The sequence below is a fragment of the Nocardia pneumoniae NBRC 100136 genome (genome assembly GCF_000308755.1).
Taxonomy (GTDB): domain Bacteria; phylum Actinomycetota; class Actinomycetes; order Mycobacteriales; family Mycobacteriaceae; genus Nocardia; species Nocardia pneumoniae.
In genome coordinates, this window is record NZ_BAGF01000059.1 from 1 (window position 1) to 113,625 (window position 113,625).

The following is a 113,625-nucleotide window of genomic DNA, read 5'->3' on the forward strand; positions in this document are numbered from 1 at the left end:
TGGGGGTTGCACCCCCACAAAACACACAGCTCCACCAAAAAGGCGAGCGCTCTCCGCGAGCACTCGCCTCCCTTGGTGGAGCTGCCGGGAATCGAACCCGGGTCCTCCGCCGCGTCTTCAGGGCTTCTCCGTGTGCAGTCCGCTGTGCCTCTACTCGGATCTCCGGGTCCCGCGAACAAGCCCGGATGACGATCCCAGTCGCTGTTGGATGTCCCGTCCTACTCCGCGACCGAGCCGGACGGTGAGCCCTCTAGCTGATGCCGGCACCGGAGCCGAGGGCATGCCCCGGGCCGACAGAGACGCTCTGCTGATCAGGCAGCGAGAGCGTACTCGCGCTGATGAGAATCGGCGCTTAATTGGTTGCAACGACGCTTACGGTGGTCTCTTGCCTGCACCGACACGCTTCCCCTGAATCTACGTACGCAGTCGAAACCGTTCAGCCCCGTACGCCCCGGCGCCTTGCCGGGCTGTTCATATTAACACCGCCGCAGCGCGGGATCATCCCGATAATCGGCGGTGGCCGAGGGGCGCGCTCGAGCCAGGTCAGCGGGGCGGATCGGCAGGCCGACGACGCAAGTCCGAGGGGGCCGATCCGGCAGCGCCCGCCCGGCCCCGGCGGCGGGCGGCGCTGTCTCTGGGCCCGCGCACACCCGACGCCTCGACGACTTACGGCGCGCAGCAGTGCAGCGCCAGCGGGCCGCGTTCCATGTTCCACACCCAGGTCGCCGCCCTGCGACGGCGGCGGGCCGCCCAGCTGAGCACCGCTGGGCCGCGCACACCCGGGGCTTCCCGGATGCTGGTAGCCAATTCCGGTGGGCTGAAGCCGAACCCGACTTACACTGCACGAGCCGTACGATCGGCTCTGAGCAGCGGATCTCGATTTCAGACTAAGGAAACACTTTGGCAGTTCGCACCATTCGGGACAGGTTGCTGCGCCTGTCCGCCCTCGCCGTCATAGCCGGGCTCCTTCTGTCCGGCTGTTCGGCCATGCGAGACAGATCGACCCGGGCCGTCGAGCCCGGTGTCACCTCGGACCCGTGCCCGAACGCGGTCGACTCCCGCAAGGGATGTATCTATCTCGGCGTGCTGTCCGACCTGACGAGTGGGCCGTTCGCCGCGCTGGGCAAGGACATCCACAACGGTCAGCTGGCGTTCTGGAAGGCGGTGAACGAAGCGGGCGGGATCGCGGGCAAATACGAGGTGGATATCACCACCTACACCGAGGACACCGCCTACGACCTGCAGAAGCATGCCGAGGCGTATGAGCGAATCGAACCGCATGTGCTGGCCCTGTCGATGAGTCTGGGCACCGTGCAGACGCAAAGGGTGCTGTCAAAGATGGACGCGGCGAACATGGTCGCCATCGCAGGAACGCTCTGGTCGGGCTGGCAATTCGAGAACAGCGACAAGGGTCTGCTCCTGGAATCCGGCTACTCGTACTGCTCCGAGGCGATCATCGCCTTGGACTGGATCGCGGAGCACCTGGCGAAGCCCGGCTCCCTCGCGACGGTCAGCTACCAGGGGGACTACGGCGGCGACTACTCCACCGGGGCGAAGAAGTGGGCCTCCGCCAACCGCGTCGACGTGGTGGCGCAGATCGAAACCGAGCCGAACACGCGGATCGGCAACCAGGACGCCGCGGTCGCCAAGATCCTGGCCGCCAAAGCCGATCTCGTGCTGCTGGCCACGGGTCCGGCGGAAGCGGGCGAGATCATGGGCAAGGCGGCGTTGGCCGGTTACCAGGGCCGGTTCCTCGGCTCGGGTCCGACCTGGAACGGGGGCCTGCTGAAAAGTCCTGCGGCGACGGCGATCACGGCGCGATACAACATGACCTCGCCGCTCGACGGCTGGGACGGCACCAGCGCGGGCGCCAAGAAAGCGCGGGCCTCGGCCACCCGGGAGCCGTCCACCTGGGGTTACAGCGCGGGCTGGATGTTCTCCTACCCGATGAAGGCGCTGCTGACCCGGGCGGTGGTCGAAGGCAAGCTGACCAGGAAGGGCGTCCGCCAATCGGTGCAGGGTCTGCGCGTCGACTATGAGGGCGCGATCCCCGAATACACTTACGGTGCACCCAAACCCGACCTTTCCCGGCAGCGGGCGGTCATCGAGGCGCCCGACCAGACAGCGCCGCTGGGCGCGAAGACTCTGGCGTCCGGATACCACGGCCCGACCCAGGACCGCATCACCCTGACCGAGCCCTGCGTCCAGCCGTAAGCGAGCAAGACATGCGTTTCCACAGCACTTTCCGTCGCCTTTTTCGCCTGGTGGCCGCGCCGCTCACGATCGCACTCGTGCTGACCGGCGCCTGCTCCACCTCCTCGCCCGCGGCGACGCCCGGAGTCACCCGTGAGCCCTGTCCGCGCGCGCTGGACCGCGCCAAGGGCTGCATCTACCTCGGCGTCCTGTCGGACCTGAACAACGGCCCCTTCGCCCCGCTCGGCAAGTCCCTGCAGGATGGGCAACTGGCCTTCTGGAACGAGGTGAACAAGCAGGGCGGGATCGGCGGCTACGAGATCGACATCGCGACCTACACCCGCGACACCGCCTACGACCCGCGCAGACACGTCACCGAGTTCGAGAACGTGGCGCCGCACGTCCTGGCGCTGGCGATGAGCTTCGGTACCGCGCAGACGCTCGCGGTCCTACACGAGATGGACGAGGCGGACCTGGTGACCGGCGCGGGCACCCTCTGGTCGGGCTGGCAGTATCGCTCCACCGACCGGGATCTGGTGCTGGACGACGGCTATTCCTACTGCACCGAAGCCGTGCTGGGCCTGGACTGGTTCGCGGAGAATCACTATCAGCCGCGCACGCTCGGCGTCGTCGCCTATCGCGGCAACTACGGCGGTGATTACGCCAGCGGCGCGCTCAAATGGGCCCTGGACAACGGGGCGAGGATCAGCTCGCGCATCGACACCGGACCCAATGCCGAAGTCGGCAACCAGGATTACCCGGTCGCCGAGATCATGGCGAACCCGCCCGATCTGGTTCTCTTGGCCACCGGCCCGGCCGAAAGCGCCGAAATCATCGGCAAACTCGCGAGGTCGGGCTACACCGGCCGGTTCCTCGGGTCCACCCCGACCTGGAACAGCGCGCTGCTCAAGACACCGGCCGCCCCCGCGCTCATGTCGCTGTACAACTACACCTCGCCGTTCGACGGCTGGGACGGCGTCAGCGCCGGAGCCCAGCGCGCCAGGAACGCCGCGACGAGCGAACCGACCAATTTCGGCTACAACTTGGGCTTCGCCATCTCGTATCCGATGAAGGCGGTGCTGACCAAGGCCGCGGAGACCGGCCGCCTGGACCGCGCGACCGTCCGCAAGGCCGTCGCCGGGCTGACCGTGGATTCCGAGGGGATGGCGGCGCCGCAGGTCTACGGGCGTGAGGAGCCCGACGTGGCGGCACAGCGGGCGGTGATCAATGTGCCCGATCCGACCACGTCGCTGGGTTCACGGACCGTGGTCGCCGATTACCGCAGTCCCACCCTCGAGCGGATCTCGATGCACGAACCCTGCACGAGGTGATCCGCCGAACGGCCGGGTGACAGCGGGTGGCGGGCAGTCCAGTGCCCGCCGCGCCGCCCTGCTCACCCGGCTGACCGCGCTTTCAGGAGGCGGTCAGCGCATGCCTTTCACCCGGCGTCCCAGTTCACGGGTGACCTCTCGCTCCGCGGTCCGCCTGGCCAGGTCCTGGCGCTTGTCGTAGTCCTGCTTGCCCTTGGCGAGGGCCAGCTCGACCTTGACCTTGCCGTCGGAGAAGTACATCGACAGCGGAACCAGCGTCTGGTTGCCCTCGCGCGACTTGCCGACCAACCGCTCGATCTCACGCTTGTGCAGCAGCAGCTTGCGCACCCGCCGCGGCGAGTGGTTGGTCCAGGTACCGTGGCTGAACTCGGGGATGTGCAGCCCACGCAGCCACACCTCGCCGTTGTCCACCGTCGCGAAGGCGTCCACGAGGGATGCCTTGCCCTCGCGCAGGCTCTTCACCTCGGTGCCGACCAGCGCGATCCCGGCCTCGTAGGTGTCCAGGATCGTGTAGTTGTGCCGCGCCCGGCGGTTGGTCGCGATGACCTTGCGCCCCTTCTCCTTCATAACGGTCAACTCTAAGTGACCCGGCAACCGGTTTATTCCCGCAGGTCGCGGACGCGCTAGTGGCCGTGGCCCAGCACGATGTAGAGCGCGAGGACAGCGACGAACGCGACGAGCAGCACCACCGTCGACATCCGCGGGATGCCGGGCCGGTCCGGCGGCGGGCGATGCCGCAGCCACACGCCGTCCACCGCCGGGTCGATCCTGTTGCGGACGTTCGGCGGCGCGTCCGGGGAATCGCCACCCGACGACCCAGAGGAAAGGTCGCCGACCTCATCGCTGGAACCCTCATCCGGTGCCATAGGCAGCACGGTAGCCGCCGCGACGGTGGCACGCCGCAATTCCCGCGCCGCGCAACACACTTGGAACTCAGGCCAGGCGGCGCCGGAAGGCCTCGGAGGAAGCGCCCGATGCCGGGTCCACGGTATGGACGCGCAGATCGACGGCGTCCGGGGCCAGCTCGAGGACCATGAAACCCAGCTCGTGGAAGTTCTCGTACAGTGCGCTGTGGCCCGCGTTCGGGGCGATGCGCGGCTCGGCGCCGACCGTCTTGGCGGCGGCGCCGGACACGATCTGCCGGGTGCCCTTCGATGCCACGGTCGGTTCCAGCACCTGCAGGGAATGGTCGTGCCCGGAGAGAATGAACTGACACCTGCCGGTCACGTGGTCCTCGATGAAGCGCTTCACGTGCACGCCGTTGATCGGCTCGATGGGCAGGCCCTCGTAGCAGCCCGCGCTGCCATGCGGCCCGTTGTTCAGGTACGGGTGGTGGGTGCAGACGATCTTCCAGGTCGCGGGCGAGTCGGTGAGGGCGCGGTCGAGCCAGTCGCGCTGCTCGTTCATGAACTGGCCGTCGACCGCCCAATAGGGTGAGAAGACCGGCGGCACGTAGGCGGCCAGCGGATTGAGGTCGAGCACGAAGAACTCGACCACGGGATCGCGCTCGGGAATCCGCACCGAGTAGTAGCGGCTCGGCATCCACCAGCGCCGTGAGGTGGCGTGGTACTCCACCTCGAGGTTGCCGCGCAGCAGCCACCCGCCGTCACCACCGAGGACGGAACTGTTGTCGTGGTTGCCGAGCACCATCAGCCAGGGGAAATCCAGTCCAGCATTAGGGTTTTCGAACTTGTCGGCGAACTGCGCATCGGCCGCGCCGCCAGGGCCGTGCTCATAGATGTTGTCGCCGAGCCCCAGTGCCAGCGAAAACGGTTCGTGGCTGTGGAAGGCGCGCATCGCGTCGGCGACCGCCCACTGAGTCCGGGTTCCCGTACCGGCATCGCCGGTGACCAGCACTCGCACCCGGCGGTCGGCCGGGAAGGGGAACTTGATGACGCCGTCGGCGACCGGTACGGCTCGCGCGGGTGTGCGGCCGACGAGCGTCGCGCCCGCCGCGAGACTCGCCGCACCGACGAGGAACCCGCGCCGCCCGATCGTGTCACTGTTGCTCACGCTGTCCTCCACAGTGTTTCGCGCCCCCGTCGGGCGACCATCCTCGCCTATTCGTCAACTGTGCGCCGGACGCGGCTCACGCCTCGGCGAGTACTTCGAGCACCTGCTCGCCATACTTCGCGAGTTTGTTCTCGCCGACACCGCTGACCTTGCCGAGTTCGGCCAAGTTCGCGGGCTTGCGTGCCGCGATCTCACGCAGGGTGGCGTCATGGAAGACGACGTAGGCGGGGAACCCCTGTTCCTTGGCGGTGGCCGCGCGCCATTCGCGCAGCTTCTCGAACAGCGGCAGGTCGGCGGGAGCCATTTCGGCGGCGACCGGCTTCGCGGTCTTCGCTGCGCGGGCGGGCTTGGCCACCCGCTCGGGTTCCCTGCGCAGCAGGACCTGGCGTCCGTCGAACAGCACCTCGCTGCTGGCCTCGGTGAGCGTCAGCACTCCGTAGTCGCCGTGCACGGCCAGCAGGCCGCGGGCGAGCAATTGCCGGACCACGCCGCGCCATTCGGTGTCGCGCAGGTCGGTGCCGACACCGAAAACCTTCAGCTCGTGATGGTCGTACTGGAGCACCTTTGGGTTCTTCTTGCCGAGCAGGATGTCCACGATGTGGCCGGCACCGAAGCTCTGGCCGCGTTCACGCTCGAGCCGCAGCACCGCCGACAGCAGTTTTTGCGCGGCCACCGTGCCGTCCCAGGATTGCGGCGGAGACAGGCAGGTATCGCAGTTTCCGCAGGGCAGGCCGGGTTCACCGAAGTAGGCCAGCAGCTGGGTGCGGCGGCAGCTCACCGTCTCGCACAAGGCCAGCATCGCGTCCAGGTGCAGTTGGAGCTGGCGGCGGTGTGCGGCGTCGCCCTCGGAGGCGTCGATCAGTTTGCGCTGCTGCACGACGTCGCTGAGTCCGTACACCATCCACGCGGTCGACGGCAGCCCGTCCCGGCCCGCGCGACCGGTCTCCTGGTAGTAGCCCTCGACCGACTTGGGCAGGTCGAGGTGAGCCACGAACCGTACGTCGGGCTTGTCGATGCCCATGCCGAAAGCGATGGTCGCCACGACGACCAAGCCGTCTTCGCGCAGGAACCGCGACTGGTTCGTCGCGCGGGTGCGATGGTCCAGGCCCGCGTGGTACGGCACCGCGGTGATGCCGTTCTCGGTGAGGAAGGCAGCGGTCTTCTCCACCGAGTTGCGCGAGAGGCAGTAGACGATGCCCGCGTCGCCCTGATGCTCGGTGCGGATGAATTCCAGCAGCTGGCGCTCGGGGCGGTTCTTCGGCTCGATCCGGTACTGGATGTTGGGCCGGTCGAAGCTGGACACGAAGCGGCGGGCCGCGCCGAGGTCGAGGCGCTGGATGATCTCGTCCCGCGTCTTCTCGGTGGCGGTCGCGGTGAGCGCGATCCGGGGCACGTCCGGCCACCGCTCGTGCAGCATGGACAGGCCGAGGTAATCGGGGCGGAAGTCGTGGCCCCACTGGGAGACGCAGTGCGCCTCGTCGATGGCGAACAGCGCGACCTTGCCCCGATCCAGCAGTTGTGCGGTGGATTCCAGGCGCAATCGCTCCGGCGCCAGATACAGCAGGTCGAGTTCGCCCGCGACGAATTGCGCCTCCACCATGCGACGCTCGTCGGGGTACTGAGTGGAGTTGAGGAAGCCCGCACGCACGCCCAGAGCGCTGAGCGCGTCCACCTGGTCCTGCATGAGCGCGATCAACGGCGAGATCACCACGCCGACGCCGGGGCGTACCAGGGCGGGCACCTGATAGCACAGTGACTTGCCGCCGCCGGTCGGCATGAGCACCAGCGCGTCACCGCCTGCGATCACGTGCTCCACGATCGAGCGCTGGTCGCCGCGGAAGCTCTCGTAACCGAAGACCCGGCGTAGAACCTGATGCGCCGCAACGGATCCCGCGTCCGCAACGGACGCGTCGTCGATCGCTACAGCCGCGAAATCATCGGGGGAAGTCACCCGGCCCATCCTACGAGCGCTCGGCCCCGGCGGTATCGGCACGGTTCGGCGTTCACCCTGGTCGACCGCCGAGTTCCACACATGGGGACAACTGAATTCGGCTTACCCCGACGCGACCCGCTGACGTGCGCATTTCCCGCACCGGCGGGAAATCGCCGACCCTCCCCGGCCCCTCCGGCGCTGTTATGTTGTCGCTCATGGCAACAGGGATTGGAAACCGGGCGCGAGCGGCACTGCTCACCGCCGCCGTCGTCGCCGGAGTCGCCGCCGCGATGCCGACAGCGCAGGCGGAGACGTTTCCCGCGATGTGTTCCGACGGGTGGGAAGCCACCACTGTGGTCGAGGGTGTCGGCAATCTGGAGAACCTCGATGCCGACGGGCACGGCGGCTTCTACGTCACCGGGCTCATGGACGGGTACCTTGCGCACGTCGACCGCACCGGGCGCATGGAGAAGCTGGTCACCGATCTGCACCGGCCCGCGGGCGTGCGCGTAGCGGGGCGGTACGTCTACTTCCTCACCGGTGACGGACTCAGCGAGCCGCCGGGCACACTGCAGCGGTACGACATCGAATCCGGCACGGTGAGCGTCCTGCTGACCGGGCTGAACGGCCCGAACGGTCTGCTGTTGCTGCCCGACGGCAGCCTGCTGTTCACCACCATCGGGCTTGCCGGTTCCAATGGAATCTCGCGCTACTGGCCCGAGACGAACGAGTACGAGCGGGACTGGTCCAGCCTGCCCCCGTCCAACGGCATCGCGCTGGCCGCCGATGGCAAGTCGGTCTACGTCGACACCATGACGCTGCAGATCCTCCGCGTTCCGCTGGACGATCCCGCCCACCCCGGTCCCGTCTCGGGCATTCCGGAACTGGTCGCACTGCCCGACGATATGGAGGCCACCCGCGCGGGCGCGCTCTTCGTCGCCGATCACATTCTCGGCGCCGTCTACCGAGTGGACACCGCCACCGGCGCCACCTGCGCGATCATCACCGGTCTGATCAAACCCGGCCCGTTCCGCAATCCGCCCGACGGCGCCACATCGGTGCGCATCGACCAGGACGGGGACTCCTGGGCGTTGTTCGTCACCAGCATGGACGGCACCCTGCGTCGCCTGCGGCCACCAACCGGTGTCGATCTCACCCCGGCGACACAACGCCGGGCTGAATAGGCGTACCTCCGCGCCTTCGCTCGGGCCATGTGCTCTTTGCGTACCTCCGGGCCTTCGCTCCGGCCATGCGCATCTGCGCACCTCCGCACCTCCGCTCCGGCCATGGCTCTTTGCGTACCTCCGGGCCTCCGCTCCGGCCATGCGCTTTCTGCGTACCTCCACGCCTTCGCTCCGGCCATACGCGTTCTGTGTACCTCCGCGCCTTCGCGACCCTCGTACCCGTCGTACGACCCGGACTGCCGCCAAGGACAGCTGTTTTGGGCGCAGCCGTTGCGCGGACCGCGGGAGCGGGCCGAAGCCGAACAGCGGGAAGCGGCGCTGTTCGGGCACGACGGTCAGCCCCGAAGCCGGTGCAACACCTGGTCGTGGAGCAAGCCGTTGGTGGCGATGGCATCGCCACCGTGCGGCCCCGGTGTGCCGTCCAGAGCGGAGAAGCGACCGCCTGCTTCGCGGACGAGGATGTCCAGGGCGGCCAGGTCCCACAGGGATACTTCCGGTTCGGTGGCGATGTCGACGGCGCCCTCGGCGAGCAGGCAATAGCTGAGGAAATCGCCGTAACCGCGCACGCGCCACACCTCGTCGGTCAGGGCGAGGAACGCATCGCGCAGGCCGCGCTCGCGCCACCCGGACAAGCTGGAGAACGCCAGGCTGGCCGAGCCGAGCTCGCCGACGGCGGACACCGAGATCTCCTTGGCCGGCTGCGCTTCGAAGCTGGCCCACGCCCCCGAGCCCGCGGCGGCCCACCAGCGCCGGACCAGCGCGGGCGCGCTCACCACGCCGACGACCGGCTCCCCGTCGGCCAGCAGCGCGATCAGAGTCGCCCAGATCGGCACCCCGCGCACGAAGTTCTTGGTGCCGTCGATCGGGTCGACCACCCACTGCCGTCCGCTGAATGCGGCGGCACCGCCGAATTCCTCGCCGAGCACCGAGTCCTCCGGCCTGGTCTCGGACAGCACCTGCCGAATCGCCTTCTCCACGGCCAGATCGGCGTCCGACACCGGTGTCAGGTCCGGCTTCGCGTCGACCTTCAGGTCCAGCGCACCGAAGCGAGCCCGGGTGATGGCGTCGGCCGCGTCGGCCAGCCGCAGGGCGAGTTCGAGATCGGAGGAGTACACAGCCACGCCCCGCACCCTATCGGCTGGGCATCCCGTGATCCCGGTGCGGTGACCGACGCCAGCCGAAGGTCGAGTGCACCGAGATCTCGGCGCGCCCGGCTGATCCGCGCCGGACCCTACTGACAGGAAGCGCACCGCCGCGCGGACCGGCCACGGCTTCACGAAATCGTCGCGTGTAGCTGTGCGTACCAGCGGTAGTTGGCCCGGTAGTGCGCCGACCGAGCATCCCGTGCGTATCGCGGGCGCCCCCTGCGCCGCACGGGCGAACCGCACTGCTGGCAGCCCGCTTGCCACCTGTGCGGTTCCTCCCGCTTCGGGCCCGCGCATCCGCTGACGTGGTATCTGCTGTCCGCCGCCGCAGTGCTGTTCGCGATCGGCACCAAACTGCGGGGCGTCTCCGGGCACTCGCTCCATCCGCTCGATGACGCGTTCCCCGCTCGGCTACCTCCGTGTCGGTCTCGCCGCGCTGAACTGGCTGTGGCCGCCGCCAGGTAGCGGGCTGGAGACCACAGCGGTCTCGGTTCCGCGCTCACGCCACCGGTTGCAGCGACCTTGCGGCGGTCAACGCGCTTGCCCACCAGTGCAACTGGTCGAGCATCGCCGTCGCGGCGGCCGCGGGCTCGTCGGGTTCCAGCAACCGGCCTTCGCTGTCGAAGAGCAGGTAGTAGCGCGGGAACGAGACGTAATTGCGCACCGTGTGCGCGTTGAGTTCGTTGAAGATCTGGCGCAGATGCTCGATGGCGAGCAGGCCCCCGCTGCCTCCGCTGTAGCCGACGAATCCGATCGCTTTGGCGTCCCACTGCGTGAAGTGCCAGTCGATGGCGGCCTTCAGCGAGGCGGGGACGCTGCGGTTGTAGTCCGGTGTGACGATGACGAAAGCGTCGGCCTCCCCGAGCCGACGGGTGAGGTCGGTCATACCCTCAGGGCGCCGCGGGTCCGGATTCAGCGCCGGCGGTTCCGCGGGCAGTTCCAGGGGGATCTGCGCATCGGCCAGATCGATGACGTCCACCTCGAACAATCCGTGCCGCCGCGCCTGTTCGGTGAACCACGCGGCCACGACGGGTCCGAAGCGTCCCTCCCGGACGCTGCCGATGATCACCGCGAGCTTCAGTGGTGCGTTGGACATGCTGTTTCTCCTCGGATCACTTCCAGCGACCCGGATCGGCCGCCGGTCCCCAATCTCCGGCTCATCGCCCGCCCCAGGGAGACCGCCGTAAGAGTGGTAGTGGCAGGGACACCCTCCGGCCGTTTCGTCTTGTTAGGTTCGTCGATGTGAACGAGCGTCAGCGAGTGAACCGCAAGCACAGCGCGCCATCGCGCACGACGGAGCCGAGCGCCAGCGAGGCGCAGTCGTGAACGAGCGTCAGCGAGCGAACCGGAAACACAGCGCGCCATCGCGCACGACGGAGCCGAGCGCCAGCGAGGTGGAGTCGTGAACGATAACGAGCTCGGACTCTTTCTGCGCACCCGCCGCGAAGCCGTGACACCCGCGCAGGTCGGCTTGCCTTCCGGACCGCGGCGGCGCACCCCCGGATTGCGCCGCGCCGAACTGGCCACCCTGGCCGGTGTGAGCGTCGAGTACGTGACCCGTCTCGAGCAGGGCCGCGACCGTCATCCCTCGCCGCCGGTGCTGTCCGCGCTGGCCGACGCGTTGCGGCTGAGCCCAGCCGAGCGCGTCCACCTGCACCGGTTGAGCAAGTCGGTCGACAGCGGGTTCAGCTGCATGGGTGACGCGCAGCCGCCGCGTGACGTGCGGCCAACGGTGCGCGCGATCCTGGACCGCTTGGAGCCCGCGCCCGCCGTGGTGGTCAACCGCCTCACCGAAGTGCTCGCCTACACCGACGGCTACCACCGGCTGATGGCGCCGACCGGCCTCTTCGCCGGACCCGCTACCCCGCCCAACCTGGCGCGTTTCGTGTTCTGCGTGCCGGAGGCCCGTACTTTCTTCGCGGACTGGGAGCACGTCGCGAACGAGACGATCGCCACGTTGAAACAAGGCCCGTTCCGCGCTGACGCGCACATCGCCGCCCTCGCCGACGAACTCACCGTCACCGTCGGTCCCGCCTTCGCCGACCGCGTGGACAAGGTGCCCAGCTTGGCCGCCGCCACCGGTGTCACCCGGCTGGCCCACCCCGATGCCGGTCCGCTCCGCTTGGCCTACGAGGTTCTCGATCTTTCCGCCGACGACGACCAGCGGGTGATCGTCTATCTCCCGGCGGACGACGCCACCGCCGCCGCCCTCGACACGCTCACCGGCCGCCGCCCCGGCGCACTGCGCGCCGTCTCCGGCTGACGGCACGGCTGCCCGACTCGGCCGAACCGGTAGGTGGCTCACATCACGCCGAGATCAGCGGCGACCGAGCGCCGCGGCCAGCACGCCGAATTCCAAACACCAACTGCGCCAAGTGCGGTCGGCGTTTAGGGTAGGAACCCATGAGGCGTCCATCACACCGCACCCGGACGGTGCCGGGTGAGGGGCGAGCGCAGCACCTCCCGGAGATCGGCCCCGTCCGACCGCAATCGAGGCAGCTCAGCCGCGCCGGTGCCCCACCGCGTCATCCCGCGCGCACTCGTGTGCTGCGCCCATCGAGGGGCAGCTAGGCTTGACGATCGTGCATCCTGACGTTTCCGCTGATCTCGCCGAACTCGACGCCACACTCAAGACGGTCGAGTCGGTCCTCGACATCGACGAGCTGCGCCGTCGTATCGACGAGCTCGAGCACCAGGCCGCCGACCCCGACCTGTGGAACGACCAGGACCACGCGCAGCGGGTCACCAGCGAACTGTCGCACGCCCAGGGCGAGCTGCGCCGGGTCGAGGAGCTGCGTCAGCGCTTGGACGACCTGCCGGTGCTCTACGAGCTGGCCGAGGAGGAAGAGGGCGAGGCAAGGGCCGCCGCGATCGCCGAGGCCGACGCCGAGCGCGCCGCGCTGCACGGTGACGTGGAGGCGATGGAGGTCCGCACGCTGCTGTCGGGTGAATACGACAAGCGCGACGCGCTGGTGAACATCCGTTCCGGCGCGGGTGGCGTGGACGCCGCCGACTGGGCCGAGATGCTGATGCGCATGTACATCCGCTGGGCCGACCGGCACAAGTACCCGGTCGAGGTCTACGAGACCTCGTACGCCGAAGAGGCGGGCATCAAGAGCGCCACCTTCGCGGTGAAGACGCCGTACGCCTACGGCACCCTGTCGGTGGAGATGGGCACGCACCGCCTGGTGCGGATCAGCCCGTTCGACAACCAGGGCCGTCGCCAGACCTCCTTCGCCGAGGTCGAGGTGCTACCCGTGGTGGAGACCACCGACCACATCGAGGTGCCCGAGACGGAGATCCGCGTCGACGTGTACCGCTCGTCGGGTCCGGGCGGCCAGAGTGTCAACACCACCGACTCCGCGGTCCGCATCACCCACATTCCCACCGGCATCGTGGTCACCTGCCAGAACGAGAAATCCCAGCTGCAGAACAAGATCTCGGCCATGCGCGTGCTGCAGGCCAAGCTCTTGGAGCGCAAGCGGCAGGAGGAGCGCGCCGAGATGGACGCGTTGAAGACCAACGAGGGCGCGTCCTGGGGTAATCAGATGCGCTCCTACGTGCTGCACCCGTACCAGATGGTCAAGGATCTGCGGACCAACCACGAGGTCAACAATCCGTCGGCGGTGCTCGACGGCGACATCGATGGGTTCATCGAGTCCGGTATCCGCTGGCGAATGCGAGAGCAGGCGAGCTAGATGAATGTCGCGGGAATCCAGGCGATCGCCTCCACCGGTTTCACCACGTGGCTACGCGGTTCGGGCCTGGAGATCGTGCTGCTCATTCTCGGGGCCGTGCTGTTCAGCCGGTTCGCCACGTTCGTCAGGGACCGGGTCACCCGCAAGATCGACGCCGGATTCCACAGCAGCGACGCGCTGGTGCGCACCGAGGCGGCAAAGCACCGGCACGCGCTGGCCCAGGTGATCACGTGGGTGGTGCTGACCATCGTCTACGTGCTGATCACCATGGAGGTGCTGCGGCGACTCGGTTTCGCCGTCACCGGCTTGGTGGCGCCCGCCGCGGTGCTCGGCGCCGCGCTCGGCTTCGGCGCACAGCGCATCGTGCAGGACATCCTCGCGGGATTCTTCCTGATCACCGAGCGGCAGTACGGATTCGGCGATGTGGTCCGCATCGCGGTGACTGGAGCCGCGGAGCAGGCCGAGGGTACGGTCGAGGACGTCACGCTGCGGATCACCACGCTGCGCAACGCGGACGGTGAGGTGATCACCGTGCCCAACGGCCAGATCGTGAAAGTCACGAATCTGTCGAAGGATTGGGCGCGCGCCGCGATCGACGTGCCGGTGGCCGCGAGCGCTGACATCACCAGGGTCAACGAGATCCTGCACGAGGTCGGTACAAAGGCGTACGAAGACGCTCGTCTGAAGCCGCTGCTGCTGGACGAGCCCACCGTCATGGGTGTCGAAGACCTCACCGTAGACCAGATGAACATCCGAATGGTTGCCCGCACGTTGCCGGGCAAGCAGTTCGAAGTCGGACGCGAACTGCGAGTGCGTGTCGCCGCAGCCTTGCGCCGGGAGGGAATCAGTGAGACCACGTAGATCCACGGCGATCCTGATGGCCACCTGGGTCGCCACCTTCGTGCTGTATGTATTCGTCAAACCCGAGGAAACGACCACCGTGCCGACCACGCTGGTCAACGCCATTCCCGCGGCGGTGCTCTCCGATCAGCCGAGCCCATGATCCGGGCCGACCGAGCCGCCGCCACGCTGTCTCCCACGGTTGACGACGCAGGCCGCTCGCGGTTGCTGGTTACACTGGCTCCCCGTGATCACCATGCGGAACGTGACCAAGTCGTACCCGACCTCGACGCGGCCCGCGCTGGACAACATCACCGTCGATGTGGGCAAGGGCGAGTTCGTCTTCATCATCGGACCGTCCGGCTCGGGTAAGTCGACCTTCATGCGGTTGCTGCTCAAAGAGGAGTCGCCCACGTCCGGCGAGATCCGGGTCGCCGATTTCCGGGTGGACCGGTTGCCGGGCCGCAAAGTGCCCAAGCTGCGGCAACGCATGGGATGCGTGTTCCAGGACTTCCGGCTGCTGCAGCAGAAGACGGTCTACGAGAACGTGGCGTTCGCGCTGGAGGTGATCGGCAAGCGACGCCAGGTCATCCAGCGCACCGTCCCCGAGGTGCTCGACATGGTCGGCCTCGGCGGTAAGGCCGATCGGCTGCCGAGCGAGCTGTCCGGCGGCGAACAGCAGCGTGTGGCGATCGCGCGCGCGTTCGTGAACCGGCCGCTGGTGCTGCTGGCCGACGAACCGACCGGCAACCTCGATCCCGACACCAGCGCCGACATCATGATGTTGCTGGAGCGGATCAACCGGATCGGCACCACGGTGGTGATGGCCACCCACGACAACCACATCGTCGACGCGATGCGCAGGCGGGTGGTGGAGCTCGATCGCGGCCGCCTGGTGCGCGACGAGGCGACCGGCGTCTACGGGGTGGGCCGATAATGCGCGCGAGTTTCCTCTTCGGCGAGGTCGCGGCGGGCCTGCGCCGCAATGTCACGATGACCATCGCGATGATCCTGACCACCGCGGTCTCCCTGACCATGCTCGGTGGCGGTCTGCTCGCGGTGCGCATCGCGGACAAGACCGAGCAGTACTTCCTCGACCGCCTCGAGGTGCGGCTGTACCTCACCGAGGAGGTCTCGGCCACCGACCCGGACTGTTCGCAGGACCCGTGCCGGTCGCTGATGGCCGATCTGAAGGCGACCGGCGGCGTGGAGTCGGTGCAGTTCCTCAACCGGGACGAGGCGATCCGCGAAGCCAAGGAGAAGACCTTCAAAGACCAGCCCGAGCTGGCCAAGTACGTCAGCGAGACGCCGCTGCCCGCCTCGCTGCGGGTGAAGATGGAAGACGCGCAGCTGTATCCGACGATCTACGAGAAGTTCTACGATCGGCCCGGCGTCGGCATGGTCCGCAACGACAAGGACATCGTGGACCGGCTGGTCAGCCTGTTCGACGGGTTGCGCAACGCGGCATTCGGCTTGGCCGTGCTGCAAGCGCTGGCCGCGTTGCTGCTGATCGCGAACATGGTGCAGATCGCCGCGTTCACCCGCCGCACCGAGGTCGGCATCATGCGGTTGGTCGGCGCGACGCGGTGGTACACCCAGTTGCCGTTCCTGCTCGAGGCGGTAGCCGCGGCACTGGCCGGTTCGGTGCTGGCGATGCTCGGCCTGCTGGCCGCCCGCCCCCTGGTGATCGACCGCGCTCTCGGCGACCTGTTCGCCAGCAAGGTCTTCCCCCGCATCACCGGTGACGACATCGCGATGACCGCGCTGGTCATCGCCCCGGTCGGCATAGTGTTCGCCGCACTGACGGCGTACGGGACGTTGCGGTACTACGTGCGCGAGTGATCGTCCGAGCCGGAGACCGCCTTCACTGAGCGACCGGCTCGACCCCGCTTGCCATTGGGTAGCGGCTGTTCGGCGTCACAGCACCAGGTCGGTCAGCTGGTCCCAGTCGAGTTGGATCCGAATCGGGAGATCGACAGCGAACGCCGTGCCGGGCTTCAGCACCCGGGCCAGTCGATAGTGGCCGACGCTGTGGTCGAGACCATAGGTCTCGATCGAGAGCACGTCGCTGTCCGACACGCTGACCAGCCAATACCAGGGGATACCAGCAGCGGCGTACTCGCCCATTTTCTCGAGCCGGTCAGTTTTGACATGGCTGGGCGAGATGACCTCGACGGCGATCTTCAGATGGCGGGCGGGCACTGGGCTGACATCCGCCGGGACACATTCGAACAGCGCGACGTCCGGGCGTCGAATGGTCGCTCTGGGCACCTCCCAGAGCACCACATCGAAATCGTGGTTGGCGTCCAGGCAGGCTGAAGGATCTTCGCCCATATGATCGCGGGCCGCCGTCTCGAGCATCGCGAGCAGCCGGTGGACCGCTTTCTGGTGCGCCCGGGTCGGTGATTCGCAGCGAACCGCATCTCCGTTCACCACCTCTACCAGGCGGCAGAACTCCTCGGGAAGCTCCCGCCAGATGTCGACCGTAATCGGCTCGGGCTGGACATTGTCCGGTCGGGCCCAGTCGAAGATCGCTGACATGAGGCGGATTCTAGTCGTGGGCCACGGTCGAGCCGCGTGAACGAGCAGCGGCCGCGCCGCGGAGAAAGAAAGTGCAGCTCATCGTGGTGACCGCCATAGCGCGAGCAGGACGGCGAGCACCACCGCAGCGATTATGGGCACTTGTCCAGCCTGACTCGGATTCCCCGCGTAAGCTGCGCCTCGACGCATTTCTTACTCTGAAGTAAGATAGCCTTACTCAAGAGTAAGATTGCTGGGGACAGACCGCACCACCCCTCCGAGAATCCGAGAAACAGCAGGTAGATGATGAGCACTCGAGACAGCGCAACGAAGCGACGTCCAGACACGTCCGCGGTCGGCCTGAACCAACCCAAGCGGGATTGGATGGGCGCGGCGATGCGAGTCATGACGACCATCACCGGGTCGGAACTGGCCGAGAAATACAACCTGCGCAAGCCGATCGAGCGCGTCACCTACGAGGGCACCAAGACCGGCTTCCGCACGCTGGGCGCGGCGACCCGCGCGTTCGCCAAGGTCGCTGGCACCGGCGCGCCCAAGCGCCTGGCGGCGAACGAGGCGAAGAACAAGGACTATTTCGACCTCACCCCCACCGACGAGCAGCAGATGATCGTCGAGACGGTGAAGGAATTCGCCGCCGAGATCCTGCGCCCGGCCGCCTACGAGGCCGACAACGCCGCCAAGGCGCCGCGCGACCTGCTGGAGCGGGCCGCTGAGCTCGGCATCACCCTGATCAACGTGCCGGAGGAGCTGGAGGGCGCGGCCGCCGAGCGCGGCGCGGTCACCAACTCGATGGTCGCCGAGGCGCTGGCCCACGGCGACATGGGTCTGGCGCTGCCCATCCTGGCGCCGAGCGGCGTCGCGGTCGCGCTCGCGCAGTGGGGCAGCGACGCCCAGCAGAAGACCTACCTGCCGTCGTTCACCGGGGAGAATGTGCCGCAGGCGTCGGTCGTGATCAGCGAGCCGCGCGCGCTGTTCGACCCGTTCGCGCTGCAGACGAAGGCGGTGCGCTCGCCGAGCGGCTACCGGATCTCGGGCGTGAAGTCCCTGGTTCCTGCCGCTGCCGACGCCGAACTGTTCCTGATCGCCGCCGAGCTGGATGGCCGTCCGGCACTGTTCATCGTCGAGTCGGACGCGCCCGGGCTGGTCGTCGAGGCCGACCCGAGCATGGGTCTGCGGGCGGCCGGACTGGGCCGGTTGATCCTGGACAACGTCGCGGTCGGCGCCGATGCCATCCTGGGCGATGGTGACGCCAAGTCCCGCGCCGAGGACTACGCCGACGCCGTGCGCCTGGCTCGTCTCGGGTGGGCCTCGCTCGCCGCGGGCACCGGGCAGGCCGTGCTGGACTACGTGATCCCGTACGTGAACGAGCGGGAAGCGTTCGGCGAGCCGATCTCGCACCGCCAGGCGGTGGCGTTCATGGTCGCCAACATCGCGATCGAACTCGACGGCCTGCGGCTGGTGACCCTGCGCGGCGCCTCCCGGGCGGAGCAGGGCCTGTCCTTCGGGCGCGAGGCGGCGCTGGCCCGCAAGCTCGCCGCCGACAAGGGCATGCAGATCGGCCTCGACGGCGTGCAGTTGCTCGGCGGCCACGGCTACACCAAGGAACACCCGGTCGAGCGCTGGTACCGCGACCTGCGGGCCATCGGCGTCGCCGAAGGCGTCGTGCTCGTCTGACCAGGCCCGTTCCGTTTTCCAGGAGACCTCATCATGATCAACCTCGAACTCCCCAAGAAGCTGCGGGCCAGCGCGAACCAGGCCCACCAGGTCGCCCAGGAGATCTTCCGCCCGATCTCGCGCAAGTACGACCTCGCCGAGCACGACTACCCCGTCGAGCTGGACACCATGGCCGCCATGGTCGAAGGTCTGGCCGACTCCGGCACCCAGAAGATCGGCGGCGCGGCCGGTGGCCGTGCGGAGGACAGCGAGAGCGACCGCCACGCCACCGAACTGCTCGGCAACACCAACGGCGGCAATATGTCCGCGCTGCTCAACGCGCTGGAGACCTCGTGGGGAGACGTCGGCCTGATGCTGTCGATCCCCTACCAGGGGCTGGGCAACGCGGCGATCGCCGCCGTCGCCACCGACGAGCAGCTCAAGCGCTTCGGCAAGGTGTGGGCCTCGATGGCGATCACCGAGCCGTCCTTCGGCTCCGACTCCGCCGCCGTGTCCACCACCGCCGTGCTCGACGGCGACGAGTGGGTGCTCAACGGCGAGAAGATCTTCGTCACCGCGGGTCAGCGCTCCACCCACATCGTGGTGTGGGCCACGGTCGACAAGAGCCTCGGCCGCGCGGCGATCAAGTCGTTCGTCGTGCCGCGCGACGCACCGGGTCTGTCGGTGGCGCGGCTCGAGCACAAGCTCGGCATCAAGGCTTCCGACACCGCCGTGCTGCTGCTGCAGGACTGCCGGATTCCGAAGGACAACATCCTCGGCAGCCCGGAAGTCAACGTGGAGAAGGGTTTCGCCGGGGTCATGCAGACCTTCGACAACACCCGTCCCCTCGTCGCCGCGATGGCGGTCGGCGTCGCCCGGGCCGCGCTCGAGGAGCTGCGCTCCATCCTGACCGCGGCGGGCGTGGAGATCTCCTACGACACCCCGGCCAACAACCAGCACGCCGCCGCCGCCGAATTCCTGCGGATGGAAGCCGATTACGAGGCCGCCTACCTGCTCGCCCTGCGCGCGGCGTGGATGGCCGACAACAAGAAGCCCAACTCGCTCGAGGCGTCCATGTCCAAGGCGAAGGCGGGCCGCACCGGCACCGACGTCACCCTCAAGGCCGTCGAACTGGCCGGCGCGATCGGTTACTCGCAGCGCACGCTGCTGGAGAAGTGGGGCCGCGACTCGAAGATTCTGGACATCTTCGAAGGCACCCAGCAGATCCAGCAGCTCATCGTGGCGCGGCGCATTCTGGGCAAGACCAGCGCCGAGCTGAAGTGATGTCGAATCAGACAGTGTGACAAGGCAATCCGGTGCGGGTTTCGACTCGCACCGGATTGCTGTCACTGGCTACGAAGTGTCGTCTCGGCTATGGACCTGGAGCCGTAGGCTCCGTAGCCTTCGCACCCATGTGGAGCATCGTCGTCATCGCCATTGTCAGCTGCGTTGTGATCGCAGTGGGATTCGCCAAGGGGCTGCCCTGAGGTCGTCTTCACAGCGCGCGGCGGCGATTCGCCGAACCGGCCGCCCGCGTGATGCTTACTGGTTGCCCTCAGCAGCGCCCTGCGCTTGGGCCGCTCCCGCGGCGACGTACCCGGCGGTGGCGAGTAGCTGGCCGATCTGCTCGTAGGTAGCGCGCTCTCGTGGCGCGATCGTCGCGAGACCGTCCACGTAACGGTTGAACATGCAGAACGCCGAGGCGACCAGGACCGCGTCGTGGATGTCCTCGTCTTTGGCGCCCGCCGCGCGGGCGTTCTCGACATCCTCCCGGGTAACGTCGAGGCCCGACTGGCGCACCTTGTCCGCGATCCGGAGCAGCGCGCGCAGTTTCGGGTCGATGGCCGCGGACTCCACGTCGTCGATGACGGCGTCGATCACGTCGCGACCGCCCTCCACCAGTGCCGCGGCGGTGGCCGAATGCGACTGCGTGCAGAAGTAGGTCTTGTTGCGCGACGACACGAACGCGGCGATGGTTTCGCGCTCCCCGGGGGTGAGCGGCGATGACCCGCGCAGCAAGGTCTGCGCGAATTCGCTCAGCGCAGCGCCGGTTTCGGGTTTGAAGGCGAACAGACCCCGGATACCGGGCAGGTCGCCGGGGACAGCGATGAACGGTTCACGGTCCTTCGGATCGGACATTTTGGCCGCGTCTCCCTTCGAGCGGTCTCGAGTCGTGGTGAGGGTAGCGCGCCCGACCGGCGAGACAGGATGAAAAAGACAAAATCGAGTCCGTGACCCATCTGAGACTGATTTGTCTGATTTCGTTGTGATCTGTCACACTCCGCACTGCTACGGTGGCGGACAACACGCCGTACTGGTTCGCTAGGTCGAGTACCGACGCGAGGGTTTTGTGGAGGTTTTTTCGACATGAAGGTGGCCCACACTCTGGAGGTTGTGAAGGCTCTAGGGGTGCTCCGGAAGGCGGGTGTCAGCGACCCCCGCAAGCCGGTGGAGACGCTGCGGACGATGAAGGAGTCGAAGATCCTCGGCCCTCAGGCCACGCTGATCCGGCACTCCGCGCGAGTAGCGCCGGACGCCCCGGCCATCGCCGACGAGGCGGGCGTACTGACCTACCGCGAGTTGGATGAGCAGTCGACCGCGATCGCACGCGGGTTGCAGGCGGCGGGTATCACCGAAGGCACGGTGATCGGCGTCCTGGCCCGCGACCATCGCGGCCTGATCCTGTCCATGGCCGCCGCGGGCAAACTCGGCGTCCGGGTGGCGCTGATGAACACCGGGTTCGCCAAACCGCAGTTCGCCGAGGTGTGCGCACGCGAGAAGGTCAAGGCTGTGCTGCACGACAGCGAATTCCTCGGCCTGCTCGACGCCCTGCCGGCCGATCTGCCGCGCTACCTCACCTGGGTCGACGAGGGCACCCCGCTGCCCGCGGACGCCCAGACGCTCGACGACCTGATCGCGGCGAACTCGACCGAGCCGCTGCCCGCGCCGAGCAAGCCGGGCGGCTTCATCATCCTGACCAGCGGCACCACCGGCCTGCCGAAGGGCGCGCCGCGCACCAAGGTCACCCCGCTGTCCACGGCGCAGTTCGTGGACCGCATTCCGTTCCCGCAGCGCGGCACCATGATGATCGTGTCGCCGATCTTCCACAGCACCGGTCTGGCCACCTGGCTGGTGGGCACCGCCTTGGCGAACAAGGTGGTGATGCGGCGCCGCTTCGACGCCGAGGCGACGCTGAAAGCGATCGCCGACGAGAAGGTCGACATGCTGGTGGCGGTACCGACCATGCTGCACCGGATGGTCGAACTCGATCCGGCGATCCGGGCGAAGTACGACACCTCCTCCCTGAAGGTGATCATGCTGGCCGGTTCGGCGCTGCCCCCCGAGCTCTCGATCAAGGCCACCGAGGTGTTCGGCCCGGTGCTCTACAACCTCTACGGCTCGACCGAATGCGCGGTCGCGACCGTGGCCAACCCGGAGGACCTCGCCCTGGCACCCGGCACCGTCGGACGCCCGCCGATCACCTGCGAGGTGCGACTCTTCGATGACAACGACCAGCCGGTCACCGCGATCAACACCACCGGGCGCATCTTCATCCGCAGCGGCGCGCCCTTCGAGGGCTACACCGACGGCCGCACCAAGCAGGTCATCGACGGCTTCATGTCCAGCGGCGACGTCGGCCACTTCGATGAGAACGGCCTGCTCATGGTGGACGGCCGCGACGACGACATGATCGTCTCCGGCGGGGAGAACGTCTTCCCGCAGGAGGTGGAGAACCTGCTGCTGGAGCGGCCCGACATCTTCGACGTGGCCGTGGTCGGCGTGGACGACGTGGAGTTCGGAAAGCGGCTGCGCGCCTTCATCGTTCCGGAGCCGGGCCACACGCCGGACCCCGAGGAGATCAAGGCGTACGTCAAGAACAACCTGGCGCGCTACAAGGTGCCGCGTGAGGTGGTCTTCCTCGACGACCTGCCGCGCAACGCGACCGGCAAGCTGCTGCGCCGCGTGCTGGTGGACTACGAGGTCAAGGCCTGATCGACGGATGGGCGCGGTGGGATTGCGCCAGCCTTTCCACCGCGCCGCTTCCGGCAGATGCGATCGCCCCGCGCCGTTGCCACCCAGCGCGACCGCATCAGCCGAATCCGGCTCCCGAGCGAAGGGAGACCGGGCATTTGCCAGCTCGCGTCCGACCGATCGCCGAGCCCGCGATGACGTCGGCAGCAGTGGTCGCCGCGACGTGAGCCACGAGGATGCCGCTGAGTGCCACCGGTGCCGCGGATAGAACATCCCATTACCCGCGGGTAGGTTTCCGCGAGATACGTGACACATCCGGTCACAGATGCTTGCTACTGTTAGCGGCAGCACTGGCCCTCGATATTGCGGCCTGCACCACTCGGAGGACCGCCGGGTGGCGCCGCCGGAAGGTTGTCGTCGATGTCTCTTTCCCTCCCCCCGCTGGCCGACACCGCCCGTAAGGCGGGCGATCTAGCCCTTGGCGTGAACGTGATGGTGAAGCGGCGGTTGTTCAATCCGCTGCGCCCGGACCACGCGGCGCGCTCGGCACGCAACGTGCTGAAATTCGGGCCGTTCGCCGGGGTCGTCATGCACGCCGCGCAGACCAGGCCGCACGCCGGGGCCATCGTCGACGAGCGCGGCGAGCTGACCTTCGGCCAGCTCAACGACCAGTCCAACGCCTTGGCCCGAGGATTGCAGGCCCAAGGCATCAATCCGGGTGACGTGGTGGCGATCCTCGCCCGCGACCACCGCGGCATGGTGCTGAGCCTGCTGGCCACCGGCAAACTCGGCGTGCGCGCGGTGTTGATGAACACCGGTTTCGCCAAACCGCAGTTCGCCGACGTGGCCGAGCGCGAGCACGTGAAAGCGGTGCTGCACGACAGCGAGTTCTTCGACCTGATGAGCGCCATCCCCGCCGCGATCCCGCGCATCCTCACCTGGGTCGACGAGACCGACGACGTCGACCCGTCGATTCCGACCATCGAGACGCTGAGCACGAGCCGTTCCACCGCGCCGCTGCCCGCGCCCGTCAAGCCCGGCGGCATGGTGATCCTGACCAGCGGCACCACCGGAACTCCGAAGGGCGCGCCCCGCGACCGGGTGAGCCCGTTCGCCTCCGCCCAGTTCGTCGACCGGGTGCCGCTGCCCAACAACGGCACCATGATCATGGCGGCGCCGATCTTCCACGGCACCGGACTGTCCCAGTTCACCCTGGGTCTGGCCCTCGGCAACCGGGTGATCTTCCAGCAGCGCCGGTTCAATCCCGAGCAGACCCTGGCCAATATCGCCCGGTACAAGGCGGATTCGCTGGTGGTGGTGCCCACCATGCTGCAGCGCATCCTGGACCTGGGCGAGGACGTGCTGGCCAAGTACGACGTGAGCAGCATCAAGGTGATCTTCGCGGCGGGCTCGGCCATCGCGCCGGACGTGGTGACCCGCACGCTGGACTACTTCAAAGACAGCCTCTACAACCTCTACGGCTCCACCGAATGCGCCGTCATGACCGTCGCGACCCCCGAGGACCTGCGCAAGGCGCCGACCACCGCGGGCAAGCCGCCGGTCGGCATCCGCATCGTGCTGCTGGACGAGAACCGCAAGCCGATCACCGAGCCGAACGTCACCGGAACCATCTTCGTCGACAACGGCTTCGCCTTCACCGGCTACACCGACGGCCGCACCAAGGAGATCGTCGACGGCATGATGTCCAGCGGTGACGTCGGGCATTTCGACGCCGACGGCCTGCTCTACATCGACGGACGCGACGACGACATGATCGTCTCCGGCGGCGAGAACGTCTTCCCGCTCGAAGTGGAGAATCTCATCGCGGGCCGCGACGACATCTTCGAGGCCGCGGTGGTCGGCGTGGACGACCGCGAGTTCGGCAAACGGCTGCGCGCTTTCGTGGTGCCCGGGCCCGATTCCAAGCGGGACCCGCAGGAGATCAAGGACTACGTCAAGGCGAACCTGGCCCGCTACAAAGTCCCGCGTGAGGTGATCTTCCTCGACGAGCTGCCCCGCAACGCGACCGGCAAGCTGCTGCGCAAGCCGCTGATCGAGATGGAGGTCGACGCGGGCTGATCGGCTCGCGTCCAGGACCGGCGGCGCGGCGTCCTCGTCGCCGCGCCTGCCGATAGTTTCCTCACGATCTGTAACCCTGAGCCTTGCTCAGAGCCACAGCTCTTTCCGGCGGGACAGCCGATCAACGAGGCACAGCGAGCTGGTCGAGTAGCGCCAAGCCGCTCAGCGCATTGCTGTTGGCGACCAGACAACCCTTCAGCGGGACCGCATCCGCGCCCAAGCCGTCTGGCACATCGGTGTCCGTGACGGGACGGCCCTTTGTCGAGGAATCGGGTGCAATTCGTCGGCTATCATCGGCGGGTGAGTATCGACCGGTCTGCCGCGGGACGACGCGGCGCCGTCGCGCGGCTGCGCGGTGGTTCGGCCGGTGCGGTCTCGGCAGCGGTTTCCGTTGCGGCACACGGCTGGGCGTCCGGCGGAATGCCGCCGGAGACCTCCACGCTGGCGCTGCTCGCCGCCGCGTCCGCCGTGGTCGGCGCGTTGGTGGCCGGTCTTGCGCCGCTGCGCGAGTCCTCGGCCGGGTTGATCGCGGCTCTCGTGGCCGGACAATTACTCGGTCACTTCACCATGGGCATCAGCTCAGGGCACGTGCATCACGGTGACGCCCAGCTGACCCCCACCATGCTCACCGCGCACCTGGTCGCGGCGCTCGCGGCTTCCGTCGTGATCCGTGGCGCGGAGGTCGCGTACCGGATCGGGACCGCGGTGGTTTCCCGCGTGCTGCCGGTGCGCCACATTCCGCCCGTGGTCGCGGATCGTGCACCGCTGCGTACGGACCATCGCGATCGCGTCATCCTGCGCGTGTTCGCCGCTGAATCGCTGCGCACGCGCGGTCCGCCTCTTCCGGTCGCTGTCTGATCTTTTCCCACACCCGGTGCAGGGAGCGCCGTGGCGTGAGTTCTGCTCATGCCATGGTCTTTCCCGTGTAGCACAGCGTCGTCCGCACTCTCGTGCCCACGCCTGAGCGTGCGACAGGACGCCATTGCGCGGGTTTGCACGGCACCTTCCGCGTACCGCGGCGATCGCGCCTCCTGAGGTGAGCGCGCCCGTCGTCGTTCGCCTCGGCCGATACGTCTGTCTCCGAACCTGGTTCCGCGACGTCCACACCGGCCTTCCGCGAAGTACGCGCTGTCGACGTCGGCAGGAGCGCCTCGTGCGTAAGGCCGCGCCGGACACAGCCAGCTCCCGCACGGGTTTCCGACGTCAGAAACGAAACGACCGTGAGTACAACAGAAGAAATAGCCACTTCCGACGCCGACTTACCGGAGCCGTCGGACGCTCCATCCGCCAACCGCCGGTCCACTCGGCGCAACACCCTGCACGCGCTTATGCGGCTGCATTTCTACGCAGGCGTGTTCGTCGGACCGTTCATCCTGATCGCGGCGGTGACCGGCGCGCTCTACGCGATCTCGCCGACGCTCGAGTCGATCACGTCGCGCGACCTGCTGACGGTCACCCGGACCGGGACACCGAAGCCGCTCTCGGAGCAGGTCGGCGCCGCCGTCGCCACCCAGCCGGACCTGCACCTGGTCGCGGTCGCCCCGGCGGCGGGCACAGAGGACACCACCCGCGTGCTGTTCAGCGATCCTTCGCTGGGTGAGTCCGAGCGGCGCGCGGTATTCGTCGACCCGTACACCGCACTGCCGGTCGGCGATTCCGTCGTCTACGGCAGCTCGGGCGCATTGCCGATGCGCACCTGGATCGACAAACTGCACCGGGACATGCACTTGGGCGAGCCCGGCCGGATCTACAGTGAGCTCGCCGCGTCGTGGCTGTGGATCGTGGGGCTGGCCGGTCTGGTCATCTGGGTGCGCCGGGTACGCAGCCGACGCGCCCGCAACGGCTGGGGTTGGCTGTTCGCGGCCGACCGTTCGCAACGCGGGCGCGGGCGTACGCTGAATTGGCATGGAGCGGTGGGCATGTGGGTGCTCCCCTTGGCGCTGTTGCTGTCGGTGACCGGCATGACCTGGTCGACGTACGCGGGTGAGAACATCACCGAGCTGCGTCAGCAATTGAGTTGGACCACACCGGCGGTCAGTACCGTGCTGCCCGGAAGCGCCGCGCCCGAGCATGATTCGAGTTCCGATCATCACAGCGGCGGCCATGCCGAGCACACGTCCACCGACGCCGACCTGATCGGCCAGCTGGATCGGGTGTATGCGACCGCACGCGCCGAGGGCATCACCCAAGCTGCCGAGATCGCCGTTCCGGCCGCGCCGGGGAAGGCGTTCGCGGTGAAGGAACGCCGGATGTCCGGCATCTACACCGTCGACTCGGTCGCGGTCGACGGCGCTACCGGCGCGGTCACCGATCGGCTGGCCTACGCGAACTGGCCGCTGATGGCCAAGCTCACCAACTGGGGCATCCAGTTCCATATGGGTCTGATGTTCGGGCTGCTCAACCAGCTGTTGCTGCTCGCGGCGATGATCGGCCTGATCACCGTGATCGTGCGCGGTTACCTCCTGTGGTGGCGCAGGCGACCGACTCGCGACGCGGGACGGTTCACCATGGGCCGGGCTCCGCGGCGCGGCGCGTTGCGCCAGGGCTCGCCGTGGCTGGTCGTGCCCTTGCTGGCCGCCGCGCTGGTGGTTGGGTGGTTCGTGCCGCTGGTCGGGTTGAGCCTGCTCGCCTTCCTCGCCGTCGACATCCTGCTCGGCCTCGTCGGACGGGTCCGCGCCACCTCCTAGTTCACACATCCACCGGGCTGAGGCCCGTTACTCCCACGACCTATCGAACGTCATAGGTATGGCCGTCGTACCGCCATGCCTCGAAAACCAAGGAATTCCCATGCAGATCACGAAACTAGCTCTGGCCGCCGCGTTCACCACCGCCGCGGTGAGCATCGCCGCGGGCACCAGCTCCGCCGCTCCCGCTCCCGTCGACGCAACGTCCGTCGAGTCCACATCCGGCGAAGGCGCTCCCGCCGACACCACGTCCGCCGAGTCCACGCCTGGCGAAGGCGCTTCCGCCGAGGCTGATTCCAGCGAGGCCGCTGCCCCCAAGGCCGAAGCCGTCGGCTTCACCGCCTACGCCACCGAGTCATCCAGCATCATCACCACCGACACCGGTTCGCTGGTGATCGAGGACCAGATGCTGAAGATCAAAGCCGTCGACGGCACCATCGTCGCGGGCGCGCCCCTCACCTTCCGCCTCGACGACTTCGAATTCCCCATCGCCGCAGAGATCTCCGACCGCACGGCGACGCTGACCCCGCAGTTCGATATCGCGCACGCCACCTACAAGCCGGTCGCCTTGCCCTTCGAGGACAAGGCCCCCTGGAAAACCGAATACGACCGCGAGCAGGCCGCCTGGTCCCGCATGACCAGCACCATCTCGATGGGCGCCTCCGTCGGCACCCTGGTCGGCGGCATCGGCGGCGCGTCGGTCGGCTGCATCCTCGGCGGCATCGCCGGTGCCACCGTCGCCGCCGCCACCATCGTCGGCATGTTCGGCCCCTTCATCCCCGCCGCCGCCGTCGGCTGCCTCGGCGGCATAGTCGCGGTCGGCGCACTGGGCACGGTCGCGGGCCAGATCCTGGTCACCGCCCCGGTCGCCATCGGCGCGGCGATCCAGTACTTCAGCACGGTCAACTCGCCCATGCCGAGCAGGCCAGCCGAACCGCAGAAGTAGTGAAGTGCCCTGGTGCGCGGCCAGGGCACCAAATCGGCCTCGGTACCTGGACAACACTGTCTCGGTACCGAGGCCGTTGCCAACCCGACCCGGCCGTCTGACGGTGAGACGTTGTGCCCCAGGTTCCTGCGCCTAGAAGCCGCCGGAAACCCGCGTAGTCAGCTCAGAACCGTAGTTCGCGGATGGTGTTGAGGTCGATCCCGTGCCGAGCGTAGATCTTGATGGTGTTCTCGCCGGTGAGGTCGGCCTCGGTGAAGCCGAGCAGTTCGGCGATCCGGACGACCTCATCCTTCGTCGCGGCTTCGATCTCCAGGTATGGCGGGATTTGTGGCCAGGTGTCGATCTCGAGCTGTGCCCCGTCGAGAACGAAGCTGATCCGCCGGGTTTCCTGGTAGGACTTTGCGGTGAAGCCCATCATCTCGAGCATGGCATTGGTGGCGGTGAAGTCGTCGACGCTTATCTCGACTTCGTGGGTTCCGTCGATGGCGTCGCTGGTGATCTGCTTGACGGCCAGGGTGGTTCCGTTGCCGTTGTCACGCAACCTGATCCACTTCGACTCATCGCCGGGCGTGATGTCGTAGACGTAGCGGCGCATGAACCGTTCGCCCACCTTGCGGCCGCCCTTGTCCAGGATGTGCTGCTCGATGGTGTCGGGGTCGATGCCGAGGATCTTGGCTTCGTGCTCGATAGGCACTCTTGGCTCCTAGTCGGATTGGTCGGTGGGCTGAATCTATCCGAAGCGCCGGGCGGCGAGCCGCTACTACTCGCGCGGGCGTCGTCAGCGGTCGCGGCCGATTCCACGGTTTCGTTCGGGTCCGTAGCAGTGTTTCTGCAATCGCTCTGGCACCACAACAGTCGGAAACCGGGTGACCAACGCGTGATCAGCGGCCGGGCTGGATATCGAGGTCGGCGAGCAACGTGCGGATGCGTTGTTCGATCTCGGTGCGGATGGTGCGGACGGTTTCGATTCCTTGGCCAGCGGGGTCGGCGAGTTTCCAGTCGAGGTAACGCTTTCCGGGGTAGTAGGGGCAGGCGTCGCCGCAGCCCATGGTGATCACTACGTCGGAGGCTTCCACGGCTTCGGGGGTGAGGATCTTCGGTTTCTGGTCGGTGATGTCGATGCCGAGCTCTCGCATCGCTTCCGCCACTACGGGGTTGATCTGGTCGGCGGGGGCGGAACCTGCGGAGCGGACCTCGACCTGGTCGTCGGCAAGGTGGGTCAGCAGCGCGGCGGCCATTTGGGAGCGTCCGGCGTTGTGGACGCAGACGAACAGCACGCTGGGCTTGGATGGCATTGCGGGGCAAGCCTTTCAGTCGTTGATCGTAGTGGTGTCGTGCGGGACGACGACGTTGTCGGCGGCTGCCGCTGTAGTTGCTGGATAGAGGACGCCGATGATCGCGAGCCCGATGAGTGCGCCCGCGATCTGAGCGGCGACGAATCCGGGAACCGAGGAGGGGGCGATTCCGGCGAAGGTGTCGGAGAACACGCGGCCGATGGTGACGGCAGGGTTGGCGAAAGACGTGGAACTGGTGAACCAGTAAGCCGACCCGATGTAGACGCCGACCGCGCCTGCCGATAGCGCGGCGCGGCCGCTGCGGGCCAGGGCGAAGACGACCGCGATCAGTCCGGCGGTGGCGACGATCTCGCCGACCAGATGACCGCTGGTGATGCGGTGATGGGTGGATATCTGGAGTGCGGCCTGGTCGAACATCACGTTGGCCAGCACCGCTCCCATCACTCCCCCGCCTACCTGGGCAATGAGGTAGCCGACCAGATCGCGGCCGGTGAGACCGGTGCCGCGGCGGCGGCCGAGCAGCCAGTCGGTTGCGGAGACGGCCGGGTTGAAGTGCGCACCCGAGACCGGCCCACAGACGAGGATCAACACGGCCAACCCGAACACGGTCGCGGTCGAGTTCTCCAGCAACTGGAGGCCGACATCGTGCGGGGAGAGCCGCTGGGCGGCGATGCCGGAGCCGACCACGACGGTGACCAGTGACGCGGTACCGATGAACTCGGCGATCAGCCGCCGCGCGAGAGAGTTCATCGGGCGACCGCGATGTCGAGCAGTTGCGACAGCTGCCGCAGAACGGTGGGTTCGACGCGATAGTAGACCCACGATCCGCGCCGCTCGCTGCTGAGCAATCCAGCTTCGCGCAGGACCTTCAGATGGTGGGAGATGGTCGGCTGGCTGACATCGAACCCTTCCGACAGGTCGCAGACGCAGGCTTCCTGCCCGGCGTGGCTCGCGACGACAGACAGCAGCCGCAACCGGACCGGGTCCGCCAACGCCTTGAACACCGAGGCCAGGTCCGCGGCGGCCACGGCGGTCAACGGTTGGCGGATGAGGGGCGTGACCTCGCACGACAGCGAGGTCACGTCCGTCAGCGGCAGCTCCGACATAGACATGCATCGATATTGATGCCTGTCGAATCAGCAGACAAGCGAACACCTGGTGAACAACCTGTCCGCGAACCGGCGTCGGGGACCGCTGCCACCGAACTGGCGCCCGAATCCCAGAACAGCGGATGACCCCCGCGCACCACCCGAGTCTTGCTGCGCGAATGGTCGAAGAACGCGGTTCAGCCGCAGCAGCCTGCGCCGGAGGCGATGGCTTCCTTCTTCGCGGTGGCGCTGCAGCACGATCCCTCGGCTGCGGCGTCCTCGGTGGTGCCGCAGCACGCTTGAACCGCTTCCGATTCGCTGAGTTCCGGTGCGGTGCCGAAGTTTTCGCTGTCCGCGAGGACGGTGTAGACCTCCCAGCGCTCTTTGTCCGGCGCGGTGACCCAGACCTTGTCCTGGGTGGCGAAGCAACAGGTGGTGGCGATCTGTTCCTCGGTGAACAGACCGGCTTGGGAGAGGCGGGAGATCTCGGCGTGGACCTGGGCCGAGGTTTCGACCTCGACGCCCAGGTGGTTGACGCTGCCGCCGTGGCCGGGGTTCTCGATCAGCACCAGTTTCAGGGGTGGCTCGGCGATGGCGAAGTTCGCGTAGCCGGGCTTGCGCTTGGCGGGTTCGACATGGAACAGGGTCGAGTAGAACTGAACAGCCTGGTCGATGTCGTCGACGTTGAGGGCGAGCTGGATGCGGGACATGATGAACAACCTCCACTTGTGAGACATATGTCGAAGAACTGAGGTCGAGTCTGGTCACCTTTTCGACATATGTCAATGCCGTGGGTAGAGTTGATCCCATGCCCAAGACGTTGCCCGTGATCGATATGTCCGCTCCGGTCTGCTGCCCGCCGGTCGCGGCCGGGCCGGTGGACGAGAACGCCGCGCTGGAGGTGGCGCTGCGGTTGAAGGCGATCGCCGATCCGGTGCGCGTCCGGCTGCTGTCGCTACTGCTGACCAGCTCGGATGGGCAGGAGAACGGCGGCGATCTGGCGGCGGCGGTCGGGTTGGCGGAATCGACGGTCAGCCATCACCTCGGCCAGCTGCGCAAGGCGGGTCTGGTCGAGTCCCAACGCCGCGGCATGAACACCTTCCATCGCGCCCGCCGCGACGCACTCGCCGCGCTGTGCGTGGTGCTGGATCCCAACTGCTGCCGCTGAACTACCCTGCCCCAGGGATACTGCGCCGCAATGGAATCCGACCGCGACGGTCCGGCATGCGAACACCGCGCGGACGCCCGCCTGCAACATGTGGCTCCGGATCTGTTGGCGCTCTGGAGGCGTGGTGACCCCCAGAGCACCTATGGATGACGGCGCGATCGAACAGCGGGCCGGACAGTGCTCATCGTGGCAATACGGTGATGCACTGGTACCGATGGTTTTCCCACGAACCGAATGGCGCGACGTTCCAGAGCATTCCGGAATCTTGCAGGGCCGGGCTGTAGATTTCAGTTCCCCCACTGTTGAAGTAACCATATGAGGTGCCAGCCGACGAATGACCGGATGCGCTCAAAGACTGCGACATCGCGTCCACGAACGCGGAGAAACGCGCCGAGTCGTTGGTTTCCTCGTCCGCCGCCGCGGCGGCATTCTGCGACCAATCACTGTATTGATCGATAAGCGAATCGGTGGGCGTCGGCGCATCGGGCGGTAGCGCGATGGCCTCGTAGGCGCGGGCCCGGTCGCTGAACCCAGTCGTCGCCCAATAGATCGACGACACGTCGCCGCGATCGGCACCGTAGGGACCGTAGGTCGGATAGAAGATGCCGTGGCCGCGTATTTTCACGTTCAAGCCGAAACGACTGGTCCAGCTCGGCAGCGCGTTCTGGAAGATGTTCAGGCACTGTTCGTCGTCGTTCGCGCCCTCTTCGGCCTCGGTGGCCGCCAGCATGCACGCGAATTGGAAGACGTCGGACGCGTCGGCCCGGCCTCCGCCCGCGGACGACAAGTACGTGTTCAGTGCCTCGGCCGGGTCGTGCAGGTCATCGCGAGCGGGCATCTCGAATATCTCGATGGTCTTCATTCCGTAGCCCTCCTTGCCTCGATAGCCTCGTGCGCTCGTCACTCGCTGCGCTTCGTCGTGCGGCGGCCCTCGAAGACAGAGCGAATCACATCGCCGGGCGAATGGTCTTCGCACATCGCGGATGAGCCCTGCGCGCACGCGAGGGATGGGAGGACGGTCAGGATTCGTTCGCGATGTGACAGGCGACGAGTACCGGCACCAAGAGGTCCAGGACGGAGAGTTCGTCGGCGGCGGGTGCGTCGTCGATGACCGAGTCCAGGATCGGCGCCGCGTACAGGCGTCCGGCGTCGGGGCCGTCCACCGTGCGTGCGCTGGCGATCAGCTCGTACAGCACGACGGCGAAGACATGGGCGCGCCGAGTGCCGGGATGTCTGTCGCGGCAAGCGGCGTCGGCCAAGGCGGTGTCGATCGCCGCGATGAGGTCGGCGAGAACAGCGATCTCGGCCATGGCTCGATGGTCGTAGTTCATGAGGCCGCCTGTGGTCGCGGGGAATGGATCCCGGCTCTCATCGTCGTGGAGTGACCCGGAACCGGGGCGCGGGGGAACGCCAGCCGACACCATGCTTCGTGCACGATTCGGATGTCCCGTCGCATAGGGGTTCGGTTGTGCGACAAGGTTTCCCGGTTCCGGGTACACATCTGAGCATGCCGGGTCACAATCCCTCCTGGAAGGTAACGCACATGCAGCCTTCAGCAATCGGCAGCAATGACCGTCTGACAGTGCAAGGGGGCACCGTGGCAGATGTGGTGACGATGTGGACCGGCGCGGAGGTGAAGGCGCTGCGGGACGCGTGCAGGTTGACCCAGAGCGAGCTCGCTGAGCTGCTGCGTTGTGGTCAGCGAACGGTCAGCTTCTGGGAGAGTCGGCTACACCGTCCGGTGAGCGTGGGCTTCCAGGCGCGGCTGGACAGTGTTCTTCGAGATGCGGACCATGGGGCACAACAGCGTTTCCGAGTGTTGATTGGAGACTTGGACGTGAACCGGCGAGACTTCATTGCCACGACCGGCGCGGTCGTCGGCGCGGCAACACTGAGCACGAGTGGTTCTCCGACCGTCACGCCGGACGCGATCGGCCACCTGCGAAGTACCGTGCACGCGGCGCAGCTATTGGACGACCAGCTGGGCTCCGACGCCGCCCGGCCCATTATCGAAGCCCAAGCGCAGACGTGCGCGGCGCTGCTGCGGGAATGTCCCGCGGCCTTGCGTCCCGCGCTGCAATCGTTGACCGGCGAGGCCACTGCCAGCAGCGCGTGGGCGGCGTGGGATCAAGGCGATCTGGAGCGGGCCGACCAGCTGTTCCGGATCGCCTACCAGCACGCGGAGGAATCCGGTGACGCCGACGTCGCGACCGGGATACTCTGCCACCGCACCCAACTGGCGGTGGAACTGCGCCAGTTCCGCACCGCCGCGGGCATCGCGGAAGGCATGCTGCGCACGCCGGTCCGGGACGGCCGCGTCGACGACTTCCGAAAGCTTTGCGCAGCACAGGCATTCGCGTCCGACGGGCGGAAATCCGAGGCGTGGCTACAGCTGTTCCGGGTAAGCGGCGACTACGCCGAGCAGACGACACCGGACGAGTCGTACTGCTACTACCAGAGTGCGTGGACGACCGGCGCCATGACGGCCCGATGCCTGGAGACGGGTGGCGAGGTGGGCGTGGCGGCCGAGACGATCGAGGACGTGCTGAGCCTCATCCCGGCCCACGCCAGCCGCGACCGTGCGCTGTGGAGCCTCAGCCTCGCGTCGCTGACGGTCGCGCACGATATCGACCGCGCGTGCGAGGCTGCCCGCACCGCGCTGGAGCTGGCCGCGCAGAACACCTCGCCACGCGTGCGGCAGGCCTACACGCAGACGCGAGCGAAATTCGAACCGTGGGCGTCGACGCAACCGGTGCGCGACCTGGACTCGTACGCGGCGGGCGTGCTGCTGGGGTAGGCGGGCTGTTTGTGCCCACGCTGCCCGGGTACGCGACCACTGTCCGAGCCGCTCGGAAGGTTCAACCGAAGACGCCGGATGGGCGCAGCCGGACGAAGTACGACCGCAGACCAGCGCCGGGCCGCGCGGAGGCGAGGCAGCCGCCGATTCATACGCTTGCGCGGCCGGGCGAGGAAAGGAGTACACAGTGAGCACAATGGCCGCCACGGTGGACGTCGAGGTCCCGGTTCGCACCGCCTACAACCAGTGGACGCAGTTCGAGTCGTTTCCGCAGTTCATGGAGGGTGTCGAAGCTGTCGAACAGCTCGATGACCGGCACACGCACTGGCGTGTCCACGTCGGCCCGTCGACGCGGGAGTTCGACGCGACCATCACCGAGCAGCATCCCGACGAACGCGTCGCCTGGAGGTCCGACAGCGGGCCCAACCACGCGGGCGTCGTCACGTTCCATCGGCTCGACGACACCCACACCAGGGTGACCGCGCAGATGGATGTCGACCCCGAAGGGTTCGTGGAGAACGTCGCCGACAAACTCGGTGTCCTCAAGCACCGGGTCAACGGCGACTTGAAGCGCTTCAAGGACTTCATCGAGGGCCAAGGCCGCGAGACGGGTGCTTGGCGCGGTGACATCCCCCGCCCGGGCATCTGATCCACCCGACAACCGGCGGCGCCACCCACCTCGGGCGGCGCCGCCGGTTTCACACGGAGTCCGTGCCCGCGGCGGTGTGGTCCGCGGGCACGTGCGGTTCGGGCGGCACTCGGACCGGACGCAGCAGTGCCCAAGCCACGAAGGCCAGCGCCACCACGCCCATGCCGATCCCGGACCACAGGTTCACGTTGACGCCACCCGTCTTCGCCTGGTCGGCCGCCGTGTCGTGCACCAGGCCGGTGACGACGAGGACGACCGCGTAACAGCCGAGTAGCGCGCCGACAATGGTGCGGATATCGAAAAGCATTGCCACAGCTCCTTATCCGACGAAGACGTTGAGGGCGATCACGAGCACCAGCGCGATGCCCGCCAGCAGCACCGGACGCTGATACCAGGGCAGCGTGTCGGCCTCGGGGTCGGTGCGCACGTCTTTCGGCGTCTCCGAGTACACCAGTCCGATCAGCTCGGCCGCCGGTTTCGGCTGGGTCACTTGCGTGACCGCCACACTGACCACGATGTCGACCACGAACGCGACGCCCGCCGCGACGAAACTCGATCCCTGGCCGGACAATTCGAACACCTCGGCTTCGTGCAGGAGGAAAACCACGATGGCCGAGCCGGTTCCGCAGACCAAGCCCATCCAGCCCGCCGCGGGCGTCATCCGCTTCCAGAACATGCCGAGGATGAACGTGGCGAACAGCGGGGCGTTGAAGAAGCTGAACAGGGTCTGCAGGTAGTCCATCATGTTGCTGAACCCGGAGGCGATGAACGCGGTGAAGATCGCGGCCACGGTCGCCCCCACGGTGGCCAGCCGCCCCACGACGAGGTAGTAGCCATCGGGCCGCTCGCGCCGCACGTACTGCTGCCACAGGTCATAGCTGAACACGGTGTTGAACGCCGACACGTTGGCCGCCATGCCCGCCATGAACGCCGCGAGCAGGCCCGCCAGCCCCACGCCGAGCAGACCGTTGGGCAGCACGTCCTTCATCAGGTACAGCAGCGCCTGGTTGTAGGTGGTGTCGCTGTCGAGGTCCGGATTCACCGTCTCCGCCGCCTTGTACTCGGCCATCTGCGGCACCAGGACCGCGCTGATCATGCCGGGGATCACCACGATGAGCGGGATGAACATCTTCGGATAGGCGCCGATGATCGGGGTGCGCCGCGCCGCCGAGATGGAGTGCGTCGCCATCGCGCGCTGCACCTCGACGAAGTTCGTGGTCCAGTAGCCGAACGAGAGCACGAAGCCGAGCCCGAACACGATGCCGAGCACCGAGAGGACGTTGTCGCCGAACCCGCTCAGCGCGTTGCCCGGCCAGGAATCCAGCTGTTGCGCCCCGCCGGGCGACTCGGTGATCTTGTCCCGCAACCCGTCCCAGCCGCCGGCCTTGTGCAGTCCGACGAGGGTCAGCGGCAGCAGCGCGGCCACGATGACGAAGAACTGCAGCACCTCGTTGTAGATCGCGGCCGACAGGCCGCCGAGGGTGATGTAGGACAGCACGATCGCCGCCGCCACGATCACCGACACCCACAGCGGCCAGCCCAGCAGCACGTTCACGATGGAGCCGAGCAGATACAGGTTGACGCCCGCGATGAGGATCTGCGCCACGGCGAAGCTCAGCGCGTTGACCAGGTGGGCGCCGGTGCCGAAACGCCTGCGCATGAACTCCGGCACACTGCGCACCTTGGACCCGTAGTAGAACGGCATCATCACCACGCCGAGGAACAGCATCGCCGGAATCGCGCCGATCCAGAAGTAGTGGAAGGTCGGGAAGCCGTACTCGGCGCCGTTGGCCGACATGCCCATGATCTCGACCGCGCCGAGGTTGGCGGAGATGAACGCCAGACCCGTCACCCAGGCGGGCAGCGAGCGGCCGGACAGGAAGAAGTCGATGCTGGAGGACACCCGCTGCCTGGCCAGCAGGCCGATGCCGAGCACGAACACGAAATACAGGGCGACCAGTGCGTAGTCGACCGGCTGCGCGTCCAGCCGGAGGGTCTGCGCCGCTTCGAAATGGGTAGCCGGTGCGCCCGGGGGCGAGGCGACCGGCACGGCGGCGAGTACGTAGGTATCGGCAAGCGGCACAGCGTTCCTCCTGGCGGTGAAACCGGGCGTCGAGCGAGATCGTTTCGTCGTGCGAGATCGTGCGTCGTGCTGGTCCTGCTGGCGCGCGCGACCCCCTCGTCGCCCGCCGAATGGTGTCGGCTGACACATACTGTGCGTGATCGTGCCCTCCCGCGTGGCACATTCACGCAGAAATCTGGACGGTCGCTCAGCCGATCCGGTGCGCTCCGGCCGACGGCACGACCACGAACGTGCGGGGTTCGGGGAGATCCGCGTCGGAGAAACGTCTTCGCACCGACTCCACCACGGCCTCGGTCCGCTCCCGATCGACCAGGGCGATGGCGCTTCCGCCGAATCCGCCGCCCACCATCCGCGCGCCGTGCGCGCCCGCGGCCAGCGCGGCGTCGACCGCGGCGTCCAACGCGGGGGTGGACACGTCGAAATCATCCCGCAGCGAGGCGTGCCCCTCCGTCAGGATCGGGCCGATCGCGCGCGGGTCAACGCCATCTCGCAATTTCTCGGCAACCGCAAGCACCCTGGCGTTCTCGGTGACCACGTGCCTGGCCCGGCGGCGCAGCACGTCATCGGCGATCCGGTCGGCGTCCGCCGCGGACGCGACGTCGCGCAAGGCGGCGACGCCGAGTGCGGCGGCCGCCGCCGCGCATTGGTCGCGGCGCTCGGCGTAGCGGCCGTCGACCAGCTCGTGCGGCTGCCCGGTATCGATCACCAGCAGCTCGAGTCCGACGCCGGCCACGTCGAACGGGATCTGCTCGTGCGCGACTCCCCGCGGCGCGGTGGTGTCGGCGGCGAAACCCCGCACGTCGAGCAACAGCGCGTGCCCGGCCGTGCAGAGCATCGCGGCCGACTGGTCGAGCAGGCCGGTGGGCGCACCGACGTAATCGTTCTCGGCTGCCCTGGCCACGTCGATCAGCGCGCGGTCGGTCATGCCGGGCGCGAACATGTCCCGCAGCGCGACCGCCACCGCGCACGACAGCGCCGCCGACGAGGACAACCCCGCGCCGATCGGCACCTCGCCGTCCAGGTCGAGGTCGACGCCCGAAATCCGCAGCCCGCGCCGCGCGAACTCGGCGACCACACCGAGCGGATAACGCGCCCACCCCGGCACCCGCGCCCGCTGCGCGGCGAGCTCGGTCACCGCGACGAGCACCGGCTCGCCGGGCCGCTGCCGGGAGCCGACGCGCACCCGCCCGTCCGTGCGCGCCGCCGCCGTGCAGCGCACCACCAGCGGCAGCGCGATGGGCAGGACATAGCCCTCGTTGTAGTCGGTGTGCTCACCGATGATGTTGACCCGACCCGGTGCCACCCATGTCCGCAAACTCGTACCTCGCTGTCCTCGTCGCTCGTGTCAGGGTACGAGACACGCCACGGGAGCAGCGCTTTCGGCGCGTTCGGATGCGCGATCGGCGTTCTTCCCGCACAGTCGATTTTGACGGAAGGCGGCCCTGCAAATCTGTGGCCGCCCCGGAATCGGGAGGGCATGATGATTCACGACACCCCGCTCGGGGAGTTACGCGCACGGCCTTGGACAGAACGCCGGCGCCCGATCCCGGCGCCGCTGACCATCGAGATAGGCGCGGCGACCGGAGTCGGACCGACCGCCATGTCGGCGTTCGACGCGGCGCTGCGCGGCGTCGGTGTCGGCGACGCCAACTTGATCCGGCTGTCGTCGGTCATTCCGCCGCGCGCGACCGTCGAACGCGTCGGCCGGGTGCGCAAGCCGATCCCTTGGGGCGATCGCCTGTACTGCGTCTACGCCGTGCGGCACGTGCACGAACCTGGGGCCACCGCCGCGGCCGGGATCGGCTGGACGCTGCGCGACGACGGCTCCGGCGCGGGGCTTTTCGTGGAGCACGAGGCCGACACGGCCGAGGAGGTGACCGCCCTGATCCGGGCCAGCCTGGCCGACATGACCCGCCACCGCGGCGACGGCTTCGGCCCGGTCCAGCTGTGCACCGTCGACACCACCTGCGACGGCGATCCGGCCTGCGCGCTGGTCCTCGCGGCCTACCACACCAGCCCGTGGGGTCCGCGATGAACGAGATCTCCGTGACCGTCGAGACGTCGATTCCGGACGAACGCATCGAGATGTTCCATCGCCTCTACGAGGAGGCGTTCGGCCCGCTGCGCGCGAAGGCCATCGCACGGCAGGTGCTGCATCCGGAGGAGTTCCGCGAGGAGATGAGCGATCCGCGCGTGCAGAAGCACGTGGCCCACGCCCGCTCCGGCGAGCCGGTCGGCGTCACCACCCTGACCAGGCACCTCGAGACCGTGCCGTGGATCAGCCCGGACTATTTCGCCGCCCGCTACCCCGAACACGCGGCGCGTGACGCGATCTATTACGCGGGTTTCACCCTTGTTGCGCCAACTGCCCGACAAGGTGCGGCGTTCCATGCCATGATCAAATCAGTTGTCCAGATTTTGGTTGCCGAACGCGCTGCGGTCGGTTGGGACATCTGCTCGTACAACAACACTCGGTTCTCGTTCGCCGACAGTATTCGGGCAGTGCTCGACGAACAGGCGAACGTCGAAGTCGCGGTGGAGGATTCACAGATCTACTACGCGGCCCGGTTCACCGGGGACGGAGCGACCAAGGGGGGCTGATGACACAGAGTGAACAGCCGCAGACCAGCTCTCGGCGCCACCTCGGATTGCGCTGGTACGCAGTGCTTCTAGGCGGCTGCGTGGCGGCGATCGCGCTACACCTGGGGATCGGCTCGCGGCTGGTGTCGCTGGCGACGATGGTGGTCATTGTCGGCGAGACGCTCGCCATGATCGCCGTCGGCGTGCACACGCACCGGCCCGCGCATCCGCTGCCGTGGTATCTGCTGTCGGCCTCCGCGGTGCTGTTCGCGATCGGCACCGCACTGCGCGGCGTCTCCGGTCACTCGCTGCATCCGCTCGATGACGCGTTCACCCTGCTCGGCTACCTCGGTGTCGGTCTCGCCGCACTGATCTGGCTGTGGCCGCGCCAGGTGCACGGCAACTACGACTTGATGCTCGACTCCGCGCTGATCGGCCTTGGTGCGCTGCTCGCCTCCTGGACCTTCCTCATCTCGCCGATCCTGCGCTCGACCGAAACCGGCGTCGACGTCGTGGTGCTGGCGGTCTACCCGGTGCTCGACGCGCTGCTGCTCACCCTGGTCGCGCACTCGATGGCCACCTCCACCCGCGCGGAGACCTCGCTGTGGCTGCTGCACGCCGGGTTGATCGCCATCCTGCTCGGCGATCTGGGCTACAGCTTGGAGACCGCGGGCGCCACCATCCTCGGGCGCGAGGCCCTGCTGGCTCCGCTGCTGGCCGCCTACGCCATCGTGGGGGCCGCGGCGCTGCACCCCACCATGACGACGCTCGGCGCGCCGCGGCACATCCACCCGCACCACTCCAGGCAGCGCGCCAGCCTCATCGCGATCGCGCTGATCGTGGCCTCGTTGGTTCCGGTGGTCGGGTCCAGCCTCGCCCCGCTCGACCGCGTGGTGGTGTCGTCGCTGTTCGCGCTGTTACTGATCGGCATGTTGGTGCGCAGCGAGCGCGCCATCGTGCGGAGCGCCCGCAGCGAGCGGCGCGCGCAGTACCAGGCCGACCACGACATGCTCACCGGGCTGCTGAACCGGGCCGCGCTGCTGCGCACGCTGCGGCAGCATCGCGAACGCTGGGCCGAGCAACCGATCTGCCTGCTGTTCATCGACTTGGACGACTTCAAACGGGTCAACGACAGCTACGGGCACGCGGTGGGCGACGAGCTGATCGCGACCGCCGCGGCCCGGATCCGGCGTGTGGTGCGCCGCGAGGACGTGGTGTCCCGCTACGGCGGCGACGAGTTCGTCGTGCTGTCGCCGCTCGCACGGCCGGAGGCGTCGGTGCTGGCCGAACGGCTGATCGGCGCGTTCGTCCGTCCGTTCGGGCTGAGCGCGGGCGAGATCCCGATCACCGCGAGCGTCGGCATCGCCTGCACGGGTCCGTGCGGCTCCGACACCGCCGTGCACAGTCTGATCCGGGACGCGGACGCGGCCATGTACCACGCGAAGCAGTACTCGCTGGGTTACGCGTTCCACGAGGACGCGCGGACCCCGTCCGCCGACGCCGAGCGCGCCCGGCCGGGTCGGCCAGGTCAACCAGACCGACGCGATCGCTCCGACCGGGTCTGGCGCGCGGCGACGCGGTCCACCAGCCCGGCGGTGTGAGTCAGTCGCTCAGCTCCTCCAGCAGGCGCTTGGCCTCCTCGAGCTCCGCCTGCAACTGCTGCACCTTGGCCTCCTGCGCGCCACGCAACGCCTCCAGGATCCCGGCGACCACCTCGGCGACCTCCGGGTGCAGGATCTTGGCCGCCTGCGCGACCGCGGAACTGGCCACCGGAAGACCGCGCACCGTGCGCTTCTTGCCGCTCACCACGTCGACCGACCAGTCGCCGTCGGCGGTGCCGGTCAGCGTCACCGTGACCTCGGGGGCCTTCGACTTGCGGGCGGCGGCCTTCGCGGGCTTGGCCGCGTTCGCCGCCGGAACCTGCTTGGCCGCGCCTTGGCCCGCGCTGCCGGGTTCGCTCGCTCGAGGTGTGCTCTCCCGTGGTTTCGGGGTGGGGGCGCTCGCGGGGGGCGGCGCGGTGCTCGTCATGGTCGACGGCTGGGTCACAGCGGGTTCCTTCCTGGTTGTCGACTTCGGCTGGGCAGCGCTACCGGCCGCCCCTCGCGGCGGCTTGGTCAAGGTCACCTCGGTCGGCGAGAAGGACAGTACATCCTTCGACCCGGTCGGCCGGACCTGCAAGAAGTCTCCGTCGGCCGGGTCGCCGAGCGCGACCACCTTGCCCGAGCGCCCCTCCGGGACGCCGACCGCGGCCGAGGTGAACCACACCATCGGCGGGCGGCCACCGGCGATGTCCGTGGCGATCTGCTGAATCTCGCTGTCCGACAAAGGCTGCGGCTTGGTGCGTGGCGACGGCATGGTTACTCCGAGCGATGTTCGTGGTTGGCTGCGTGCACAGATGATGCCGCACCATGCCGACAGATTCGCGGGGCAGGCGTCGAATCGAGTCGGTCGCACCCAACTCCGCCCGGACAGCGAACTTCTGGCTACATCACGGTGGCCCACGGCGCGGCGTTCGGCGACCCGCTTTTGACACCCGCGTGGACGGCATGATCTGATTCCGGCGAATCCGTTTGCCAGCACCGGTAATCCGGCGGCGACCCGCAGCGGCCCGCCCCGAACCGGTAACTGGAACGAGGCGACCAGGGGGGCCAGATGACCCATGCGCGGCATTCGGCGGTGCTAGCCGCCGCACCACTACACACCGGGCCACTGTTCGGCGCGGTCACCGTCACCGTGCTCGCGGCGGGCGTGATCGTATTGGCGATGATCGCCGGGAACCGAACGCCGCAACCGTCTTTCGACACCGGACACCGCTATGGCACACCGAATGCGCGCGACATTCCGTTCCTGGTCGGCGCGGCGGCGGGTGTCGTGGCGCTGCTGGGCGGCATCGCCTGCCTGGTCCTCATCGCCCCGGCGGCAACCGACGACACCGCTGCGGAAGCGCCCGATCCGCTGGCCGCGACGCGTCCCGGCGACTGCGTGGCGATTCCCGCGCCGCATGCCTCCGGAGGCATCCCCGCCACCGTCGTCCCCGCACGGTGCGACACGCTGCCCGCCAACTTCCGCGTGCTCCAGACCGGATCGTGCACCGATCCGCGCGTCGACCGGGAGCATCGGCGAACCGATCGGGATGGGCGCGAGCAGGTCCACCTGTGTCTCACGCCCGATTGGCAAGCGGGCGTCTGCTATGACGTCGCCGACTGGCAGCTGCCCCGAAAGGTGGACTGCGCCAGGGTCGGCAAGAAGATCATCCGGATCACCGCCGTCCTGCCCCACGCCGCGGACGCAAGCGCCTGTCCGCGTGACGCCGACGGCGCGAACGCGGTCGGCCGGGCGAACTGGGGAATCACCCTGTGCATGCGCGGTTTCGACCGGCCCGACGAATAGGCCGCGATTCTGGATTCCCGAGTCAGCCCGGCGCGCGGAGGGCGGGAAACCAGATGTCGGTGAGCACCTCGGCGGCCTGCTCCGCCGAGACCTCGATGGTGCCCTGCATCGCCCACCGGGTGAAGAACCGTTCCAACTGCGCCACAAGCAGTTCCACCCGCAACCGCGCCTCGTCCCTGCGGTCGGCGGGCCAGGCGGCGAGGTAGGCGGTCATCGCGTTGGGCAGCGCCAGGATGCCGTTGCGGGCGATCTCGCGGAACTCCGGCTCCAGCGCGGTCGCCTCGTCCCAGGCGGGCAGCAGGTCCTTGTACTCGTGGAACCATTCGATCGCGCGCGTCACCCAACCGACGAATTCGGCGCGCGAACCGGTCTCCAGCACCCGGTCGAGATCCTGATAGAAGTGCAGGGCGCTGGGCGCGGTGCCCTGCTCGGCGATCGCCCGCAGGATCTCCAGTTTTCCCGCGAAATGCAGATAGAAGGTGGCGCGGCTGCAGCCGACCGCCGCCGCGATGTCGTCCACCCGCACGGCCGCGTAGCCGCGGGCGGCGAACAGCTCCTTGGCGGCCTCGATCAGCCTGGCCCTGGTCTGCTGCTTCTGCTCCTCGCGCAGGCTGGTGTTCGCGTTCGTTCGCATGGTGAACAGGTACCTCGCGTTCTGGAAAACATGGGCTGACGTGCGACTTCCGCTCAGCGAGTCTAGTCCGACCCGCCGCATCAGCACCTTCGCTAGACAGCGCGTCACTCACTAGACACCAAGTCTACCGAGTGTTACCTTGTTGCCTACGTCACTCCGGCGCCCGCCGACGCCGGACGGTTCGGCCCGGCGCCGCGCACGGTGCCGCCCAACACGAGGACAGCGAATGACGTCAACCGCACTGCCCCGGGTCTGCGTGATCGGCGCGGGACCGTCCGGGATCACCGCCGCCAAACGCCTGCGGGACCACGGCATCCCATTCGACTGCTTCGAGGCGTCCGACGAAGTCGGCGGCAACTGGTACTTCAAGAACCCCAACGGCATGTCGGCCTGCTACCAGAGCCTGCACATCGACACGTCCAAGTTCCGCTTGGCATTCGAGGACTACCCGGCGCCCGACGAGTGGCCGGACTTCCCGCATCATTCCCAGCTGTTCCAGTACTTCCGCGACTACGTCGACCATTTCGGCATTCGCGACCGAATCGTGTTCAACACCAAGGTCACCGGCGCGGAGCGCGGCGAGGACGGCCGCTGGCTGATCACCACGGCCGACGGACAAGCCAGAGACTACGACGCGTTGATCGTCTGCAACGGTCATCACTGGGACCCTCGAATCCCGGACTACCCCGGCGAATTCGATGGAACGCTCTTGCACAGCCACGCCTACAACGACCCGTTCGACCCCGTGGACATGCGCGGCAAGCGCGTCGTGGTGGTCGGTATGGGCAATTCCGGCCTGGACATCGCCTCCGAACTGTCCCAGCGCTTCCTGGCCGAAAAACTGTATGTCTCCGCCCGCCGCGGGGTCTGGGTGCTGCCGAAGTACGTCAACGGCAAAGTCGGCGACAAACGCTCGATGCCGCGGTGGATCCCGCCCGCGGTGGGGCTCAAACTCAAGCAGCGCTTCGTCCGGAAGTTCCGGGGCAACATGGAGGACTACGGTCTGCCCAAGCCCGACCATCTGCCGTTCGAGGCGCATCCGTCGGCCAGCGAGGAGTTCCTGCACCGCGCCGGGTGCGGCGACATCGTCTTCAAACCCGCGATCACCGCGCTGGAGGGGCCGCGGGCGCGCTTCGCCGACGGCAGCGCCGAGGAGGTGGACGTGATCGTCTGCGCCACTGGCTATCGCATCTCCTTCCCGTTCTTCTCCGATCCGGACTTGCTGCCCGACAGCGAGAACCGTTTCCCGCTGTTCAAGCAGATGATGAAGCCGGGCATCGACAATCTGTTCTTCCTCGGCCTGGCCCAGCCGCTACCGACGCTGGTGAACTTCGCCGAGCAGCAGAGCAAGTTCGTCGCCGCCTATCTCACCGGCCGCTACCACCCGCCGACGGCGGACGAGATGCGGGCGGCCATCCGCTCCGCGGAGTCGGCCAGGACCGGTCGCTACTACGACTCACCCCGGCACACCATCCAGATCGAGTTCGAACCGTATGTGCGGGATATGCAGCGGGAACTGGCGCGAGGCGCGAAAAGGGCCGCGGCCGCGGGCAATTCGCTGCCGGTTCCGGCCCGAGCGCCACAGCACGTGTGAGGCCGCGATGACCACTACGACAGGCACCACCGCCTCGGGGTTCTGCGCCGAGCGATTCGCACGGGTGCGCACGGAACTGGAGCACCGGCTCGGGTCCGGCGACGAACTCGGCGCGTCGATCTGCGTCACGGTCGACGGTGAACCCGTCGTCGACCTGTGGGGCGGCTACCGCGACCCCGAGCGCGGCACACCGTGGACCGGCGACACCCTGGTCAACGTCTTCTCCCTCACGAAGACCATGACCGCGCTGTGCGCACTGCTGCTGGTCGAGCGCGGCGAACTGGACGTGCATGCGAAGGTGGCCGAGTACTGGCCGGAGTTCGCGGCGAACGGCAAGGGCGCCATCGAGATTCGTCATCTGCTCGCCCACACCTCCGGTGTCTCGGGTTGGCAGCCGCCGATCGCGCTGACCGACATCTACGACGCGGAGGCGTCCGCCGCCCGGCTCGCCAGCCAGCCGCCGTGGTGGGAGCCGGGCACCGCGTCGGGGTACCACGCGCTGAACTACGGCCATCTGATCGGCGCGGTGATCCGCCGGGTCACCGGACGCTCGCTGGGCGAGTTCTTCGCCGACGAACTCGCCGGACCGCTGGGGGCCGACTTCCACATCGGCACCGCGCCCGAGCACCACGCGCGGATCGCCACCCTGATTCCCCCGGCGGTGCCGGAATTCGACCTGGCCGCGCTGGACCAGGACAGCGTCCTGGTCAAGACGCTCACCAGTCCGCTGCTCGACATCGCGGAGACGGCGAGCGCGGCGTGGCGGCAAGCCGAGATCGGCGCGGTGAACGGGCACGGCAACGCGCGCTCGGTGGCGCGCGTGCAATCGCTGGTCTCCTGCGGCGGCGAGCTCGACGGCCGGAGACTGTTGTCGGAGGAGACGATCGATCTGATCTTCCAGCAGCAGTCCGACGGGGTGGATCTCGCGCTGCTGGTGCCGCTGCGGTTCGGCATCGGCTACGGCCTGCCGCAACAGCAGACGGTCCCGGAAGTGCCCGACGGGCGAGTGTGCTGGTGGGCCGGGTACGGCGGCGCGATGGTGGTCAACGATCTGGACCACCGGCTCACCTTCGCCTACACGATGAACCGGATGGCCCCCGGCCTGATCGGCTCGGACCGCGCCGACACCTATCTACGGGCGACGTTCGAGGCGGTGCGCGGATGATGCGGGCACTACAGCTCACCGAGCCGGGTGTGCTGGAACTGCGTGAGGTACCGGTCCCGGAGATCGGTCCGGCGGATCTGCTGCTGCGCGTGGGCGCGGCGGGCATCTGCCATTCGGATCTGCACGTGCTGCACCTCCCGTTCCGGATGCGCGAGGAGCCGCTGACACTGGGCCACGAGATCGCGGGCACCATCGAGGCGATCGGCGGCGCGGTCGGCGGCCGCCGACCCTGCGAGCGCGGCGTGGTGTATCTGTGCTGGTCGTGCGGGGTATGCCGGGAGTGCGTCGGCGGCAACGAGAACGTCTGCCGTGCCGCGGGACGCACCGCGATGCCGCCCTGCCCCGGGCTCGGGCCGGACGGCGGCATGGCCGAGTTCATCCGCGTGCCCGCGAGTTCCTTCGTGCCGATCGGCGACCTGGATTTCCTCCAGGCCGCGCCGCTGGCCGACGCCGCCCTGTCGAGTTATCACGCCATCCGCGGCGCTCGCGAGCACCTCGGCCCGGGGTCGGTGGCGGTGGTCATCGGGGTCGGCGGGCTCGGTCACGTCGCGGTGCAGATCCTCGCCGCGACCACGGCGACCCGGGTGCTGGCCGTGGACGTGAACGCCGACAAGCTCGAACTCGCCGCGCGGTGCGGTGCGGCCGAGGGACTCACGGCGAGCGCCGACACCGCGCGCGAAATCCTCGACCGCACCGAAGGCCGCGGCGCGGACGCGGTGTTCGACTTCGTCGGCGTGGACGCGACCGCGCGGCTCGCGGTGGAGTCGGTGGCGCCCAACGGGGCCTACCGGATGATCGGCCTCGGCGGCGGCGCCCCGGAGATCACGGCGGCACCGGCAGGCGGGCCGGGCTGGCCGTGGGGCGCCTCGGTCCGAAAGTCCTACGGCGGCACCAAATCCGACTTGATCGATGCCGTGGCACTGGCCACCTCGGGCAAGCTACGGGTGGAGGTGGAGCGCTACGCCTTGGCCGAGGGCCGCGACGCCCTCGACCGGCTGGAGCGGGGCCTGGTCACCGGCCGAGCGGTCCTGGTCCCCGAGCCGTGACGAACCGATCCCGCGCAGTGACGAGGAAGTACCCGATATGACGAAGCCAGTCGATCCGCAGGCGTTCGCGGCGCGGGCCGCGGCCCAGCTCACCGGTCCCGGTGGCCGCTTCGAGATGGTGGTCGAAGACGTGCTCGGCGCGCCCATGCCGGTGATCCGGCACCGGAAGTCCTCGCTCGGCGCGGTGCTCGCCGCCTCGGTCGAGCACGGCGACCGGGACTACCTGGTGACCGCGGACCGCAGGATGTCCTTCACCGAGCACGCCGACGCCGTCGCCGCACTCGCCACGGCCCTGCGCGAGCGATACGGCGTCGGCAAGGGCGATCGCGTCGGCATTCTCGCGGCTAACACGCCCGAGTGGGTGGTCGCGTTCTGGGCCGCGCAGGCGCTCGGCGCGATCGCGGTGGGCTACAACGCGTGGTGGGCGCCCCGCGAGATCGCCTACGGCGTTCAGCACACCAGCCCCACCGTGCTCGTCGTCGACGCGAAGCGCGCGGCGCTGGTGGCGGAGCTGGACATCCGGGTCCCGGTGCTCACCATGGAGCACGACGTGCCCGCGCTGCTGGCCGAGTTCCGGTCCGACGCCCTGCCGCACGCGGAGGTCGACGAGGACGACCCCGCGGTGATCCTCTACACCAGCGGCACGAGCGGGCGACCCAAGGGCGCGGTGCACTCGCATCGGAACCTGGTGGCGGTCATCGACTATCACGTCTTCAACGACGCGCTCGCCGCCGCGTTGACCGGAGCCACCGAGCTGCCCACCGGGCGGCGCTACCTGCTCACCTCGCCGCTGTTCCACATCGCCAGCCTGCACAACTTGGTGGTGCCCCGGCTGGTCACCGGGGACGCGGCCGTCATCCACCAGGGGTCGTTCGACGCCGACCGGGTGCTGCGCCTGATCGAGGCCGAACGGATCACCAATTGGGGCGCGATGCCGACCATGGCCACCAGGATGCTCGAACTCGACCTCGCCGACTACGACCTGTCCTCGCTGACGGCGTTGTCGCTGAACTCGGCGCCGTCCTCGGCCGCACTGCAACAGAGACTGCGTGATCAGCTGCCCGTGGCGCGTAACGCCCTGGTGACCAGTTACGGGCTCACCGAGTGCAGCACCGCCGCGACGCTGGCCGGTCCGGCCGAGCTGGCCGCGTTCCCCGACACCGTGGGACGCCCGGTCCTCGGCGTCGCGCTGGAGATTCGCGACAGCTCGGGCAACCCCGTTCCCGACGGCACCGAAGGCGAGATCTGCGTGCGCAGCCCGTATGTGATGCTCGGTTACTGGCAGGACGAGGCGGCGACCGCCGCGGCGATCACGGCGGACCGCTGGCTGCGCACCGGGGACATCGGCGTCCTGGAAGACGGCAGGCTGCGCCTGTCCGGACGCCGTTCGGATCTCATCCTGCGCGGCGGGGAGAACGTCTATCCCACCGAGATCGAGCAGTGCCTCGAGCAACATCCCGCGGTGCGCGAGTGCGCGGTCGTCGGCGTGCCGGACGCCGACCTCGGACAGCAGGTCGCCGCCCTGGTCGTGGTCGAAAGCGACAGCGCGACAACCGAAGACGAGCTGCGCGCGTTCACCGCCGAACGGCTCGCCTACTACAAGGTGCCCGCGCGCTGGCGGCTCACCACGACCGCGCTCCCCCGCAACGCGACCGGCAAAGTGGTGCGCTCTGGTCTCACCGTGTGAAATCCCCGGTGCGAAACAAGCGCCCGCACCGGCGCGTGCAGGCCAGCGTCCGGTGTGCCCTGAGCGCCCGCTCGGCCGGGTACGGCCACGTAAAATCGCGACAGACCCGGCGATTCGCTCGCCGGGCCGCTCGCAGGGAGTCAGCGTGGACGTTTTCGAGCATCGAGGCAGGGCCGTGGTCTTCGACCGCGCTGGCGGCGGCTCTCCTATCGTGTTCCTGCACAATGCCGGTGCGCAACGCCGCATCTGGGACGACCAGGTCGCGGCGCTGCGACGCGAGCACGAGGTGTTCGCGCTCGACCTTCCCGGATACGGGCGATCCGAGCAGCCCGCGGCAGGCTATCGGCTCATCGACTATGTGGACATGCTCGCGGCGTTCCTGACCGCTCACCGGCTCACCGACGTGGTGCTGATCGCCAATTGCCTCGGCAGCGCCACCTCGCTGCGCTACACCGTGGACCATCCGGCCGGGGTGCGCGCCCTCGTCCTGATCAATCCGCTGACCTGGGACACCGTCAGTTCGGGACAGTCGGCGGGGCTGGCCTGGGTGGACGCGCGGGTGCCGCTGGCTCCGGTGGCTCGCCGGATCGGCCTGCCCGAATGGGCGGTCTCGCTGATCGTCGCGAATCAGCTCGGCCCGCGTGGCCGCGGCCGGAAACTCCAGTACGAGCCGCGAGTGCGGGCGCACTGGTCCGATCGAGGCAGGCTGACCGCGTTGCACGGCTTGGTCCAGGACTTCCCGGCCTACCGCGCGTTGGACTCCTTCGATCCGCCCGTCGGCTTCCCGCCGATCTGCACGATCTGGGGTCGGCGCAATCGCATCCTCTCGGCCGAGGCGGGCAAGCGCCTCGACCGCGCGCTGCGCCCGCACACCGCGGTGGAGCTGCCCGACTGCGGTCACCTTCCCATGGTGGAAGACCCGGATCGGGTCACCGGCATCATCAGCGGTTTTCTCGCGGCGACCGGCACGACGGCCGTCCGGGAGGAAGCGAACCGCTGAGCCGCGCTCAGAGCGGAGCCGCGGTCGGGCACAGCTCGGCGAAACCCGTGGAGCGCACGCCGCAACCGGTGCATTCGAAAGTCATGCCGAGGTCGAGCATCCAGTTGATGCGGGCATGACAGGTCTCGCAGAGGAAGTCGACGCCCGCGGTGTGGCAGCAGGACCGTTTACGGATCAACCATTCCGCGCGATGACGACACCGCGCGCCGTCGAAGCGGAACGTGCACATCGGCGCGGCGGGCAGCCCAGCGACGATGGCTTCGAAAGTCGTTGTAGAGGCAGCTGTTCGCACAGCGGATACCTTCCGGCAGAGCAAGTGGAATGCGGAAGAACCGGCCCGGTCCAGGCACGGCCCCCGTCTCGATAATCGGCCGCCGTGGAGTTGCTGTTATCCGGGTGAGGCGGCGTTCACAGGGTGGCGGCCGGGCGTGTTTGGTCACCCGACGCGCGGGAATGCGGTCGGTAACGGCATCGAGAGAAGGGGATTTGTCATGTTGTTGCGCCGACTCGCCCGGCCTCTATTGGCCACCGCGTTCGTCGTCGATGGAGTCGATACGCTGCGGCGCCCGGACGAGCGGGTCAAGGCCGCGAACCAACTGGTGGAACGGGGGCGGCGGCAGCTTCCCGACGAGATTGCTGGAAAATTGCCTTCTGATCCGGCAACCGTAGTGCAGATCAACGCGTTCGCCCAGGTGGGCGGCGGCGTGCTGCTGGCGCTCGGGAAGGCGCCGCGCCTGGCCGCCTTGGTACTGGCCGCGACCGTCGTGCCCGCGACCATCACCGAGCAGGATTTCTGGAACGAGCAGGATCCCGCGCGCAAGTCGGCGAAGCGTACCGCGTTCCTGAAGGATCTCGGGCTGCTCGGCGGCCTGATGATCGCCGCGGCCGACACCGAGGGCAAACCGTCCCTGGGCTGGCGCGGACGCCGGGCCGCCCGCGACGCGGCCGCCACGGTATCGGCCGCGCTTCCGTTCGGGGCGACCTCGAACGGCACGACCGGAGCCGCATTGCGCAAGACGGCGCATGAGGCCGCGGAACGGGCGCGAGTGCTCGGGACCGTCGCCGCGAGCAAAAGCGCCGAGCTGGCCGAGACAGCACAGCGGCACGGGCCCGAGTGGGCGGAGGCCGCCAAGGAACACGGCAGCGATCTCGCCGAATCCGCGAAGCTGCACGGCGCCGAATGGGCGGAGATCGCCCGAGAGAGGGGAGCCGACTGGGCCGAACTCGCCAAAGAATACGGCGCGGACTGGGCCGAGCTCGCCAAAGAGCGCGGCGCGGACTGGGCGGAAGTCGCCAAAGAGCGCAGCGCCGACTGGGCCGAACTCGCCAAGAAACGCGGAGGTCACCTCGCCGAACTGGCCAAGCAGCGCAGCGCGGAGTGGGCCGAGCTCGCCAAGGAACGTGGAGCCGAGCTGGCCGAGCTCGCCAAGCACCGCGGGCCCGAGATCGCGGAGGGCGCCAGGGAACGCGGGGCGCACACCGCCCACCTGGCACGGGAGCGTGGAGCCCGCGCCGCGCACGCCGCACGCGAGAAGCTCGAAGCACAACGCCGCTGACGCCGCACCTTGACGGCCGCGCCGGGCCTCGTACGGCCCGGCGCGGACTTTGGGCTCCCTCCGTCCGTGCCGGTTCTGCGGCTGCGTCGGCCTTCGCAGACTCCCCGCGACGACGGCTGGTCGCACTCTCGCACGGGCGGGCGCTGGGCGGCTCCTCGCCGACGGCACTCTCGCGGCTGCCTCAGCTGCGTCGGCCTACCTCTCCCGCCGAAGACGCCCATCAGGCGGTTTCGTCGTAGCCGGGCGCGATATCGGCCAGCGCGGCGTCCAGCGAACCGACGCGATGGAATCCCGCGGCGAGGCCGGTGATCTCGATGGCCCGGTCCACCGAGCGCACCTCGGTGATCAGGACGATGCGGCGACGTGCTCGCGCGGCTTCGGCTTGCGCCTCGACCAGGACGGTCAGGCCCGCCGCCGCGAGGAACGTGACCGGCGACAGGTCGAGCACGAGGGTCCTTGTGCGGCAGAGTGATCCGCGGGTCAGCTCGGCGCGCAGCCGGGGCGCGGTCGCGAGATCGATCTCCCCGACCACCATCAGCAGCGTCACGTCGCGGCGCGGGCGGCACACCGAAAACCGAAGCGGGTCAGTCCGTTCGATGTGACGGGACATGCACTGACTCCTGGCCGGACGCTGGGCACTGCACAGACCATGTGTTTCCAGTGAAGCACTGCGCGATGGGTCTGTACAGGCACGCCGCGGATGGACGCGGCGGCGCGGGTCATGACGTGTTCGCACTGCCTCCGCACGAAATCGTCACCGCTTCACCATTGAAGTGGCGGCCGTGCTCGGAGACCAGCAGCAGCACGGCCTCGGCCACTTCGGCGGGCTGGATCAGATCCGCGTTCGGCGGGCCGGATTCGATGATCGCCATCCAGTCCTCCTTGGTGGGGTTCTCCTTGTCCGGCACCATGAGCCGCCAGGTGGCGGGGTTCTGGATCATGTCGGTGTCCACGCCGGAGGGCAGCAGCGCGTTCACCGTGATGCCGTAGGAGGCCACCTCCAGCGACAGCGATTTCACCAGGCCGAGCACGCCCCACTTGGTGGCCGCGTAGTGCCCGGCGTTGCGCACGCCCATCTTGGCCACGATGGAAGAGGTGGCGATGACGCGGCCCCAGCGGCGCTCGATCATGTGCGGCACCACCGCTCGGAAGCTGTGGAATACCCCGGTCAGGTTGGTGTCGATCATGTCCCGCCACATCTGCTCGTCCATCTCGGCGATGGGCGAGTTGGACGCGATGCCCGCGTTGGCGATCAAAATGTCGATGCGATCGAATTCCTCGATTGCGCGCTCGGCCACCGAGCACATCTGCTCGAGGCTGCGGACGTCGGCCCGCACGGCGATACAGCGGCGGCCGGTCCGCGCGACCAGCTCCGCGGTCTCGGCGAGATCGTCTGGGGTGCTCAGCGCGTAGGGCAGGCCGGGCACCGGTGCGGCGATATCGCACACCACGATGTCGGCACCCGCGCCGGCGAGCGCCAGCGCATGCGCGCGGCCTTGTCCGCGGGCGCCCCCGGTGATCACCGCCACCCTGCCGTCGAGATTCCCCATGTCGGGCCCCTCATCAGTCGATGCCTGCTTCGGCCGCCACCCATCGTGTCACGCGCGGGCGCGGGCGGCGGCCGATTTTCGGTCTGCGCCGCGGCGATCGAGCCGGGGACGCGTCTGCGGTTCCCCTTCGCACCTCGACATCGCTCTCGGGCGGACACCAGCACCGGCGGTACGCGGAAAATCGCGGCTCCGATACCGGCGAATTCCCACGAATGGGTACCTGAAACGGGATGCGCCGTCCACCATCGGTCCGGGCCCGATCACCGGACCGCACGGCATCGGCAGGGGCGGTGCGTCGAAATCCATAGGCGCAGTGGAACAATGCGTATCGTCCCCACTCCGGAGCGGGCACGGCCAGGGCACGGGTGAACCGACCCGACTGCGGCGGGGACAGCACGTGCAACCCCTCCGACCCGGCCCAGTGACGAGGTGAGTGCGAGTACGCTGCGCCCCGGGACGACCGTGCCTGGCGTGTCGTTCCGGGGCGCGGTCCAGCGCATCCACCATGGTTCCTGGAGCTCGATGACCGATTGTGAGTACCTTGGCGTGAATCTCGACCGACAGCTCGGCGTCACATCGCCCGAGCACGACTTCCCGACCGAGCACGATTGCGCGGTGGCCGACCGGATCGCCAGCCAGCGGCTACGCAGGCTGATCCATACGGCTGTCGGCCTTTCCGACGACTCCATCGATTTGCTGACCACCATGACCGGGCGCCTGCGCGCCGCCGAGGGCATGCTCCCGCGCGACCCGCTCGAGGACTGAGGAGGACCCGGCCGCCGATGTCGGTTGCCAAAGCGGCAACTATATTTGCCGCTTATCGGCCATCCGGTGGATCGTGGGTTCCATGAAATCCACACACCACCATGCGGACGGCCCGACACCGACGACGGTCGAGTACTGGGAGACCTTCTACTCCGAGCGCGAGCGGGTCTGGTCGGGACGGCCGAACGTCCTGCTCGTGCGGGAGATCGAAGCGATCGCACCGGGTTCGGCGCTGGATCTGGGTTGCGCCGAGGGCGCCGACGCGATCTGGCTGGCCGAGCGGGGCTGGCAAGTCACCGCCGTCGACGTCTCGGAGACCGCGCTCGGCCGCGCGCGGGCCGAGGCGCGGCGGCAAGGGTTGTCGGATCGGATCGATTGGCAGCGGCACGATCTCGCGGAGAGCTTCCCGCCCGGGCGCTTCGATCTCGTCACGGCGCAGTACCTCCACTCACCAGCCGCTCGGGACGGTGAACGGACGAGCATTCTGCGCCGCGCGGCCGATGCGGTGGCGCCGGGCGGGCTGCTGTTGATCGTCGGGCACGCGGATTGGCCGAGTTGGGTGGTGGAGCCGCCCTTCGACGTGGCCTTTCCGACCACCGCCGAGGTGCGCGCCGGACTGGCGTTGGACCCCGCCGAATGGCAGGTGGAGGTCGAGGAAGTCGTCGAGCGGGAACAAGCCGGGCCGGAGGGACAACCGGGCACCAGAAAAGACAACATCCTGCGAATTCGCCGTCGCTGACGGTTCCGCAAATCGCACGCGAATCTCCTTGCGGCAGAGGGAAATTCAACGAATGACCGCGCCGAATTAACTCCGATATAACCCAGTTTTCATCGCTTCGATACGGGTCTCTCGATATCGTTGACCATACCTACAGCGCGGTGGGAATTGAGAATCTCACGTCGGTCGGGGGGAATGTCGCCCGTAGGAGAGCTCCCGATGAAGTATCCAGTGTGCGCTCGCGTGTTAGGTCCATTGACGCTCGCTCTCAACAATCACAACGCAACGCCGACCGCGCAGAAGCAGCGGCAGTTGCTGGCTTTACTCCTGGTCAGGCATGACACCGTTGTCCCGGTGACCACGCTGATCGAAGAATTATGGAACGACGATCCGCCGCGCAGCGCGGTCACGGTCGTGCAGACCTATGTGCTGGGAATTCGGAAGAAGATGGCCGAACAGCTCGGTATAGGACAGGCGGAGGTGGCCGAACGTTTTCTCCGTACCCGCAGCAAGGGCTATTCGTTCGATGTGAAGGATTGCGTTTTCGATCTGCGCGACTATCAGTCCATGTCCGCGGCGGCCCGGTGTGCCGCCAAGACCGGCGACGACCAGCGCGCGGTGGATCTGTTCAGCGCGGCGGAGGCGCTGTGGAGCGGTCCGGCGCTGGTCGACGTGGAGGGCGGCATCCCGCTCGCCGCGGAGATATCGCACCTGGACCACCTGCGCCTGGCCAACATCGAGCTGCGGGTGGAGGCGGAGCTGCGCCTGGGCAGGCACCGCGAGGTGTGCCCCGACCTGGCGCGGCTGACCATGCAGCACCCGCTGCACGAGCGGTTGCAGGCCTACTACATGTTCGCCCTGTGCCGGTCCGGCCAGCGCGCCCGCGCCTTGGCCTCCTACCAGCAGTTCAGCCGGTCGATGCAGCGGGAGCTGGGCCTCGACCCGTGCCAGAAGCTGCAGAAGCTGCACCGGGACATCCTGGCCGCCTCCGACGTCTCGGTGAGCGCGATGCTGAACAGCCGCCACGCCGGCTACCTGATCGGGTGGCACTCCCCCGAGTTCAGCACCGCCTCCGCCGAGACCGCCTGACCGCGGCAGTCTCCCGGGGCACCGCCGCCCCACCTCACCTCCGCCCGAGCAGCTCGTCCACCAGCCCGGTCGTGTGCGTCGCCGCGCGCATGGCCGGGTGGTCGAGCACCTCACGCAGAAAGTCCCGCGTCGTCGCCACGCGGGCGCCGGAGATCCGGAACTCCTCCAGCGCCCGCCGCATCCGCGCGAGCGCCCGGTCGCGATCCGGCGCCCAGACCACCAGTTTGGCAAGCAGCGAATCGTAATGCGGCGGTATCGGATAACCGGCGTGCGCGTGGGTGTCGACACGGACGAAAGGACCGCCGGGCGGAGTGAATTCGGCCAGCACTCCCGGAGCGGGAGCGAATTCGGAGGAGGGATCTTCGGCATTTATCCGGCACTCAATTGCCGCACCGCGCAGGACCATATCCGCCTGAGTGATGCCGAGCGGTTGCCCGGACGCGATTCGGATCTGTTCGGCGATCAAATCGATGCCCGTCACCATTTCGGTGACCGGATGTTCGACCTGAATTCGGCAGTTCACCTCCATAAAATAGTAATTACCGTCCCGATCGACCAGAAATTCCACGGTTCCGGCACCGACATAGCCCGCCTCGAGCACACCGTCTACCGCGGATTTGCCCATCCGCTCGGCAAGGCCGTCCGGCAGCAGCGGCGCCGGGGATTCCTCGATCAATTTCTGATGCCTGCGCTGCACCGAGCAGTCCCGCTCGCCGAGGTGTATTCCGTTGCCGTGGCCGTCGCACAGCACCTGGATCTCGACGTGCCTGGCCGCGGCGAGGTACTTCTCCAGGTACACCCGGCTGTCGCCGAACAGCATCCGCGCGGTCGCCCTGGTCTCCTGGTAGGCCCGCGGGAACGCGGCGCTGTCGTGCACCACCTGCATGCCCCGCCCGCCGCCGCCCGCGGCGGCCTTGATGATCACCGGGTATCCGATCGAGTCCGCCAGCGCGTGCGCCTCGTCGAGTTCGAGCGGATCGAGGCTGCCGGGCAGCAGCGGCAGTCCCGCCTTCGCCATCAGCGTGCGTGCGGACTGCTTGTCACCGAGTTCGGCCATCACGTCGGCGGGCGGGCCGATCAGCGTGACACCCGCCGCGCGGCAGGCGTCCGCGAAATCCGGTGACTCGGAAAGGAATCCATAACCGGGATGGATCGCGTCCGCCCCGGTGAGCTCGGCGGCGGCCAACACGGCCGCGGCGTTCAGGTAGCTGCGTTTGGCCGCGGGCGGACCGATCTGCACCGCCTCGTCGGCGAATCGCACCACCGCCGAGTCGGCGTCGGCGACCGAGTGCACCGCGACGGTGCGCACACCCAGTTCACGGCACGTGCGCGCGACACGCAGCGCGATCTCGCCGCGATTGGCGATCAGAATCTTCTCGAACATGGTCCGGCCTCCTATGCCACCGAGCGGACCAGCACCTGCGGCCGCGCACCGAACCGCCGGAACCGGGCGCGCCGCTCGTCGGCCAGCTCCACGCCGCTGCGTCCGACCAGCTCGCCGAGCGTCGCGGCCAGTGCGCGATACAGCTGGTCGGCCGCGGCCACGGGGGCGGTACCGACGTCGTCACCCGGCTCCGGCAGCACACCGTCGACCACACCGAGCCGCAGGAGATCCCGTGCGGTCAGCGCGAGCGCCGCGGCCGCCTTCGGCGCCGCGGCCGGATCGTTCCAAACGATCGCCGCGCAACCCTCGGGACTGATCACCGAGTAGGTCCCGTTCGCGAACATCAGCACCCGGTTGGCGACGCCGAGCGCCAGCGCTCCCCCGCTGCCGCCTTCGCCGATGACCACGCTGATCACCGGAACCCGCAGCGCGGACATCAGCCGGATGTTCTCCGCGATGACGATCGCCTGCCCCTGCTCCTCGGCGGTCGCGCCGGGATAGGCGCCGGGCGTGTCGATCAGGGTGATGACGGGCAGCCCGAGCTTCTCGGCCAACCGCATCAGCCGCGCGGCCTTGCGATACCCCGCGGGTGTCGGCATGCCGAAGTTGCGTTCCATCAGCTCTTTCGGCTCGTGCCCCTTCTGGTGCCCGATGACGATCACCGGTTGCGTGCCCAGCCAGGCCGTTCCGCCGACCACCGCGGGGCAGTCGCCCGAGATCCGGTCGCCGCGCAGCTCACGGAACTCGTCGAAGGCCAGCGCGAAGTAGTCCAGCGCGGTCGGCCGCTGCGGGTCGCGCGCCCGGCGAACCTGGGTCCAGGGATCGTTCTCGGCGAGGCGGTCCGGATCGGTGATGACGCCCGCGTCCGCGGCGACGAAGCTCTCGGTCGGATCCACCGGCGCCGCGACCCGCAGCAGACCGCCGAGCGCTTGGCGCAGGCCAGCGCGCGGCACGATCATGTCGATGAGCCCGCGTTCCAGCAGGAATTCGGCGGTCTGGAACTTCGGCGGCAACTCCTGGCGAATGGTCTGCTCGATCACCCGCCGCCCGGCGAAGCCAAGGCGCGCGCCCGGCTCGGCGATGAGCACGTCGGTGAGGGTGGCGAAGGACGCCGCCACGCCGCCGTAGGTCGGGTCGGTGACCAGGGTGACGGTCAGGATGCCCGCGCGGTCCAGCTGTTCCAGCGCCGCGCTGGTCTTGGCCATCTGCATCAGCGACAGTGGGCCCTCCTGCATCCGCGCGCCGCCCGAGGCCGTGACGATGAGCAGCGGAATACGCTGGGCCAGAGCCGTTTCCGCTGCGGCGGTGATCATCTCGCCGACCGCGGTGCCCAGGCTGCCGCCGAGGAAACGGAAATCCATCGCGGCGATCACCACCGGCTGACCTTCGATCGTCGCCCGCGCGCACAGGACCGCGTCGTGCATGCCGGTGCGGGCGCGCGCGGCGGCCAGCCGCTCGCGGTAGGGCTTGGTGTCGGTGAAGCTCAGCGGGTCGTCGTCGGTCGCGGTGCCGGGCAGCGGCTCGAACCGGCCCTCGTCGGCGAGTTGGGTGACGCGCTGCTCGGCGGTGATCGGCGTGTGCCTGCCGCATTCGCCGCAGACACCGAGGTCGCGGGCGAATCGCTTGCCGTACAGCGGGATCAGGCAGGCCGGGCAGAGGACCCAGTCCGCGGCGCCGTCGATGCCGTGTGCTGACTTCATCACGCGTGTCTCCTGTGCTCGGGGAACGGGTGATCGGTCCGGACAGCGCCGGCCGGGCGATCACAGCGACAGCCTGCGCCCTCCCGCTAAAGAACAACTCGACTCCTCGGCTCGAGCGAGGTTCGAGGACCGGCCCCGATGCTTGGTCGCACGATCGAAGGGAGATAACGCCATGAACACCCACGCATCCGGTGGTGCGCGATGAGCCGCCGCGTTGTCGTCACCGGACTCGGCGTCCGCGCGCCCGGTGGGTCGGGCAAGGACGAGTTCTGGAAGCTGCTGTCCGAAGGCCGCACCGCGACGCGCCGGATTTCGTTCTTCGACGCCTCACCGTACCGGTCCCAGGTCGCGGGCGAGGCGGATTTCGACCCCGTGCGGGAGGGATTGTCGCCCAGGGAGATCCGGCGCATGGACCGTGCGGTGCAGTTCGCCGTGGTCTGCGCGCGGGAGGCGGTGGCCGACAGCGGCCTCGACCTCGCGACGGTCGATCCGTACCGGCTCGGCGTGAGTCTCGGCAGTGCGGTGGCCGCGGCCACCAGCCTGGAGCGCGAATACCTGGTGCTGTCGGACTCCGGAAAGAACTGGCTGGTCGACGAGTCGTATCTCTCGCCGCACATGTTCGACTACATGGTGCCCAGCGTGATGCCCGCGGAAGTGGCCTGGAGCGTGGGCGCCGAGGGGCCCGTGGCGATGGTCTCCAACGGCTGCACGTCGGGACTGGACTCGGTCGGCCACGCGGTGCAGCTGATCCGCGAAGGCTCCGCCGACGTCATGCTGGCGGGCGCGTCGGACACTCCGATCACCCCGATCGTGGTGGCCTGCTTCGACGCGATCAAGGCGACCACGCCGCGCAACGACGAGGCGGAAGTCGCCTCCCGGCCGTTCGACAACTCCCGCAACGGTTTCGTGCTCGCCGAAGGCGCCGCGATGTTCGTGCTCGAGGAGTACGAGAGCGCCCGCAAGCGCGGCGCGCACATCTACGCCGAGATCTCCGGGTACGCGACCAGGTGCAACGCCTATCACATGACCGGACTGAAGGCCGACGGCCGGGAGATGGCCGAGGCGATCCGGGTCGCGCTGGACGAATCCAGGATCGACCCGACCGCCGTGCACTACATCAACGCGCACGGCTCCGGGACCAGGCAGAACGACCGGCACGAAACCGCGGCGGTGAAGCGCAGTCTCGGCGCGCACGCCTACGCCACGCCGATGAGCTCGATCAAGTCGATGGTCGGGCACTCGCTCGGCGCGATCGGCTCGGTCGAGATCGCCGCGTCGCTGCTGGCGCTGGAGTACCAGGTGGTGCCGCCGACGGCCAACCTGCACGAGCCGGACCCGGAATGCGATCTCGACTACGTGCCCTTGGTCGCCCGCGACCACCGGATGGACACGGTGCTCACCGTGGGCAGCGGGTTCGGCGGATTCCAGAGCGCGATGGTGCTGCGCAAGGCGGAGGCGGTGGCGGCATGATCCTCGTGACCGGAATGGGGGTGCTCGCGCCGAACGGCATGGGCGTGGAGCGCTTCTGGGATGCCGTGCTGTCCGGGCGCGGCGGGATCGCCCCGCTCACCCGGTTCGACGCCAGCCGCTCGGCGGCGCGCCTCGCCGGGCAGGTGGCCGATTTCGACGCGGCCGATCATCTGCCGAGCAGGCTGCTGCCGCAGACCGATGTCTCGACCCGGATGGCCTTGGTCGCCGCGCAGTGGGCGCTGGACGACGCCAAGGTCGACACCGCGACGATGACCGACTACGACATGGGTGTGGTGACCGGAAACGCCTCCGGCGGATTCGAATTCACCCACCGCGAGTTCAACAAGCTGTGGTCGCTGGGCTCCGAGCATGTCAGCGTGTACGAATCGTTCGCCTGGTTCTACGCGGTCAACACCGGCCAGATCTCGATCCGGCACGGCATGCGCGGGCCGAGCAGCGCGCTGGTCGCCGAGCAGGCGGGCGGGCTGGACGCGATCGGGCACGCCAGGCGCACCGTGCGGCGCGGCACGCCGCTGGTGGTCACCGGCGGTGTCGATTCGGCGCTGGACCCGTGGGGTTGGGCGTCGCATCTGGCCAGCGGTTCGGTCAGCACGTCCACCGATCCCGAGCGCGCGTACCTGCCGTTCGACATCGGCGCCGCCGGGTACGTGCCCGGCGAGGGCGGCGCGATGCTGGTCGTCGAGGACGCCGCCGCGGCGCGGGCCCGCGGCGTGCCCAAGGTGCACGGCGAAATCGCCGGATACGCCTCGACTTTCGATCCGCCACCCGGTTCGGGGCGGCCGTCGGGTCTGCGCCGGGCCGCCGAACTCGCCCTGGCCGACGCCGGAATGACACCCGGCGACATCGATGTGGTGTTCGCCGACGCGTCCGGCATCCCGGATCGCGACCGCGACGAGGCCGCGGCCATCGAGGCGATCTTCGGGCCCGGCGGCGTTCCGGTCACCGCGTCGAAACCCCTGACCGGACGACTGTTCTCCGGCGGTGGCCCGCTCGACATCGTCACCGCGCTGCTGTCGGTGCGCGATTCGGTGATCCCGCCGACCGCGTACACCACCACGCTCGCCGAGGACTACCGGATCGACCTGGTTCTCGGCGCCCCGCGCTCCGCCACCGTCGGCGGCGCGCTCGTCCTCGCCCGCGGGCGCTGGGGTTTCAACTCCGCGGTCGTCGTGCGTGCCGTGTCCGATCGAGTACTTCCCGGGAGCGAATCATGACCATGACCATCACCGAACTACGCCGCATTCTCGTGGAATGCGCCGGCGGCGAGGACCTCGCCGAACTCGACGGCGACATCGCCGCCGTGGAATTCGAGGAACTGGGCTACGACTCGCTCGCGCTCATCGAGACCGCGGCGCGGATCCAGCGCGACTTCGGCGTGACGATCCCGGAAGAGCAGCTCGTCGAGGTCAAGACGCCGCAGGAGCTGGTCGACATCGTGAACGCCCAACTGCAAGGCGTGGCATCGTGAACCAGCGGGTGATGAGCCACTCGAAGGTGGTGCAGGCCGCGCCGGAGGTCGTCTACGACCTGGTCGCCGACGTGACCCGCTGGCCGGTGATCTTCGCGCCCAGCGTGCTGGTGCGCCACCTGCACCGCGGCCAGGACGAGGAGCGGTTCCGGCTGTGGGCCACCGTCAACGGGGCGGTGAAGAACTGGACATCGCGGCGCGTGCTGGACGCCGAGCAGCGCCGCATCGCCTTCGAGCAGGAGCGCAGCCAGGCGCCGATCGCGTCCATGGGCGGCGCCTGGTCGTTCCGCGAGGTCGGCCCCGGCACGACGAAAGTCACGCTGGATCACCACTTCACGGTGGTGGACGGCGCCGACCCCGAGCAGATCGCCGCGGCGGTCGACCGCAACAGCGAGACCGAGCTCGCGGCGCTGGCACGCATCGCGGAGCTGGGCCACCCGGTCGAGGAGGTCGTCCACAGCTTCGAAGACACGGTGACGCTGCACTGCTCGGCCGCCGAGGTGTACGACTTCGTCTATCACAGCGAGCGGTGGCCCGAGCACGTCCCGCACGTCAGCCGGATCGAGCTCACCGAGGACGACGACGGTGTGCAGCTGATGGAGATGGACACGGTCACCGCGGGCGGCATCCCGCACACCACCAAGTCGGTGCGGGTGTGCTTCCCCGGTGAGCGGATCGACTACAAGCAGCTGCTGCCACCGGCGATGCTCTTCGGGCACAGCGGCGCGTGGGAGTTCACGGAGGGACCGGACGGCGCGGTGGTCACCGCACGCCACACCGTCGCGATCAACCCCGACGCCGCCCGCGAAATACTCGGCGCTGACACCGATCTCGCCGACGCCCGCGCCTATCTGACCGAAGCGTTGTCCACCAACAGCCGCAATACGCTGCTGTGCGCGGTGCGCTACGCCGAGACGAAGTCACCGACATGACGGCGACCGAAACCTCCGCGGCGCCCACCGCAACCGAGATCGCCGACGGCGTCTACGCCTACACCCACAGCCGCGGCGGCTGGTGTGTGAGCAACGCCGGTGTGCTGGTCGGCCCGGACGGCGCGGTGGTGATCGACACGCTGGCGACCGAAGGACGCACCCGCGCCTTGGTCGAGTTCGTCGACGGGCTGGGCGCGGGCCCGGCCCGCACGGTGGTGAACACCCACCACCACGGTGACCACAATTTCGGCAACCACCTGTTCGGGCCGACCGCCGTCGTCATCGGCCACGACCGGATCCGGCCGGAGATGGTCGAAACCGGTCTGGCGCTGACGAAGCTGTGGCCGGACGTGGACTGGGGTGACGTGCGAGTCACGTTGCCGGGCATCACATTCAGCGACAACCTGACGCTGCACGTGGGCGAACGGCGGGTCGAGCTCATCCATCTCGGTCCCGCCGCGCACACCACCAACGACGTGGTGGCCTGGCTGCCCGAGCAGCGCGTCCTGTTCGCCGGGGACTTGGTGATGTCGGGCGCGGCGCCGTTCTGCCTGATGGGGTCGGTCAGCGGGTCGATCGCCGCGGTGCGGCGGCTGGTCGAGCTCGGCGCCGAGACGGTCGTCGCCGGGCATGGTCCGGTGACCGGCCCGGAGATCTTCGAGCAGACATTGCGGTATCTGCGATGGGTGCAGGATCTGGCGGCGGAGGGACGCACGCTGGGTTTGACGCCGCTGGCTATCGCGCTGGAGGCCGAGCACGGCGAGTTCGCCGAGCTGGTCGACCAGGAACGGCTGGTCGGCAACCTGTACCGGGCGGACGCCGAACTGTCCGGCGGCCCGCTCGGCGAACCGCTGGACGTGCTGTCCATCTTCGACGAGATGGTGCTCTACAACGGCGGGAAGGTACCGGCATGCCTGGCGTGAGAACCGAGTCGGTACGGGTCTGCGTGATCGGCGGCGGACCCGCCGGACTGATGACGGGTCTGCTGCTGGCCCGTTCCGGCGTGGACGTGCTCGTACTGGAGAAGCATCCGGACTTCCTGCGCGATTTCCGGGGCGACACCGTGCACACCTCGACGCTGCTGGCGATGGACGAACTCGGCTTGGCCGAGGAGTTTCTCGCGCTGCCACACGTCGAGGCGCCGCAGCTGCCGATGGCGACCGCGACCGGTCCGGTGGTGTTCGCCGACTTCAGCGCGCTGCCGGGGCGTTTCCCGTTCGTGGCGTTCATGCCGCAGTGGGACGTATTGAACTTCCTGGCCGAGGCGGGCCGCCGCTACCCCGGGTTCCGGTTGGTGCAGCAGGCGGAGGTCACGGAGGTGATCCAGCGCGACGGCGTGGTGGTCGGGATCCGTGGCGAGACCCCCGACGGATCGCTCGAGGTCACCGCTGATCTCGTGATCGCCGCCGACGGACGCCACTCGATCGTGCGCCGGTCGGGTCTGCTGGAGGTGGCCGCCAGCGCGGCACCGATGGACGTGCTGTGGTTTCGGGTGAGCAAACCGGAGGGTGAACGCCTGCCCACGGTCCGCAGCGGAAAAGGGTTCTTCATCGTCTGCATCGACCGCGGAGACTATCTCCAGGTCGCGTACATGATCCCGAAGGGCGGCTTCGCGACGATCCGGGAGGCGGGGCTGGCGCGGTTCCGCGCGGATCTCGCCGCCATCTATCCCGTACTCGCGCCGCACTTGGACGCCGAGATCCGGGACTGGGACGACGTGAAACCGCTCGACGTCCGGGTGGATCGGCTGCGCCGCTGGTACCGCCCCGGACTGATCGCGATCGGGGACGCGGCGCACGCGATGTCTCCGGCGGGTGGCGTCGGGATCAACCTCGCAGTGCAGGACGCCATCGCCGCCGCCCGGCTGCTGGCGCCGATCCTCACTACGGGCGCCACCCCGACTACGGCCGCGCTGCGAACCATCCAGCGCCGCCGCGAACTCCCCATGCGCGTCGTGCAGTTCGCGCAACTGCACCTGCTGTCCGATCTCTACCCCAGCGCCGGTCGCCCCGGCACCGACAAACCGCTGCTCGTCCGTCTGCTCCGGCGTTTCCCCCGCCTGCCCCGCCTGGTGGCCCGGGTGATCGGACTCGGCATCCGGCCCGAGCCCGTCCCTCCGGCAACCGGAACCGTCACAGCCCTCACGAACTCCAGGGAGAACTGATCGTGTCGACCTACCTGCTCGTCCACGGCGCCTTCCACGGCGGATGGGTCTGGCAGCGGGTCACCCCGCTGCTCGAGGACGCCGGACACCGCGTCCTCGCCCCCTCGCTCGTCGGTCTCGGCGACCGCGCCCACCTGCTCACCGCCGACGTCGGCCTCGACACCCATGTCCGAGACTCGATCGACCTGGTCACCTCCGAGGACCTCACCGATGTCGTCCTGGTCGGCCACAGCTACGCCGCCATCGTCGTCACCGCGCTGGCCGACGCCGTACCGGACCGCATCGCCGAACTCGTCTACATCGATACCTTCGTCCCCCGCGACGGCGAAGCGGTCGCCGACATCATGCCCGGCATGGTGGAGGCCTTCACCGCAGCGGCCGCCGCCCACGGCGACGGCTGGCGCGTGCCGCCGCAAACCGAACCCATGGACGACGGCGGCCTCTACGGCGTCACCGAGGAACCCGACCTCAGCTGGCTGGCATCGATGCAGACGCCGCAGTCCCTGAAAACTTTCCAGCAGCCGATGAAACTGACGAATCCCGAAGCGCTGGCGTCTATTCCAGTGTCACACGTCTACTGCAGCGAGGGCGGCGAGGCCTTCAAAGCCATGCGCATTTCTATGCCGCGCACTCTCCCGCCCACCGAACTCCCACCGGACCGCCTGCTCGTCCTTCCGACCGGCCACGACTGCATGATCACCATGCCGCGCGAACTGGCCGCGCATCTCCTCGCATTGGCACCTCGCCCGGCAGCCGCACCATAGGCCTGCTCCTGCGTCGCCTCTTCCGAAAGCCCGATTGCTGCACAACGTCTTCCGACTGCACGGACGCGGCAAGCAGCGATCAGTGGTAGGCCATGGCCGCGGGGCGATTATCCGCGCATGGCGCGAGAGGTACCCGGTAGCAGGGTGGTGACGGTTGCCGTCAGCCAAACAAGCTGGGCTATGCCGATCCAGGTGAAGTGCTCGGCGGCAGCGCCCAGGTCGACCAGCCGGATCAGACCGTAGACGTAATAGAGGCTCACCAGTGCGCCGATGCCTGCCAGGATCCATCGGGCAAATCCCAGCCGGACCACCAACAGGATCGTGAACACGGCCGAGACGCCGCCGACAATGATGGTCACGTACACCGCGAAATCCAGAGAGCCGGTTGTGTACTCGACGAGCGCCGCGCCGATGAGAGCGTCCAGCATGGACCCGTTGTGCAGGTAGGGGCCATCCCAACCGGGAACAACAGCCAAACCGGAAACGACGAGAACGGCGCACAGCAGGACGCACAACATGAACAATCCGCCCGACACATACGCCATGGCCGGGCTCGGCGACCGCTGCGGATACGGACGCGGCTGAGGGTACGGCCACGGCTGCCCGGTGTTGGGGTAATAGGGTGGCTGGCCGCCGGGCCATGGCGCCTGCTGCGGCCCCCAGTTCGGCGGGTGGTACGGGTTGGACACTTGAATTCCCCTCGGTGCGGCAGCACCAGCCACAATAACCGAACCCGCTCGAGTGGCAGCGGCCGCGAAACCGGTTGGCCTGCCCGTTATTCCGCTCGTCAGGGCTTGCTTCCAGCGATTACGGGACCTGCGCCGCACGTGGTCGATCCATATTCGACGGCGTTGCAGGACCTCAGTGCCGGAGAGCTGGCCGGTTTGCGACCCGCCACTCAGCTCGAGTCCCCACCCGCGTCGTAGGCGGCGCGTGCCGCGAGGACCTCGCCGAGGTGCCTGCTGGACCATTCCACGATGCTGCTGAACACCGGGGTCAGTGTCTTGGCCAGGGGCGTCGCCTCGTACTCGACCCGTGGCGGGACTTCGGCGTGGTAGGTCCGCGAGACCAACCCGTCGCGTTCGAGTTGACGTAGGCGCTGGGTGAGGACCTTGGGGGTGAGACCGGGGATGCGCTGCTGGAGTTCGGTGAAACGGAGACGGCCGTCGTGGGTGAGAACCCACAGGACCTGGGTCGACCAGCGGCCGAAGACCAGATCGATGACCGGCGTGATCGGGCACGGGTCGATGTCGGGCACGGTCGTCATGCGTCCTCCCGGTTAGTCACTTTCCGCTTGGTTACTACTATACTTTGGAAAGTACTGTGGTTCCAGGGACGCGAGCACGCGAAAACCGAAGGGAGCACAGTCATGACGACGACAACAGTGGACGGGCGACTCGACCTGCCGCGCCGCTCCGGCGACCGGCCGCGGACCCGCGAGCACAACCCGCATCAGCAGCTCAGTCAGATCGCACCGCCGGAGCTGCAAGAGGAGCTGTGGTCCCGGATGACCACGCTGGATGGCGTCCTGCTCGGCCGCAGCGGCGTCTCGCTGCCCGATACCCGCGCCCTGCACCTGCGGCCGGTGCTGGCCCAGGGGCCCGGCGAGGCTTATCTCGCGGGCACCGAGTTCGCCCACCTGCACGGACACGGCGATGGCAGCTTGCACCTGTGCCTGCCGAAAGACGTGGTGACGCAGACTGTCCAGCAGGGCTGGGCGGAATTGCACCCGATGGCCAGGCAGGGGTTCCTGCCCGGGACGCTGGTGATGGTGTACGGACCGCGCGACCACGAGGAACTGGACGTCATCTGGCGGCTGGTCCGGATCAGTCACCGCTTCGCCCGCGGTCGGGCTACAGCGTGATTAGAGCGTCGGCCGCCATCGTTGGGCCCATGAACGCTACCGATCTGGTCGGGACATGGGAACTGGTGTCCTACTTCGACATCGACGAGAACGACATGACCAGCCAGGGACCGCTGGGAGACGCGCCACGCGGCCTGCTGATCTACGGCGCGCACGGCTACATGTCGGTGAGCATGATGCGCACGGACGGCGCCGCCGGCGCGACGCCGTTCATGGGCTACGCGGGCACCTGGCGGCGATCCGGCACGCAGGTGGTGCACGCGATCAGCGTGTGTTCCAACCCGGCGTGGGCGGACACCGAACAGGTGCGCCAGATGTCGCTGACCGGAGACGTGCTCAGACTGATCGGCTCCGCACAGGTCGGCGGGCGGACCCAACGCCGGGTGCTCACCTGGCGACGCAGCCGCCCGCCTGCCTGAAATCCACCGTCATTCCGGAGAATACGAGAACAAGGGTTCGTCGAATTGCACCGGTTCGTTGTCTTCCTTGAGTATCCCGGTGATCACGCCGCCGGTCTGGGCGGTCACCGGGATCATCAGCTTCATCGCCTCCACGATGGCGATCTGCTGTCCGGCCCGCACCCGGTCGCCGACCTCGACGAAGGGGTCCGCGCCCGGCTCGGGGCAGCGATAGAACACGCCCACACTCGGTGCGCGCACCACCGCGCCGATGGCCGGGCTCTCCGGCGCCGCAACGGGTTCCACCGGGGCTTCGGTGACGGTCGCGGGTATGGACGGCGTCGCGACGGCCTGCCACTCGGCCTCCACGGTCACCTCCCCCACCTGGAAGCGCAGCGCGCTCGGCTGCCGCGGGAAACCGGCGAGCAATTGCAGCGCACCCGTCTGTATGGCGTCCAGGACCCGGAGGTAATCGTCGTGCCCGGTGGCGCGGGCTTCGGCGTTCTCGTCGAGTGCGGTCATTGCCGTGACTCCTTCCGCTCAGTAATTGCCGAGTCCGCCACAGACATTCAGCGCCTGTGCCGTCACCGCGCCCGCGCCGGGGCCGATCAGGTAGTCGACCATCGCCGCCACCTCGAACGGCTGCACGTAACGACCGATGGGCACCCGCGCGCTGACCCGGGCGTGCACCTCGTCGGTGTCGACACCCCACAGGCCGGAATACACTTCGCGCACCCGCTCGGCCATCGGCGTCTCCACGAATCCGGGGCACACCGCGTTCACGGTGATCCCGGTCTTGGCCAGCTCCAAGCCGAGCGCCTTGGTGAAACCGACCACGCCGTGCTTGGACGCGGAGTACGGGGCGCCGTGCACCACGCCCTGCTTGCCGCCGGTGGAGGCGATGTTGATGATGCGGCCGCTGCCGCGCTCCAGCATTCCGCCCGCGTTCAGCACCGCCTTCGTCATCAGGAAGACGCTGTTGAGATTGGTGTTGATCACGTCGAACCACAGTTCGTCGGTCACCTGCGCGGTGACGCCGCCGCCGCTGCGACCGGCGTTGTTGATCAGGATGTCGATCGGGCCGTAGCGCCGCACGCCCGCGTCGACGTACTCGCGGACCTGCGCGGCGTCGGCCACGTCGCAGACGGTGCCGTCCACCTCGAGGCCCTCGTCCTGCAGGCTCTTCACCGTGTCGGTCACCCGCTGCTGGTCGCGAGCGCAGAGGAACACCGCAATGCCCTGGGCCGCCAGGCTTTTGGTGATCTCCAGGCCCATTCCGCTGGTCGCTCCGGTGACCAGCGCGACGCGCCGATTTTCCGCCATGACTCCTCCATCGGTCGATCTTCCGAACTCGCCGGGCTTTTCGACCACCAGGGTCGTCGCGCGTCCTATAGATCCGGTCAACCGACGGCCGCGGGCTGCGGCTCGACCGATGCTCTAGCGGCGTCGGCCACCGTGGCGTGCAGCCGCGCCCCGCCGCAACCCTAGGGAGCAACCATGACCACTGTCGCAAGCCGCACCGAGTTGTACGCCGAGGTCCAGCAGTTCTACGCCGAGCAGATGCAGCGGCTGGACAACCGCGACATCCCCGGCTACGCCGAGACCTTCACCGAGGACGCGGAATTCGAGCACTCGCCGGGGATTCCGCCCGCCCGCACCAGGGCGGGCATCATCGCGGACCTGGTCGAGTTCCACAAGCGCTTCGAGACCGACCCGATGCAGCGCAGGCACTGGTTCAACATGATCAACCTGCAACCCCAAGACGACGGGACCATCGTGTCCACCGCCTACTGCCTGGTGGTGAAGATCCGCCCGAACAGCAAGCCCGAGATCGCGCCGAGCTGCGTCGTGCACGACGTGCTCGTCCGCGTCGACGGAGCGCTGCTGACCCGATCGCGGCGCGTCGTCCACGACTGACCGTCCCCGAAACACTCTTCGAGGAGAAATTACGTGAACTCCGTTCAGCCAGTCTTGCTCACGCTCGCCGCCGAGGCCCAGGATCTGCTCTTCCGCGAGGCCCGCACGGCGAATACCTTCACCGACGAGCCGGTCACCGACGAGCAGATCCGCGCGATCTACGAATTGGTGAAGTACGGGCCAACCTCGATGAACCAGCAGCCGCTGCGGATCGTGCTGGTGCGCAGCCAGGAGGCGCGGGACCGGCTGGTCACCCACATGATCGACAACAACAAGCCGAAGACGGCCGCCGCGCCGCTGTCGGCGATCCTCGCCGCTGACCTGAATTTCCACGACAACTTGCCCAAGGTGTTCCCACACGCGCCCGAGGCCAAGGACTACTTCGCCGATGCGGACTACCGGGCCGAGTCGGCGCGGTTCAATGCCCTGATCCAGATCGGCTACTTCATCCTGGGTATCCGCGCGGCGGGGCTGGCGGCGGGCCCGATGAACGGGTTCGACGGCGCGGGGCTGGACAAGGACTTCTTCCCCGAGGGCGACCACACCGGTCTCGTCGTAGTCAATATCGGCAAGCCGGGCCCGAACGCCTGGTTCCCGCGCTCGCCGCGATTGGACTACGACGAGGTGGTCAACACGATCTAGCCGGTCGGGGTCCGAGTCGTCGATGCCCGCGAGAACAACTCACGGGCATCGTCGCCCCCGCACCACCCGGCGAAACCGTCTGGTTCACACGCCGCTGAGTTGGGGCGTCGATTCGGTGAAGCGTGCGCGCCGAGCGCCGAGGGCCAGCAGCCCGACCGCGATCCAGGCGAGCACCCAGGGGGCTGGCTCGAGCATCACGGCGCCGACCACGGACCAGACGCCCAGCGTCCAGGCGATGAACGACGGCGGCACGATACCGCGGCGATCCAGCCACAGGACGACCATGCCGAGCACGATCAGCGGCACGCCGAAACTGCCCGTGGTCAGCCAGAACGAACCCATGGCCGAACTCATCTCGGTGATCCCCTCCTCCGGTTGCCACAGCTCGGCGCTGAACCACGAATCCCCGTGCTCCGACGCCGTCAAGACGTAACTGCCCAGCGTGTGCCCGAATCCGAGCAACACGAGAAGGCCACCTGCCCACTTGATCATGTGCGATCCACCCATCCATTACGGAACTATTAGTTTCGATACTGATGGTTCCGTATAGTAGGAGCGTGCCGAAACCGAAACAAGGCGTGGGCCGTCCCCGCAACAGTGAGGTGGATCTCGCCCTCGTCCGGGCCACCCGAGAGCTGCTGGCCGAGCGCGGCTACGCCGGACTCACCGTCGACGCGGTGGCGGCGCGGGCCGGTATCGGCAAGGCCGCGATCTACCGCCGGTACGCGACCAAGCAGGAAATGATCTTCTCCGTCGTGGTGCACGACATGCGGGAGCAACCGCCGCCCGACGCAGGCTCTCTGCGTGCCGATTTGGCCGCGGTGGCCCGCGTCATCGCCGCCCAACTCGGCCGCGCCCCGACCGATGTTCTCGCCGGTCTGCTCGCCGACATCTACGCCGACGACGCGCTGGCGACCCGCTTCGCCGAGACCTTCCTCGAACGCGAACGACTCGTCCTCACCGAGGTGCTCAACCGCGCGGTCACCCGCGGCGAACTGCCCAGCCTCCCCGACCCGACCACCGTCCAGGCACTCCTCCTCGGCCCGATCTTCGCCTGGCTCCTGATCCTGGACGGCGACCGCGACAAACTCCCCACCCTCACCCACTCCGTCGCCGAAGCCACCGCCAGCGCACTGCTGTCCGAGACCTCCGGCTAGCTCGACAGGAGCCAGTACACCACCGACGAGGACTGTCTCGACTGCCCATGCGCATGGCACGGTTGGGCGGTGGGGCTTCTGCCATTGCCATGGGCGCGGCCGCTCGGTTCTGGCCGGTTCAGCGATGGGCGGGCTGGAAGATGTCGGACAGTGGAGTGCTGGAGGTTGGGGCGGCGCCTTCTTCGGCGAACCATTCCCAGTGGATGATACGAGCGAGGAGTGGGGTGGGCGTGTGGAGTAGCGCGCGTGCGATGGTGGCGAAGCGGCTGGAGCCCTCGATGATCGAGCGGTGGGCGGACAGTGCGGTTTTGCGTTGGGCCGCAAAGCGACTCACGTCGATGCGGTGGGTGATTTCCGAGCGCGGGCTGTACAAGGTGGTGAGGGCGGCCGGGTCGTAGCGCAGCGGAATACGGAATCGTTCGAGTAAACGCGCTGGGCGCGTGAAGTTTTCGCGCGGCAACGTGGCGTCGAGGACGCGCGACACCCCGGCCAGTTGGGCCGCGCGTTTGCCGACCTCGTGTACGCGCACGTGATCGCGGTGTCCGTAGCCGCCGTTGCGGTCGTAGCTGAGTAGGACGTCGGGATTCTCCTCGTGCAGGATCGCGGCCAACCGCTGGGCCGCCTCCTCGGGATCCGCGCGCACGAAGCGCACCCGATCCGGCGGGTCCGCGTACAGCACAGCGCCGTGACCGCTGTCGGCATAACCCAGGTGCACCACCCTGGCCGCGCCCAATGCCGCGGCGCTGTCCTCCAATTCGCCGAGCCGCACGGCTTTCCGGCCATCCAGATCGCCCATGTGACCGTCGGTCGCCACCACGATCACCGTCCGGTGCCCGGCGGCGGCCAGTTCCGCCAGTGTTCCTCCGGTCAGCAGCGTCTCGTCGTCCGGATGCGCGTGGAATGCCACAACGGTCGCCATCGCCCCAGTGTGCCAGCGACGCCCACGACTCCGCCTCGCTGGCGCTCGCGAGTGCACGCTGCGCTTCCAGCTCGCTTACAACAGGTCCCTGGCCAGCTTGGTGGCGCCGACGAGCATGTAGCCGCCGGTCAACGCGACCATCGCGATAGCGGCCGGGCGGGGGACGTCACCGCGTGCCACGCGCACACCCCCATGGGTGGTGTCCAGAATGTCCACCATCAGGGCGAGGCGCTGCCAGCGTGGCAATTCCTCTTGCGGCGCGGTCAGGTAGCCGAGGCCGAGCGCGACCGCTCTGGCACCGAATATCCGCGTCATGTAGTCGAGTTCGGGTGTGGGAAGCACGCCCAGCGCCCTGGTCAGTGCGCGCGGCGCCACGAGAGCGGCCGTGCCGAGTGCGACGCGACCGACCGCGAGGCCGCGCAGCGCGCCGGCCAGCGGGGAGCGGGACTGCCGGATGATGTTCGTCGCCATGTCCCGAGCCTGGCCGAAAACACCGATCGGGTCGATTACCCGCGAGGTAATCGACCCGGAACTCGGGCAACCCTCGTCCACTCGCCCGAGCGCCGCGGTGCGATCACCAGAGGAGCAGAATGAGTGCCTTCTGCAGGGTGTCCAGAATGCGGCCGATGGTGATCGCTATTTCGACGGTGCCCATAACGAGCCCCTTTCCTCGGGGTGGCAAATCCTCGACTCATCAATTCAAGCTCGGCCGAACGAGATTCGGAAGCTCCCGCGGTGTCCCAGTTCGATACGCGGTTCCAGGCAGGTGGTGCGCAGGTGAGACGGCGGTTGCCCAGACCTCCGAGCACGCCGAGTCGGTCCGATCAAGCACGCCCACATCACATTCCGGCGACATCGATGATCGGTGCCGGATAGTCCGCCGGATCGACCTGTTCGCGCCACGGCCGGTGCACGCGAGCGCCGGGCAGATGAGCCAGCTCGGGAATCCAGCGGCGCACGTACGCGCCGTCCGCGTCGTAGCGCGCGGCCTGGCGTAGCGGGTTGAGCACTCGATTCGGCCTGGTGTCCGTGCCGGTGCCCGCGATCCACTGCCAGTTGAGCTGGTTGTTCGCCAGGTCGCCGTCGACCAGCCAGCGCAGGAAGTGCTCCGCGCCGACGCGCCAGTCCACATACAGCGACTTGGTCAGGAAGCTGGCGGCGATCAGCCTGGCCCGGCCCGGCATCCAGCCCTCCGCACGCAGCTGCCGCATCCCGGCGTCCACGATCGGATACCCGGTGCGCCCGTCCCGCCACGCCTCCACGGCCCGCGGATCGTCGCACCAGCGGATCGAGCGGTCGCGGTAGTCCGACCACGCCGCGGCCGGGCGGGCGGCCAGCAACTGGTGGTGGAAGTCGCGCCAGGCCAGCTGCCGGGCGAACGCGAGCCCGCCTTCGGTGGACATATCCACCCGGTGGACGAGTTCCACCGGGGACACGCAGCCGAAGTGCAGATACGGCGACAGCCGCGAGGTGGCGTCGGCGCCGAGGTCGTCGCTCAGACCCGCGTAGTCCTCGATCGGTCCCGACAACCAGTCCCGCATGATTTTTCGTCCCGTCGGTTCCCCGCCGACGGCCAGCCGCGGCGAGACCGGTCCCGGGCACAGTTCACCCGCGTCCGGCAACGGGACGCTTTCCACCCATGGCAGCCTGAGCTCGCGTGGTTTGCCGAGTGGTGTGCGCCGGTGCGCCATGGACCAGCGCCGGAAGTACGGGGTGAAGACGGCGAAATGGTCGCGTCCGGTGGCGGGCACGAGCGCCTCCGGATCGGTGCTGGTGATACTCGCGGTGTGGGTGCGCAGCAGACAATTCCGTCGTGCCAGGCGCTCGCGCAGCGCGCGTTCCCTACGTTGGCTGTAACCGCTGACATCCGCGGCGATGTGCACACTGTGCGCGTGCACCTGCGCGGCCATCCGGTCCACCTCCGCGATCACCTCGCCACGGCGCAACACCAGCCTGCCGCCGATTGCCCGCAGTCCCGCATCCAGCTCGGCGAGTGCGGCGGTCAGGAATCCAGCCCGGTTCGGCGCGGCGAAGCGGCCGGAGATGATGGCATCGTCGAGCACGAACAGCGGCACCACCGCAGCGGCGCCCTCCCGGTGCGCGGCCGTCAGCACGGGGTTGTCACGGACCCGCAGGTCGCGGGTGAACAGCGCGATCGTGACGGTCATTGGAGGCAATTCTCCGAGCGGCTCTCGCGAGCGCCGAGCAATCGGATCACCGCACACACAGCGGGACGATGCGCAAGTCGCCACCCGTCGTCGGTGAGGTCAGGTACAGGCACGGATTCTGGCCCGCCGCCGTGATAGCCGCGAGCACCTCCCGCCACGCTCCCTCCTCCAGTGCGGCCGAGCGGGCCAGTACGAACCCGGACACCCGGCTCGGATCGGTGACCACCGCCCACGAATAATCCGGGCCGAGCGCGGTGACGATGTAGTTGGTCGGCCCTTCCAAGCGGTCCTGGGTCGGCACACCGGGGAAGCTGACGTGCAGCTGGGCCCCGGTCTCCCGATCGTTCACCACAGCCGTGCCGTTGATCTCATTGAGCGTGTTCGTCCAGGTGACGCAGGAGTTGCGCACGGCGATATTGCCCTGTGGGTCGAGCGAGTAGTTCGCTTGCGTGTCCCGCGCGCAGACCAGGTTGAAGTACTGCGGGACGGCAGCGAGTTGACGCCACGTACCCGAGTACCGCTCCACATCCAGCCGCGGCACCGGCGCGGGCCCGGTGACCTGGGCGGGCATCGGCGCCGCGGCAACCCCGCCAGCTGCCATAGTCACTGTGGCCGCCGCCGCGGCTATTCCCACCCACAGGCGGGTGGGCGAGCTCAGCATCCAACTGTGGGTCATGCCAACTCCTCGTAATCGGCGACTCTCTTCAGGATATAACGATGCATAATTGATGCAAGCTGTTTCGAGCACCCAGAGGTCATCGCGGTCACGATCGGCTGGGACCTGGCGTGGCCCCGATCTCACCGCGCCCCGACGAAAGTGATGCCGTGCCCAAGCCAACCCCCGAGCGCCATCCGGATGAGGCGGATCCCGCCGACGACCGCAACGATGGGGCGACACCCGCAGGTTCCGCTCCACTGTCCGATGCGGTCGGATACACGGTGCGCGCGGTCGCCGAACGCCTCGGCATCCCGACCGCGACGCTGCGCAGCTGGAACCGTCGCTACGACATCGGGCCGCCGCAAGACCGTCCGGGCCGGCACCGCCTGTACACCGAAGCCGATATCGCCATGCTCGAGCGGATGCTCGCCCTGATCCGCGCGGGCGTGAGCCCGGCGGGAGCGGCGGCGACGGTGCGCGGGCCCGCGCCTGAGCTCGGCCAGCCCGCGCCGCTGCTGGCCGCGGCGTTCGCGCTGGACGTCAGATCGGTGTCCGATCAGCTCGAGGCGCATGTGCGCGCTTTCGGCGTGGTGGACACCTGGGATCTGCTGTGCCGTCCCGCGTTCGCCGACATCGTCGAGCGCCAGCTCGGCGGCGAGCGATGCATCGATGTCGAGCATCTGCTGTCCTGGTGCGTCATCTTGGTGCTGCACCGCACAAATCCACCACCGGCGCCGGCCGGACCGGCGCCGGTGGTGCTGGCCTGCACCAGCGGCGAGACACATTCCCTTCCGCTGGAGGTGCTGCGCGCGACCCTCGCCGAACGGGGCAGCGCGGCGCACATGCTGGGCGCCGACGTGCCCACCGCCGCGCTCTGCGACACCCTGGCCCGGATCGACCGGCCCGCCGCCGTGCTGCTGTGGTCGCAGCAGGAGTCGACCGCGTTGACCTCCGCGGTGCGCGCCTGCCTGGACGCGGGCGCCCGGGTCATGGTCGGCGGACCCGGGTGGGAGACGGCATTCCTGCCGGAGAGCGTGGAGCGGGTGGGCAACCTGCGAGACGCCGCCGATCGACTCGCCGCACCGCCTTATTCCTCAGCCAAGAATTGATTCATATTCGATGCATGGACGCGCCAGCTGGAGTCAGCCTGCACACCTGCCCAGCAAATGACGCAAGGCCGATTCCAGGGCAGGCGCGCGAAATCGGTGGCCGACCTCCACCAAGCGGGTCGGCGCGACACGTTGGCTCGCGGACGCCAGCTCCCGGTTGCCTTCGCGGCCGAGCAGCAGTGCGGGTCCGAAGCGGGGTACCGGGAGCAGCGCGGGACGGTGCAACACCCCGGCCAGCACTGTGGTGTATTCGGCGTTGCGAACCGGTTGCGGCGCAACGGCGTTGACCGCCCCGGTCAGCGTGGTATCCCATAACGCGCGGTAATAGATGTCGATCAGGTCGTCGATCCCGATCCACGACAGCCACTGTCGGCCGTCGCCGATGGGCCCGCCGAGGCCCGCCGTGAACAGCGGCCGCAGTAACCGCAGCGTGCCGCCGCGCGGGGACTGCACGATCCCGGTGCGCACGCGCACTACGCGGACACCCGATTCGGTGGCGGGAGCCGATGCGGCTTCCCACTTCTCCACCAGGTCGGCGAGGAAGCCGTCACCGCGGATCGCGCGCTCGGTCAGCGTTTCGTCGCCCCGATCGCAGCCGTAGTAGCCGATCGCGGAGGCGCTGACGAAGACCGGCACCCGTGCCCGCGCCGCGACCTCGGATAGTTTGCGGGTCGGCTCGATCCGGCTGTCGGCTACGGCCCGTTTGTGCCGCTCGGTGAACCGTCCGGCGATCGACGCTCCAGCCAGGTGCACCACCGCGTCCACGTCGTCGAGCAGATCCGGCGCAGGATCGGGGGGATCCCAGTGTCTTTCGTCCGCGGCCCGGGCCGGGTGACGGACCAACCGCACGACGCGGTGCCCTCCGGTGGTCAGGAAGGCGGTCAGCGCCGAACCGACCAGGCCGGACGACCCGGTCACCGCGATGGTCTTGGACACGAAACCCGCCCGCGCCGCCCACGCGTGTGCGGCCAGATCGTCGGCGAGCTGACGATGCCGATAGGCGAACATGGGGCGCAGCACCGTGGCGGGCACCGGCGCGTCCACCTGATCCACCACGCGGGTGTGCCGCTCGTCCACGACCTCGAAGTCGTGGGTGTGCCGCCAGGGCAGCAGCCCCGCTGGCAGCGAGCCGATTCCGTCGACGGTGACCTCGTCGACGAACCGGTGCGGCGGGTCGTACTCCCTGGGATCGTGCCGAGCTACCCAGCGCAGCCCACCGGGCAGGCCGAGCACCGCCTGTCCGTCGGAGAGCGAATCGGATTCGGCGCGCGGCGACACCGGCTGCCAGGGCGGGGCCAGCCGGGTGAGCGCGCCGGGGCGGGCGTGCCAGGCGAACACCTCGGACCGAGGGAGATCGATGACGCTCGCATACTCGATGCCCATATCGCGACTGTAGTGCGAAACCAACCGAACGCAGCGTTTGCTAACCGTTTGCTGTTTCGAAAACTTTCCAAACCGTAATAGACGGTCTATATCCGATTCGTCCGATACGAGGGCAGCGACCCGAAGTCCGGCGTGGCCGAAATAGAACCTGTTCTACTATGGATCGAGTCCCGGCCGACCAATGGAGGTACCGCCATGCCGCTGGATCCCTCGCTCGCGGCGCTGCTGACGACCGTCGAGGCATCACCGCGTGCGGTCGCCGCGCACGACAGGGCGGCCTGGGTCGACCTGTTCACCGAGGACGCCGAGATCGACGACCCGGTCGGCTCGCGCCCGCACATCGGCCGCGCCGCCATCGAACGCTTCTACGACACCTTCATCGGGCCGAACACCATCACCTTCCACGTCGACCGAGACCTCCTGCACCCGCCGACGGTGCTGCGCGACCTGACCATCGAGACCACGATGTCGACCGGCGCCACCGTCTTCGTCCCGATGCACCTGCGCTATCGGCTGGTCGAGCGGGATGGCGGCTGGCAGATCGCCCACCTGGCCGCGCACTGGGAGCTGGGGAGCATGATCCGGCGACTGCTGCGCACCGGATCACCCGGAATCGCCGCCGCGCTGAAGCTCGGTCCGCAGTTGCTGGTCAACCAGGGCTTCGGCGGAATGCTCGGGCTCATGCGCGCGCTCGGCGGCGTCGGCCGCGGCGGAAAGCGTGCCACGACACGAGTGTTCGCCGCGGCGGCGAGCACCGACCTGGCCCGGGTCCGCGAGCTGCTCGGAAATCGGGCGGACATCGAATTGCCCGTAGGGACACCCGTCTCGGCGGAAGAATTCACCAATCGGGCGCGGAATATGCGCTGGAGCAAAGTGATCGCGGCAGGCCGCACGGTCACGGCGAGCGTCCGGCTGGGCAACGCACCCGGGGTCGCGGTGGTGGAGTTCGCAACGGATAGCAATCGCATAGCAACCATCCGTTTCCATCTCGCCGCCGTCTGATCTCAGCGATCAGGAGACGGATCGTCGGCGCTCGCCTGTGTGCGGTCCCGCCGCCGCACCCACTCACGTACGGCCGGGCAGCCGCCTTCGTACGCGGTGGCTCGAGGCGCTCAGGGGGTCAACTGCGCGGCTTCGGCACGGTCATCGGCTCGATCCGAAATCTCGACGCGATCGCGCGCCGAGCGGGGATGCTCGGTCCAACCGGGCGGGCCGAACACGTACCCGAGCCGCCCGCGCCATGTGGTGGCGCCGCGTACGTCGCGGACCAGTCCGGCGAGCTCGTGGTAGTTGACCTTCAGCGGATTGTCGGTGCCGATGTTCGTGGTGAGGCCGTACCGGATGGGCTCGGATTCGGCGGCGAAGCTGCCGAACATGCGGTCCCAGATGATGAAGACACCGCCGTAGTTCTTGTCGATGTAAGGCTGGTTGGAGCCGTGGTGGACACGGTGATGCGCCGGTGTGTTGAACAGGAACTCGATCGGGCGCGGCAGCGTCTTGACGCGCTGGGTGTGGATCGGGAACTGGTAGAGCAGGCCGATGCTCTGCAACAGGAAGATCATCCAGGCCGGGAACCCGAGCAGAGCCGCGGGCACCCACGCCACCCCGCGCAGGGTGCTGGCCACCGGGTGCAGCCAGGGCAGCCGGAGCGCGGTGGAGAGATTGAAGTACTCGCTGGAGTGGTGCACGCTGTGCGCGGTCCACAGCAGGCGGACCCGATGGTCGGCGCGGTGCGCCCAGTAGTAGCAGAAGTCCGTCACGACCAGGCCGAGTGCCCAGACCCACCACGATCGCGGCGAGAGGTGCAGCGGTGTGACCGCCGCGGCGGCGACCACGGCCGAGAACGGCAGCAAATACTGCAGCAATGGTTTGGCCAACCGGCTCAGGGTGAAGGTCACCACGTTGGATGCGGTGTCGCGGGCCGAGCCGCTGCTGTCCGGTCGGTCGGGATCGCGCCGGTAGGCGATCCACTCCACGAACATCAGCACCGCGAACGCCGGAATGGCCCAGACGAACAACTCCACACGGCCCATGAGTTCTCCTTCACCGTCTGCCGTCGGTCTCGACGCTACGGGCGCCCGCACGCACGAACATCGCGCCGACGAGTGATTCCGCCTCCCCCGCGTGGGGGACGCGGACGGCCCGGATCGCGGGCACCCTGGACATTCGGCAAACGCGGAAGGGCCGGGCCGGCTCGCTAGGATCGCCCGCGAAACCCGACGGGACCAGAGACGGAGGCGGTGGCGAACTGGTGGACGTGAGCAGATCGCTGGCCCGCCAGTCGCTGGTGGTCGCCGTGGTCGCCGCACTCGTCGACGCGGTGGTGCTCGGGCTGTCCGGCGTGTTCGCCGTCGCCCCGTGGCAGACTGCCGCCGCCATCGCCGTGGTCGTCGCCGCCGACCTGGCCTTGGCCGCGCCGCCCCGGACGGCCGGTTTGGTGGCCGTGGCGCAGGTGCTGGTGCGGTTGCTCGCCGTACTGCTGCTGTATCGGTACGGGTTCGCCGTCCGGTTCGCCGACGTGGGATTCCTGGTGGCGGGATATCGCGCTGGGGCGTGGCTGTCCGGTCCGAAATCCGCGCTGACCATGCTCGTCCTGTGCTGTGGCGTCGCCTCGGCGCATCTGTTCACCGACAGCGCCGCGGCGCACGACTGGCGGCTGCTGCTCGCGTCCACCGTGGCCGCCGGATGCGTGCCGTGGCTCGTCGGCCGCTACACAGCCGCGCGCGGCGCCTACATCGCCGACCTCGAGCAGCGCGCCCGGCTGCGCCACCAGGAGCACCGGGCCGCGCTGGAGCGCGCCGTGACCGAGGAGCGGGCCGCGATCGCGCGCGACCTGCATGATGTGATCTCCCATCACGTCAGCGCGATCGGCATCCATGCGGGCGCGGCGCGGCTGGCGCTGGGCGGCGCGGCGAGCCCGGCGGCCAGGAAATCGCTGGCGGCCGTGGAGTCCAGCAGCAGGGCGGCGATGACCGACCTGCGCCGCCAGCTCGATCTGTTGCACGGACGCGAGGACGAGGGACAGCGCCAGCCGGGACTCGCGGAGATCGACGGCCTGATCGAGCACGTGCGCGAAGCCGGGTTGGAGGTCGAGGTGACGGTGTGTGGCACCCCCGTCGGCCTACCGGAGTCGCTGAATCTCACGATGTACCGCATCGTGCAGGAGATGCTGACCAACGCGCTGCGCCACGGCGACGGAACGCGGGCGCGACTGGAGGTGGAGTACCTCCCGAAGCGGGTGGTGCTGCGGGCGACCAATCCCCTTCCCCAGGTACCGGCCCCCGCCGACACCTCGGTCCCGCGTGGTCTCAACGGCATCCGCCGCCGCGTGGAGCTGTTCGACGGCGAACTGGACTACGGCCGTACTGCCGATCACTGGCACACCACGGTCTCCATGCCGATCGGAGGATCGTGAACACGCCCATCCGCGTCTTGATCGCCGACGACCACAGCATGTTCCGCTCCGGTCTGCGCGTCGTCGTCGACAGCCAGGACGATCTGGACTGCGTAGCCGAGGTGAGCGACGGGCGCGCCGCGATCACCGAGACCGCCCGCCTGCGACCGGATGTCGCGATCCTCGACGTCCGGATGCCGAAGCTGGACGGACTGGCCGCCACCGCCGCGATCGTCGCCGCGGGCGGCACCCACGTCCTGGTGCTCACCACCTACGACAGCGACGCCAATCTGTATCGCGCGTTGCAAGCGGGCGCGAGCGGGTTCCTGCTCAAAAGCCTGCCCCCGGAAGAGCTGGTCGCCGCGATTCGCATCGCGGCGCGCGGCGACGCGCTGATCGATCCCTCGATGACCCGCCGCCTGGTGTCGCGGTTCGCGGGCAGTCTCGCGCCGCCGCGCACACCACCGGAGGTGCGGCAGCTGACCGCCCGCGAGCTGGAGGTGCTGCTGCTGCTCGCCGACGCGCGCAGCAACGCCGAGATCGCCGCGATGCTCGGTGTCGGCGAAGAGACGGTGAAGACGCACGTCTCCCGCATTCTGGCGAAACTCGGCGTCCGCGACCGCATCCACGCGGTCGTCTATGCCCACCAGCACGGTCTGGTTTCCCCGGGATCGCCGCGCGCGGAGCGATCCCCCTGAGCCGGGCAACCGACCGGCGGGGTGGCGGCACCACCCCGCCGTCGTGCGTCAGGCGCCGGTCGGCGGTTCGCCGACGGTGGTGCTGGGGTCGATGATGCCGAAGACCTCGCCCTGCGCGCCCTGCACGATGCCCATGCGGCCGAAGGGGCTGTCGTCGGGTCCGGACAAGATCGTCGAGCCGAGATCGCGAGCCTTGTCCAGCGCGCTGTCGGCGTTGTCCACCTGGAACCAGGCCAGCCAGTAGGACGGATTGTCGCCCGGCATCTTGGTCGAGTCGTTGATGCCGCCGATGGCGTCGCCGTCCTGGGTCCGGCTGAATGTCGAGTAGATGAAGTTCTGGCCGTCGCCGATTTCGGTGTAGTGCCAGCCGAAGACGTTGGCGTAGAACTCCTGGGCCTTCTTGTAGTCGCTGGTGTGCAGCTCGTTCCAGCAGTAGGCGCCGTGCTCGTTGTAGATGCCCGCGCCGCTGTGCGCCTTGGACTCCCACACGCCGAATACCGCGCCGGTGGGATCGGCGGCGACGAACATCCGGCCGACGTCGAGGACGTCGAACGGCGCCATCATCAGGGCGCCGCCCGCCGCGTTGACCTTTTCGGCGACGGTGTCGGCGTTGTCGGCGGCGAGGTAGGTGGTCCACACGGAGGGCATCGGCATGCCCTCCGGCTTGGGTCCGATGCCAGCGGCCGGGCGGCCGTTGCGCATCGCCATGAGGTATCCGCCCGCCTCGGGCGAACTGTCTTGGATTTCCCAGCCGAAGAGTTCGCCGTAGAAATCGCGGGCGCGCGCGGGGTCGTCGACCTGGCAGTCGACCCAGCACGGCGTTCCCTGCGGCCAGCTTCCATCATGAGTGGGCATTGCGGTGCCTCCTGACATGGGTTGCTGAGGTGCGGCCGAGACAGCCGGCACACGGCTAGTCAACCACCGGTGCTCCGCTGAGGTGGCCCGATTCGGCCGACCACTCCGGGCTCGATTCCGAGCCGTACCCCCAGGTAAAAGACCCCCAAAATAGATCAGTCCCCGGTAGTCTCCATCGATCCGTAAGCCTCAGTCGTCGCTGAGACTCCGGTTTCGACTGGCTTGCCGGGGGCCTAGCCGGATCCTGGATCAGTATCTTCACTGCCAACAGACGTCTCCGTCGACAGTGCGACACTGTCCGGTGCTCCGGTGTAACTTCTAATTTTCCTCCAGATTCTCCTCCAGTCAAGAGGTCCGCCCGCCCGAATCAGGGCCGTATCGGATCGGGTTTTCCCCAGCTCGCAGCGGCCATGAGCTCCGCAGCGCTTCCGGCATCGATGACTACAGCACCGAGGAACTCCCGGCACGACCATCGCGGTCTGCCGTCATGGGTCGATCGACAGATCAGCGACTCCCCAGCATGGTCCGCGCGGAGCTCCGGGCGCGAAATTTGCGCGAAACGCGTAGTTCGGTGCGGCGCGCCGCACTGTAATGGGTTGTGACACAATCGCATACACATGCCGACCGAGGGGAGTGGCAGTGATCGGGGACCGGGTCGCCGCCGAAGTGACAGCTACCGGAGATGACCCGCAGGAGGATCCGGCACTGCTGCGCCGGGTACTCGGGGCGCGATTGCGGCGGTTACGCGAGGCGGCCGGGATCAGCGGGGAAGCCGCGGGCCGAGCGATACGAGCCTCCCATTCCAAGATCAGCCGCCTGGAGGCGGGCCGGGTGGGCTTCCGCACGAGAGACATCGATGACCTGCTGACCCTCTACGGCGTGCACGACGCCGACGTCCGGGACGAGTACCGGCAACTGGCGCGGCGAGCCAATGCCGTGGGGCGCTGGCAGGCCGACGCGGATCTGACGGCGCTACGGCTGGACACGTATCTGGCACTCGAGGACGCCGCCACCATGATCCGCTGCTACGCACCGGGTTTGGTGCCGGAGCTGGTGCGCACGCCGTCCTACGCGCACACGATCTTCACCATCGCCCATCGCGAACCGGCAGCCGACATCCAGCGACGCGTCGAGTTGCTGATGCGGCGGCAGCATCTGCTCACACGCTCCGACCCGCCCAAGGTGTGGCTGGTGATCGAGGCTGCCGCGTTGCGCCGCCCGATCGGCGGGCCCGAGGTCTGGGATGCGCAACTGGACCACCTCGCCGACCTGGCGGCGCGCCCCCACATCACCGTGCAGGTGCTCCCCGACCACGTCGGTGGCCCGGCCATCAGCGAAACACCCTTCACCCTGCTTCGTTTCGCCGCACCCGAACTCAGCGACCTCGTCCACCTCCCGCACACCGGCGGCACCCAATTCCTCGACAAACGCGGCGACCTGGACCACCACAACGCGATCTGGGATCGACTGTGCGTGTGCGCCACACCACCGGAACAGACCACCGAGCTCATCGACGCGCTCCGAACCACGCACGCATAACAGCAAAGGCAAGAGGCAGTACCCAGCGCATGTCCGACAATTTCCTCAGCACGCAGCCGCCGACCACGATCGACATCACCGTCGCGCACGAAGCCCGCGTCTACGATTACTGGCTCGGCGGCAAGGACAACTATCCCGCCGACCGGGCACTCGGCGACGCCATCGCCGAACACATCCCCACCATCAAGAGCATGGCCAGGGCCAATCGGGCCTTCCTCACCCGCGCGGTCCGCTACCTGGTCGGCGAGGCCGGGATCAGCCAATTGCTCGATATCGGCACCGGCATCCCCACCGCGGGCAACACCCATGAGGTCGCCCAGCGGCTCGACCCCGCCGCTCGGATCGTCTACGTCGACAAAGACCCGATCGTGCTCGCCCACGCGCGTGCGCTCATGACCAGCACTCCGCAGGGCCGCACCCGGTTCATCCACGCCGACCTGCACGACCCCCGCTCCATCATCGACCACCCGGCGCTCGCGGACACCCTCGATCTGACGAAACCGGTCGCGATCATGCTCGTCGCGATCATGATGTACTTCCGCGACAGCGACTACCCCCAGGACATCATCAGCACACTCCTGGACGCCGTGCCCTCCGGCAGCCACGTCGTCATCACCCATCCCACCGCAGACTTCGACGCCGATGCCATGGCCGCCGTCACCGCCGCCGCGGAAGCCTCCGGAATCGCCTTCCACCCCCGCAGCCACACCGATACCGCTGCCCTGTTCGCCGGTACCACCCTCGTCGAACCGGGACTGGTTCCGGTCGCGACCTGGCGACCCGAACTCACCGATCGGCCCACCCCCGTCACCAAGGCCGACAGCGCCTGGTACTGGGCTGGCATCGGCTACAAATAGGTGCCTTCAGCCGATGGCGGCCCGCGCCCATGAGGGACGCGGGCCGGTCGCGCGATAGCCGCTAGGAAACGGCTTGACTGACCGCGCTCGGTCCGTCGTAAGTACGGTCGGGTATCGCCTTCAGAGCGTCGAGAATGTCCTTGTCCGCGCCGTTGTCCTCAGCCGCGGCCACGATGCCGTCGCGATCGCACGGATAGTCGACGCCGGACAGGAACTTCTGCACCTGAATCGGATTGACCTGGCCCATGCTGTGCTCCTCTCTCCGATGTTCGGATCCGATCGGCGGACATCCAGCGCACTACCACGACAACACCGGGCCAAACCAGGCAGCGGCGCCGTCGCCACCTGTTTAGCCCGGCAAGCCGGTGGAATCTCGAGGACAGGCATCGGACCGGACGGGAGGACGCATGGACCCCGAGGACATCGCGTCCACCGCGAAAGCCGATAGCGGCCTCGGACCTGACGCGGCGGATCGAATAGGCCAGGCGCGCCCTTCGATCGTGGTACTGGGTGACGCGGTTTTGGATGTGTGGAAATGGGGACGCTGCGAACGGCTGTGCCGGGAAGCGCCGGTCCCGGTCATCGACATCGAGCGCAGCTCGACCATGCCGGGCGCGGCGGGAAATACGGCGGTCAACTTGGCGGCGCTCGGAGCCCGGACGCGATTGGTCGCGCTCACCGGTGACGATTGGGCGGCCGCCGCGTTGCGCGACGCACTGGAACGTTCGAACGTCGACGCGGCCGGACTGCGCCACGCCGCGGGCCGCGCAACCGCTGTCGAAACACGTATCGTGGCCGATGACCACGTCATGGTGTGCTACGACGAGGGTGGCGGCACTCCTGGCGACGATTCCGAAGTCGACGCGCTGGTCGCGTCGCTCGATGCGGCGCTCACCGGCGCCACCGCGGTGGTGATCGGTGACTGTCTCGGAGCGCTCGGCGACCGCATGTGCCACGCCCTCACCGCCCGGCGCGAGCGATTCCCGCTGCTGATCGTCGACACACACCATCCAGGGCGCTGGCGCTCCCTGCGTCCGGATCTGGTGCGGCTCGACGCGGACGACGCCATCGCCGTGCTCGGCCTGTCTCGCGTCGACGGAGACCGCCCGCCGACGAAGCCGGAGCAGCGCGTGGACGTCTTCGACCGTCACCGGCATCGCCTGTTCGAGACGGTCGGCACGAGCACGATCGTGATCACCCTCGACCGAGACGGCAGTGTGCTCTTGGACGAGGATCGTCCGGTGCACCGAACCTGGGCGCAGCCGGTGCCGGACAGTCGATCCGCGGGCGGGGCAGGAGCTTACCTCGCCGCCATGACCCTCGCGTCGCTCAGCATGCCGCTCACCTCGGCTGTCGAGCTCGCGCAGGCCGCCGCCGACGTGGGCGTCCACCGGCCGGGAACCGCGGTCCGCACGACCGGCCGACTGCGGGAGCGGCTGGCTCGTAGCGGCGGGGCGGTCCTTCCGCAGCGGGAATTGGCCGAGGTCGTTCGCACCCATCGCGCGGACGGCAAGCGGATCGTGTTCACCAACGGTTGCTTCGACGTGCTGCACGCCGGGCACGTCGCCTACCTCAACGAGGCCAAACGCCTCGGGGACATCCTCGTGGTGGCGGTCAACTCCGACGCAGGTGTGCGGAAACTCAAGGGTCCCGATCGTCCGGTGAATGCCGCCGCGGACCGCTGCGCGGTGCTGGCCGCACTGAGCTGTGTCGACCACGTGACGATCTTCGACGAGGACACACCGGCCGGATTGCTGCGCGCCACCCAGCCCGACCTGTATGTCAAAGGCGGTGACTACCGGGTCGACACGCTGCCCGAAACACCGATCGTGCGCGCGTACGGCGGCGAGGTCAGGGTGCTGAGTTATCTGGAGGACCGCTCCACCTCCGCGATGATCGAACGGATACGCGACCGGGTGAGCGCGCCCGGCGTGCTGTCGGCCCTCTCGGATTGATCATCGGCGCAGCGGGTACGCGCCGGTCATGGACTCACGCGTGATCGCCACCACGGGCCTGGTCGCCACTCGCGGAACGACCGAGAACAGACCGCGCCCAGCAGCGGCGACCACGGACGCCATGGCGAGCGGTTGAGCAGGCAACCGGCAGGGCACGCTTCCCGACCCGCGAGTACGACGACGAGGAGGGACAACGTCGTGAAGATCGCCATGGTTTCCGAGCACGCGAGTCCGCTCGCCCAGCTCGGCGGCGTCGACGCCGGTGGCCAGAACGTGCACGTCGGCGAGTTGGCGGCCGCGTTCGCCCGCCGCGGGCACGAAGTCACCGTCTACACCCGCCGCGAGGCGCCCGACATCGACGCCGAGGTCGTCACCGACGCCGGTTACCGCGTCGTGCATGTTCCGGCCGGTCCGCTCGAGCCGATTCCGAAGGACAGCATCCTTCCCCATCTCGGCGAGTTCACGACGTTCCTGTGGGAACAGTGGTCGAAGCGCCCACCCGATCTGATCCACGCGCACTTCTGGATGTCCGGGCTGGCCGCCGAGGCGGCTGTGGCGCGGGGCCTGCGCATCCCGGTGGTGCTGACCTTCCACGCGCTGGGCACGGTCAAGCGCCGATACCAAGGCTCCGCCGACACCAGCCCGCCGTCGCGGATCGAATTCGAGCGACTCATCGGCACCCGCGCCGACCACGTGGTGGCCACCTGCACCGACGAAGTCGAGGAACTCGCGCGCATGGGTGTCTCCCGGGCGCGCGTCTCCGTCGTGCCGTGCGGTGTCGACCTGACCTCGTTCGGTCCGCACGGGCCTGCCGCCGAGCGCGGACCGCACAGGCGTCTGGTCTCGGTGGGAAGGCTGGTGCCGCGCAAAGGATTCGACACCGCCATCAAAGCCCTGGTGTACGTGCCCGACACCGAATTGCTGATCGCCGGCGGCACGGACGACGGCCAGGACGCGACCGGCGCCGAATCGCAGCGGCTGCGTCGCGTCGCGGTGGAACACGGCGTCGCCGACCGCGTCCACTTGCTCGGCCAAGTGCCGCACGCCGCGATGCCCGCGCTGCTGCGTTCGGTCGACGTGGTCGTGTGCACGCCGTGGTACGAGCCCTTCGGCATCGTGCCGCTGGAGGCGATGGCGTGTGCGAAGCCGGTGGTGGCCAGCGCGGTCGGGGGGTTGCTCGACACCGTGGTCGACGGTGTCACCGGCGCACTGGTCGCCCCCGAGCCGGACCAGGTGGCGCGCGCGTTACGGCCCCTGCTGGACGACGACTCGCTTCGCCGAGCGTGGGGCGTCGCCGGATACCGACGAGCGCGCGAGCGCTACTCCTGGGAGCGCGTCGCCGAAGAAACGCTCGCCGCCTACCGCCGCGCCACCCCGGCGCCCGAGAGTCCCCTCGCGACCGCGGGCTGAAAGTCGACCATCCACCAGGAAAGGATCTCGTGTGAGCCGACCGGAGAACACAGCACTCGGCAATGTCCTGATCACCGGAGGCGCCTCCGGGCTCGGCGCCGCCACTGTCGAGGCGGTACGCGCCGCGGGTGGCATCCCTTTGGTCATCGACCGGAACAAACCCGAAACCGACGTCCTCTGGGAGTACGCGGATCTGGCGCACTCCGAGGACGCCGAACGCGCGGTGCACACCCTCCTGCGCCGCGCCGACGGCCGCCTGGACGCGGTGTTCACCGCCGCGGGCATCGACTCGTGCGGCAAGCTGGACGACGTCTCGACCGAGGACTGGGAACGGGTCGTCCGAGTGAACCTGTTCGGGACCGCCGCCGTCATCCGTGCCGCGCTGCCCGCCCTGCGCGCCAGCCACGGCACGGTGGTCACCTGCGCGTCCACGCTCGGCGTCAAAGCGCTGCCGGACGCGACCGCGTACTGCGCCTCGAAATTCGGTGTGGTCGGTTTCACCAGGGCGCTCGCGGCCGAGACAGCCGGCGAGGTCGGCGTCACGCTGCTGATCCCCGGCGGTATGCACACCGCGTTCTTCGACGGGCGACCCGCCCAGTACGCCCCGCCGCCGGATGTCCAGCTCAACAGGCCCGAGGATGTCGCGGCCGCCGCGGTCTTCGCCATGACGCAGCCGCGCGGGTGCGAAGTCAGAGAGCTGGTCGTCTGCCACTCCACCGAGCAATCCTGGCCATGACGATCTCCCAGTGGCTTCAACGCCGTCCCAGCGCCACCGAAGCCGTGCAGGCGGCCACGGCCTCGGTGCCCCAACCGCTGAACGTGCTGGTCTGGCACGTGCACGGCTCCTGGATGACCTCGTTCGTCCACGGCAACCACAACTACCTGGTTCCCTTCGATGCCGAAGGCGGCGAATGGGCCCGCGGGCGGCGTGGGCGCCGCTGGCCCGCCGCGGCACGCGAAATCGCTCCGGCCGACCTGGCGAAAGAACAGGTCGACGTCGTGGTCCTGCAACGGCCGGAGGAACTGGAACTGGCGCGCCGATGGCTGGGCCGAGCACCCGGCACCGACATCCCGTGCGTGTACGTCGAGCACAACGCCCCCAGTGAGCACGCCGCCCTCACCCGCCACCCACTCGCCGACCGCGACGACATCCTGCTCGTGCACGTCACCCATTTCAACCGGCTGATGTGGGACAACGGCCGCTGTCCGGTCACGGTGATCACACACGGCGTCCTCGACCCCGGCCATCGCTACACCGGGGAACTCGAACGCGCCGCGACGATCATCAACGAGCCGGTGCGGCGCGGCCGGATCACCGGCACGGATCTGCTCGTCCCGCTCTCGGAGGCCGCGCCCATCGATGTCTTCGGCATCGACACCGACGATCTGCACGTAGCGCTCGGCTTGCCGCCCGAGCGCGTGCACGGCGCGGGCGATCTCGGCCAACGCCGACTGCACGCGGAGCTGGCGCGGCGGCGGGTCTTCGTGCACACCGCCCGCTGGACGTCGCTGGGCCTGTCGGTGATCGAAGCGATGTTCCTCGGCATGCCCGTCGTCGCGCTCGGCACCACGGAGGCGCCGTCCTCGATTCCGGCCGACGCGGGCATCGTGTCGAACGATCCGGCCGTCCTGGACGAGGCCGTCCGCATGTTCCTGCGGGAGAAGTGCTTCGCCGAGGTCGTCGGCAACGCGGGCAGGCACTGGGCGAAGGACACTTTCGGCATCGACCGGTTCACCGCGGCCTGGGACCGGCTGCTGGCCGAAGTCGCCGCCGCCCACCCGGTGCGGACATGAGCGGACACGTGCTGGCAGCCCGGCTCGACAGCGCCGGAGACGTCCTGATCACCGGTCCCGCGGTGCGGGCGGTGGCGGCGCGCGCGAAGCGGGTCACCTTCCTGGCCGGGCCCCGCGGTCGCGCCGCCGCGGAACTGCTGCCCGGCGTCGATGAGGTGATCGAATTCCAAGCGGGCTGGGTCGACTTCGACCCTCCGCCGGTGACCGCGGCCGCGGTCGAGGAGCTACGGACGACGATCGCCGCGCTTCGCGTGGACGAGGCGCTCATCTTCACCTCGTTCCACCAGTCGCCGCTGCCCTTGGCCCTGATTCTGCGCATGGCCGGGGTGCCGCGCGTCTGCGCGATCAGCACCGACTATCCGGGGTCTCTCCTGGATGTCCGCCATCTGGTCGACGAGGACGCGCCCGAACCGATCCGAGCGCTGTCGCTGGCGCGCGCGGCGGGGTATCCGGCGGCGGACGCGCGATTGCGGGTCCGTGCGGACCTGCCCGACGTGCGGGCGCTCACCGGCGATCCCGGCTACGTGGTGGTGCACCCCGGCGCCGCCGTACCGGCCCGGCACATGTCCGCGGCCCGCTCGAGGTCCGTGGTCGCGGCGCTGGCCCGGGCGGGTTACCGGGTGGTCGTGACCGGTGGTCCCGGCGAGAAGGCGCTCACCGCGACCGTCGCGGGCGACGGCGCCACGGACGCGGGTGGCGCGACCGACTTCCCGATGTTCGCCGCCGTGTTGCGCGAAGCGTCCGTCGTCGTCGCTCCCAATACCGCCGCCGCGCACCTCGCCGCCGCGGTCGGCACACCGGTCGTTTCGCTGTTCGCGCCGGTCGTCCCGGCGCAGCGCTGGGCGCCCTACGGGGTGCCGTCCATCGTGCTCGGCGACCAGTTCGCACCGTGCGCGGGCTCGCGGGCGCGGCAGTGCCCGGTGCCGGGGCATCCGTGCCTGAACCAGATCGCCGATGCCGCCGTCGTCGCCGCGGTCGATCGGCTGGCCGAGCTGGCCGCGAGTGGTCCACCTCCTGCCGACACCGAGAAACGTCCTGCCTGAACCCGGGTTCACCGTGCCGCGCGGTTTCAAACTTGTCAGGCCGGGCATGACACACGCATCAGCGCCGTCGAACCGCACAGGCGCGGCACCTGCGTGACGGGGACGAGGAGGGTGAATGAGCATCGCAGAACCCCTGGTTCCTCGTCTCGCCGCGGTGCCCGTTCGTCCCGCGGCGGTGTTGTTCGATCGCGATGACACGCTCATCGTGGATATCCCCTACCTCGCGGACCCGACCCTGGTGCGGCCGGTGCCGGGAGCGCGCGAGCAGCTGCGCCGGTTGCGGAGCGCCGGAATCCGCACCGGAGTGGTGAGCAACCAGTCCGGCGTCGCGTCCGGTCTCATCACGCCCGCGCAGCTCGCGGCCGTCAACGCCAGGGTCGAAGCGCTGCTCGGCCCCTTCGACACCTGGCAGATCTGTGTCCACGCGTCCGCGGACAGCTGCGGCTGCCGCAAACCGGAGCCAGGGCTGATCCTGGCCGCCGCGGAAACCTTGGCCATCGAACCCGCCCGCTGTGTCGTGATCGGGGACATCGGCTCCGACATCGAGGCGGCCCTGGCGGCAGGCGCCGCCGCCATCCTCGTGCCGACACCGCGGACACGCCCCGCCGAGATCGCCCACGCTGAGCGAATGGCCGCCGTCGCCTCCGATCTCACCGCCGCCGTCACCCTCGCCCTCACGGGCGTGCGCAAGGAGGAGGGTCCGTCGTGAGCAACGCATACGAGCCACCGCAGGGCACCAACGAGCTGGCGGACGGGCGCGTCGACCCTCGGCGTATCGCCGCGGTGGAAGACCATTTCGACGCGCTGGGCGTCGCGCTGAGCCGGAACCTTCGACCCGCGGCGGCCCGGATCGTCTCGTGGGCGCAGCAGCTGGTCGACGTGTACGAACGCGGCGGCCGGTTGTTCGCGTGCGGTAACGGCGGCAGTGCCGCGGAGGCCCAGCATCTGACCGCCGAGTTGACCGGGCGCTTCCACGCCGAACGGCGGCCGCTGTCGGCCATCGCGCTGCATGCCGAGACCTCCAGCCTGACCGCGATCGTCAACGACTACGGGGTGCAGGAGATGTTCGCCCGCCAGCTGCGGGCCCACGGTCGCGACGGCGATATCCTGCTGGCCCTGTCCACCAGCGGTTCCAGCGCCAATGTCGTCGCCGCCGCCAAGGCGGCGCAGGAGATCGGGCTCCCCACCTGGGCGATGACCGGCCCCACCCCCAATCCGCTCGCCGCGCTGTGCGACGAGGCGATCACGATCGAAGCGGACACGACGTCCACCGTGCAGGAACTGCACCTGGTGCTGGTGCATTCGCTGTGCATGGCGCTGGACGCGGCGCTCGGGGCGGATTCATGACGTCCATGACCTCCCAGGGCCCGCTGGTCGTGGTCGGCGACGTGCTGCTGGACATCGACATCGAGGGCCGCGCGGACCGGCGCAGCCCCGATGGGGACGTGCCGGTGGTGGACGTGGCGACGCGGACGCTCCGGCCGGGTGGGGCCGGGCTGGCCGCCGCCCTCGCCGGGCAGGACGTGGCGGATGTCGTGCTGATCGGCGGGTTCGCGGCCGACTCCTCGGGCGATCGGCTGCGCGCGTTGCTGCCGGAGCGGATACGCGTTCTGTCGTTGCCCTTTCGCGGTACCACGGTCCGCAAAGAGCGGATTCGCGCCATGGGGCCGTGCGCGGGGTCGGAGGATAGACCGGCGACGATCACCCGGCTCGACTTCGGTGACGGCGGCGTCACCGCGGATCCGTTGCGCGACGACGTCCGGGAGGCGATCGACACGGCGCGAGCGGTGCTCGTCGCGGACTACGGCCGAGGCGCTGCGACGCACCCACAGGTCAGGACCCTGCTCGAGGCGCGGGCGGGACAGATTCCGCTCGTCTGGGATCCGCACCCGAGAGGGCCGGTGCCGATCCGCGACGCCACATTGGCGACTCCGAATCGGGACGAGGCGCAACGGTTCGTTCCCGGCACGCGGGGGCCGCGCCGAGCGGCCAGGACGCTGACGGAGCGCTGGTCCGCGCAGGCGGTCGCGGTGACGCTGGGCGCGGACGGCGCGATGCTGTTCTGCCGCGGCCGTCCCGATGTCCTGCACATCCCGACTCCGTCCGGACTGCTCATGAGCCCGGGATCGGATACCTGCGGCGCGGGTGACCGATTCGCCGCTGCCGCGATCAGCGCGCTGGCCGACGGGGCGGATGTGGAGAAGGCGGTGCAACTAGCCGTCGCGGCGGCGACGGAGTTCGTCAACAGCGGTGCGGCGTCCGCACTCGGCTTCCCGCAGGATCATGCGCCGGTCGCGCCGCGGGATCCCGGAATATCGGATGCGGCAGCCGAGCGGCGATGAGCGTGGGAGGCGGATAGGGCCCCGCGATATGGCCGCGCTGAGCGGAAGGGCGGAGGCTCAACGGTTGGAAAATGGCCCAGGCCAGAGAGTTCGGAAACTCTCCGGCCTGGGCCGTTTGTAGCGGGGACAGGATTTGAACCTGCGACCTCTGGGTTATGAGCCCAGCGAGCTACCGAGCTGCTCCACCCCGCGTCGGTGAACACAACATTACACACGGGTTCACTCGGACTGCAAATCGCCAGTTCAGCGGCGTTTTCCAGGGTCGCCGGTGCGACATGCCGAAGCAAACGCGGACTGCGCGGACGATCGAGCGTCGCACACCTCGCCCAGAACGGATCGGACGAGCGCCCACAGCGGCGCCGCATACGAATAGACACAATTCGAACGGTCCAAACGTGACACATATCACTATATCGCCGTGATCTCACTCACATAACGATGCGATAACTTGGCGCGTATTCAGCGTGTCGGAGACGATTGCCACCTGCGAAAACGCCGATATTCAGGTTATTCACTCCATGCGATTCCGGCGTTATCGAGATGTGATCTGCTGAGATTTCTTCGTTACCGTCAGTCCACGGCCCCGATCAACCGTGACGGGCTCGAACTCGAACCGCCGAACACCGGTAACCCTGTCCCGCGGTTCGAGGATCCCCGACGACCTGGGGACAGGGACACGGCAGAACGCTCCATCGCCGTGCCGGCGGGCGCAGGGAGGGAATCGACCATGACTGAGAACCGGAAGTTCAGCACCCGCGCCCTCGGCTTCGCCGCCATCACCGGCGCCCTTGTTGCCGTCCCGTTCGCATTCTCCACCGCTTCGGCCTCCGGCGCGCCGACCCACGACTGGGACGGTGTCGCGCAGTGCGAGAGCGGTGGCAACTGGGGGATCAACACCGGTAACGGCTACTACGGTGGCCTTCAGTTCTCGCAGAGCACCTGGGCCGCCAACGGTGGTCAGGGCAACGCGTCCAACGCGAGCAAGGAAGAGCAGATCCGCGTGGCGGAGAACGTGCTCGCCACCCAGGGGCCCGGCGCCTGGCCGACCTGCGGCAAGTACCTGCGTCCCGGCACCTCCGAGCCGGAGCCCGCCGTCCAGCCGGAGCCCATCCCCGCCGTGCCCGCCGTCCCCGCCGCGCCTGCCGTCCCCGCCCCGAGCGAGACCCAGACGGTGGTCGACCAGGCCAAGTCCGCCGCGGGCGAGCTGGCCAAGCGGTACGGCCTCGAGGGCCAGTTCCAGCAGCTTCTGGACCAGCACAGCACGCTGATCGACTCCTTCGGTCGCTGACCGCCCGCGCCGGAATACTCCGGCGCCACACGAAAGACGCCGCCATCGCGATGATGGCGGCGTCTTTCGTTCCTGTCCTACCTCAGCGGCGTCGCACTACCTCACCGGCCCGCGTCCTGATAGGCCTTGACCGCGGCTTCCAATTCGTCCAGCGCCCGGCCGAAGTCCTGGAAGTTGCCGCTGCGCATGGCATTTCGCACATTCTCGATCTTCCGGTTCAGCTCGGCCGCGGCCGCGTCCTTGGCCGACGACGACCCGGTCGCGGGCGGCGGAACGGAAGCGGGGGCCGGGGTTCCGGCGTTCGTCCCGCCGTTGCCCTGCTCGACCGGCGGAGGAACGGTGCCCGGCTTCGGCCTGGTGCCCGAGTCACCGCCGAACGGCGTCGCCAGCGCACCCGCGCCGGGGATGACCTGGTTCAACGCCTCGGCCAGCGTGGAGGCATAGCCGACCTTGACACTGCCCGCCTCGTCCCGGTAGCTCACCAGCACCCGCAGCAACTGCGGGAAGGTCGCGGTATTCGGGCCGGTGTTGCGTTCGTTGTAGAACGGCTCCACATAGAGGATGCCGCCGTCGGCGACCGGCAAGGTCAGCAAATTGCCATATTTGATCTTGTTCGAATTGGACAGCAGCGTTTTCTCGCGGGATACCTCCGGCGCCGTCGTCATGCGGTTCTGGGTCTGCTGCGGGCCCAAAGTTTGTGTGTCCGTTGGCAATCGCAGAATCGTGAATTTTCCGTACCCGTCCGGATCCGACCGCACGGAAATATAGGCCGACAGGAACTGCCGGTTGTACCCGACCATGGCGCTGGTCAAATTGAACGTGGGCTTGTTCGTTTTCGAATCACCCAGCAGCACGTAGTACGGCGGCTGGCTCGCGGTCGTCCCACCCTCGGTGGTGGGATCGGCGGGAACCGACCAGAACGCGTTGTTGGTGAAGAACTCGCGCGGGTCGTCCACGTGGTACTTGGTCAGCATCTCCCGCTGCACCTTGAACAAATCCTCCGGATAGCGGAAGTGCGCCCGCAGTTCCGGCGAGATCTCACTCTCCGGCTTCACCGCACCGGGGAACACCCCGCGCCACGCCTTCAGCACCGGGTCCGACGAATCGACCTCGTACAACGTGACGGTGCCGTCGTAGGCGTCGACCGTGGCCTTGACCGAGTTGCGGATGTAGCTCACCGATTTGCGCGGCAGCAAGCGGCCGGTCTTCTTGTCGATGCTGTCCTCGAGCGCGCCCTCCAGCGAGGTGGTCTGCGCGTAGGGGTAGTCGTCCAAGGTGGTGTAGGCGTCGACGATCCAGACGATGCGCCCGCCGACCACGGCGGGATAGGCGTTGCCGTCGGTGGTCAGCCACGGCGCGACCTTCTGCACCCGCTCACGCGGGCTGCGGTTGTAGATGATCTTGGAGTCGTCGCCGATGGCCGAGGAGAACAGGATGTTGCGCTCGGCGTACTTGGCCGCGAAAGCGAGACGGTTGATCCAGCTGCCGATCGGCACACCACCCTTGCCGGTGTAGGTGTACTGCGCGGTGTCGGAGTCGTATTCCCGCGGACGCTGGCCGTCCATCGCGCCCACGATCGCGTAATCCGGGTTGGACTGCGAGATCAGCTCGCCGAAGTACACCCGCGGCTGGTCCACCTTGATCCGCTGCTTGTCCGCAGGCGTGAACAGGTCGCTGACCATGAAGATCGGATAGCCGCTGTCGCTGCTGCCTCCAGTGGCGTTCGGGTCCTCGGACTGCGGCTTGTTCACCCGGTTGGCGGGAGCGGCGACGAACCCGTTGCCGTGGGTGTACACCGTGTGCCGGTTGATCCAGTCGGTCTGGTTGCCGCTCAGCGCGGCGGGCGAGAGCTCACGCGCGGCGACGATGTAGTCCTGCACGTCGCCGTCGAGGTTGTAGCGGTCGATGTCCAGCGACTCGGGGAAGCCGTAGAAGTTCTTCAGCTGGCGCAGCTGGGTGAAGGTGGGCGAGAGGATGTTCGGGTCCAGCAGCCTGGCGTTGCCGATGGTCGCGGCGTCCACCGGGACCTCGAGCGGGCTCTTGCTGCTCTCGCCCTTGTAGTCCTTGTAGTCGATCTTGTCGTCGGTGATGCCGAACGCCTGCCTGGTCGCGGCGATGTTGCGTTCGATGTACTCGCTCTCCTTGTCCGCGGCGTTCGGGCGCACGGAGAACTGCTCGACCACCAGCGGCCACACCGCGCCGACCAGGATCGAGGACAGCACGAGCAACGCGGCGGCCATCGCGGGCACCCGCAGATCGCGCAGCACGATCCCGGCGAAGAAGGCCAGCGCGCAGATCACCGCGATGGACAGCAGGATGAGCTTGGCGGGCAGCACCGCATTGATATCGGTGAACGAACCACCGGTGAAGGTGGGTTCCTTACGGCTGCTGGACAGCAACTCGTACCGGTCGAACCAGTACGCGATCGCCTTGAGCAGCACGAAAAGCCCAGCCAGCACGGCGAGTTGGATGCGCGCAGGCCGGGTCAGCGTGCCCTCGCGTCCGGTCAGCCGCAGGCCGCCGAAGACGTAGTGAGTGACCAGGCTGGCGAAGAACGCGATGACCACCGCGACGAACAGCCAGTTCAGCACCATCCGGTAGAACGGCAGATCGAAGGCGTAGAAGCCGACGTCGAGGCCGAATTCCGGGTCCTTCTCGCCGAACGAGCCGCCATTGAGGAACAGCTGCACCGTCACCCAATTCGACTGCGCCACCAAGCCCGACAGCAGGCCGAGCAGCGCGGGGATGCCGACGCCGAACAGCCGCAGCCTGCTCATCACGGTGGTGCGGTACCGCGCGATCGGGTCGTTGGGTCCGGCCACCGGCACGAACACCGGCCGCGACCGGTAGGCCAGCAGCAGCGCCAGCCAGACCGCGACGCCGACGAACGCCGCCACGACGATGAACAGCAGGATGCGCGTGCGCAGCACGGTGAGATACACATCGCGGAAGCCGACCTCGCCGAACCACAGCCAGTTCGTATAGGTGTCCGTCAGCCGCGGCCCGAGCAGCAGCAGCGCCGCTAGGACGATGGCCGCCACCAGCAGCACACGGCTGCGTCGGGACAGCGAAGGTAAGCCGGTGGGGGGCCGCATGCCCACGATGCCACTCTCCAAGGTCCGGCGACGCTCGCACCGATACGCCCGGCCGATGCGCCGCAGTCCGATGTTGCGGGCGGTCCTTGGCGGACCGTCTCGGCCCACTCTACGGAAATCGGACACCGCGCAGCTGGCAGGGTTGCGCTCGCCGCGCCGGATGGATCACTGTCCGGGTTCCGCGGATGTCCCGAACGCCCGTTTGGTTGGATGTTCGCGTGACGCCAGACCTGCACGCCGAACTCGTCCTAGCCCGTTCCGTCCGAGAGGTGGCGGAATTCGTGGATGCCGAGGGGTGGGGTCATCCGCCGCAGATGTTCGCGCTGGTGCCGACGGCGGACCTGGTCGCGGCACAGCCGGAGCTGGAGGATCAGCTCGACGCGGGCGACGAGCTGACGCCGGTCGCCCAGGAGGCCTTCCCGGACGACGTGACCGGCGGATCGATGGCTCTCGACGAGTTCCTGGCCACCACCAGCTGGCCGCCCGCCGTCCGGGGGTGCGTGCTGGTGCAGGAGATCGTGGTGCTCCCGCCGGACGCGGAATCCACGCTGGACGACGCCCTCGCCCCGCTGCTGGCCGACCACGACGCCGCTGACGCCGCCGCGCGCGCGGCAGCCGAGGCGCACCCGCAGCGCCGGGAGGCGCGGCTGTTCGCCGCGGTGCTGCGGGACGGCGCGTCGCTGTGCCTGCTGCAACTGCGCCCAGAGGACGACGCCGACGACTTCGGCGACCTCGACCTGCGCACCTATCCGAACCTGGCCCCGAACCTCGTCGAGGCCCTGCGCCACACCCTGGACTGAGCGCCCTCGCTCACCCGCAGCTGACCGGCTCCCTGCCCGCGGTGATGTCGTTGAGCGACTGCACCGCGCCGGTGAGGTTCTCGACCTTCACCAACCGCAGGCCGTCCGGGGTCCGCTGCCTGGCCTCGTTGCAGTTGGCCGCGGGGACCAGGAAGGTCTCCGCGCCCGCCTCGCGCGCGGCCATCATCTTGTACTGGATGCCGCCGATCGGGCCGACCTTGCCGTCCTGATCGATGGTCCCGGTGCCCGCCACGAACTTGCCGCCGTCCAACTCCCCGGGGGTGAGCTTGTCGATCAGGGCCAGACTGAACATCAGGCCCGCCGACGGGCCGCCGATGTCGGCGAGGTTGAACGCGACCTGCATGGGCGGGCGGGCGCCCTCGCCCGGCGTCACGCCGAGGTAGCCCTTGGCCGCGTCGTCGGGGCGGGCGCCGAGCGTGATCGTCGCGGTCTGCTCGGCGTTGTCCCGCCGGTACACCACGGTGAGCGGCGTGCCGGGCGCCTGCGCGGACACCGCGGCGACCACGTCCTTGGGCACGGTCATCGGCGTGCCGTTGATGCTGACCAGCTCGTCGCCCGCGCGCAGCACGCCACCCGCGGGGCCGTCGTCGGCGACCTTGCGCAGCAGCACGACCGTCGGCAGCTTCAGGTAGTGCAGCGCGGCCACCTCGGCGTTGCCCTCGGAGTCCTTGAAGTCCTCCTGGTTGGACTTGTCGATCTCCTCACGCGACACGCCGGGCGGGTAGACCTCCGAACGCGGCACCAGACCGTGCTTGCCGCTGGCCCAGAAGCCGAACGCCTCGAAGATGGTCAGCCCGTCGCGCACCGACACCGTGGTCATGTTGAGGTGACCCGTGGTGGGATCGACCTCCGTTCCCTGGACGTCGACGACCTCCTTGCCGTCCACCTTGCCGAGCGTGTTGAAGGTGGGTCCTGGACCGAGTGCGACGAACGGCACGGTCAGCACACTGCCGACGACACCGAGCACGAGCACCGGGATCAGGGCGGCCACCAGGGTGAGGATCCGACGATTCACCCGGACCACAGTAATGACAGTGGGCGCCGCGCAGCGGCAGAGGCGGTCATTTCGCCCGCGCGCGCCGCCGCCGGTTTCGCGCCGCGCGAACACTGAGCCGAGGTGCTACGCGCGTAGATTAAGGACTATGAGCGACCTCCCCTTCGGATTCTCCAACCGCGACGACGATGACGAACGCAAGCGCGGCGGCGAGCCGAGCGGTCCTGGTCCGAACGACGCGTTCGCTTTCGGGATCGGTGGGTCCGGCGCGGGCGGATTCGATCCGGCGCAGCTCGGGCAGATGCTGACCTCGCTGGGCCAGATGCTCAGCGGCATGGGCCAGCCGGGTTCGGGGCAGGCCGGGCCGGTGAACTACGACGTCGCCAAGCGGCTGGCCCGCCAGCAGCTCGGCTCGACCGTCACGCCGGTGACCGCGGGCGCCGCGAGCGCCGTGGCCGACGCCGCGCATCTGGCCGAGCTGTGGCTGGACAGCGCGACGGCCCTGCCCGCGGGCGCCACCAAGACGGTCGCGTGGTCGGCCAACGATTGGATCGAGCAGACCTTGCCCACCTGGCAGCGGCTGTGCGACCCGGTGGCCGAGCAGATCTCCGGGATGTGGACCGCGTCACTACCCGAGGAAGCCAGGCAGTTCGCCGCGCCGATGGTCGGCATGCTCGGCCAGATGGGCGGTCTGGCGTTCGGCTCGCAACTCGGCCAGGCGCTCGGCCAGCTCGCCAAGGAGGTGCTGACCTCCACTGATATCGGCCTCCCCCTGGGACCCACCGGCACCGCCGCGCTGCTGCCCGCGGCGATCTCGGAGTTCAGTGCGGGCCTGGAACAGCCGGAAAGCGAGATCCTGGTGTTCCTCGCCGCGCGCGAAGCCGCCCACCAGCGGTTGTTCGGGCACGTGCCGTGGCTGCGGCAGCAGGTGCTCGGCGCGGTCGAGGACTACGCGCGCGGTATCCGGATGGACTTCTCCGCGCTGGAGCAGGCCGCGCAGGACATCGACCCGATGTCGCTGACCGATCCCGCGAAGCTCGAGGAGATCCTGGCCCAGGGCACGTTCGAGCCGCAGACCACGCCGGAGCAGAAGCAGGCGCTGGAACGGCTGGAAACGCTGCTCGCGCTGATCGAGGGCTGGGTGCAGGTGGTGGTCGGCGACGCCGTCGGCGATCGGTTGCCCGGCGCGGGCGCGCTGGCCGAGACGCTGCGCAGGCGCCGCGCCACCGGCGGACCGGCCGAGCAGACCTTCGCGACGCTGGTCGGCTTGGAGTTGCGTCCGCGCAAGCTGCGCGAGGCGGCGGCGTTGTGGCGCAGGCTCACCACCGACGCGGGCATGACGGCGCGCGATCGAGTCTGGTCGCACCCCGATCTCCTGCCGGATTCCGCCGACCTGGACTCCCCGGCCGGTTTCATCGACTCGGTGATCGGTGGCGGAACGACCGCGTTCGACGATCCCCTGGCGCAGCTGGCCGAGACCGAGGCGCGCGAGCAGGCCGAACGCGAAGGCAAGGACGGCGGTTCCGGCCCGGACCTGGGCAAAGAGGGCGACACGCCCGCTTGATCCGCCCTGTGGATGACGCGAAACCCTGGGGATAACCGCGGGTCTCGAAACGAGTCACGCATTGCGTGTTTCGCATACTGCTGACATGACAACGATGTGTCGCGGTCCGCGGTTGCGTCCCAGCGTGACCGTCCTGGTTCGCCCGGCCGGTGTCGTCCAGCTCGGATGTGATCCCGAGACCGCGGTGGTGCTCGGTCCGGAAGGCATGGACGCCGAGTCCGTCCTGACCTTCCTGCGCCTGCTGGACGGCTTGCGCACCAAACCGCAGATCATCTGGCGAGCCGGGGAATGCGGTATCGATGCCGAACGTGCCCTGGCGTTGCTCACCCTGATCGACGAGGCCGGGCTGCTCGACCATCCCGAGGACCGGGCCGGGCGGGTCCTCTCGGTGCGGGTGCACGGGCTCGGCCCGCTGTCCGACGCGGTCTCGACCGGGCTGCGCGCGCTCGGGGTGCGGCCGAGCCGTTCCAGGGACTATCCGTCCGGTACGGCGACGGTACGCACCTGGAGGACGGATCTCGTGGTTCTGGCCGACGCGCTGATGCCGGATCCGCGATTGGTGAACGATCTCCTGCTGCACCGCATTCCACATCTGCAACTGCGCATTCGAGACAACAAGGGCGTCGTCGGGCCCTTGGTGCTTCCCGGCGCCACCAGTTGCCTGCGCTGCGCCGATCTGATCCGCTCGCAGAACGACTCCGACTGGCCCCATCTGGCCGCCCAGCTGCTCGGCCGGGTCGGCCACGCCTCCCCCGCCGGGATCGCCGCGACGGCCGCGGTCGCCCTCGGCGAACTGGAGGCGATCCTGGATTGTTCGCCGCGGCGCACCCCGGCCACGTTGAACGCGACGGTGGAGCTGGATCTGCGCTCGCACGTCCTCGATCGGCGCGTATGGCACCGGCACCCCGCGTGCGCGTGTGCGCGAGTGCCCGCTCACCTCGGCGCGGGAGCGCGTCGGTGATCAAGATTGCCATGGCCGATTCGCTGGTCCGTCCGCCATGATGGGTACGTGTCAGAGATCGCGCGCAGTCGCTCGTCCCGCAACGCCAAGTTGGCCAAGATTCCGCTCGGCATCGCGGGCCGGGCCGCGGTGGGATTCGGCAAGAGGCTCGCCGGAGGCGACAAGTCCGAGATCAACGCCCAGCTCAACCAGAAGGCCGCCGAGCAGCTGTTCACCGTGCTGGGTGAACTCAAGGGCGGCGCCATGAAGTTCGGACAGGCGCTCAGCGTGATGGAAGCCGCCGTTCCGGAGGAGTTCGGCGAGCACTACCGCGAGGCGCTGACCAAACTCCAGGCCGCCGCGCCGCCGATGCCGGCCGCGACCGTCCATCGCGTGCTCGACCAGCAGCTCGGCACCCAGTGGCGTACCCGCTTCCGTGAGTTCGACGACATCCCGGCCGCGTCGGCCAGCATCGGACAGGTGCACCGGGCCGTCTGGTCGGACGGACGACCGGTCGCGGTGAAGGTGCAGTATCCCGGCGCGGACGACGCGTTGCGCGCGGACCTCAAAACCCTGTCCCGGATGACCGGCTTGGTCGCGTCGGTGATCCCCGGTGCGGACGTGAAGCCGATTCTCGCCGAGATCACCGAGCGCACCGAAGAGGAACTGGACTACCGCAACGAGGCGGCCAACCAGCGCGCCTTCGCCAAAGGCTTCGACGGACACGGCGAGATCGTCGTGCCGAAAGTGGTGGCCAGCGCGCCGAAGGTGATCGTCACCGAATGGCTGGACGGGACGGCCGTTTCCGCGATCATCAAGCAGGGCAGCGAAGATCCGGCGGGCACTGTCGCGCTGCGCAATCGAGTCGCGGGTCTGATGGGCCGATTCCACTTCTCCTCCCCGGAGGTCGTCGGACTGCTGCACGCCGACCCGCATCCGGGCAATTTCATGATGCTGCCCGACGGCAGGCTCGCCGTCATCGATTTCGGCGCCTGCGCGCCGATGCCCGACGGCTTCCCCCCGGTACTCGGCCGGATGCTGGCCCTCGCGGTCGAGGAGCGCTTCGCCGAGCTCACCGAGTTGCTGTACGACCACGGCTGGGTGATCCCGGGCCGGGTGGTCACCCATCAGGAAATCGCCGACTATTTGCGTCCGTTCACCGATCCGATCCAGGCCGACTCGTTCCACTTCACCCGCAGGTGGATGCAGCGGGTGGCGGGCAAGGCTTCGGAGTTCTCCAGCCCGGAGATGAAAACCGCTCGGGCGCTGCAACTCCCGGCGGAATACGTGATGATCTTCCGGGTGCTCGGCGGTTCCGTCGGCATCCTGGCCCAGCTGGACGCCGAACTGCCGTTCATGCAGTTGGTCCGCGCCTGGATGCCCGGCTTCCGCGAGGAACGCAGCTCTGCCTAATTTGCAGCGCCTGCTATCTGGCCCAACGACAAGCACAAGCTGCCCGTCCATCGCACTTCCAGCCCCGTCGGGTGCGAGTCTTACGAGCGCCGTTCGCGGCCCGTCTCGGGTCCGAGTGACCGAAGCGCATGCGCCGCAGGCGCGAGTCTCGGCCGCTCGGACGCGAGACTTCCCGGGGCCGCGAACACGCAGCGCCGCAGGCGCTGCAAGACCAACACAGCAGGGCAGCCGCCCACCGGACAACGGTGGGCGGCTGGCCTGCTTTCTCGTTCGTTGGCTCGGCCCGTGCCTGCACCGACCGAATCGAGCACATCGACCGGAGGGAGGGAAGTCACTCCCCGACTCATGCCGGGACCGCGACCTTGCGCGGACGACCACGTGGACGCTTGCGGGCGATCACGACACCCTGGTCGAAGATCTCACCGCCCCAAACACCCCATGGCTCACGCCGATCGATGGCCGCGCTCAGGCAGCCCATGCGGATCGGGCAGGTCGCGCACAGCGCCTTGGCCTGCTCCAACTGGACCGGGCTCTCGGCGAACCAGAGATCCGGGTCGCCAGCACGGCAGGGCAGGGCCTTGGTGGACTCCTGGGGACGAGTAGTCGACGCCACGGTTCGGCATGTCACGTCAGTAGCGGCTTGTGGCCAACCCTGTGCGGTGAACACGTCGTTCTCCTTCAGCTCGTTGCAGCGGTTCGTTTCGTTGTCCGCGAAACCGGTGCCTGGTGGCTGAAGGGCCGGAGAATATTGGCCACGGTTTCGCTGTCGTGCGATCCGTGGCCAGGAGGTCGGGGAGGAGTTCCCTACCTAGGTCGACATCTGTGTCGAGTCCTGTTCACGGTCGCTGGGTGTGCGGTGCGGAGGCGTGCTGCCCGCGGATCCGCCGGCTCGAAGCCGAACTCGTCCGCGAAGACGCCGACTGCTGCCTCGGCAGCCGTCGGGTGCCAACCCGCGCTGGGCTTGTCCTGGATTTCGGTGCGAATGGATGCAGGCATGACAGTGGAATTCACTTTCGTGCCGGACATGCCGCAAGCACTGATTCCGGACAGACCGATCCCCTGCAAGGCGAGGATCCCCCGGGAGGCCGCCATGGGCGCATAGACCGCAACGCCATTGGCGTCGAAGTTCATGATGTTGTCCATTGCTCTGCCTCCCTCCTGTACTCGTTGTCGGTAACTGTGCGCGCCGAGATGACCTCCCGGTGCGTGAAATCCACCATAGGCAAGATCGACGACGGCGACAACCTATTTTCTACCTGCGGTTTTGTGATGTGGATCGGATCCGGGACGCGACGATCGCCAGGACGTCCGCGCCGAACTGATCGATCTTCTTCGCGCCGATGCCCGCGATCGAGGCCAGCGCGGCGTCGTCGGCGGGCAGTTGTTCGGCGATCGCGGTGAGCGTGGTGTCGGTGAACACGACGAATTCGCGCACGCGCAACGACTCCGCCTTCTCCGCACGCCAATCCCGCAGGGCGGCAAGCAGTTCCGCGTCCAGCTCGGCCGGACAGCGGCGGCATCGGCCCAGCATGGTCGCGTACGTGCCGATCAGCGGTTTGGCGCAGACCCGGCAGGTCGGCCGGGCTTCTTTGGACGCGGGGGCGGCCGGTGCCGCGATACGCGAGGCGGGCGAGTCGTCGGGGACGAGGCCGTTGAGGAACCGGGAGCGCCGCCGAGTGCGCCTGCCGCCCTCGTTCCTGGCCAGCGCCCAGGACAGTCGTAACTGCTCCCGCGCCCTGGTGACTCCGACGTAGAGCAGCCGCCGCTCCTCCTCCAGCGCGGCCTGGTCGGCCACCGAGCCGTCGTCGGCGAGAACGTGCTGGATGGGCAGGGTGCCGTCGGAGAGGCCGACGAGGAATACCGCGTCCCACTCCAGCCCCTTGGCGGCGTGCAGGGAGGCCAGCGTGACGCCCTGCACCGTGGGTGGATGCCTGGCCTCGGCGCGGGCGGCGAGTTCGCGCAGCAGCCCGGTCAGGTCGAGACGGTCGTCGTGGGCGATGAGTTCCTCGGTCAGGCGCACCAAGGCGACCAGCGAGGACCAGCGCTCCCTGGCCTGCGCGCCCGCGGGTTCGGTGGCGGTCAGGCCGATCGGGGCGAGCGCCGCGCGAACCAGCGAGACCAGGGCTCTGCCGCTGCGCGCCTGGTCGGGCAGATCGTCGCGGGACTGGGCCTGACGCAGTGCCTGCACGGCCTGCTTGACCTCGGTGCGCGCGAAGAAGCCCTCACCGCCGCGCACCTGGTAGGGGACGCCGCGCTCGGTGAGTGCCTGTTCGTAGCTCTCCGAGTGGGCGTTGATGCGATAGAGCACCGCGATCTCGGCGGCGGGCGTGCCCGCCTCGATGAGCCGGGCGATCGCCTTCGCCACCGCCGCCGCCTCGGCGGGAACGTCGTCGTACTCGGCGAAGGCGGGCTCGGGTCCGTCGGGCCGCTGCCCGACCAGTTGCAACCTGGTGCCCGCGATGCGACCGCGCGCTGCTCCGATCACCCGGTTGGCCAGCGACACCACCTGTGGAGTCGAGCGATAGTCGCGTTCCAGTCGCACCACCGTCGCGTCGGGGTAGCGGCGGGAGAAATCGAGCAGGTAGTTCGGCGTGGCGCCGGTGAACGAATAGATCGTCTGGTTGGCGTCGCCGACGACGGTGATGTCGTCGCGGTCGCCGAGCCAGGCGTCGAGCACCCGCTGCTGTAGTGGTGTGACGTCCTGGTATTCGTCGACGACGAAACTGCGGTAGCGGCCGCGGAATTCGTCGGCGACCGCAGGATAGTCCTCCAGCGCGGCCGCCGTGTGCAGCAAAAGGTCGTCGAAGTCCAGCAGCAGCCCGTCCGGCGTGGCCTTGAGTTTCTCGTAGCCCGCGTACACGTCGGCGACGCGCATGGCGTCGTAGGGCGTCTCGCGCCGCCGCTCGGTGACCGCCGCCGTGTAGTCCTCCGGCGCGATGAGCGATGCCTTCGCCCACTCGATTTCGCTCAGCAGGTCGCGAACGCTGTCGGTGGACGTGGACAGTCCGGCCCGGTTGGCCGCCTGCGCCACGATCGGGAACTTGGCGTCGATCAATCGCCACGGCACGTCGCCGACGATCTGCGGCCAGAAGTACTTCAGCTGTCGCAACGCCGCCGCGTGGAACGTGCGCGCCTGCACCTTGGTGGCCTCGCCACCGAGGCCGAGCGCGCGCAACCGCGTCCGCAACTCCCCCGCCGCCCGCGCGGTGAAGGTCACCGCGAGCACCTGATCGGCCTTGACCTGCCCCTGCGCGATCAGATGCGCGATGCGGTAGGTGATGGTCCTGGTCTTGCCGGTGCCCGCGCCCGCGAGCACGCACACCGGACCGCGCGGCGCGCGCACGGCGGCGGCCTGCTCGGGATCCAGGTCGGTGAGGTCTAGTGCGGGCACGCGGTCCATCATGACAGCGCCCACCGACACCGACAGTGCCGCCGCCGCGCCCTGCCGCACGCCGCGCGACATTGATGCCATCGCGGGATCGACGCCGACGAGCGCCACACCGCGGGACGATCCCGGCGCAGCGACCCCCCGATCCCGCGACGCGCGGTACGCAGAAACATCGGATCGCGAGCGACGACACCCGCCGCCGGGTGATCAGCGTGCGCTTCGATCGCGCAGCGACCGGAGGGTGCGCGCGAAGGAACTGCCCTGCCTACCGAGCGGCGCGAAGAACTCCTGGTCACAGGCCTCGACCGCCACGATGGCGCGGTTCGCGAGTGCCACACCGGCTGCGGTGACGACGAGGGCTTTGGCGCGGCGATCGCTCGGGTGGTCGCGGCGCTCGATCAGCCTCTTCTCCGCGAGCGCGCGCAGGACCTGGGAGGTCATCATCGGATCGGTGGCGGCGTGCTCGGCCAGGTCACGCTGCCGCACCGGATCGTCGCTGCCCGCGGCGAGGTAGACCAGCGAGGCGAGCAGCACGAATTGCACATGGGTCAGGTCGAACGGGGCCAGCGCCGCCCGCTGCGCGGCCTGCCAGCGGTTGGTCACCTGCCACAGCAACAGCCCCGGACTTTCGTCGGCCGTGCGGAACCTGCTGCGCAGTCCCGCGTCCGGCCCCTGCTCCTGCATCGGTCTCCTTCACTCTTGCGCCATGGTCCGCGCGATCAGTGCGTAGTCGTGCGCGCTGAGTTCTACCAGGCCGCGGCGCAGCACCATGCCCCAGTTCGGCACGCTGGTGAGGTCCAAGTCGTCGCGCAGCGCGTCGATCGGCGTCTCCCGGACACCGGGCCGATAGCTCACCGACCGTCGCCACGGCCGGAAGCAGCCGCCGTCCTGCGGGTCGGCCTGCCAGGCAGGCCGGTCGTCGATGGTGCCGATCGCGGTGAACGAGCGCACCGCCGTTCCGGCGCGCATCCGCTCGCGCGGCGAGTAGTAGACCAGCCCGTCGCCGGGCCGCATGCGCTCCACCGCCGCACGCTTACCATGGTTGGCCTGGGCGATCCCGAGTTCGACGCCGCGCAGGACGTGTTCACGGGATACGACGGCCAGCCAGTACTTCGCGCTCATGCAATGTCCTTTCCGGTGTGAGCGAGGCCTCCGTGGTCCCGCTGCCTGCTCCATGCCCGACCGCTCATGCCGCTACCCGCTCGGCGACGGTGACCAGCGCGTCCAGGTCGGGCTGGACGGATTCGACCAGATCGGCGCCCAGGATCCGGCTCCACAGGCGCCGCAGCGGTCCGTCGATCGAGACCGTCACCGTGACGGTGGTGCGCCCCTCGGTCGTGGTCACCTGGTGGGCGAAGCGCAGCCGCGCGCCGAACAGCTTCGAGACGTCGACGAACTCGCTGTCGGTCAGCCGCGCGATGACGAACCGGACCTTTGGGCCCTTCTTCGGCCGCAGCGTTCCGGTCGATCCCTCGGCGAACGGCCGTCCATACGCACCCATGCGGTGTCGGTGTTCCATTCCGGCCAGGTGCTCGTGTCGGCCCAGCGCGCGAAGAAGGCGGCGGGCGGGGCGGTGGAGGTGGCCTGGGCGGTGGCGATGATCGGCATGAATTTAGTATGCGCGCATATTAAATTTCGGGCAAGTGGAACAGGGCGGGGTACTTCAGCGTTGCATCGTCCGTGACTGACGCGAACCCCACTCTGACGATGTACTCGACCACCTGGTGCGGCTACTGCCGCAGGCTGAAGAAGCAGCTGGACGAGGCCGGTATCAGCTATGTCGAAATCGACATCGAACAGGATCCGGCGTCGGCCGAGTTCGTCGGCAGCGTCAACGGGGGCAACCACGTCGTGCCCACCGTGAAGTTCGCCGATGGTTCCACCGCGACCAACCCGTCGCTGGCGGCCGTCAAACAGACGCTGGCCGGTCTGTCCTGATCACTCCATCCGCGCGGACCTCGCAGGTCCCGCGCGGAAGCGTGCGCTCAGTCGAGCGCCGCCCAGGATTCGACGATGGTCCGGGCGATGGAGATCGAACCCGGCAGCAACAGCCGCGCGCCCTCGCCGCGCGCCGACCAGTCGCCCATCGCCAGCGCTTCGCGCACCTCGGCGCGGGTGAACCAGTTGGCCTCGGCGATCTCGCCATCGGAGAAGGCCAGCGGCTGGTCGGGATCGGCGACCGCGGCGAAGCCGAGCATCAGTGAGCGCGGGAACGGCCACGGCTGGCTGCCCAGGTAGCTGATCTCGCGCACGTCCAGGCCGACCTCCTCGCGCATCTCGCGCTCGACGCAGCGCTCCAGCGACTCGCCCGCCTCGACGAACCCGGCCAGCAGGGAGAACAGCGACTTCGGCCAGCTGTGCTGGCGCGCGAGCAGCACCCGATCGCCGCCGTCGTGGATCAGGCAGATCACCGCGGGGTCGATACGGGGGAACTCCTCGTAACCGCTCTCGGTGACGCGCGACCACCCGGCCTTGGAGGCGGTGGTCACCGTGCCGTCCGCACCGTTGAACCCGGCCCGGTCGTGCCAGTTCAGCAAGGCGATCGCGGTGGAGAGCAAACCGGCGGTGCGGTCGTCGATGCTGCCGCCGGCGAGCGCGCGCAGATCGGTGAGCGTGCCCTCCAACTCCGGGTCGCGGACCGCCCACAGGTGGATGCCGTCCTCGACGCCGAGGAACACCGCGGCCGGGCTCGGCTCCGCGGACAGCTCGAGCGCGGCGTCCAAGACCAGCACCCCATTGTCGAAGCGGACCTGCCCGCGCCGATTGATCCGCACGAGTTTCGCCTCGCCCCAGCCCTCCTTCAGGGCCTGGGCGTCGCCCCGGATCTCCTCCGCGCGATCGATGACGGAACGGGACAGCAGCGGAACACCATTGAGCTGAAAAGCGGGCACGGTTCGAGACTATCGCGCCCGAGTTACCGCATGGCTGGCCGCCGGGTCACTTGCCCGCCCGGCGGATGTACAACAGCTTGTCGCCCGCCTCGATCGCGTCCACCTCCGGCTCGCCGACGCGGACCAGCACCCCGTCGCGCACCACGCCGAGCACGATGTCGCTGAGATGCCGTGGCGAGCCGCCGATCTCGGCGGGCTCGACCTCGCGTTCGGCGACGGCGAACCCCTCCTGGGGCGTCAGCAGGTCTTCCATCATCTCCACCACGGTCGGCGTGGTCGTGGCGATGCCGAGCAATCGGCCCGCGGTCTCCGAGGACACCACCACCGAGTCCGCCCCTGACTGCCGCACCAGATGGGTGTTCTCCGCCTCGCGGACCGCGACCACGATCTTGGCCTTCTTGTTCAGCTCGCGGGCGGTCAGGGTGACCAGCACGGCGGTGTCGTCGCGGTTGGTGGCGACCACGACCGACGCGGCGTTCTGCACGCTCGCCAGCCGCAGCACGTCGGATTGGGTGGCCGAGCCGTGCACCGTGACCAGTCCCGCGTTCGCGGCCGCCTCCAAGGCGACGACGTCGGTGTCGACCACGACGATGTCGGAGGCCTTCACCCCGTCGCCGAGCATGGCGTCGATCGCGGTCCTGCCCTTCGTGCCGTATCCGATGACCACGGTGTGATTGCGCACGCTGTGCCTCCATCGCTGAATCTTGAAAGCCTGCCGGGAGCGTTCCGTCAGCACACTGATCGTGGTTCCGACGAGGACGATGAGGAACAGGATGCGCAGCGGCGTGATGATGACGATGTTCGCCAATCGCGCCTCGGGCGAAATGGGGTGGATGTCGCCGTATCCGGTGGTCGACAGCGAGACCGTGGCGTAGTAGAAGGCGTCCAGGAACGACAATTCGTTGCCCGAATTGTCGTGGTAACCCTCGCGACCGACATAGACCACGAACGCGGCCAGGAACAGCAGCGCAGTCGCGAACAGCACGCGCCTTGTCAGCGAAATCCACGGGCTGATCTGCACTTCCGGGATGCGCAGCACCCCGACCAGCGCGAAGTGGGGGCGGCTGGCCAACCCGAGGCCGCGCGCTCGATCACCGAACACCGGACCCACCTGCGTTCGTCTCCGCGGCGCCGCGTGTTCGCTCCGGCCGAAAACCGGAGTGTGGCCGCGTGGTCGGGTGGTCGCTCGTGTCGGTCATCTCGGTAGTCCTCGTAGCTCCGGCACAGCACGGGAGCCTACCTGTGTCCGATTCCCGGCGCCCGCGGCGCACTCGCCAATGCCGCACGCGGTCTCGACGCGGACAAAGGTGGATGCGAATCACCCGGTCGCTGGCGGTGAGTCGACGGGCGCGGCGTTCCTGATCAGCTCGGCCAGTTCGGCGGGACCGGCCAGCGTGGCCGGCGCGATGGTGCGTCCGGTGCGCACGTAGTGGAACGCGGCGCCGATCCGCGGCAGCATCTCCTGTTCGGAACGGCCCTCGCGGGCGGCCGTCAACCGGGCCCAGGCCAAGCGATACACCGCTAGCTGCATGGCGACCGCGGGCTCCTCGGTGGGGCTCGGCTCGGCGCCGGTCTTCCAGTCGACCACGATCCAGCGGCCGCCCGGTTCGGCGAACACCGCGTCCATGCGCCCGCGGATCACGGTGCCCGCGATCGAGGTCTCGAACGGGATCTCGACTTCGATCGGGCTGCGGTTGGCCCACGGCGAGTTCAGGAACGCCTCCTGCATCGCGGTCAGCTCGGCGTCCAATCCCGTGTCCGCCGCGCCGTCGGCGGCGCCCGGCAGTTCGTCGAGGCCGAGCAGCCGGGTGGAGCTGAACCACCGCTGCACCCAGGCATGGAAGGCGGTGCCGCGGCGGGCCAGCGGATTCGGCGGGTAGGGCAGCGGACGACGCAGGCGCGCGGCCAGTTTCGCCGGGTCGGCGCGCAGCTCGACCAGCGCCGTCGCCGCGATCTGACCCGGCAGCTCGACCGACTCGGCGGCGGCCGCGGCGGCGTGATGCTCGGCCAGCAGGGCGTCCACATCGGCGGCCCAGCCTTCCGGATCGTCCGGGTCCGGCGCGCGATGTGCCCGCTCGAGCGGGTAGGCGTCCTCCGGAGGGGGCGGCGCGAAGCCGGTGGCGAAGGCGGGCTCGTCGGCCGACAGGTACTCCTCGACCGGGTCCGGGGCGGGTCCGTAATAGGGCTCGAGATCCGCGTACGGGTCGGCGTACTCGATTGCAGTGTAATCGAAGTCGGGCGGGTCCGCGAACTCGTCCAGTGGGTCCGGGGGAAGCTCGTCGTCGGGCGGGTAATAGTCCCCACCGCGAAGCGATTTCGCGATGCGGTCCTCTCGGCCGCCGGGCGAGTCCGCGCCGTGGTGTGCGGCGGTCGGGTGCGCGCGAAGGTCGGCGAGGGCGGCGTGGACCAGCGCGGCGCCCTGTTCGATGGGGTCGCGGCGGGTGCTGAGTGGGTCTCGGGGCCATTCGGCAGTGGCCGGGTTGTCGGTGAAAGGGTTGACGGCGTCGGGCGCGGGCGGGTCGTCCCATCGGTCGATCGAGAGGACATCGTGTGCCGGGCTGTCGGGGTCTTCGTTCGCGCGCTTCAGCTCCAGCAGGAAATCCGACGGACCCTTCGGGGAGCTGCCGGTCTCCGCCCAGTGGTGCGCCGAAACCAGCAGCACGCGTTCGGTTCTGGTGAGCGCGACGTAAAACAGGCGGCGTTCCTCGTCGATCCGGCGGCGCTCCAGCGCTTCCTTGTGCGCCTTGATCGCGCGGTCGAGGTCGGAGCGGTCGTACAGGTCGCTGAGATCGAGCACCGGAACGCCTTCGGCCGCGTCGTCCTGTCTGCGGTCGCCCCGCAGGGACGTGGGCAGCTCGGCGAGCGCGCCCAGCCAGGTGCCGGAGCCGACCTTGGACGGGAACACGCCCTCCACCACGTGCGGGACCGCGACGATCTCCCACTCCAGGCCCTTCGCGGCATGCACGGTCAGCACCTGCACCCGGTCCTTGGCGACCTCGACCTCTCCCGGTTCCAGCCCGTTCTCGACCTCCTCGGCGGCGGCGAGGAACGCGAGCAGTCCGCCCAGGGAGGCGCCGGTGTCCGCGGCGTACCCGGCCACCACCTCGGCGAACGCGTCCAGGTGCTCGCGTCCGGCCCCCGTCCCGGCCATCGCTCGCCG

Annotated in this window: 114 protein-coding genes, 1 tRNA gene and 1 other RNA gene (1 of these 116 only partly in view); 64 read left to right on the plus strand and 52 right to left on the minus strand. The window is 68.6% G+C overall.

Features of this window, described 5'->3' with window-relative positions:
- Positions 1-73: 73 nt before the first annotated feature.
- Positions 74-444, minus strand: a transfer-messenger RNA (tmRNA) gene (gene ssrA / locus ON34_RS34220).
- Positions 445-666: 222 nt separating this feature from the next.
- Positions 667-807 (minus strand): hypothetical protein, encoded by a 141-nt coding sequence (locus ON34_RS36135; protein ID WP_157172341.1) that lies wholly within the window; start codon positions 805-807, stop codon positions 667-669.
- Between the two features lie 93 nt (positions 808-900).
- Here ON34_RS36135 and ON34_RS19620 point away from each other — a divergent pair, with 93 nt between their 5' ends.
- Complete coding sequence (locus ON34_RS19620) at positions 901-2,214, plus strand: ABC transporter substrate-binding protein (RefSeq protein ID WP_051022874.1); 1,314 nt, start codon at positions 901-903, stop codon at positions 2,212-2,214.
- An 11-nt stretch (positions 2,215-2,225) separates the two neighbouring features.
- A complete protein-coding gene (locus ON34_RS19625; protein WP_051022875.1) occupies positions 2,226-3,524 on the plus strand; it encodes an ABC transporter substrate-binding protein in 1,299 nt (432 codons plus the stop codon).
- Positions 3,525-3,617: 93 nt separating this feature from the next.
- Here ON34_RS19625 and smpB read toward each other — a convergent pair whose 3' ends face one another.
- The 4 genes from smpB to recQ form a co-directional block, all read right to left on the minus strand.
- A complete protein-coding gene (smpB, locus tag ON34_RS19630) occupies positions 3,618-4,091 on the minus strand; it encodes an SsrA-binding protein SmpB (protein ID WP_040781289.1) in 474 nt (157 codons plus the stop codon).
- A gap of 56 nt (positions 4,092-4,147) precedes the next feature.
- Positions 4,148-4,390 carry a WLR motif membrane protein gene (locus ON34_RS19635; RefSeq protein WP_040781291.1) on the minus strand — a complete coding sequence of 81 codons (243 nt, stop codon included), beginning with the start codon at positions 4,388-4,390 and terminating at the stop codon, positions 4,148-4,150.
- Positions 4,391-4,457: 67 nt separating this feature from the next.
- A complete protein-coding gene (locus ON34_RS19640) occupies positions 4,458-5,537 on the minus strand; it encodes a metallophosphoesterase (RefSeq protein ID WP_040781489.1) in 1,080 nt (359 codons plus the stop codon).
- A gap of 76 nt (positions 5,538-5,613) precedes the next feature.
- On the minus strand, positions 5,614-7,488 hold the full coding sequence (gene recQ, locus ON34_RS19645; protein WP_040781491.1) for a DNA helicase RecQ: 1,875 nt from the start codon (positions 7,486-7,488) through the stop codon (positions 5,614-5,616).
- 197 nt (positions 7,489-7,685) lie between these two features.
- On the opposite strand from recQ, the gene ON34_RS19650 reads away from it, so the two are divergent.
- Complete coding sequence (locus tag ON34_RS19650) at positions 7,686-8,654, plus strand: SMP-30/gluconolactonase/LRE family protein (RefSeq protein WP_040781493.1); 969 nt, start codon at positions 7,686-7,688, stop codon at positions 8,652-8,654.
- Positions 8,655-8,989: 335 nt separating this feature from the next.
- Here the strand turns inward: ON34_RS19650 and hisN are convergent, their stop codons facing one another.
- A complete protein-coding gene (hisN, locus tag ON34_RS19655; protein WP_040781293.1) occupies positions 8,990-9,775 on the minus strand; it encodes a histidinol-phosphatase in 786 nt (261 codons plus the stop codon).
- Between the two features lie 523 nt (positions 9,776-10,298).
- Positions 10,299-10,895 (minus strand): NADPH-dependent FMN reductase, encoded by a 597-nt coding sequence (locus tag ON34_RS19660; RefSeq protein WP_040781296.1) that lies wholly within the window; start codon positions 10,893-10,895, stop codon positions 10,299-10,301.
- A 306-nt stretch (positions 10,896-11,201) separates the two neighbouring features.
- Between ON34_RS19660 and ON34_RS19665 the strand changes: the two genes are divergently transcribed.
- The 6 genes from ON34_RS19665 to ftsX all read left to right on the plus strand — a co-directional run bounded on the left by ON34_RS19665 (position 11,202) and on the right by ftsX (position 16,179).
- Positions 11,202-12,062 carry a helix-turn-helix transcriptional regulator gene (locus tag ON34_RS19665; protein WP_040781299.1) on the plus strand — a complete coding sequence of 287 codons (861 nt, stop codon included), beginning with the start codon at positions 11,202-11,204 and terminating at the stop codon, positions 12,060-12,062.
- Positions 12,063-12,381: 319 nt separating this feature from the next.
- A complete protein-coding gene (gene prfB, locus ON34_RS19670; RefSeq protein WP_040781494.1) occupies positions 12,382-13,497 on the plus strand; it encodes a peptide chain release factor 2 in 1,116 nt (371 codons plus the stop codon).
- Positions 13,498-14,358 (plus strand): mechanosensitive ion channel family protein, encoded by an 861-nt coding sequence (locus ON34_RS19675; protein WP_040781301.1) that lies wholly within the window; start codon positions 13,498-13,500, stop codon positions 14,356-14,358.
- Positions 14,345-14,500 carry an Rv3103c transmembrane domain-containing protein gene (locus ON34_RS36140; protein ID WP_157172342.1) on the plus strand — a complete coding sequence of 52 codons (156 nt, stop codon included), beginning with the start codon at positions 14,345-14,347 and terminating at the stop codon, positions 14,498-14,500. The genes ON34_RS19675 and ON34_RS36140 overlap by 14 nt, the downstream gene beginning before the upstream one ends.
- Before the next feature lie 84 nt (positions 14,501-14,584).
- Entirely contained in the window at positions 14,585-15,274 is a 690-nt protein-coding gene (gene ftsE / locus ON34_RS19680) for a cell division ATP-binding protein FtsE (RefSeq protein ID WP_040781303.1), read from the plus strand.
- Complete coding sequence (gene ftsX, locus ON34_RS19685) at positions 15,274-16,179, plus strand: permease-like cell division protein FtsX (protein WP_040781305.1); 906 nt, start codon at positions 15,274-15,276, stop codon at positions 16,177-16,179. Before ftsE ends, ftsX begins: the two co-directional genes overlap by 1 nt.
- A 75-nt stretch (positions 16,180-16,254) precedes the next feature.
- Here ftsX and ON34_RS33670 read toward each other — a convergent pair whose 3' ends face one another.
- Positions 16,255-16,878, minus strand: coding sequence for a Uma2 family endonuclease (locus ON34_RS33670; RefSeq protein WP_051022877.1), 624 nt, complete (start codon positions 16,876-16,878; stop codon positions 16,255-16,257).
- Between the two features lie 282 nt (positions 16,879-17,160).
- On the opposite strand from ON34_RS33670, the gene ON34_RS19695 reads away from it, so the two are divergent.
- Both ON34_RS19695 and ON34_RS19700 read left to right on the plus strand, forming a co-directional pair.
- The gene (locus ON34_RS19695; RefSeq protein WP_040781306.1) at positions 17,161-18,552 is read left to right on the plus strand and encodes an acyl-CoA dehydrogenase family protein; all 1,392 of its coding nucleotides are present in this window, start codon (positions 17,161-17,163) and stop codon (positions 18,550-18,552) included.
- Between the two features lie 33 nt (positions 18,553-18,585).
- Positions 18,586-19,815: an acyl-CoA dehydrogenase family protein gene (locus ON34_RS19700; protein WP_040781308.1), complete on the plus strand. Its 1,230-nt coding sequence runs from the start codon at positions 18,586-18,588 to the stop codon at positions 19,813-19,815.
- 258 nt (positions 19,816-20,073) lie between these two features.
- Here ON34_RS19700 and ON34_RS19705 read toward each other — a convergent pair whose 3' ends face one another.
- On the minus strand, positions 20,074-20,670 hold the full coding sequence (locus tag ON34_RS19705; RefSeq protein WP_051022878.1) for a carboxymuconolactone decarboxylase family protein: 597 nt from the start codon (positions 20,668-20,670) through the stop codon (positions 20,074-20,076).
- Positions 20,671-20,898: 228 nt separating this feature from the next.
- Between ON34_RS19705 and ON34_RS19710 the strand changes: the two genes are divergently transcribed.
- The 5 genes from ON34_RS19710 to ON34_RS19730 all read left to right on the plus strand — a co-directional run bounded on the left by ON34_RS19710 (position 20,899) and on the right by ON34_RS19730 (position 28,212).
- Positions 20,899-22,524 (plus strand): acyl-CoA synthetase, encoded by a 1,626-nt coding sequence (locus tag ON34_RS19710; protein ID WP_040781310.1) that lies wholly within the window; start codon positions 20,899-20,901, stop codon positions 22,522-22,524.
- A gap of 399 nt (positions 22,525-22,923) precedes the next feature.
- On the plus strand, positions 22,924-24,582 hold the full coding sequence (locus tag ON34_RS19715) for an acyl-CoA synthetase (RefSeq protein ID WP_040781313.1): 1,659 nt from the start codon (positions 22,924-22,926) through the stop codon (positions 24,580-24,582).
- A 300-nt stretch (positions 24,583-24,882) separates the two neighbouring features.
- On the plus strand, positions 24,883-25,440 hold the full coding sequence (locus ON34_RS19720; protein ID WP_245548103.1) for a hypothetical protein: 558 nt from the start codon (positions 24,883-24,885) through the stop codon (positions 25,438-25,440).
- A 362-nt stretch (positions 25,441-25,802) separates the two neighbouring features.
- On the plus strand, positions 25,803-27,269 hold the full coding sequence (locus ON34_RS19725) for a PepSY-associated TM helix domain-containing protein (protein WP_051022880.1): 1,467 nt from the start codon (positions 25,803-25,805) through the stop codon (positions 27,267-27,269).
- Between the two features lie 100 nt (positions 27,270-27,369).
- A complete protein-coding gene (locus tag ON34_RS19730) occupies positions 27,370-28,212 on the plus strand; it encodes a DUF8020 domain-containing protein (RefSeq protein WP_040781316.1) in 843 nt (280 codons plus the stop codon).
- 163 nt (positions 28,213-28,375) lie between these two features.
- On the opposite strand, the gene ON34_RS19735 is transcribed toward ON34_RS19730, so the two are convergent.
- The 5 genes from ON34_RS19735 to ON34_RS19755 form a co-directional block, all read right to left on the minus strand.
- Positions 28,376-28,906, minus strand: coding sequence for a class IV adenylate cyclase (locus ON34_RS19735; protein ID WP_040781321.1), 531 nt, complete (start codon positions 28,904-28,906; stop codon positions 28,376-28,378).
- Positions 28,907-29,093: 187 nt separating this feature from the next.
- Entirely contained in the window at positions 29,094-29,507 is a 414-nt protein-coding gene (locus ON34_RS19740) for an arsenate reductase ArsC (RefSeq protein ID WP_040781325.1), read from the minus strand.
- Between the two features lie 15 nt (positions 29,508-29,522).
- Positions 29,523-30,257 carry an aquaporin gene (locus ON34_RS19745; RefSeq protein ID WP_040781328.1) on the minus strand — a complete coding sequence of 245 codons (735 nt, stop codon included), beginning with the start codon at positions 30,255-30,257 and terminating at the stop codon, positions 29,523-29,525.
- Entirely contained in the window at positions 30,254-30,619 is a 366-nt protein-coding gene (locus tag ON34_RS19750) for an ArsR/SmtB family transcription factor (RefSeq protein WP_040781331.1), read from the minus strand. Before ON34_RS19750 ends, ON34_RS19745 begins: the two co-directional genes overlap by 4 nt.
- A 173-nt stretch (positions 30,620-30,792) precedes the next feature.
- Complete coding sequence (locus ON34_RS19755; protein WP_040781506.1) at positions 30,793-31,305, minus strand: ArsI/CadI family heavy metal resistance metalloenzyme; 513 nt, start codon at positions 31,303-31,305, stop codon at positions 30,793-30,795.
- Between the two features lie 98 nt (positions 31,306-31,403).
- On the opposite strand from ON34_RS19755, the gene ON34_RS19760 reads away from it, so the two are divergent.
- Entirely contained in the window at positions 31,404-31,763 is a 360-nt protein-coding gene (locus tag ON34_RS19760) for an Rv2640c family ArsR-like transcriptional regulator (RefSeq protein WP_040781335.1), read from the plus strand.
- A gap of 181 nt (positions 31,764-31,944) precedes the next feature.
- On the opposite strand, the gene ON34_RS19765 is transcribed toward ON34_RS19760, so the two are convergent.
- Together ON34_RS19765 and ON34_RS19770 are read right to left on the minus strand one after the other, a co-directional pair.
- Positions 31,945-32,625: a hypothetical protein gene (locus tag ON34_RS19765; RefSeq protein WP_040781343.1), complete on the minus strand. Its 681-nt coding sequence runs from the start codon at positions 32,623-32,625 to the stop codon at positions 31,945-31,947.
- 157 nt (positions 32,626-32,782) lie between these two features.
- Positions 32,783-33,094, minus strand: coding sequence for a hypothetical protein (locus tag ON34_RS19770; protein ID WP_157172343.1), 312 nt, complete (start codon positions 33,092-33,094; stop codon positions 32,783-32,785).
- Positions 33,095-33,360: 266 nt separating this feature from the next.
- Here ON34_RS19770 and ON34_RS19775 point away from each other — a divergent pair, with 266 nt between their 5' ends.
- Positions 33,361-34,560, plus strand: a complete 1,200-nt coding sequence (locus ON34_RS19775; protein ID WP_040781348.1) for a helix-turn-helix domain-containing protein — start codon at positions 33,361-33,363, stop codon at positions 34,558-34,560.
- 196 nt (positions 34,561-34,756) lie between these two features.
- Entirely contained in the window at positions 34,757-35,209 is a 453-nt protein-coding gene (locus ON34_RS19780) for an SRPBCC family protein (RefSeq protein ID WP_373291950.1), read from the plus strand.
- A 49-nt stretch (positions 35,210-35,258) separates the two neighbouring features.
- On the opposite strand, the gene ON34_RS19785 is transcribed toward ON34_RS19780, so the two are convergent.
- From ON34_RS19785 to galK, 3 genes are all read right to left on the minus strand, one after another.
- Positions 35,259-35,516, minus strand: a complete 258-nt coding sequence (locus tag ON34_RS19785; RefSeq protein WP_051022882.1) for a hypothetical protein — start codon at positions 35,514-35,516, stop codon at positions 35,259-35,261.
- Positions 35,517-35,528: 12 nt separating this feature from the next.
- Positions 35,529-37,259 carry a sodium:solute symporter family protein gene (locus ON34_RS19790; protein WP_051022897.1) on the minus strand — a complete coding sequence of 577 codons (1,731 nt, stop codon included), beginning with the start codon at positions 37,257-37,259 and terminating at the stop codon, positions 35,529-35,531.
- Between the two features lie 220 nt (positions 37,260-37,479).
- Positions 37,480-38,607, minus strand: a complete 1,128-nt coding sequence (gene galK / locus ON34_RS19795) for a galactokinase (protein WP_083889567.1) — start codon at positions 38,605-38,607, stop codon at positions 37,480-37,482.
- 165 nt (positions 38,608-38,772) lie between these two features.
- Here galK and ON34_RS19800 point away from each other — a divergent pair, with 165 nt between their 5' ends.
- Genes ON34_RS19800 through ON34_RS19810 form a run of 3 tightly spaced genes read left to right on the plus strand, consistent with a single transcriptional unit; the run spans position 38,773 to position 41,473 of the window.
- Positions 38,773-39,327 (plus strand): pyruvoyl-dependent arginine decarboxylase, encoded by a 555-nt coding sequence (locus tag ON34_RS19800; protein WP_245548104.1) that lies wholly within the window; start codon positions 38,773-38,775, stop codon positions 39,325-39,327.
- Positions 39,324-39,893 (plus strand): hypothetical protein, encoded by a 570-nt coding sequence (locus ON34_RS19805; protein WP_040781516.1) that lies wholly within the window; start codon positions 39,324-39,326, stop codon positions 39,891-39,893. The genes ON34_RS19800 and ON34_RS19805 overlap by 4 nt, the downstream gene beginning before the upstream one ends.
- Entirely contained in the window at positions 39,893-41,473 is a 1,581-nt protein-coding gene (locus ON34_RS19810; protein ID WP_083889568.1) for a GGDEF domain-containing protein, read from the plus strand. The genes ON34_RS19805 and ON34_RS19810 overlap by 1 nt, the downstream gene beginning before the upstream one ends.
- Before the next feature lies 1 nt (position 41,474).
- On the opposite strand, the gene ON34_RS19815 is transcribed toward ON34_RS19810, so the two are convergent.
- Positions 41,475-42,227, minus strand: a complete 753-nt coding sequence (locus ON34_RS19815; protein WP_040781352.1) for a DUF6319 family protein — start codon at positions 42,225-42,227, stop codon at positions 41,475-41,477.
- A gap of 297 nt (positions 42,228-42,524) precedes the next feature.
- On the opposite strand from ON34_RS19815, the gene ON34_RS19820 reads away from it, so the two are divergent.
- Positions 42,525-43,262 (plus strand): hypothetical protein, encoded by a 738-nt coding sequence (locus ON34_RS19820; RefSeq protein WP_040781364.1) that lies wholly within the window; start codon positions 42,525-42,527, stop codon positions 43,260-43,262.
- A gap of 22 nt (positions 43,263-43,284) precedes the next feature.
- Here the strand turns inward: ON34_RS19820 and ON34_RS19825 are convergent, their stop codons facing one another.
- Positions 43,285-43,896 (minus strand): TetR/AcrR family transcriptional regulator, encoded by a 612-nt coding sequence (locus ON34_RS19825; RefSeq protein WP_040781520.1) that lies wholly within the window; start codon positions 43,894-43,896, stop codon positions 43,285-43,287.
- 226 nt (positions 43,897-44,122) lie between these two features.
- Between ON34_RS19825 and ON34_RS19830 the strand changes: the two genes are divergently transcribed.
- The 5 genes from ON34_RS19830 to ON34_RS19850 all read left to right on the plus strand — a co-directional run bounded on the left by ON34_RS19830 (position 44,123) and on the right by ON34_RS19850 (position 50,388).
- The gene (locus tag ON34_RS19830) at positions 44,123-45,490 is read left to right on the plus strand and encodes a flavin-containing monooxygenase (RefSeq protein WP_040781367.1); all 1,368 of its coding nucleotides are present in this window, start codon (positions 44,123-44,125) and stop codon (positions 45,488-45,490) included.
- Positions 45,491-45,497: 7 nt separating this feature from the next.
- Complete coding sequence (locus ON34_RS19835; RefSeq protein ID WP_040781368.1) at positions 45,498-46,655, plus strand: EstA family serine hydrolase; 1,158 nt, start codon at positions 45,498-45,500, stop codon at positions 46,653-46,655.
- Positions 46,655-47,701 carry an NAD(P)-dependent alcohol dehydrogenase gene (locus ON34_RS19840; protein ID WP_040781371.1) on the plus strand — a complete coding sequence of 349 codons (1,047 nt, stop codon included), beginning with the start codon at positions 46,655-46,657 and terminating at the stop codon, positions 47,699-47,701. The genes ON34_RS19835 and ON34_RS19840 overlap by 1 nt, the downstream gene beginning before the upstream one ends.
- Positions 47,702-47,738: 37 nt before the next feature.
- On the plus strand, positions 47,739-49,388 hold the full coding sequence (casG, locus tag ON34_RS19845; protein WP_040781373.1) for a steroid-24-oyl-CoA synthetase: 1,650 nt from the start codon (positions 47,739-47,741) through the stop codon (positions 49,386-49,388).
- A gap of 145 nt (positions 49,389-49,533) precedes the next feature.
- Positions 49,534-50,388, plus strand: a complete 855-nt coding sequence (locus ON34_RS19850) for an alpha/beta fold hydrolase (RefSeq protein ID WP_157172345.1) — start codon at positions 49,534-49,536, stop codon at positions 50,386-50,388.
- A gap of 7 nt (positions 50,389-50,395) precedes the next feature.
- Here the strand turns inward: ON34_RS19850 and ON34_RS33675 are convergent, their stop codons facing one another.
- Entirely contained in the window at positions 50,396-50,680 is a 285-nt protein-coding gene (locus ON34_RS33675) for a hypothetical protein (protein ID WP_157172346.1), read from the minus strand.
- Positions 50,681-50,879: 199 nt separating this feature from the next.
- Between ON34_RS33675 and ON34_RS19855 the strand changes: the two genes are divergently transcribed.
- A complete protein-coding gene (locus tag ON34_RS19855) occupies positions 50,880-51,944 on the plus strand; it encodes a DoxX family protein (protein ID WP_040781376.1) in 1,065 nt (354 codons plus the stop codon).
- Positions 51,945-52,164: 220 nt separating this feature from the next.
- Here the strand turns inward: ON34_RS19855 and ON34_RS19860 are convergent, their stop codons facing one another.
- Positions 52,165-52,554 (minus strand): STAS domain-containing protein, encoded by a 390-nt coding sequence (locus tag ON34_RS19860; RefSeq protein ID WP_083889570.1) that lies wholly within the window; start codon positions 52,552-52,554, stop codon positions 52,165-52,167.
- 109 nt (positions 52,555-52,663) lie between these two features.
- A complete protein-coding gene (locus ON34_RS19865; RefSeq protein WP_040781379.1) occupies positions 52,664-53,494 on the minus strand; it encodes a mycofactocin-coupled SDR family oxidoreductase in 831 nt (276 codons plus the stop codon).
- Positions 53,495-54,016: 522 nt separating this feature from the next.
- Between ON34_RS19865 and ON34_RS19870 the strand changes: the two genes are divergently transcribed.
- From ON34_RS19870 to ON34_RS19880, 3 genes are all read left to right on the plus strand, one after another.
- Positions 54,017-54,259: a hypothetical protein gene (locus ON34_RS19870; RefSeq protein WP_157172347.1), complete on the plus strand. Its 243-nt coding sequence runs from the start codon at positions 54,017-54,019 to the stop codon at positions 54,257-54,259.
- An 82-nt stretch (positions 54,260-54,341) separates the two neighbouring features.
- Positions 54,342-54,998, plus strand: a complete 657-nt coding sequence (locus tag ON34_RS19875) for a class I SAM-dependent methyltransferase (protein WP_040781384.1) — start codon at positions 54,342-54,344, stop codon at positions 54,996-54,998.
- A gap of 198 nt (positions 54,999-55,196) precedes the next feature.
- Positions 55,197-56,066, plus strand: a complete 870-nt coding sequence (locus ON34_RS19880; protein ID WP_169333885.1) for an AfsR/SARP family transcriptional regulator — start codon at positions 55,197-55,199, stop codon at positions 56,064-56,066.
- Between the two features lie 34 nt (positions 56,067-56,100).
- Here the strand turns inward: ON34_RS19880 and ON34_RS19885 are convergent, their stop codons facing one another.
- A complete protein-coding gene (locus ON34_RS19885; RefSeq protein ID WP_040781387.1) occupies positions 56,101-57,450 on the minus strand; it encodes an acetyl-CoA carboxylase biotin carboxylase subunit in 1,350 nt (449 codons plus the stop codon).
- An 11-nt stretch (positions 57,451-57,461) separates the two neighbouring features.
- Positions 57,462-59,150, minus strand: coding sequence for an acetyl-CoA carboxylase carboxyl transferase subunit (locus ON34_RS19890; protein ID WP_040781390.1), 1,689 nt, complete (start codon positions 59,148-59,150; stop codon positions 57,462-57,464).
- Positions 59,151-59,351: 201 nt separating this feature from the next.
- Here ON34_RS19890 and ON34_RS19895 point away from each other — a divergent pair, with 201 nt between their 5' ends.
- The 7 genes from ON34_RS19895 to ON34_RS19925 are packed head-to-tail and all read left to right on the plus strand — an operon-like array spanning position 59,352 to position 65,969.
- Positions 59,352-60,620, plus strand: a complete 1,269-nt coding sequence (locus tag ON34_RS19895) for a beta-ketoacyl-[acyl-carrier-protein] synthase family protein (RefSeq protein WP_040781394.1) — start codon at positions 59,352-59,354, stop codon at positions 60,618-60,620.
- The gene (locus ON34_RS19900; protein WP_040781396.1) at positions 60,617-61,855 is read left to right on the plus strand and encodes a ketosynthase chain-length factor; all 1,239 of its coding nucleotides are present in this window, start codon (positions 60,617-60,619) and stop codon (positions 61,853-61,855) included. The genes ON34_RS19895 and ON34_RS19900 overlap by 4 nt, the downstream gene beginning before the upstream one ends.
- Positions 61,852-62,109 (plus strand): acyl carrier protein, encoded by a 258-nt coding sequence (locus ON34_RS19905; RefSeq protein ID WP_218003914.1) that lies wholly within the window; start codon positions 61,852-61,854, stop codon positions 62,107-62,109. The genes ON34_RS19900 and ON34_RS19905 overlap by 4 nt, the downstream gene beginning before the upstream one ends.
- A complete protein-coding gene (locus ON34_RS19910; protein ID WP_218003915.1) occupies positions 62,106-63,041 on the plus strand; it encodes an aromatase/cyclase in 936 nt (311 codons plus the stop codon). The genes ON34_RS19905 and ON34_RS19910 overlap by 4 nt, the downstream gene beginning before the upstream one ends.
- Positions 63,038-63,964 (plus strand): MBL fold metallo-hydrolase, encoded by a 927-nt coding sequence (locus ON34_RS19915; protein ID WP_051022899.1) that lies wholly within the window; start codon positions 63,038-63,040, stop codon positions 63,962-63,964. The genes ON34_RS19910 and ON34_RS19915 overlap by 4 nt, the downstream gene beginning before the upstream one ends.
- The gene (locus ON34_RS19920; protein ID WP_051022888.1) at positions 63,952-65,205 is read left to right on the plus strand and encodes an FAD-dependent oxidoreductase; all 1,254 of its coding nucleotides are present in this window, start codon (positions 63,952-63,954) and stop codon (positions 65,203-65,205) included. Before ON34_RS19915 ends, ON34_RS19920 begins: the two co-directional genes overlap by 13 nt.
- Positions 65,206-65,207: 2 nt before the next feature.
- Positions 65,208-65,969, plus strand: a complete 762-nt coding sequence (locus ON34_RS19925; protein ID WP_040781403.1) for an alpha/beta hydrolase — start codon at positions 65,208-65,210, stop codon at positions 65,967-65,969.
- Between the two features lie 107 nt (positions 65,970-66,076).
- Here the strand turns inward: ON34_RS19925 and ON34_RS33680 are convergent, their stop codons facing one another.
- Positions 66,077-66,658: a hypothetical protein gene (locus ON34_RS33680; protein WP_157172348.1), complete on the minus strand. Its 582-nt coding sequence runs from the start codon at positions 66,656-66,658 to the stop codon at positions 66,077-66,079.
- A gap of 209 nt (positions 66,659-66,867) precedes the next feature.
- Positions 66,868-67,236 carry a winged helix-turn-helix transcriptional regulator gene (locus tag ON34_RS19935; protein ID WP_040781406.1) on the minus strand — a complete coding sequence of 123 codons (369 nt, stop codon included), beginning with the start codon at positions 67,234-67,236 and terminating at the stop codon, positions 66,868-66,870.
- A 102-nt stretch (positions 67,237-67,338) separates the two neighbouring features.
- Here ON34_RS19935 and ON34_RS19940 point away from each other — a divergent pair, with 102 nt between their 5' ends.
- Positions 67,339-67,833, plus strand: a complete 495-nt coding sequence (locus ON34_RS19940; RefSeq protein ID WP_051022890.1) for a luciferase domain-containing protein — start codon at positions 67,339-67,341, stop codon at positions 67,831-67,833.
- 29 nt (positions 67,834-67,862) lie between these two features.
- Positions 67,863-68,252 (plus strand): lipocalin-like domain-containing protein, encoded by a 390-nt coding sequence (locus ON34_RS19945; RefSeq protein ID WP_040781417.1) that lies wholly within the window; start codon positions 67,863-67,865, stop codon positions 68,250-68,252.
- 9 nt (positions 68,253-68,261) lie between these two features.
- Here ON34_RS19945 and ON34_RS19950 read toward each other — a convergent pair whose 3' ends face one another.
- Positions 68,262-68,753, minus strand: a complete 492-nt coding sequence (locus ON34_RS19950) for an acetyl-CoA carboxylase biotin carboxyl carrier protein (protein WP_040781420.1) — start codon at positions 68,751-68,753, stop codon at positions 68,262-68,264.
- An 18-nt stretch (positions 68,754-68,771) separates the two neighbouring features.
- Positions 68,772-69,554 (minus strand): SDR family NAD(P)-dependent oxidoreductase, encoded by a 783-nt coding sequence (locus tag ON34_RS19955; protein WP_040781424.1) that lies wholly within the window; start codon positions 69,552-69,554, stop codon positions 68,772-68,774.
- 174 nt (positions 69,555-69,728) lie between these two features.
- On the opposite strand from ON34_RS19955, the gene ON34_RS19960 reads away from it, so the two are divergent.
- Positions 69,729-70,148 carry a nuclear transport factor 2 family protein gene (locus ON34_RS19960; RefSeq protein ID WP_040781427.1) on the plus strand — a complete coding sequence of 140 codons (420 nt, stop codon included), beginning with the start codon at positions 69,729-69,731 and terminating at the stop codon, positions 70,146-70,148.
- Positions 70,149-70,181: 33 nt separating this feature from the next.
- Positions 70,182-70,790: a malonic semialdehyde reductase gene (locus tag ON34_RS19965; protein WP_083889572.1), complete on the plus strand. Its 609-nt coding sequence runs from the start codon at positions 70,182-70,184 to the stop codon at positions 70,788-70,790.
- Positions 70,791-70,874: 84 nt separating this feature from the next.
- Here the strand turns inward: ON34_RS19965 and ON34_RS19970 are convergent, their stop codons facing one another.
- On the minus strand, positions 70,875-71,282 hold the full coding sequence (locus ON34_RS19970; protein WP_040781539.1) for a DUF6463 family protein: 408 nt from the start codon (positions 71,280-71,282) through the stop codon (positions 70,875-70,877).
- A 65-nt stretch (positions 71,283-71,347) separates the two neighbouring features.
- Here ON34_RS19970 and ON34_RS19975 point away from each other — a divergent pair, with 65 nt between their 5' ends.
- Positions 71,348-71,947: a TetR/AcrR family transcriptional regulator gene (locus ON34_RS19975; RefSeq protein WP_218003916.1), complete on the plus strand. Its 600-nt coding sequence runs from the start codon at positions 71,348-71,350 to the stop codon at positions 71,945-71,947.
- 118 nt (positions 71,948-72,065) lie between these two features.
- Here the strand turns inward: ON34_RS19975 and ON34_RS19980 are convergent, their stop codons facing one another.
- From ON34_RS19980 to ON34_RS19995, 4 genes are all read right to left on the minus strand, one after another.
- Complete coding sequence (locus ON34_RS19980; protein ID WP_040781435.1) at positions 72,066-72,866, minus strand: PIG-L deacetylase family protein; 801 nt, start codon at positions 72,864-72,866, stop codon at positions 72,066-72,068.
- A gap of 75 nt (positions 72,867-72,941) precedes the next feature.
- Positions 72,942-73,337, minus strand: coding sequence for a hypothetical protein (locus tag ON34_RS19985; RefSeq protein WP_051022891.1), 396 nt, complete (start codon positions 73,335-73,337; stop codon positions 72,942-72,944).
- Between the two features lie 368 nt (positions 73,338-73,705).
- On the minus strand, positions 73,706-75,034 hold the full coding sequence (locus ON34_RS19990; protein WP_040781436.1) for a cryptochrome/photolyase family protein: 1,329 nt from the start codon (positions 75,032-75,034) through the stop codon (positions 73,706-73,708).
- Positions 75,035-75,080: 46 nt separating this feature from the next.
- Positions 75,081-75,710, minus strand: coding sequence for a lipocalin family protein (locus ON34_RS19995; RefSeq protein ID WP_245548105.1), 630 nt, complete (start codon positions 75,708-75,710; stop codon positions 75,081-75,083).
- A 239-nt stretch (positions 75,711-75,949) separates the two neighbouring features.
- Here ON34_RS19995 and ON34_RS20000 point away from each other — a divergent pair, with 239 nt between their 5' ends.
- Positions 75,950-76,801 carry a MerR family transcriptional regulator gene (locus ON34_RS20000; RefSeq protein ID WP_040781544.1) on the plus strand — a complete coding sequence of 284 codons (852 nt, stop codon included), beginning with the start codon at positions 75,950-75,952 and terminating at the stop codon, positions 76,799-76,801.
- A gap of 33 nt (positions 76,802-76,834) precedes the next feature.
- Here ON34_RS20000 and ON34_RS20005 read toward each other — a convergent pair whose 3' ends face one another.
- The gene (locus tag ON34_RS20005) at positions 76,835-78,184 is read right to left on the minus strand and encodes a TIGR01777 family oxidoreductase (protein WP_040781440.1); all 1,350 of its coding nucleotides are present in this window, start codon (positions 78,182-78,184) and stop codon (positions 76,835-76,837) included.
- Between the two features lie 195 nt (positions 78,185-78,379).
- Here ON34_RS20005 and ON34_RS20010 point away from each other — a divergent pair, with 195 nt between their 5' ends.
- On the plus strand, positions 78,380-79,186 hold the full coding sequence (locus ON34_RS20010; protein ID WP_040781442.1) for a nuclear transport factor 2 family protein: 807 nt from the start codon (positions 78,380-78,382) through the stop codon (positions 79,184-79,186).
- A gap of 110 nt (positions 79,187-79,296) precedes the next feature.
- On the opposite strand, the gene ON34_RS20015 is transcribed toward ON34_RS20010, so the two are convergent.
- The gene (locus ON34_RS20015; protein ID WP_051022892.1) at positions 79,297-80,217 is read right to left on the minus strand and encodes a sterol desaturase family protein; all 921 of its coding nucleotides are present in this window, start codon (positions 80,215-80,217) and stop codon (positions 79,297-79,299) included.
- Between the two features lie 224 nt (positions 80,218-80,441).
- On the opposite strand from ON34_RS20015, the gene ON34_RS20020 reads away from it, so the two are divergent.
- Positions 80,442-81,599, plus strand: coding sequence for a sensor histidine kinase (locus ON34_RS20020; RefSeq protein WP_245548106.1), 1,158 nt, complete (start codon positions 80,442-80,444; stop codon positions 81,597-81,599).
- Complete coding sequence (locus tag ON34_RS20025; protein WP_083889573.1) at positions 81,596-82,276, plus strand: response regulator; 681 nt, start codon at positions 81,596-81,598, stop codon at positions 82,274-82,276. The genes ON34_RS20020 and ON34_RS20025 overlap by 4 nt, the downstream gene beginning before the upstream one ends.
- Positions 82,277-82,324: 48 nt before the next feature.
- On the opposite strand, the gene ON34_RS20030 is transcribed toward ON34_RS20025, so the two are convergent.
- Positions 82,325-83,131, minus strand: a complete 807-nt coding sequence (locus ON34_RS20030; protein WP_040781446.1) for a VOC family protein — start codon at positions 83,129-83,131, stop codon at positions 82,325-82,327.
- A 639-nt stretch (positions 83,132-83,770) separates the two neighbouring features.
- Between ON34_RS20030 and ON34_RS20035 the strand changes: the two genes are divergently transcribed.
- Both ON34_RS20035 and ON34_RS20040 read left to right on the plus strand, forming a co-directional pair.
- A complete protein-coding gene (locus tag ON34_RS20035) occupies positions 83,771-84,670 on the plus strand; it encodes a helix-turn-helix domain-containing protein (protein ID WP_245548107.1) in 900 nt (299 codons plus the stop codon).
- A gap of 29 nt (positions 84,671-84,699) precedes the next feature.
- The gene (locus ON34_RS20040) at positions 84,700-85,527 is read left to right on the plus strand and encodes an SAM-dependent methyltransferase (RefSeq protein WP_040781448.1); all 828 of its coding nucleotides are present in this window, start codon (positions 84,700-84,702) and stop codon (positions 85,525-85,527) included.
- A 61-nt stretch (positions 85,528-85,588) separates the two neighbouring features.
- Here the strand turns inward: ON34_RS20040 and ON34_RS20045 are convergent, their stop codons facing one another.
- Entirely contained in the window at positions 85,589-85,774 is a 186-nt protein-coding gene (locus ON34_RS20045; RefSeq protein WP_040781450.1) for a DUF2795 domain-containing protein, read from the minus strand.
- Between the two features lie 160 nt (positions 85,775-85,934).
- On the opposite strand from ON34_RS20045, the gene rfaE2 reads away from it, so the two are divergent.
- The 8 genes from rfaE2 to ON34_RS20085 all read left to right on the plus strand — a co-directional run bounded on the left by rfaE2 (position 85,935) and on the right by ON34_RS20085 (position 94,071).
- Positions 85,935-87,482, plus strand: coding sequence for a D-glycero-beta-D-manno-heptose 1-phosphate adenylyltransferase (gene rfaE2, locus ON34_RS20050; RefSeq protein ID WP_040781451.1), 1,548 nt, complete (start codon positions 85,935-85,937; stop codon positions 87,480-87,482).
- A 198-nt stretch (positions 87,483-87,680) separates the two neighbouring features.
- Positions 87,681-88,892: a glycosyltransferase gene (locus tag ON34_RS20055; protein WP_040781452.1), complete on the plus strand. Its 1,212-nt coding sequence runs from the start codon at positions 87,681-87,683 to the stop codon at positions 88,890-88,892.
- A gap of 31 nt (positions 88,893-88,923) precedes the next feature.
- On the plus strand, positions 88,924-89,628 hold the full coding sequence (locus ON34_RS20060; protein ID WP_040781455.1) for an SDR family oxidoreductase: 705 nt from the start codon (positions 88,924-88,926) through the stop codon (positions 89,626-89,628).
- A 113-nt stretch (positions 89,629-89,741) separates the two neighbouring features.
- Positions 89,742-90,686, plus strand: coding sequence for a glycosyltransferase (locus ON34_RS20065; RefSeq protein ID WP_085997108.1), 945 nt, complete (start codon positions 89,742-89,744; stop codon positions 90,684-90,686).
- Positions 90,683-91,729 carry a glycosyltransferase family 9 protein gene (locus ON34_RS20070; RefSeq protein WP_051022893.1) on the plus strand — a complete coding sequence of 349 codons (1,047 nt, stop codon included), beginning with the start codon at positions 90,683-90,685 and terminating at the stop codon, positions 91,727-91,729. The genes ON34_RS20065 and ON34_RS20070 overlap by 4 nt, the downstream gene beginning before the upstream one ends.
- Positions 91,730-91,844: 115 nt before the next feature.
- On the plus strand, positions 91,845-92,438 hold the full coding sequence (locus tag ON34_RS20075) for a D-glycero-alpha-D-manno-heptose-1,7-bisphosphate 7-phosphatase (RefSeq protein WP_051022894.1): 594 nt from the start codon (positions 91,845-91,847) through the stop codon (positions 92,436-92,438).
- 74 nt (positions 92,439-92,512) lie between these two features.
- Positions 92,513-93,076: a D-sedoheptulose-7-phosphate isomerase gene (locus ON34_RS20080; protein WP_040781559.1), complete on the plus strand. Its 564-nt coding sequence runs from the start codon at positions 92,513-92,515 to the stop codon at positions 93,074-93,076.
- Positions 93,073-94,071, plus strand: coding sequence for a PfkB family carbohydrate kinase (locus ON34_RS20085; protein ID WP_051022895.1), 999 nt, complete (start codon positions 93,073-93,075; stop codon positions 94,069-94,071). Before ON34_RS20080 ends, ON34_RS20085 begins: the two co-directional genes overlap by 4 nt.
- Before the next feature lie 118 nt (positions 94,072-94,189).
- On the opposite strand, the gene ON34_RS20090 is transcribed toward ON34_RS20085, so the two are convergent.
- Positions 94,190-94,263, minus strand: a tRNA-Met gene (locus tag ON34_RS20090).
- A 535-nt stretch (positions 94,264-94,798) separates the two neighbouring features.
- Here ON34_RS20090 and ON34_RS20095 point away from each other — a divergent pair.
- A complete protein-coding gene (locus tag ON34_RS20095; protein WP_040781456.1) occupies positions 94,799-95,359 on the plus strand; it encodes a transglycosylase family protein in 561 nt (186 codons plus the stop codon).
- Between the two features lie 101 nt (positions 95,360-95,460).
- Here ON34_RS20095 and ON34_RS20100 read toward each other — a convergent pair whose 3' ends face one another.
- On the minus strand, positions 95,461-98,460 hold the full coding sequence (locus tag ON34_RS20100) for a UPF0182 family protein (RefSeq protein ID WP_040781564.1): 3,000 nt from the start codon (positions 98,458-98,460) through the stop codon (positions 95,461-95,463).
- A 212-nt stretch (positions 98,461-98,672) separates the two neighbouring features.
- On the opposite strand from ON34_RS20100, the gene ON34_RS20105 reads away from it, so the two are divergent.
- A complete protein-coding gene (locus tag ON34_RS20105; protein ID WP_040781459.1) occupies positions 98,673-99,254 on the plus strand; it encodes a PPA1309 family protein in 582 nt (193 codons plus the stop codon).
- A 10-nt stretch (positions 99,255-99,264) separates the two neighbouring features.
- Here ON34_RS20105 and ON34_RS20110 read toward each other — a convergent pair whose 3' ends face one another.
- On the minus strand, positions 99,265-100,290 hold the full coding sequence (locus tag ON34_RS20110; RefSeq protein WP_083889579.1) for a YlbL family protein: 1,026 nt from the start codon (positions 100,288-100,290) through the stop codon (positions 99,265-99,267).
- A 127-nt stretch (positions 100,291-100,417) separates the two neighbouring features.
- On the opposite strand from ON34_RS20110, the gene ON34_RS20115 reads away from it, so the two are divergent.
- From ON34_RS20115 to ON34_RS20125, 3 genes are all read left to right on the plus strand, one after another.
- The gene (locus ON34_RS20115; protein WP_040781462.1) at positions 100,418-101,833 is read left to right on the plus strand and encodes a zinc-dependent metalloprotease; all 1,416 of its coding nucleotides are present in this window, start codon (positions 100,418-100,420) and stop codon (positions 101,831-101,833) included.
- 85 nt (positions 101,834-101,918) lie between these two features.
- Positions 101,919-102,794 carry a hypothetical protein gene (locus ON34_RS20120; protein WP_040781464.1) on the plus strand — a complete coding sequence of 292 codons (876 nt, stop codon included), beginning with the start codon at positions 101,919-101,921 and terminating at the stop codon, positions 102,792-102,794.
- Between the two features lie 48 nt (positions 102,795-102,842).
- The gene (locus ON34_RS20125) at positions 102,843-104,186 is read left to right on the plus strand and encodes an ABC1 kinase family protein (RefSeq protein WP_040781466.1); all 1,344 of its coding nucleotides are present in this window, start codon (positions 102,843-102,845) and stop codon (positions 104,184-104,186) included.
- Between the two features lie 343 nt (positions 104,187-104,529).
- On the opposite strand, the gene ON34_RS20130 is transcribed toward ON34_RS20125, so the two are convergent.
- From ON34_RS20130 to ON34_RS20155, 6 genes are all read right to left on the minus strand, one after another.
- Complete coding sequence (locus tag ON34_RS20130; protein ID WP_083889575.1) at positions 104,530-104,853, minus strand: WhiB family transcriptional regulator; 324 nt, start codon at positions 104,851-104,853, stop codon at positions 104,530-104,532.
- A 137-nt stretch (positions 104,854-104,990) separates the two neighbouring features.
- Positions 104,991-105,329 carry a hypothetical protein gene (locus ON34_RS20135; RefSeq protein ID WP_040781468.1) on the minus strand — a complete coding sequence of 113 codons (339 nt, stop codon included), beginning with the start codon at positions 105,327-105,329 and terminating at the stop codon, positions 104,991-104,993.
- 109 nt (positions 105,330-105,438) lie between these two features.
- The gene (locus ON34_RS20140) at positions 105,439-107,589 is read right to left on the minus strand and encodes an ATP-dependent DNA helicase UvrD2 (protein WP_040781570.1); all 2,151 of its coding nucleotides are present in this window, start codon (positions 107,587-107,589) and stop codon (positions 105,439-105,441) included.
- Positions 107,590-107,781: 192 nt separating this feature from the next.
- On the minus strand, positions 107,782-108,258 hold the full coding sequence (locus ON34_RS20145) for a MarR family winged helix-turn-helix transcriptional regulator (protein WP_040781470.1): 477 nt from the start codon (positions 108,256-108,258) through the stop codon (positions 107,782-107,784).
- Between the two features lie 9 nt (positions 108,259-108,267).
- Entirely contained in the window at positions 108,268-108,696 is a 429-nt protein-coding gene (locus ON34_RS20150; RefSeq protein WP_040781472.1) for an EVE domain-containing protein, read from the minus strand.
- Positions 108,697-108,760: 64 nt separating this feature from the next.
- On the minus strand, positions 108,761-109,075 hold the full coding sequence (locus tag ON34_RS20155) for a hypothetical protein (protein ID WP_245548108.1): 315 nt from the start codon (positions 109,073-109,075) through the stop codon (positions 108,761-108,763).
- Between the two features lie 206 nt (positions 109,076-109,281).
- Between ON34_RS20155 and ON34_RS20160 the strand changes: the two genes are divergently transcribed.
- Complete coding sequence (locus ON34_RS20160) at positions 109,282-109,512, plus strand: mycoredoxin (protein ID WP_085997106.1); 231 nt, start codon at positions 109,282-109,284, stop codon at positions 109,510-109,512.
- A gap of 47 nt (positions 109,513-109,559) precedes the next feature.
- Here ON34_RS20160 and nudC read toward each other — a convergent pair whose 3' ends face one another.
- From nudC to ON34_RS37675, 3 genes are all read right to left on the minus strand, one after another.
- Positions 109,560-110,465, minus strand: coding sequence for an NAD(+) diphosphatase (gene nudC, locus ON34_RS20165; protein ID WP_040781477.1), 906 nt, complete (start codon positions 110,463-110,465; stop codon positions 109,560-109,562).
- A 46-nt stretch (positions 110,466-110,511) separates the two neighbouring features.
- On the minus strand, positions 110,512-111,567 hold the full coding sequence (locus tag ON34_RS20170) for a potassium channel family protein (RefSeq protein ID WP_051022902.1): 1,056 nt from the start codon (positions 111,565-111,567) through the stop codon (positions 110,512-110,514).
- A gap of 216 nt (positions 111,568-111,783) precedes the next feature.
- Positions 111,784-113,625: the 3' end of an ATP-dependent DNA helicase gene (locus ON34_RS37675; RefSeq protein WP_040781480.1), read on the minus strand. It continues 2,616 nt past the right edge of the window; 1,842 of the gene's 4,458 nt are visible here — the last part of the coding sequence; the start codon falls outside the window, past its right edge; its stop codon occupies positions 111,784-111,786.

Bases quoted from the DNA above. Each gene is read 5' to 3' on its own strand.
- ON34_RS19625 (WP_051022875.1), top strand. From the start codon at position 2,226: ATGCGTTTCCACAGCACTTTCCGTCGCCTTTTTCGCCTGGTGGCCGCG.
- smpB (WP_040781289.1), bottom strand. From the start codon at position 4,091: ATGAAGGAGAAGGGGCGCAAGGTCATCGCGACCAACCGCCGGGCGCGG.
- ON34_RS19635 (WP_040781291.1), bottom strand. From the start codon at position 4,390: ATGGCACCGGATGAGGGTTCCAGCGATGAGGTCGGCGACCTTTCCTCT.
- ON34_RS19650 (WP_040781493.1), top strand. From the start codon at position 7,686: ATGGCAACAGGGATTGGAAACCGGGCGCGAGCGGCACTGCTCACCGCC.
- ON34_RS19660 (WP_040781296.1), bottom strand. From the start codon at position 10,895: ATGTCCAACGCACCACTGAAGCTCGCGGTGATCATCGGCAGCGTCCGG.
- ON34_RS19675 (WP_040781301.1), top strand. From the start codon at position 13,498: ATGAATGTCGCGGGAATCCAGGCGATCGCCTCCACCGGTTTCACCACG.
- ftsX (WP_040781305.1), top strand. From the start codon at position 15,274: ATGCGCGCGAGTTTCCTCTTCGGCGAGGTCGCGGCGGGCCTGCGCCGC.
- ON34_RS33670 (WP_051022877.1), bottom strand. From the start codon at position 16,878: ATGTCAGCGATCTTCGACTGGGCCCGACCGGACAATGTCCAGCCCGAG.
- ON34_RS19695 (WP_040781306.1), top strand. From the start codon at position 17,161: ATGATGAGCACTCGAGACAGCGCAACGAAGCGACGTCCAGACACGTCC.
- ON34_RS19700 (WP_040781308.1), top strand. From the start codon at position 18,586: ATGATCAACCTCGAACTCCCCAAGAAGCTGCGGGCCAGCGCGAACCAG.
- ON34_RS19705 (WP_051022878.1), bottom strand. From the start codon at position 20,670: ATGTCCGATCCGAAGGACCGTGAACCGTTCATCGCTGTCCCCGGCGAC.
- ON34_RS19710 (WP_040781310.1), top strand. From the start codon at position 20,899: ATGAAGGTGGCCCACACTCTGGAGGTTGTGAAGGCTCTAGGGGTGCTC.
- ON34_RS19715 (WP_040781313.1), top strand. From the start codon at position 22,924: ATGTCTCTTTCCCTCCCCCCGCTGGCCGACACCGCCCGTAAGGCGGGC.
- ON34_RS19730 (WP_040781316.1), top strand. From the start codon at position 27,370: ATGCAGATCACGAAACTAGCTCTGGCCGCCGCGTTCACCACCGCCGCG.
- ON34_RS19740 (WP_040781325.1), bottom strand. From the start codon at position 29,507: ATGCCATCCAAGCCCAGCGTGCTGTTCGTCTGCGTCCACAACGCCGGA.
- ON34_RS19745 (WP_040781328.1), bottom strand. From the start codon at position 30,257: ATGAACTCTCTCGCGCGGCGGCTGATCGCCGAGTTCATCGGTACCGCG.
- ON34_RS19750 (WP_040781331.1), bottom strand. From the start codon at position 30,619: ATGTCTATGTCGGAGCTGCCGCTGACGGACGTGACCTCGCTGTCGTGC.
- ON34_RS19755 (WP_040781506.1), bottom strand. From the start codon at position 31,305: ATGTCCCGCATCCAGCTCGCCCTCAACGTCGACGACATCGACCAGGCT.
- ON34_RS19760 (WP_040781335.1), top strand. From the start codon at position 31,404: ATGCCCAAGACGTTGCCCGTGATCGATATGTCCGCTCCGGTCTGCTGC.
- ON34_RS19765 (WP_040781343.1), bottom strand. From the start codon at position 32,625: ATGAAGACCATCGAGATATTCGAGATGCCCGCTCGCGATGACCTGCAC.
- ON34_RS19770 (WP_157172343.1), bottom strand. From the start codon at position 33,094: ATGAACTACGACCATCGAGCCATGGCCGAGATCGCTGTTCTCGCCGAC.
- ON34_RS19780 (WP_373291950.1), top strand. From the start codon at position 34,757: ATGGCCGCCACGGTGGACGTCGAGGTCCCGGTTCGCACCGCCTACAAC.
- ON34_RS19785 (WP_051022882.1), bottom strand. From the start codon at position 35,516: ATGCTTTTCGATATCCGCACCATTGTCGGCGCGCTACTCGGCTGTTAC.
- ON34_RS19800 (WP_245548104.1), top strand. From the start codon at position 38,773: ATGATTCACGACACCCCGCTCGGGGAGTTACGCGCACGGCCTTGGACA.
- ON34_RS19805 (WP_040781516.1), top strand. From the start codon at position 39,324: ATGAACGAGATCTCCGTGACCGTCGAGACGTCGATTCCGGACGAACGC.
- ON34_RS19810 (WP_083889568.1), top strand. From the start codon at position 39,893: ATGACACAGAGTGAACAGCCGCAGACCAGCTCTCGGCGCCACCTCGGA.
- ON34_RS19815 (WP_040781352.1), bottom strand. From the start codon at position 42,227: ATGCCGTCGCCACGCACCAAGCCGCAGCCTTTGTCGGACAGCGAGATT.
- ON34_RS19820 (WP_040781364.1), top strand. From the start codon at position 42,525: ATGACCCATGCGCGGCATTCGGCGGTGCTAGCCGCCGCACCACTACAC.
- ON34_RS19825 (WP_040781520.1), bottom strand. From the start codon at position 43,896: ATGCGAACGAACGCGAACACCAGCCTGCGCGAGGAGCAGAAGCAGCAG.
- ON34_RS19830 (WP_040781367.1), top strand. From the start codon at position 44,123: ATGACGTCAACCGCACTGCCCCGGGTCTGCGTGATCGGCGCGGGACCG.
- ON34_RS19835 (WP_040781368.1), top strand. From the start codon at position 45,498: ATGACCACTACGACAGGCACCACCGCCTCGGGGTTCTGCGCCGAGCGA.
- ON34_RS19840 (WP_040781371.1), top strand. From the start codon at position 46,655: ATGCGGGCACTACAGCTCACCGAGCCGGGTGTGCTGGAACTGCGTGAG.
- casG (WP_040781373.1), top strand. From the start codon at position 47,739: ATGACGAAGCCAGTCGATCCGCAGGCGTTCGCGGCGCGGGCCGCGGCC.
- ON34_RS19855 (WP_040781376.1), top strand. From the start codon at position 50,880: ATGTTGTTGCGCCGACTCGCCCGGCCTCTATTGGCCACCGCGTTCGTC.
- ON34_RS19860 (WP_083889570.1), bottom strand. From the start codon at position 52,554: ATGTCCCGTCACATCGAACGGACTGACCCGCTTCGGTTTTCGGTGTGC.
- ON34_RS19865 (WP_040781379.1), bottom strand. From the start codon at position 53,494: ATGGGGAATCTCGACGGCAGGGTGGCGGTGATCACCGGGGGCGCCCGC.
- ON34_RS19870 (WP_157172347.1), top strand. From the start codon at position 54,017: ATGACCGATTGTGAGTACCTTGGCGTGAATCTCGACCGACAGCTCGGC.
- ON34_RS19875 (WP_040781384.1), top strand. From the start codon at position 54,342: ATGAAATCCACACACCACCATGCGGACGGCCCGACACCGACGACGGTC.
- ON34_RS19880 (WP_169333885.1), top strand. From the start codon at position 55,197: ATGAAGTATCCAGTGTGCGCTCGCGTGTTAGGTCCATTGACGCTCGCT.
- ON34_RS19885 (WP_040781387.1), bottom strand. From the start codon at position 57,450: ATGTTCGAGAAGATTCTGATCGCCAATCGCGGCGAGATCGCGCTGCGT.
- ON34_RS19890 (WP_040781390.1), bottom strand. From the start codon at position 59,150: ATGAAGTCAGCACACGGCATCGACGGCGCCGCGGACTGGGTCCTCTGC.
- ON34_RS19895 (WP_040781394.1), top strand. From the start codon at position 59,352: ATGAGCCGCCGCGTTGTCGTCACCGGACTCGGCGTCCGCGCGCCCGGT.
- ON34_RS19900 (WP_040781396.1), top strand. From the start codon at position 60,617: ATGATCCTCGTGACCGGAATGGGGGTGCTCGCGCCGAACGGCATGGGC.
- ON34_RS19905 (WP_218003914.1), top strand. From the start codon at position 61,852: ATGACCATGACCATCACCGAACTACGCCGCATTCTCGTGGAATGCGCC.
- ON34_RS19915 (WP_051022899.1), top strand. From the start codon at position 63,038: ATGACGGCGACCGAAACCTCCGCGGCGCCCACCGCAACCGAGATCGCC.
- ON34_RS19920 (WP_051022888.1), top strand. From the start codon at position 63,952: ATGCCTGGCGTGAGAACCGAGTCGGTACGGGTCTGCGTGATCGGCGGC.
- ON34_RS19935 (WP_040781406.1), bottom strand. From the start codon at position 67,236: ATGACGACCGTGCCCGACATCGACCCGTGCCCGATCACGCCGGTCATC.
- ON34_RS19940 (WP_051022890.1), top strand. From the start codon at position 67,339: ATGACGACGACAACAGTGGACGGGCGACTCGACCTGCCGCGCCGCTCC.
- ON34_RS19945 (WP_040781417.1), top strand. From the start codon at position 67,863: ATGAACGCTACCGATCTGGTCGGGACATGGGAACTGGTGTCCTACTTC.
- ON34_RS19950 (WP_040781420.1), bottom strand. From the start codon at position 68,753: ATGACCGCACTCGACGAGAACGCCGAAGCCCGCGCCACCGGGCACGAC.
- ON34_RS19955 (WP_040781424.1), bottom strand. From the start codon at position 69,554: ATGGCGGAAAATCGGCGCGTCGCGCTGGTCACCGGAGCGACCAGCGGA.
- ON34_RS19960 (WP_040781427.1), top strand. From the start codon at position 69,729: ATGACCACTGTCGCAAGCCGCACCGAGTTGTACGCCGAGGTCCAGCAG.
- ON34_RS19970 (WP_040781539.1), bottom strand. From the start codon at position 71,282: ATGATCAAGTGGGCAGGTGGCCTTCTCGTGTTGCTCGGATTCGGGCAC.
- ON34_RS19980 (WP_040781435.1), bottom strand. From the start codon at position 72,866: ATGGCGACCGTTGTGGCATTCCACGCGCATCCGGACGACGAGACGCTG.
- ON34_RS19985 (WP_051022891.1), bottom strand. From the start codon at position 73,337: ATGGCGACGAACATCATCCGGCAGTCCCGCTCCCCGCTGGCCGGCGCG.
- ON34_RS19990 (WP_040781436.1), bottom strand. From the start codon at position 75,034: ATGACCGTCACGATCGCGCTGTTCACCCGCGACCTGCGGGTCCGTGAC.
- ON34_RS19995 (WP_245548105.1), bottom strand. From the start codon at position 75,710: ATGACCCACAGTTGGATGCTGAGCTCGCCCACCCGCCTGTGGGTGGGA.
- ON34_RS20005 (WP_040781440.1), bottom strand. From the start codon at position 78,184: ATGGGCATCGAGTATGCGAGCGTCATCGATCTCCCTCGGTCCGAGGTG.
- ON34_RS20010 (WP_040781442.1), top strand. From the start codon at position 78,380: ATGCCGCTGGATCCCTCGCTCGCGGCGCTGCTGACGACCGTCGAGGCA.
- ON34_RS20015 (WP_051022892.1), bottom strand. From the start codon at position 80,217: ATGGGCCGTGTGGAGTTGTTCGTCTGGGCCATTCCGGCGTTCGCGGTG.
- ON34_RS20030 (WP_040781446.1), bottom strand. From the start codon at position 83,131: ATGCCCACTCATGATGGAAGCTGGCCGCAGGGAACGCCGTGCTGGGTC.
- ON34_RS20040 (WP_040781448.1), top strand. From the start codon at position 84,700: ATGTCCGACAATTTCCTCAGCACGCAGCCGCCGACCACGATCGACATC.
- ON34_RS20045 (WP_040781450.1), bottom strand. From the start codon at position 85,774: ATGGGCCAGGTCAATCCGATTCAGGTGCAGAAGTTCCTGTCCGGCGTC.
- rfaE2 (WP_040781451.1), top strand. From the start codon at position 85,935: ATGGACCCCGAGGACATCGCGTCCACCGCGAAAGCCGATAGCGGCCTC.
- ON34_RS20065 (WP_085997108.1), top strand. From the start codon at position 89,742: ATGACCTCGTTCGTCCACGGCAACCACAACTACCTGGTTCCCTTCGAT.
- ON34_RS20070 (WP_051022893.1), top strand. From the start codon at position 90,683: ATGAGCGGACACGTGCTGGCAGCCCGGCTCGACAGCGCCGGAGACGTC.
- ON34_RS20075 (WP_051022894.1), top strand. From the start codon at position 91,845: ATGAGCATCGCAGAACCCCTGGTTCCTCGTCTCGCCGCGGTGCCCGTT.
- ON34_RS20085 (WP_051022895.1), top strand. From the start codon at position 93,073: ATGACGTCCATGACCTCCCAGGGCCCGCTGGTCGTGGTCGGCGACGTG.
- ON34_RS20095 (WP_040781456.1), top strand. From the start codon at position 94,799: ATGACTGAGAACCGGAAGTTCAGCACCCGCGCCCTCGGCTTCGCCGCC.
- ON34_RS20115 (WP_040781462.1), top strand. From the start codon at position 100,418: ATGAGCGACCTCCCCTTCGGATTCTCCAACCGCGACGACGATGACGAA.
- ON34_RS20120 (WP_040781464.1), top strand. From the start codon at position 101,919: ATGACAACGATGTGTCGCGGTCCGCGGTTGCGTCCCAGCGTGACCGTC.
- ON34_RS20135 (WP_040781468.1), bottom strand. From the start codon at position 105,329: ATGGACAACATCATGAACTTCGACGCCAATGGCGTTGCGGTCTATGCG.
- ON34_RS20140 (WP_040781570.1), bottom strand. From the start codon at position 107,589: ATGATGGACCGCGTGCCCGCACTAGACCTCACCGACCTGGATCCCGAG.
- ON34_RS20145 (WP_040781470.1), bottom strand. From the start codon at position 108,258: ATGCAGGAGCAGGGGCCGGACGCGGGACTGCGCAGCAGGTTCCGCACG.
- ON34_RS20150 (WP_040781472.1), bottom strand. From the start codon at position 108,696: ATGAGCGCGAAGTACTGGCTGGCCGTCGTATCCCGTGAACACGTCCTG.
- ON34_RS20155 (WP_245548108.1), bottom strand. From the start codon at position 109,075: ATGGGTGCGTATGGACGGCCGTTCGCCGAGGGATCGACCGGAACGCTG.
- ON34_RS20160 (WP_085997106.1), top strand. From the start codon at position 109,282: ATGTACTCGACCACCTGGTGCGGCTACTGCCGCAGGCTGAAGAAGCAG.